Raw genomic sequence first — 115343 nt, forward strand, 5'->3', positions numbered from 1 at the left:
ATTGATATTGTCGTCGGGGAGGTCGATTGCTGATGCAGTCTTGGCTTAACCAGCCGCTAACATGGGGGAGCACGCTCGTACTGTTCCTGTGGGCAGTCGTTTTCCTGTTCATCGTATTGGGGTTTGTCACCTATGCCATCTATTTCGAGCGAAAAGTAATCGGCTGGATGCAGCTGCGAATCGGTCCCAATCGCGTTGGGCCGTTCGGAATGCTGCAGACAGTTGCGGATATCTTCAAGCTGCTCATTAAGGAAGATACCATCCCGCGCAAAGCTGACCGCGCGCTGTTCGTTCTTGCGCCTGTACTGGCCTACATCCCCGCCTTTTCCGTGCTTGCCGTACTGCCCTATACGCAAAATCTATACTTCGCGGACTTGAATGTAGGGCTGCTCTACTACGTCGCATTGTCAGGCATTTCGACGCTGGCGATCGTGCTCGGCGGCTGGGCGTCCAATAACAAGTACGCGCTGCTTGGGGGTATGCGTTCAGCGGCGCAAATGATAAGCTATGAAGTACCGCTCGTCATTTCGGTTGTCGGCGTTATTCTGCTGAGCGGCAGCTTGAATCTGCGTGATATCGTGGCTGCGCAGAGCGGAGGCTGGTTCTGGGATTGGAATTTCATTCCTCAGATTATTGGCTTCATTATCTTTATCATTGCGGCGGTATCGGAGCTGAATCGTACGCCCTTCGACTTGCCCGAAGCGGAGTCGGAGCTTGTGGCAGGCTATCATGTGGAATACAGCGGTTTTCGCTTCGCGTTTTTCATGCTTTCCGAGTATGTATACGTGTATGCGATTGCGGCGTTAACCACTGTGCTATTCCTGGGCGGCTGGCATGCGCCTGCTCCTTTTCTTAATTTCGTGCCGGGCATCATTTGGTTTTTGCTCAAGTTTGCGTTTATCGTGTTTTTTCTGTTCTGGATTCGTGCCACGCTGCCGAGAATTCGCGTAGATCAGCTGATGGGGCTTGGCTGGAAGGTATTGCTGCCTATATCCCTGCTCAATGTATTTTTGACAGCCATTTATTTGGAATTGTTTATTAAGAACTAGCAAAGGGGAGAAGGAAATGAAAGGAATGCTGCAAGGACTGGGCGTAACGCTCAAATCGATGACGGCTCCAAAAGTGACCACTTCCTATCCTGACATGCCGTTTGTCATGCCGGACCGCTTTCGCGGTATCCAGCATTTTATACCGGAGCTATGCATCGTGTGCAACCAATGCGCACGTATTTGCCCAACGGATTGCATTACGCTGACAGGCAAGCCGAATCCCGATCCTGACAAAAAAGGCAAGGTCATCGATACGTTCGATATTAATTTTGAGATTTGTATTTTATGCGATCTATGCACGGAGGTTTGTCCGACGGAAGCCATTGTCATGTCCAACCATTTTGAGCTGGCGACATTCAGCCGCGATGACTTGTTTAAGGATGCGCAGTGGCTCACCGACAACAATACGCTTACCCGGCAGGATAACAACAATATCGGAGCGCCGGCCAAAGGGGGCGCGAAGTAGTTGTTCAACATAGCTTTTACGGGCGAATTTGCTGCTTTTTTTGTCTTCTCGGCGATCATGATTTGCGGAGCCGTGCTGATGATAAGCTTGGATAAGGTTGTCCATATGGTTATTTCTATGGCAGCGGTGTTTCTCGGGCTGGCGGGAATGTTCGTACTGCTCGAAGCGGAATTCGTTGCCTTCGTGCAGGTGCTGATTTATGCAGGGGCTGTGTCGATCCTCATGATATTCGGCATCATGATGACGAAGCACCATGCTGGCGAGCCCGAGCCTGCAAAGCCGCTTCATCAAACGCTAGCGGCGATTGCCGCGCTCAGCCTGTTCGGCGTGTTGTTTTATGCGATACGTACGACTACATTTCCGGAGCCGGCAGCGTTCCAGCAAAGCGAAGACAATACGATGGCAATGGGGGAGCTATTATATACGGGGTATGTTATCCCCTTCGAGCTTCTATCGGTGCTCTTGACGGTTGCATTCATTGGAGCGATCGTACTTGCCAAAAAGGAGGCGGATTGAAAGCATGCTATCCTCCTATTTAACGATGGCGGCGATTTTATTCTGTATTGGGCTATACGGCGCTTTAGTGAAACGAAACGCTGTGGTGGTCCTTCTCTCGCTCGAGCTTATGCTGAACGCGGTGAACTTGAATTTAGTTGCCTTCTCGAAGTATGGCGTTGTCCCTTCCTTGACGGGGCAAATATTCTCGTTGTTCACGATCACGGTTGCAGCAGCCGAAGCGGCTATTGGCGTAGCCATACTGATTGCATTGTTCCGCATGCGGGGAACGGTTAATGTCGACGAATTTGACAAAATGAGGAGGTAGCGCAGCGAATGGATAAATTCACACAAACGGCATGGCTCATCCCGCTGTTTCCGCTGATAGCTTTCCTCGTTTTGACGGCGCTCGGCCGGAGCTATCGGCGTGCCGGGGTAATAATCGGCTCGGCAGGTTCGCTTGCTGCCTTTGCGTACTCCTTATTCATATTGGTAGATCGGCTAGCGAACAGCCCATTGGATTACAACAAATCCTTTGAGTGGCTTGCCATCGGGAGTTACTCGCTTCGGATTGGATTCGAGATTACGAATCTTACTTCATTGATGCTGTCGGTCGTTACGTTTATCAGCTTCCTCGTTCAGCTATATTCGGCCGGCTATATGAAGAATGATGAGCGGATTACGGTGTTTTATGGTTATGTTTCTTTATTCACCTTCTCGATGCTTGGTCTGGTGCTGTCCGATAATCTTTTGTCGCTTTATATTTTCTGGGAGCTGGTCGGTGTATGCTCGTTCCTGCTCATCGGCTTTTGGTTTACGCTGCCGAGGGCACGCGCAGCGGCCAAAAAAGCTTTTATCGTAACGCGGATTGGTGATGTCGGCCTGCTGCTCGCTATTCTGCTGCTGTTCTGGTACATGCCGGAGCATGCACTGGATTTCACGACGATCCAGAGCGTTTTCGACGGGCAGTCGGGCGCCATTACGAACGGGATTACAACGCTTATTGCTTTGCTTATATTTGTAGGCGCCATCGGTAAATCAGGTCAATTTCCGCTCCATGTTTGGCTCCCTGACGCGATGGAAGGGCCGACGCCGATCAGTGCGCTGATCCATGCGGCAACCATGGTTGCGGCAGGCGTATTTCTTATTGCCCGAACATTTGATATTTTCCAGGATTCAGCCGCGGCGATGGAGACGATCGCTTATGTGGGCGGATTCACCGCTATATTTGCCGCGACGGTCGCGTTGGCTCAAAATGATCTGAAACGAATCCTTGCCTATTCGACCGTGAGTCAGCTTGGCTATATGATGATGGCGCTTGGTTTAGGCTCTCTAACCGGCGGGATTTTTCATTTATTCACGCACGCCTTCTTCAAAGCCCTTTTGTTTCTGGGAGCGGGAAGCGTCATTCACGCCGTACATACTCAGAACATCAACGAAATGGGTGGATTAAGCTCGAAAATGCGCGTGACGACATGGACCTTTGCGATCGGAGCTTTGGCGCTGTCCGGGATTCCGCCGTTTTCCGGCTTCTGGTCAAAGGATGTAATCCTGACTGTTGCTTGGGAAACCAATCCGCTTCTATTCGTTGTCGGGTTGGCGACTGCTTTCTTCACGGCTCTTTATATGTCCCGTCTATTCATTCTTGTATTTAGAGGGAGGCCAAGCGCAGCTTCAGCCGGCGCCCAAGAATCACCGGCTGTGATGACGCTCCCCTTGATCGTGCTTGCCGTATTCGCTGCTGCTTCCGGGTTTATCGAGACACCGTGGAACGGCTGGTTCGGCAAGTGGCTTACGGACGGACCGGAGGAAGCGCATGCCAGCGGCGCTGCTATCGTTGGCTCTATAGTGGTAGGCCTGCTCGGCATATACATGGGCTGGCTAATGTATGGCAAAAAAAGCTTCAGCCTTGCAGCACGGCAAGAGAAAAAGCCGTGGTTTGTCAACATGCTGGAGCGAGGCTGGTATATTGATGAAATATACGCTGCCTTGTTTGTAAAACCTCTAAAGCTGCTTAGCTTAATGCTCCTTGCATTCGATACCTATGTTGTAGGCGGAGCTGTCCGTCTTGCCGGAGCTGCCGCCGGCACAGCCGGCCGTACGGCAGCGCGGCTGCAGAACGGCCAAGCGCAAACCTATGGCTTAGCAGCCATAATCGGATTTGTTATTATTGTGGTAGCTATCGTTGGAAGGAGGTTCCTGCCATGAGCATCCTGAACGATATTCCGATCTTGTCGTTTATTTTATTCTCGCCCCTGCTAGGCGTAATCGTGCTGCTGGCGCTCCCGCAGCATCGAAGCAATTGGATGAAGAAGACGGTCGTTATCGCTACGCTAATCCCTCTTTTTCTTTCGTTCTGGCTGTACGCGGAGTACGATAAGCAGCAAGGCGGAGCGGCATTCGATGAGCAGCAGAGCTGGGCGGATATTCCGCTGAACAAGGAAACGCAGACGAGCGGGCTTTCCGAATTCAAGTTTTCGTTCCAATACGAGCTAGGCGTGGACGGTTTGTCCATACCGCTGCTGCTGCTGACAACGCTTGTCTCGGCAATGGCGTCGCTTGCGGCGGTTCAAGTCAAAAAAAGATGGAAGTCGTTTTTTATATGGTTTCTACTGCTGGAGATGGGAATACTCGGCGTGTTCCTGGCGCGCGACCTCTTTTTGTTTTTTATTTTATTCGAGATTACGCTTATAGCGATGTATTTCTTAATCGGAATTTGGGGCTACTTTAATCGCGAACGGGCGGCCAACCAATTTTTGATCTACAATGGAATCGGCTCGGCTATTATGCTGATAGCATTCGTTATTCTCGTTAATACCGCCGGCTTCCGTATCGACCAGATCGGAGACCAGGTTAGCTTTATATACAGCGGAAGCTACACGGACATATTCAGCAACTTGTCGAATCCGGAAGCATGGGTGAACCTTGCTCCCGAGCAGATCGGCACAATCAATCCGTTTCTGATGTCGGATACGATGCAGTGGACGCTGTTCATTATGCTACTCGTAGCGTTCGGCATTAAGCTGCCGATTTTCCCTTTCCATACGTGGATGCTTAAGGTGCATACGGAAGCACCGACCTCCATCGTTATGATCCATTCTGGCTTGCTGCTTAAGATGGGGGCATACGGCCTACTGCGGTATGGCCTGCTGCTTTTCCCGGAGCAGGCGCGCGCTTTCGCGATTCCGCTTGCGGTGTTCGGAGTCATTAACCTGTTGTACGGGGCATTGCTTGCCTTGCGGCAGCGGGAGCTAAAGCTTGTCCTGGCTTATTCTTCGATCAGCCATATGGGAATTGTCCTTCTGGGCTTGGCTGCGATGAACGAGCTTGGCTTGCAGGGTGCAGTCTTTCAGCTTGTCTCGCATGGCCTTGTGTCCGCGCTGCTGTTCTTGATCGTAGGCAGCATTTACGAGCGAACGGGAACGACCGAGCTTGGAGAGCTAGGCGGCTTAGCCCGCTCGATGCCGTTCATTAGCGGGGTTTTGCTTACGGCAGGTCTCGCATCACTCGGCTTGCCGGGCTTATCCGGATTCGTTGGCGAGTTTCTCTCCCTGCTGGGGCTGTTCGAGACTCAGCGGTGGCTGACTGCGGCAGCTGCTCTCGGCATTATTCTGACCGCTGTTTATATGCTGCGAGCGGTATTGAAAATGACATTCGGACCGCAGCGGGACGACTATGCCGCCCTTAAGGACGCGAGGCTCATCGAAGCGATCCCGATGATTGTGCTGCTGGCGTTCATTCTGCTGCTCGGCTGCTTCCCATCGGTACTGACGGATACGGTACAGCTTGGCATGGATGGCCTGCTCGATCAATTACTTGCAACTAGGGCGGGGGGTTAGATCATGTACGAAGGCGTTTCATTCGTGCCGCTAACGTGGACGGATATGCTCTATCTTGCCCCGGAATTTTTGCTGGCGGCGGTGTTCATTATACTTGTCCTTCTTGATTTGCTGCTGCCAAATCGGATAACGCGGCAGTCAATAGGCTGGTTAACGCTTGCCGGAATTGCTGCTTCGCTGCTGCTCGTGCTTCTGCGCATGCTGGACATGAACGAGGGCGGCGTTTCGAGCGAAGCGATCAGGCTGCTTGCCAACAGCTATCGGATCGATGATTTCTCTAGCCTGCTGAAGATTGTGTTTTTAACGGGAACGGGGCTCATCGTACTGCTTGCGCTTGGTTCTGTCCGGGATGACGAAGCCATTACGGACCGGGCAGAATATTATTATATGCTGCTGCCGGCGCTCATCGGGGCTATGATGATGGCTTCGTCGGGAAATTTGGTGACGCTGTATATCGGATTGGAGCTTCTTAGCTTGACGAGCTACGTGCTGGTGGGCATGAGAAGAAAATCCGGCTTATCGGCAGAAGCTGCGTTCAAGTACGTCATAACCGGAGGAATATCCTCCGCCATGATATTGTTCGGCATGTCGTACCTGTACGGAATAACAGGCGCTGTCGATCTCGGAAGCATTGCAGCGGCATTGCCAGCCGCCCTTGTTGACTTCAAGGCGCTTGCCTATGTCGGCTTCTTCTTCATGATCGCCGGCTTCGGCATTAAAATTGCGGCTGCTCCGTTTCATGCCTGGGCGCCGGACGTATACCAAGGAGCACCGACTCCAATATCCGCGTTTCTAGCTGTTATCGCCAAAGGCGCGGCGCTCGCGGCTGTGTTTAGAATCTTTTACAGTACGCTACTAACGCTGCAAGACGAGAACGCCATTGTATCCAAGGACATCTGGCTTGCGATTCTAGTACTGGCTGCTGCGGCAATGCTAGTCGGTGCAACGGCTGCGCTCGGACAGAAGAATACAAAACGCCTGCTTGCGCTTTCGGGTGTAGCGAATGCGGGATATATGCTCGTTCCTATCGGTATTTCGCTGTCGGTCGTCCATAGCAGTAATTTTTCCGAATTCGTCTATTATTTAATCGCCTACTTGTTTATGACGATAGGAGCGTTTGCTGTCGTCAGCACGGTAAGCCGTTCCTCCGGAAACGAGGAGCTTAAAAGCTTCGCGGGAATGTATTACCGTGCTCCTTGGACTGCGGCGGCTATGGTTGTGTTTGTTTTATCGCTCTCGGGCTTACCCATTTCAGGCGGATTTTTCGGCAAGCTGTTTATTCTGCTGGGGGCCGCGAACGCAAAGGCGTATTGGCTGGTCGGGGTTATCGTCCTTAGCAGCGTAATCTCTTATTATTTCTACTTCGGATTTGTGCGGCAGATGTTCATGCGGAGCGGCAGCGAGCAAGGTGAGATTCGGATTTCGATCGAAACGGGGATCGTCATTTGGTTATGCGCGGCGGCGACGCTTGCGCTCGGCTTGTTTCCCGGCCCCGTTATGGAATGGATCAACGCGGTTTTCTCGCTGCAAAGCGATTTGATGATTAACGGTTAGCGATAGGGGCAAGCTAAGCAGCTTGCCGCCGCATCGCTGCTAGGGTTAGGGGTTGCTCAAGCGGTCATGGATTTGGTGCCGCGGGCAACCCCTTTTTTAAATATATAGACTATAAACGTTTCACGCGATAACGTATTCTTCTATTTCAATGAGAAACGGATACCCTCCTCTTGCAGAGGATGGCGAATATAGATGGGACTAGATCGGCATCCGGTAGTTGAATCAAGAGTCATGCAAATATGGAATGAAACAGGATGAATAATTGATAGGCCTGCGCATAAACTGTACAGTTTGTTTGGCTAACCGGCTGCAATGGTCGATTATTTATAGGCATAGCCAATTGCGATTGCGATTGTTTCATTCACAATTGATATGGGTAATGAGCAGCAGGGGAGGAATGGTTCATTTCAATAGTCTTTGGGACGTGAGGAACATTCATAACTGGCCATTATTCTAGTACATATTTACCGGGAAATAATAAAAGGAGCCGGATATCGCCCCTATTGGATATGTGGCAGCATGGAAGTTGTAGGTCTTTTGTCCTTTTGTCCATTGGCAACAAGGGATTCGTTAGCCTGAAAGAGAATTGTAATGAGTGGCATTTATCGATTGAAAGTAGGAACTACCCATAACGGATCCGATATGCAAAGGCAGAATGTGATGATTAAACGAATAGAACGCAATCATGCTTCAAAGCTGGAGGCAGCAGAAGATGCGGGGCCGAAGGCAGCTGGAAATGCGGACCTGAAGGCAGCAGAAGAGGCTGGAGTGAGGGCAGCTGGGACTGCGGGGCTTGAGGCGCGGGCACTAGCTGCCCTTGCCGAAGCCAAGCGCCTGCGCAAGCATGCAGGCGCCCTAAAGGGCACGCTCGCCGCGCGCAGCCTGCTCCGCCAGGCGCTGCTCGCGCTGCTGCTCGGGAGCGTCACCCTCGGGGGCATAGCCCCCGCAGGGCTCGCTCCCGGAGCGGCGCCTGCGGCGCTCGCCGCCGCCGCTAGCGCGGCTGGCAAGGGCATCGAGCAGCCGCAAAGCTGGCTGCTCAAATGGCGCAGCCCCGCGCATAGCTCTGAGCTGCGCGGGACACAGGTGCTCCGCCGCCAGAATGAGGCGGCGGTCATGCTGATACGTCCGGCCGACAAGGACGCGGACGTACAGGAATGGCTCCGCCGGCTGCAGAGCCTGCCGGGCGTGGAATATGTGCACCCGAACGGCTCGGTGCACATGCTCTCGATGCCGGCTGATGAAGGAGACGCCGGCGCTCCCTTCCCTGAAGCGGAGCAGCCAGCGGATGCGGCAGCTGATCCATCGGCGAGGGCCGCAGCGGCAGCTGCATCCCCTGCCGCATCGCTGGCTGCGATTGATCCTGAGCTGCCCAAGCAGCTATATCTCGGCCAGATCGGCGCGAAGAAGGCGTGGGAAACGGTGCGTGAGCAGCGGGAGCTGACGATCGCGATCGTGGATACCGGCGTAGATCTTAACCATCCTGATTTAGTCGATAATCTCGTTCCAGGCGCAAATTTAGTAGAACCGGGCGAGCCGCCTGAGGACGATAACGGGCATGGCACAAGCGTTGCTGGCGTTATCGCAGCCGAAGGCAATAACGGAATCGGAGTTGCGGGCATCCTTTGGAGAGCCAAAATCATGCCGATAAAAGCATTGGACCACCGTGGAGACGGTACGGAGCAGGAGCTTGGCGAGGCGATATTGTATGCGGTACGCGCAGGCGCCAAGATTGTCGTGCTGTCAGTCGGCTTGCATCGTTATTCGCCATACATGCTTGATATTGTGCAGTATGCGGAGAGCAAAAACGTGCTGCTTGTGGCAGCGGCAGGCAATGACGGCGTTGCGATGGGCGAGAGGGCCGCGGTGAAATATCCGGCTGCTTACCCCACCGTGCTCGCGGTAGGCGGCGTAAAAACGAACAACGTCGTAGATGCCAGATCCAATCGCGGTACCGAGCTCGATCTCGTTGCCCCTTGGCATGTATATACCACGGCGGTAGGCGGCTCGTATAAGAAAGAGGAAGGAACGTCAATGGCGGCTCCGCAAGCAGCCGCTGCTGCTGCGCTCATATGGGCGCGCTACAAGACGCTAAAGCCTTATCAGGTTCGAGAGCTGCTGCGGCAAACGTCCAAGGATATCGGCGCGGCCGGAGCAGACAGCTCCTCGGGCTATGGCCTGCTGCAGATTGATCAAGCTGTCAGCGCCGCGCTCCAGACCGATCGGTTCGAGCCGAACGAGAGCCAAAAGACGGCTGCGAGGTTTCCGCTTGGCACGCAGATTTCCGGTTTGCTGAGCGGAACCGCGGATCATGATTGGTACCGGATCGACACGCCGTATGACGGGAAGCTTACGCTTCAGTACGAGGGTTTGGTAGCCAGCGGCAAGATCGTACCGCCGGTTCGGATCAGTCAGTATACGAACGGCGCTCGGCAGAGCACGAATGACACGAAGCTGGCTAATCGCACCATCGAGTTTGATGTAAAGAAAGGGCAGCATCTGATTCATCTGGAGCTTATTAACCAAAATAACGGCGAAAAGCTGCCATATCTGCTCACGTCGACCTTTACCATGAAGCCGGACGATTACGAGCAAAACGATAAATCGTACGAAGCTTCGACGCTGCAGCCTCGATCCCAGACGATTACGGGCAGCTTTCATCAGCTGGCGGATCGGGATTGGTTTGCCGTAACCTTCTCGCAAAGCGGCAAGCTGAGCCTTTCTCTCAGCACGAATACGGCGAGAATAGATCCGGGTCTTGCTCTGCAGAAGGCCGGTCAGCAGCTAATGGTATACGATGACGAATCTGAAGGGGAGACCGAGAAGTCTCCAGTCATAACGGTGGCACCTGGAAAATATTATGTTCGTGTTCATAATGCGATCTCTTCCGAAGCGAGCCCGACACTCGGCACTTATACGCTTCGTATGGATTATACGCCCAAATACGACGATCCGAATGAACCGAACGATAAGTCCTATGAAGCGTTTATGATTAATCCAGGCACGGAATATTTAGGCGTTATCAGCAGCAGCTCCGACGTGGATTGGTTTCAATACCGCGTTGCGGCACCCAGTATGATTGGCTTTGCCGTATCAGGGGTTCCCGTTGATATTAATTTGAAGCTGCAGCTGTTCGACAAACGTATGAAACAGATAGCGGCGGCAAGCTCCGGCAAACTTGGCAAGCTTCAGACGAGCGAGCAGCTGCTGCAGCCCGGCGTTTATTACGCTAAGCTTCAAGCGGATGCACCCTTCGACAAGCAGTATTACCGGTTGAAGCTGCAGGCCGATGAGCTGATAGCTGGTTTTAAGGATATCAAAGGGCATTGGGCGCAAAATGAAATCGTGGCGATGAGCAAGCAAGGCATCATTAACGGAACGGGCAACAATCGTTTTGAGCCGAAACGGGCGATAACGCGGGCAGAGGCTGTCGCCATGGTCGTGAAAGCTTACAAGCCAATTTCGACGGGGTCGGTGAATTCAAAACGGTTTACAGATGTGCCGGCTAATCATTGGGCATATGCCGCTATTACGGGCGCTGTCGGCCAAGGCTGGATAAAAGGCTTCCCAGGCGGCTCGTTCAAGCCAGACCAGCCCATTACCCGGGCAGAAATGGCGCTAATTATCGGTTATGCCGATGGCGTAAAGCCGCGGCTGCCGATAGCAGATCCGTTTATTGACGTATCCAGAACGCATTGGTCTGCTCCCATGTTGTTTGCGATGAAGGTGAGCGGCCAGCTCGAAGGCGTGAATTCAGGCAGCTTCAAGCCAAAGCAGCAAGCAAGCCGTGCCGACTTCACCGTACTCCTGCATCGCGTGATGACCTAAAATTTGCATAAAACAATTGGGCTTCTCTATTCGTTTGAAGGATAGGCGGCAAACATCGGAAAAATCATTTCTTTTTATTTTCAGTTGTAAGCGCAGGTTGCCTTTAACCCTTGAGAAGGGAAGCCGGGGAGGCAGTATGAACGTAGACAATGAGTTGTATAGAAGCGTACAAACCTACACGGGCATGACGGGATTGTTTTCCATCGTCATTGTCATTCTCAGCATCATATTCGTATGGTTTGTCGTACAGGAGATAAAGTGGGAAACCTTTTTCAAGTTTCCGCGCAGTCCGAAAGCCCGAATGTTTCAAGTGCTGGTAGCGATCATAATGGGCCATTTATTGGCGAAATTCATTCTGGAATATTGGGGCTATACCGTGCTTCTCAAAAGCTTTGTCGAATAACAAAAGCGAAACATGTCAACAATGGGTAATACATGACGGACTCAAAAAACGAAAAGCGCACGAATAGATATGAATTAGGGCCTTATTGAATTGAAAAACGAAAATCCGAGCTCCAAAATAAGCCTTTTCTGTTGAAAAAGATCGTTTAATGCCGAGGGAAGCGCGTACAAAAAATGTTAAAAATTTAAACCTTGTCGTTTCATGTAGTTGAGTGATAAGATGAAGTTTGGGTAAAATGAGCTATTCTAGAAAATACACGAATATGTAATAGAAATTGCAGTTCGCGGAGGGAACCATAAGATGACCAAAATTATCGTCCGCGGAGGCCAGCGTTTGAAGGGAACGGTCCGTGTCAGCGGAGCAAAAAATGCAGTACTCCCCATTTTAGCGGCCTCATTATTGGCGACAGAAGGAGACAGCGTCATCCATGACGTACCCCTCCTCGACGACGTTATGACGATTCAGAAAGTGCTAGCCTCTTTAGGCGCACAATTATCCTATAATAATGAAACAATGCGCATTACCGCGCAGGCGATTACGTCTTTTGAAGCTCCTTACGAGCTTATTCGCAAAATGCGTGCATCCTTCCTCGTCATGGGTCCGCTTCTTGGCCGTATCGGGAAAGTAAGAATTTCACTGCCTGGAGGCTGCGCAATCGGGACTCGTCCGATCGATCAGCATTTGAAGGGCTTTGAAGCGATGGGCGCGGAGATTACGCTTGGCCATGGATTTATTGAAGCCAGTGTGAAAAACCGTCTAAAAGGCGCCAAAATTTATTTGGATGTGGCCAGCGTAGGCGCAACCGAAAACATTATGATGGCGGCTGCTTTGGCTGATGGCACAACCATTCTTGAGAATGCTGCCAAAGAGCCGGAAATCGTTGATTTAGCCAATTATATCAATGCGATGGGCGGCAAGGTGCGCGGCGCAGGTACGGGCGTGATTCGTATCGAAGGCGTGGACCATATGTACGGAGCCGTTCATAATGTCATTCCTGACCGCGTCGAGGCGGGAACCTATATGATAGCTGCTGCTATTACAGGCGGTGACGTATTCGTTGAAGGTGCCATTGCGGACCATTTGACGCCAGTAATCTCCAAGCTGCAAGAAATGGGCGTTGAGATTACCGAGAGCGATAACGGCATTCGTGTGCAAGCAGGCCCCGTGTTGAAATCGGTTGATGTTAAAACGCTGCCGCATCCCGGTTTTCCAACGGATATGCAATCGCAGATGATGGCGCTTCTGCTCGTGTCGGAAGGCACAAGCGTGGTGACGGAGACGGTATTCGAGAACCGTTTCATGCATGTGGATGAATTTCAGAAAATGAACGCCCAAATAAAGGTTGATGGACGAACAGCGATTGTCAGCGGAGGCTTGCCTCTTACAGGAGCGAAAGTATGCGCGACTGACTTGCGGGCAGGCGCGGCGCTGATTTGCGCGGCATTGCGCGCAGATGGCGAGACGGAAGTGACGGGCCTGCACCACGTAGACCGCGGGTATGTCGATATTACCGGCAAGCTGGCTGCTCTAGGCGCGGATATTTACCGTGTGGAGGCAGAAGAGGAGCATGCTCCTGCGGCATCGCTCGCTCGCGAGGCTGCTCCGGCAGTCGCGGTCTCGGCAGTCATATCAGAGGTCGAAGCGGCAGTGCCATTTAAGCGTGAGAAAGAGGTAGCTGTCCTCAAGATTCAGCCTACCTGGGCGTAACGGTCCGCTTCGTTGCAAGGAGTTGAAAGAAGCTGTTTCAAATAAGCCTTCACGGGCCTATCTGAAACAGCTTCTTTTTATTTATGGTGCTTGAATGGCGATTGCTCGTCATGGCTGCTCGATTATAAGGAAGGGTTCAGCATGGTTTCTTCTTTGTCTAGAAGAGGGAACCATGTTTTTTTGCAAATATATGACCTTATAGGTTTCACGCGATAACGTATTCTTCTATTTCTACGAGAAACGGATACCCTCCGCTTGCAGAGGACGGCGAAGCCGTATCTTCTTACGTGTGCTTGTTCATCTTCCGTTCATTTTAGGATGCTATATTCTAACTTACTTAGACCAATGGAGGGTGGATGCAAGCGAATGAAGAAATGGACGATAGGAATCAGCATCGTATTGATTTTGGCGGCTGCAGGTGCAGGGGCCTATTATTTTTATTTTGCACAAGAAAAAGCAACTGCTAGCGTGACGCCAACTTCGCAAACGGTAGCTGCAACAAAAGGCTCGATCCTCAAGCAGATCAGCGGAACAGGCTCCGTAGCCGCAAATTCGCGTGAAACGGTAACAGCAGGAAAAAGCGGGACGATCGCCACGGTCAATGTGAAGGCTGGGGATAAAATCAAAGCCGGCCAAGTTCTCGTAACGTTCGAAGCGGCTGAAGATAATGAAGATAAAATTACGTCGATTGAAAAAAGCATAACAAAGCTGAAGGAATCCATAGAGGGCTATCAGGAAAGCTATAAAGAAGCGACAGGAACGGAAAACGAAGAGGCGACCAAACAATCCCTCCAAAAAAACATGGAGGATGCGAATACGGAGATTGCAGATTACGAGGATGAATTGCAAGATATTTATGAAGAGCAGGCAAAAGAAGAAAAGGTTGTCTCGGCCTCCATCGATGGGGAGGTTACCGAAATGACGATCGAAGTAGGCGATGAGGTTAATGCAAATACGACAGTAGCGACCATCGTAGATTATTCGAAGCTGGAGTTTGTCACTTCCGTAGACGAGCTTGATATTTCGTTAGTTGAGGTGGGTCAAGCCGTCGATCTCTCATTAAGTGCGATTACGGATCATACGGTCGCTGCAACTGTATCCAAAATTGCGATGGAGGGAACCTCAAGCAATGGTTCTTCTGCCTTTGACGTGAATATTCTCCTTAAGGATATTGAAGGCGTGAAGGCAGGGATGTCGGGCGAAGCAGCGATTACGATTGCATCAAAGGAAAACGTCGTGCTCGTTCCCGTGAATGCGGTTGTCGAAATGGGTGCCAAATCGTTCGTTCGCGTGCCAAGCGAGAACGGCGAAGCTTCTGCTGCTGGCGGTGAGCAGGGAACCGCTCCAGCTGGTCAAGCGGGCAGCGCGCCTGGAGGGCGTACGCAAGCAGGCCAAGGAACGGGTGAGGCGGCTGACGGGCAGCAAGGGACTGCGCCGTCTGGTCAAGCAGGTGGAGCAGCTGGCGGGCAGCAAGGGACAGCACAGTCTGGTCAAGCAGGTGGAACAGCTGGCGGGCGGCAGCAAGGAGGCCAAGGCATGGGGGCTGCTGGCAGCGGCGGCTTTGCAGCTGGAGGTCGTGCAGGCGGTGGAAGAATGATGGGCGGGCTTGAAGGTCAGCTTGTTGAGGTGACCACAGGGTTAAGCGATGAAAGCTTTGTTGAAATTGTCAATGGGCTGAAGGCAGGCGACAACGTGCTCGTACCAATCGCCCAAGGTACAGCTGGCATGGGCTCCGATGCAGAGGAAACGATGCAGCAAGGCTTCCCGGGCGGAGGCATGGCTTTCCCGAGCGGGGGAGGCGGAATGGGCATGGGCGGTGGAGGAATGAGCGGCGGAGGCGGCATGCGAAGCACAACTGGCGGTGGTTCGCGATGAGTACGCCTGCAAATGTTCCACTAATTGAGATGTCCAATATAACGAAGTCCTACGTTATGGCACGAGAGAAGACAACGGTGCTGCATGAGGTGTCGCTCAAGGTTGCCCATGGTGATTTTTTGGCTATCGTGGGGCCGTCGGGGTCGGGCAAGTCGACATTAATGAATATTATCGGCTGTCTGGACCTGCCGACAGAAGGCAGCTATAAGCTGGAAGGGCTTGAAGTAACCGGGCAAAGCGATAACAAGCTGACGGAAATGCGCAATAAAAAGATCGGCTTTATTTTTCAAGGCTATCATCTGCTTCCGAAGCTAACGGCGCTTGAAAATTGCGAGCTTCCGCTCATCTATAGGGGGCTTTCGGGCAAGGAGCGCAAGCTGCGAGCGATGGATGCTCTGGAACGTGTCGGCCTTGGGCAGCGCATGCACCATCGCCAGAGTGAGTTGTCCGGAGGGCAGCAGCAAAGAGTTGCCATCGCACGGGCGCTGGCGACTAACCCGCCTATGCTGCTGGCAGACGAGCCGACGGGTGCGTTGGATTCGAAGACAGGCATGGAAGTGCTTAGCATGATGGAGGAGCTGAACCGGGCAGGACAGACCATTGTACTGATTACGCATGATATGGAAGTCGCAAAGCTGGCTAGCCGTACGGTTATTATTAGAGACGGGGTGTTGACCGAGCAGGCGCAGGAGAGGAGGGGCAGTGATGAAACTTACGCAAGGCTTCAAGATGGCAGTCAAGAGCGTATTGTCCAACAAGCTTAGAACGATTCTTTCCATGCTGGGCATACTGATTGGCGTTGCGACGGTTATCGCTCTTGTGGCAATGGGGAAGGCTTCCTCCAATGAAGTGGCCAAGCAGGTATCTTCTCTGGGCAGTCCCAATTCGCTTTCCGTTACGATTCTTGGCCGCGGCACGGTTACGACGCTATCTGTCGATGAGGCAAATGAGCTTGGCGACGTTTCGAATATAGCGGGCGTTGCTCCTGTAACTAGCGCGACCGGCTACGCGAAGTATGGGAAAACGCAAGTGTCCGTAACCGTGGAGGGCATTACTGCGGCTTACGAGGAGGTTAAGGATTTCCCTGTGCAGGATGGGAGATATATCGCTTCCCCGGATATAAAGAACAATACGAAGGTAGCGCTGATCGGCGTGGCTACGGCGACTGATCTGTTCGAGGATGAGGGCGAGGATCCATCTGCCGCAGTCGGCAAAAAAATTACGATCAACGGGTACAATTTTACCATTGTCGGCTTGCTCGAATCGCAAGGCAGCTCGTTGACTGGCTCGAACGACGAGAAAATTCTAATTCCCGTCACGACCGCGCAAAAGATATTTCAAACGAGCGGCGTGTCTACCATTCATTTAACCGTATCGGAGACGAGCCTCATGGATCGTACGGTTACTGCAGTTGAAGCGGTTCTCTATGAGAAGTTCAGAGGGAATGAAAATGCTTACCGGGTGCTTAATCAAGAGGAAGCGATGGAGACGCTTAATTCGGTGAATGAGACGATGAATAGGCAGCTCATTTACGTAGCTATTATTTCGTTGATTGTCGGCGGTATCGGCATCATGAACATTATGCTCGTATCCGTCACGGAGCGAACGAGAGAGATCGGCATACGCAAGTCGCTAGGGGCGAAAAAAAGGGATATCCTATTCCAGTTTCTCGTCGAGGCCGTATGCATAAGCGGTCTTGGCGGAGCACTAGGCATCGGGCTCGGCTACATCGCTTCTTTTATTATAGGAATGGTTATGAAAACGGAAACGGAGGTTCCGATAGATACGGTGTGGCTGGCATTTGTCTTCTCTGCGTTTGTCGGCGTCATATTCGGTTATTTGCCAGCAAATAAAGCGGCAGGCCTGCGACCCGTTGACGCCCTTCGCCATGATTAGACTTTTGGAGTTCTACCCTATCATTCGCACTCATAGAATGTACCATTAAGGTCGGTTTGAGAGAGAGGGGAATAGCTGTTCCTTTCCTATCTATTCTTGCCGGCCAAAATGGAAGGAGAGCTCATGAAGCGAAGGATTGGGAGGATTTCAATCGTTTCCGCAATCGATCGGTTACGGACAAGCAGGTGGCTGGTTTTATTTGCAATTGGCGCTATGTTAGGTGCTTCCGTTCTTTTAATAAGGCTCTCGCTGCTTGAACTGCAGGACGCGCGCGCAGCTCCGGGGACGCGGCCAGCTGCAATGCAGCAGGGAACGGTAACGGAGCTGCCTCCTCTGAGGTCGCTGGAAGCGGAAGGCAGTCAGATCCCTTCTCATGAAGTTAACCCGCAGAAGCCTGATCTGGCTGCCCCGAGCAATACGCAATCGGAAGATCTTAGCACGCTAGACGGACTTGTTGTGCATGTCTATTTGGCTAAGGAAAAACGAGTAGAAAATGTACCGTTGGAAACGTATGTCAGAGGAGTCGTGGCGGCGGAAATGCCTATCGGGTTCGAGCTTGAGGCGTTGAAGGCGCAGGCCATTGCTGCACGGACCTATATCATGAGAAGACTGGTACACGGGGATAACAGCGGGGTGCCTGCAAAAGGCGCAGACGTGACCGATACGACCGATCATCAGGTATATGTTTCGCTTGCGGAACTGGCACGAAAGTGGCCTAAAGCAGACCTTAAAAAGAACATGCAGAAGCTCAATTCGGTCATTGCTCAGACGCGAGGGAAAGTCATTACCTATAAAGGCGACCCGATCGATGCGGCTTTCTTTTCCACGAGCAACGGGTATACCGAAAATTCGGAAGACTATTGGAACCAAGAAATTCCCTATCTGCGAAGCGTGGCAAGCCCGTGGGATGAAACGATATCTCCAAGATACAAGGAAACGGTCAATCTGACCTTGGATGAATTCTATCGCAAGCTGGGAATAGCGAAAAAAGGCTTTGCCAAATCGGGCATTCGTATAGTAGAGAAGACGGCAGGCAAGCGGATTAGCAAAATCGTCATAGGGGGAACGACCTTCACGGGACGGGAAGTGAGAGAGAAGCTAGGCCTTGCATCCTCTCAATTTACTTGGCGCATGAAAGACGGATCTATTGCAATTACGACCTATGGATTCGGGCACGGCGTTGGGATGAGCCAATGGGGAGCCAACGGCATGGCCAAAGCTGGCGCAAGCGATGATGAAATTGTGGCACATTACTATTCTAGCGTTCAGGTAGAGCAAGCAACCAAATTCTCGGAAATACTTGCTGGCCGCTTCTAATTTGAACTCTTTCAATATTTCATGATTGCCTCACGTATAAACCTAGCAGATCTGGCAACAATGGCTAGTGAGGTGATAGAAAATGAATGATCAAAATCAAAGCAAACCGAAGCAAAGACCAGAAGAAACTCCCAAAACGAATCTGGGAGGAGCGTCTGCCGCCAAATCTAGCAGTGGATGGAAGAACCTTTTTGCAAAGCGATGGGTTTCTCCAGCAATCTTCATGGCCGCGGCAGCAATTATTGTAACCTTAATGTGGATCTATCAGGGAACGGATCAAACGACTCCTACAACAGGTAAAGCCGATTCTACTGAAGTTTCGCAAGAGGGTACGACTGAAACGCAAGGCAAGGGTGACGAGGCAGTTGAGGTTATCGCAGGCAATGAGGCTATCAAATGGCCAGTCGCAAGCATAGAGGCGCTGCAGGTAGAGCTGCCGTTCTATGATGAGAAAGCGACTGATGAAGAACGCGAGGCAGCACTCGTACAGGTCGGAGATACATTCACTCCGCATATGGGCGTTGACTTCGTTGATCCAAGCGGCAAAACGTTCGACGTGCTTGCGGCACTCTCCGGCAAGGTTACTTATGTGAAGACGGAACCGACCAATGGCAATGTCATTGAAATTACGCACGAAGGCGGTTTGGTGACTGTTTACCAAAGCGTAACCGAGATTGCCGTTGAAGAAGGCGACGATGTCACGCAAGGCACGGTCATTGCCAAAGCTGGTCGGAACGACCTTGAGCGTGACCTTGGTATCCACTTGCATTACGAAACACGCAACAATGGCAAGCCGGTTAATCCGAGCTCATTGATTGCCGAATAAGATTTTTCGAAAAAATAGGACTTTAGACGTACAGGCAGGGAGTAAATCCCTGCCTGTTTTACGTTTTTATGAAAATTTTTTCACATTCCGGCCTGTCAGGCTTGACCACAACGAATATATACCCGGCCCACTCATATAATGTACCAAACTATCTCGAGTAGGGAGGCGGGAACGTGCACGATTACATTAAGGAGCGAACCATTAAAATAGGCCGCTGCATCGTGGAAACGAAGCACACGGTGCGTACGATCGCAAAAGAGTTCGGTGTGTCCAAAAGCACGGTACACAAGGACTTAACTGAGCGGCTTCCTGAAATAAACCCCGATTTGGCCGATCAGGTTAAGCACATTCTCGAGTACCACAAATCGATTCGGCATTTGAGGGGAGGAGAAGCGACTAAGATCAAATACAAGAAAACGAGCACGAAGAAGCGGGAAGTACTCGCTGCTGGAAAGTTATGAAGTTTTTTCTCGAATTATAGAGGAAATTTGTCTTTTTTGGCGAATAATAAACGTTAGCGGTTTCTGTGTCAAGGGAACCAAACGTACGTTTGTAATTATTATTCGTTGGGGGACTTAAGCCTTATGTTGAGCAAGGATATTGGGATTGATCTTGGTACGGCAAATGTGTCTATTCATGTGAAAGGTAGAGGCGTTGTGCTGGATGAGCCATCAGTAGTCGCGATTGAAAGCGATTCGAAACGCGTGCTGGCTGTAGGCGAGGAAGCTCATCGCATGGTGGGCCGAACGCCGGGCAATATCATAGCGATTCGACCGCTGCGCGACGGCGTTATTGCCGATTTTGAGATAACGGAAATTATGTTGAAGGCGTTTATTGATCGTGTCGAGGGACGGAAGTGGTTTAGCCGTCCCCGTATTCTTATTTGCGCGCCAACCAACATCACGTCAGTTGAGCAGAAAGCGATTCGCGAAGCTGCGGAGCGCAGCGGCGCGAAGGAAGTATTTCTTGAGGATGAGCCTAAAGCTGCCGCTATCGGAGCTGGCATGGATATTTTCCAGCCTAGCGGCAATATGGTTGTTGACATTGGCGGGGGAACAACGGACGTAGCCGTGTTGTCGATGGGCGATGTCGTTACTTCCTCCTCCATTAAAGTCGCGGGGGATAAGTTCGACGATGCGATCATGAAGTTTATCAAAAATAAGTACAAGCTGCTTATTGGCGAGAGAACAAGCGAGGATATTAAAATCAAGATCGGCACCGTGCTTGAGGGCGGCCGTCAGGAAGAAATTGATATTCGCGGCCGTGACATGGTGTCGGGCCTTCCTCTCACGCTTACAATCCGCTCGGGAGAAGTGCGCGAAGCACTTTGGGATTCCGTTATGACGATCGTTTCGGCAGCCAAAGCCGTGCTTGAACGCACGCCGCCGGAGCTGTCGGCAGATATTATTGACCGCGGCGTTATTCTGACCGGCGGAGGAGCTTTGCTTGGCGGGCTGGATGCGCTTCTTGCAGAAGAATTGAAGGTGCCGGTGCTTATCGCCGAGGATCCCATGCACTGCGTGGTAAAAGGCACGGGCATTTTACTCGATAACTTGGACAAGCTCGGGAAGAAGCGAAGGTAGAAGCGACCGAAAACAGTAGCATTTGCGCGGGTAGGGAGCCTTAGGGGGGCGCAGCCGAGGCGTAAATGAGTCATAGGTCGCATGGACAAGCTATTCAGGCAGCCTTGCTTCCAACCGATAACATATATAGTAGGTTTGTTGGAAGCATTTGGGGAGGTAACAGTGATGTTAAGAGGCTTGTATACAGCTGCATCGGGTATGATTTCACAGCAGCGCAGACATGATACGGTAACGAATAATATTTCGAATATAAACACGCCCGGTTATAAACAGACAAATGCGGTAACCCGTTCGTTTCCAGAAATGATGCTGTCTTTAACGGGAGCGGGACAAGAGAATTACAAGCAAATCGGCAAATTGACAAACGGCGTTTTTGCGGAAGAAAGCTTGTCCATTCATTTGCAAGGCGATCTGACTCAGACGAATAACTCGTCCGACTTTGCGCTTCTCTCCAACATTGAGCTGAACGGTCTGTCATTTGACGCATCCGGCAAATATGTGGATGCGAATGGCGAGGTAACGTATCAGCCGCAAGCCTTCTTTACTTTGCAGGATCAAAACGGCGAAGTGCGTTACACGCGCGGCGGTAAATTTACGCTTACAGAAGAAGGGTTTCTCATGGGTAGCGACGGCTCCAGCGTGCTTGGTACGAATGGACAGCCCATCCAGATGCCTGCGGGCGTAGGGCTGGATCGGTTGATGCTGACCAGCGACCAGCGCTTCGTGGATGCCGATGGACAGGACATCGGCGTGCAGCTGCTGATCAGCCGCGTGGACAATCCGAACCAGCTGATCCGTGAGGGGAACGGCAGCTTCCGCTTCGGGGAAGAAGAAGGCGAAGCGGTCGCAATCGCTCCTGGGGAGCGTATCGAAGTAAGGCAGGGCTATATCGAGCGCTCGAATGTTGATGCCGCTCAAGCGGCGGTTGACCTTATGTCTGCGCTCCGTGCGTATGAAGCGAATCAGAAGGTCATACAATTCTATGACCAAAGCTTGAGCAAGGCTGTAAACGACGTAGGTCGCGTGTAACAACAGGTTAAAGCAGCGGAGGTGTAATACATGAACAGTTCAATGATTAATGCCATGGTGTCGATGAACGGACTACAGCAGAAGCTTGATCTTCTAGCCGACAATATTGCGAACGTGAACACGGTGGGGTACAAGCGCAAGGAAGCTACTTTTGAAGACTTGCTGACGAACCTTAGGACACAGCCGGATGCGTTCAGTCAGCCAGGGCGGAAAACACCCATGGATTTCACGCAGGGCTGGGGCTCTCGCATGACGATGGTGCAGCCTAATTTATCGCAAGGCCCCATGCAATTGACGGACAGGGATGCAGACATTGCCATCGAAGGCAACGCCCTGTTTGAGGTGGAAGTAGACGATGCGGGCAACCGCGCTTATACGCGCAATGGGGCGTTTCAGTTGACGGTAGGGGCAAACGGTGATACGATTTTGGCAACGGAAGACGGCTATCCGGTTGTGGCTAACGTACGTGATCCTCTCACAGGCAACGTAACGGAAGGCAATATTGTAGTGCCGCAGGGCTATAATCTTCGTGTTAACTCGGACGGAACCGTACTTGGCGTTTCTTCAGAACGAACGATTGAACTCGGCAGCATCAAGCTGCTTCAAGCATCCCGTCCCGCGGCATTGACTGCAGTCTCCGATAATTTGTTTGTTGTCGCCGGCGGCATTGACGCTGGAGATGTCGTCCAGCAAATCGTGCCGGATTCGGAGAATAACATCGTATTGCGCCAGGGATATCTGGAGCAATCCAATGTTCAGCTGACGGATGAGATGACCGAGCTTATTAATGTGCAGCGCGCTTATCAATTGGCAGCCAGAGCGTTATCGTCAAGCGATACGATGATGAGCCTCACGAACGGGCTTCGCGCATAAAGATAGGATGATGTAGATGAGTATGGCCGATGAACGAATGGACCGCGAGCAAAGCGGGTTCAAGAGTACAGCGGAAGAGGGCAGGTCCGTCAGAAAGAAGCGTGAAACTCGCGTGAAGGCGGACAAAAGCTCTGATAAGAAGCAACGCTCCAAAGGCTTGGGCATACTGCTGTGGATTTTGCGTAAAAGCATCGTCCCAGTCATTATGGTTATTATGCTGGTGGCAGGCCTTTATATCGGTTATGTCGTCGTCGGCAAGCAAGCGGAGGCAGATGTATTCAGCTGGGCAACGTGGCAGCATCTCTATGATCTAATATTTGCTGAATCTTAATCCATATGAAAAGGGTCATCCCTGAAGCGGCAAAGTCCGCCTCAAGGATGACCCTTATTTCATGAGCAAGGGCTACCCCTTAGGCGCGATGCAGCATGCAGCGCCTAGGGATAGCCCTTATTCATTATTTAACGGTTACGCGTATCGTTACGCTCTTGCCTGCGTACGTGGCTTTAATCGAGGCTGAGCCTTTGCTGATCGCTGTAATCTTCCCATCAACGACGGTAGCGACACTTGCCTTGGAAGAGGTCCAAACCGCGTTTTCGGTAACGTTGGCCGGATTCCCGGTCGTGAAGTTAGCTTGCAGCTTAGCGGAATAGGTTCCGCCTGCACTCAGCTGTACCGATTTGCTGGAAAGAAGCAGAGATTTGAGCTTCGGCACGACAACGACGGGTACGGTAACAACTTTCCCCTGGTAAGACCCGGTAATCTTAGTTGTTCCGACTGCAACGCCTTTAACAGACGTGGTGCTGACGGTTGCAACGCCCGAATTGCCGACTTCCCAATTCATTTTGGAACTGAGTGAAACCTGCTTGCCGCTCTTATAGTAGCCTGTGACCTTCACCGATTTGGTTTTGCCTGGATACAGTTCGATGGAGATGGGATCGACGACAAGCTTGATGATTTCCTCTTCGACTTTAATCTTGACGGACACGCTTTTGGTTAGGTATGTGGCGGTTAACGTAAGGCTCGCTACATCCAATCCCTTCATCGTGGTTTCTTTAATGACGATATCCTCTGATGTCGTTTTCCATTTGATTTTGCTGGAGACATCCTCTTCTTCTCCGTCTTCGTTGATCACTTTTACGGTAGGAAGAGGCGTATCTTTTCCTAAAATAATGCTAAGATCCTTTACGTCTGCGATCAGCTTAAGCGGCTTCACATGAACGGTAAGCTTCACTTCTGCTTTATAACCTTGCAACGACGCAGTGAGGGTAGAATCGCCAAGCTCTTTAGCGGTCCATTGCCCATCCTTAATCGTTGCCACTTTCTCGCTCGAGGAAGTCCAAGTTACGATTTTGGAGACATCGATCTTCGTTCCGTCAAAGATCGTTGCCATCACTTTAGGAAGGTCACCGCTGATGCCGTTATAGCCATCAATCGTTTCCGTTTCGATGCTTAGCTCGGAAATGCTAGGATAGACGGTAATTTCAATGCTGCGGCTAACGCCTTTATGGCTTGCGGTTATTTTGGTTGTGCCTACTGCTCTAGGCGTTACCAGCCCTTTAGATACGGTAGCGACAACGACGTTCGAGGACGTCCATTCCGCATCGTCAGTGATAGGTAAAGTCTTGCCGTCATTGTCTTGAACCTCTGCTTTAATTTGGATAGCCTTATCCTGCAGCAGCATATGGAATTCTTTCTCCGGCGACAGCTTGATTGACTGGTAAGCTGCACGAACGACAACATCGATCGTTGCCGACACGCCTTTGTAGGAGACGGTAATCGTCGTTTTTCCGGCGCTTACCGGCGTTACAACGCCTTTTTTGACAGTTGCGATTTTTTCGTTGGCGCTTACCCATTTGGCAATATCCGTTATGGATTCTGTACCGCCGGTTTTTGGAGCGGCAGAAGCGGTCAATTCGATATCATCATTGCCGATTTCGAGCTGAACCAAATTGCCGGATGCTCCGGCATCAATGGCAATGGATTTATAAGGTGAAGTGACATTGAGTATGATTGTGTCAGACTTGCCCTTTAGCTTGGCAGTGATCGTCGTTGAGCCGACGCCAAGCAATGTAATGACGCCTTCATCCACCGTAGCGACTGCGGAGTTTGAGGTTGACCATACGGCATCGGTAGTAACCGTTTTGGAATCGGAGCCTTTTGTTCCGCTTAGCGTCAAAGCAAGCGATTGGCCGATTTCGATGTCCTTGGATGCAGGAGCCGTAATTCCGTCGTTCTGCATAAGCGTAACGGAATCATACACATAATCAGATGCTGCTTTAATCGAAATGGTAAAGCCTTTATAAGTAGCGCTAATCGTCGCGGTTCCCTTGCCAACGCCGGTTAATACGCCTTTCTCTACTTTCACGAGCGCAGTATTGGATGATTTCCAGGTTACGTCTGAAGTAACTTCCTTCTTGTTGGATTGGCCGGAAATGTTGGCGAATACGGTTAAATTAACTTTGTCATCCTCAACGAATGTTTTTAATGATGATGTGCTGTCGTTGTAATCGTCGGAATCATAAGAGAATTCGATGCTGGTTACCGTATCTTCAGCTGCATACGCAACGCCTGCTGCCGTGGTCATGATCATGGCAAATGCAAGCGCGGCTGCCAGCCACCTGCGAGTTTCTTTGAACGACATGTTAAAGCGTAAACTTAAATTCACTACATCCCTGTCCTTTCTGATTTAAAGTAAATGTTATTCTATTAATAACGGATATCAGAGGAGGAAAATGAATAACAAAGGGAAAAACTGTTATTTTAATTTTTGTAAACCTATAGGAAAGAAGTCCGTTTTAAAGGAAGGTTGGCATTTGCGGCGCAAGGATGGTTTTATTTTTACGGATGGTAGTTGTATAATAGTTGGGAACCATGGTGGACAGTTCGTTATAGGTAGAGGAGCGTGGAAGTTTGAATCTGCCGAATCTCTTAACATCATTGCGTTTTGTCTTGATCCCCGTCTACATAGCGGTGTTCATAAAGGGACATATGATTCCTGCATTTCTGATTATGGTTGCCGCGGGTGTGACGGATATTCTGGACGGTTACATCGCACGCAGAAGCGGCCAGGTCACAATGGTCGGAATTATGCTGGATCCGCTCGCTGACAAGCTCATGCTTATTACGGTTATCGTATCGTTGCTGATTTCCGGCCATATTTCATGGGCTGCCGCTGCAGCGATGTTTTTGCGCGACTTGGGCATGATAGCTGGGGGAATGTTTTTTCATTTTCGTGGGAAAAAGACCGTGCCAGCCAACTGGATGGGCAAACTGACTACCGTGCTGTTTTACGCGGCAATCATGCTTATTTTCTTCGAGGCACCACATGCGCATTCGTATTTGTGGGCGGTTATTGGGTTCTCTTTCGTGACTTCCATTGTATATATCGCAATGTTTAAGTCATTGAATAAGCCGCTGGCAGAAACGCCTGTCGGACATTCGTAAACTTCTGAGGCAACTACATATCAAGCGTAAACGGGTGTATCTACCTACGGCGGCGAAAGCTCGTTTCGCGGACCTATATAAGTACATTTATAAGCGTATCCGTATAAATGCTTATATACGAACAAAGAGGCTTGGCGGAGGACACTTCGGGTCCAAGCAGCCAAGCCTCTTATCTTAACCTTCATAAACTGCAGTTTTATGATGGATATGTATAGTGTCGTACATAATGGCACTTTTTATACTACTTTACTAATGAAAGGGGCTTTTTTTGTTATGCTGGACATTAATCAAATCCAAGAAATCATTCCGCACCGCCCTCCGTTTCTGTTGATCGATCGCATTCTGGAGGTGGAGCCGGGCGTAAGGGCAGTCGGTCTCAAAAACGTAACGATGAACGAACCTTATTTCGTAGGACATTTCCCCGGGTACCCGGTTATGCCAGGCGTGCTTATCGTTGAAGCGCTGGCACAGGTAGGAACGGTAGCGATGCTTATGATCGAAGCGAACAAAGGCAAGCTTGGTTTTTTTGCGGGCATTGACGGCTTCCGTTTTCGGGGACAAGTAAAGCCTGGCGATACGCTGACGCTTGAGGTGCAAATCACTCGTCTTAAGGGTTCGATCGGAAAAGGGCAAGGAACAGCAAGAGTTGGCGATCAGATCGTTGCCGAAGGCGAGCTCATGTTTGCTTTATCGAATCCTTCATAAATTCCTTTCTACAATAAAATTCATGAATGAAAGAGGCTGATACATATGACCCAATCGACTAATGCTGCTGTAACCGCAAAATATGAGGCTTGGCTTAATGATCCGCTTATTGACGCTGCTACGAAGGAAGAGCTTCGCGGAATTGCGGGCGATGAAAAGGAAGTGACGGACCGTTTCTATCGTGATCTTGAATTCGGCACAGGCGGTTTGCGGGGCGTCATGGGCGCAGGCACGAACCGGTTGAACGCGTACACGGTTGGAAAAGCGACACAGGGTCTTGCGAATTGGCTGTTAGCCGGCGCCAAAGACGGAGGGGAAGCTCCTTCGGTCGTCATCGCCCATGACTCCCGGAACAACTCACCTGAATTTGCGCTTGATGCGGCTCTTGTGCTTGCAGGGAACGGCGTAACCACGTATTTGTTCAAGGCGCTTCGCCCGACGCCGCAGCTTTCCTTTGCGGTTCGTTCGCTGAATGCGTCAAGTGGTATTGTCATTACGGCAAGCCATAACCCGCCTGAATACAATGGATACAAGGCTTACGGCGCAGATGGCTGCCAGCTTATTCCGGAAGAGGCGGAGCAAGTAATTGCTGCGATCGGCCGAATTGCGGGTTTTGATGAAGTGAAAACACTTAGCCGCGAAGAAGCAGAGGCAAAGGGCTTGCTGCGCTGGCTCGGCGATGAAGCGGATCAACAATTTATTGATACTGTGGTGGCCCAGAGCCTGAACGCAGAGCTCATTCAAAGCGAAATCGGCGAAAAAATCAGCGTGGTGTTCACTCCTCTGCATGGGACAGGCAATATGCCAGTCCGTGAGGTGCTGAAGAAGGTGGGCTTCAAAAATGTACATATTGTACCGGAGCAAGAGCAGCCGGATGGTTTTTTCAGCACGGTAAAATCGCCTAACCCTGAGGAACGCGAAGCGTTTACGCTCGCGATTAAGCTTGCTCAGCAGGTAGATGCGGATATTATTATCGGTACGGATCCTGACGCCGACCGTATGGGCGCGGTAGTCAAAAACAACGACGGAGAATATGTCGTTCTAACCGGCAATCAGTCCGGAGCGTTGATGGTGCATTACGTGCTTAGCCAATTAAAGGAGCGCGGGCAGCTGCCTGATAACGGCGTTGTCATCAAAACAATCGTAACAAGCGAGCTGGGTGCCGACATTGCACGTTCTTTCGGCGTTGCTGTGGAAAATACGCTCACCGGCTTCAAATACATCGGCGAAAAAATGACCAGCTACGAACAGACTGGCGAGCATTCTTTCTTGTTTGGCTATGAAGAAAGCTACGGGTATTTGACAGGCACCTATGCCCGAGACAAAGATGCGATCGTCGCTGCGTTATTGATTGCCGAAGCTGCGGCATACTATAGCAGCCAAGGAAAAACCTTGTACGATGTTTTGCTTGAGCTGTATGCGGATTTCGGCTTTTATTTGGAAGGCTTGGAGTCGAGAACGCTTAAAGGCTTCGACGGGGTTCAAAAAATCGGTGCGATTATGGATGATTGGCGCCTCAATCCCCCAACTGAAATCGGTGGCGTCAAGGTGACACAGGTACTTGATTACGGCAAAGGCCATGACGGCTTGCGCCCGGAGAATGTTTTGAAATATTTGCGTGAAGACGGCTCTTGGTTCTGCTTGCGCCCTTCCGGCACAGAGCCAAAAATCAAGGTTTATTTCGCGGTGAAAGGCGAGTCGAAGGAATCTGCCGCTGCTGCGCTGGAAACGTTGAAAGCCTCCGTAATGGAACGGGTAGACCGTAGCGAATAGAACGATAATCAACCTGTTTAGAACGGAGGAATGACGTGTTTTTACGTTGGCAGCAATGGAATCGGCGCGCAAGGTTCGTACTTTGGATCATTGCACTACTAGGGGTTGCGGCAGCTTTGCCGCTCGGCGCCGTTCGGATGGAAATGGAAAAGTCGTCTAAGCAAGTGGAGTATGTGTTCGACTACCGGGATATCGTAGAGGTTTCTGAACGGCAGGCAAGGCCGCAGGCCTTTTTGCAGGAGAAGCTTGCGATGCTGAAGGAGTCCGGAATCACGACGATGGCGGTATATGAAAGCTCGCTCAAAGAGCTTCAGTTATCCGGTAGATTGACTTTCTACAGCTCTCGGGATGCTGCGCTTCTGCAAGGCAAGTTCGAGCAGGTAGGGCAGAACTTTACTTATATTTTATTCAGCGGTCCGGAAGAGGAAGAGATGATCGGTCCGATCGTGCGCCAGGCGCTGGATCGTTCTGAGGCCGCGTACAGCGATTGGTCATATGGCGGTCGCAACGGGATGGTCGTAGAAATTCCAATAGCGGAAGCGATTATGAAAACGATGGATTTTGACCCAATGTCCTTGCAAACGATTCATGACGCAGGCTTGGGCATACTTCCGCGGTTCTCGGACCGTGTGAAGCCGTATGATCAAGATGAAACGGATGCAGTGCTCGCAAGGTTGAAATCGTATGGCGTTAATCGTGTCCTGTTCGATGGCGATAAAGTAAAAGGCGCATCGGATCAAGCGATGGATAACAGCTTATACCAATTCGGCGAGCTTCTGAAAAAGTACGATCTCGGCCTCGCGGCTATAGAAAATTTAAAAAAACCGCAGGAAGGCTTAAATAAATTAGCTTATATTACAAATTATAATGTAGTCAGACTTTATTCCTTGTCGGAGAACGACGGCATGACGATGACACCGGAGGCCATTGCCGATCGGTTCCTATTGGCAGCGAAGGATCGCAATATTCGCATGTTTTTCTTGAATGGCACGACGCAATCGAATACGGATAAAGCCAAAATCGTCCATTCCCTGGACAGGCTTGCTGAAGCGATGAACGAGAAAAACGGCATAGTTGATCGTCTTTCCGAGGCTGGCTTCACCCCAGGCACGCCTAAAGCCTTCGATTATGAACAGCCATCCTGGAATAAACCGGTTAGAGCCATCGTTGCTGCCGGTGCTATTGCATTGATCGCCTTATTAATCGGAGCATTTCTTCCGGGTATTTATATCCCAGTCTTTATTATTGGGCTATTCGGAAGCGCCGGCTTATACAAGCTGAACAGCTCGCTAATGGAGCAGGGGCTGGCTCTAGGTGCCGCGATAGCTGCTCCGACCCTTGCGCTCGTATGGGTTATGAACCGGATATATTCCCGTACTGTCGGAGACCGCCGTGTGGTTGGCGGGACGAATTGGTCGATCGGTCGCAGCAAGCAAGGGCAGACGCCTCAGCAGCCAGGTGCTGTATATGAGAGCGCTAGCCGTATGAAGTGGCTCTTCCCGACATTGTCTACCGGCCGTCGTTTCGGCCTCGCGCTGAATTGGTTTATCGTTGCGACATTAATATCGCTTACGGCCGTACCTATTGTATTCGGTTTGTTGAATAACATTACTTATAATTTAGTATTGGAGCAGTTCCGCGGTGTAAGTCTGCTGCATCTTGCGCCAATTGCGCTGGTAGCGGTCTATGTTCTGCTCTACAACAGCCAAATGTCGGTGGGCAGAGTGAAATCGCTGCTCTCGAAGCCAATTACGCTGACATGGATTATTCTTGCAGGCGTGATCGGCATCGTCGGCTACTATTACCTGTCTCGTACGGGTAACGGTGGTCAGGTGTCTTCGCTAGAGCTGGTCATTCGACATTTCCTGGAATCCACCTTCGGGGTGAGACCGAGATTCAAAGAGTTTTTACTGGCTCATCCATTGCTGCTGCTCGGGTTGTTCTTGTCGCTTCGTTACCGCGCGGCATGGCTGCTTATTATTGTGGGCTCGATTGGGCAGCTTTCGATGGTCGATACGTTCGCGCATCTTCATACGCCGCTCTACATTTCCATGATTCGCGTACTGCTTGGTTTGGGTACAGGAATGATTATCGGGTGTATTTTGATCTTAGCATGGCAGCTAGTGGAAGGAGCAATTCGTAAATGGGCACCGGCAATCATCCGCAAGTTCGTCGCTTAGTGATATCTGGTTATTACGGTTTTCGCAATAGCGGGGATGAAGCGGTGCTCAGGTCGATATTGCTTGCGTTAGAGGAGCAAGGCTCGGCTCAAGGAATCAAGATCCAGCCGATCGTGTTGTCGGCTGACCCGGCTTTGACAAGCAGCATGTACGGCGTCGAAAGCGCGCGCCGCATGCATCCTGGCGATCTCTGGAACGCAATTAAGGGCAGTGACGGTTTAATTAGCGGAGGCGGCAGCCTGCTGCAGGATGCGACCGGAACGAAGACGATTCCCTATTACACGGGAGTCATGAAGCTGGCACAGCTGCTCGGCAAACCGACCTTTGCGTATGCGCAAGGAATCGGGCCCGTGAATCGCCGTTGGATGGATCCGATGATCAATGGCGTCATGAGAAAAAGCGCATATGTGTCGGTTCGGGATGCCGAGTCTGCAGCGCTGCTTGAACGGATTGGGGTGCAGGCGGGTAAAATTGACATCGTACCCGATCCCGTTATGGGTCTGCCGCTTCCCGCAGGTTCACATGCATTGGCAGAGGGACAAGCTGATTCTCAGCCGCCGATCGTCGGCGTATCGCTGCGCCATTGGCGCAGTGACGGCGCCGATATGGCCCGCGCCGCCGAAGCGCTGGTCGCGCTGTCGAACCGCATGCCTGTCCGGCTGCGGTTCCTGCCGTTCCACACTCCCTCCGACACGCAAACGTCGGAGCAGGTGATGGAACGGCTGCGCGGCCGGCTCGGCAACGGTTCCACCGCCGAGCTGGCCGCGCCCGGCGACGACCCGCAGCAGATGCTGCTTGAGGTCAGCCGTTGCGATGCTTTGCTCGGCATGCGCCTCCATGCGCTCATCTACGCCGCTGGCCAGATGGTTCCCATGCTAGGCCTCTCCTACGATCCCAAAATCGATCAGTTTCTTAATCGATTGGGACTTAAGGCAATCGGCTCTACGGAGCAGCTTGAGCCGGAAGCATTTGCGGAAGCGGCTAGCCTGCTCCTTGCAGATAAAGCTGGATGGCAGGCGAAGCATGGGCCAGCGATCGACCTATTGAGACAACAATCGCAAAAACCGGCGCAACAAATCGTCGACTATCTGCGTCAAACTTTATCGAGGTGAGTTCCTCTTGTCGAAACAATTACCCACAGTGCCGATATACGGCATACCATTCTCCAAGGCGAGCATGGACGAAACGGTTCAATATTTAACGGAAGCGATTGAGGGAAGACGGGTCACGCATGTGATTACCGCCAACCCGATCATGATTATGTCAGCAGTTGAGAACGCGTCTTACAGCGCCATGATCCGGCGAGCCGATCTCATCGTGCCCGATGGAGCCGGAGTTGTTTGGGCCGCCAAATACGTTGGAACCCCGGTTGCCGAGCGGGTCACGGGATTTGACCTGATGCACCGTCTGCTTGAGCAAGGCGAGAAGCGTAGATGGAAGGCCTATTTGCTGGGTACTTCGCAAGAGGTGATTGAAGCCGCGGCAGAGAAGCTACAGCTGCAATACCCTCAGGTGAAAATTGTTGGTTATCGGAACGGTTTTTTCGGCCCGGAGCAGGACGAGGAAGTGGTAGCGGAAATTCGTGAGGCAGCGCCTGATTTATTGTTCGTGGCGCGAGGCGCGGATACGCAAGAGCCATGGATCGTAAAATACAAGCAAAAGCTCGGCGTACCGCTAATCATGGGCGTCGGCGGCAGCTTTGACGTTGTATCAGGCAAGCTAAAGCGGGCTCCGATGATTTTTCAGAAGCTTCGTTTGGAGTGGTTTTACCGCTTGGCACAAGAGCCGAAACGCTACAAAAGAATGCTTGTTTTGCCGAAATTCGTAGTGAAAGTGCTCCGCGACAAAGAAAACGTAACAAAACCTCGGATTACTCCGTGATATTCTCGTTAAAATCGGCTAAATTGGTTGAAAACGGGGTTGGAGTTTCTTTTCCAATCGGAGTATAATTCACTTCGGTAGAAAGAAAAGGGGAGTTGCACACATGCCGGTAGGCTTGCTGTATTCAATTGGGTTCATAATCGCTCTTGTTCTAGCCATTGCGATGACGCCGCTTGTCAAGAAGTTTGCATTCAAAGTTGGCGCGATAGACAAACCAAACCACCGCAAAGTACATACGCGCATTATGCCGCGTCTTGGCGGTCTAGCTATTTATATTGCATTTGTAGGCGCGTTTTTTCTCTTATCGCCATTCATACCGGACGGTCTGCTAAGACCTCAAGATTCAAATATGATAAACGCCCTGCTTGTGGGCGGTACGATGATTATTATTCTAGGAGCATTCGATGACCGCTTCGAGCTGTCAGCGAAGGTGAAGCTGCTCGGTCAAATCGCCGCAGCCTGCGTGGTCGTCTTCGTCTTCGACGTTAAGATCGACCTGCTGAACATTCCGTTCGGCGAAACGATGCAGCCGATTGCCGGCTGGATCAGCATTCCGCTTACGATTTTTTGGATCGTAGGTGTAACGAACGCCATCAACCTGATCGACGGCTTGGACGGGCTGGCTGCAGGCGTATCCGGCATTGCGATAGCGACGATCGTTGTTATGGCTTCGCTTATGGGTTTCCAGCCTGTTATTTTGCTCAGTACGCTTCTGCTTGGGGGAATCGTCGGGTTTCTCGTGTTCAACTTCCATCCGGCCAAAATCTTCATGGGCGATTCGGGCTCGCTGTTTCTCGGCTTCAGCCTAGCGACGCTATCGATGCTTGGCTTCAAGCAAGTAACGATCGTTTCGTTCGTAACGCCGCTGCTTATTATCGGAGTACCGCTTTCGGATACGTTCTTCGCGATCGTTCGCCGCTGGGTGAACAAAAAGCCGATATTCGCGCCGGACAGAGGTCACTTGCATCATAGGCTTCGCGATCTAGGCTTTAGCCATCGCCGTACGGTTCTGATTATCTGGGGAGTAGCGGCAATTTTTGGCGCGCTTGCCATTGTCCAATCGGCCGTCGTGCAATCGAGTGCTGCCAACTGGATTACGTTCGCCGTCATCTGCATGCTGATGTTTTTCTTGCAGATTGGTGCCGAGGTAACCGGAATCGTAGACAAGACGCGCAGGCCGCTTATCAATTTCTTAACCCGAATGAGGCTCAGGCTGAAGCTTGATGCCGAATCCCGTTCCAAATAAAAAAGAGCTCCGAATCCCTATCGGGAAACGGAGTTCTTTTTTTGCGTCTAAATGCTCATTTCACTAAAAAAATGGGACTTGGAAGCCGATAACAACAATACAGAACTTTTCTGCGGTCAGCGCGTCTAACTGCAAAGCATCCGATAACTGGCTAAAGAGGAAAAGGGAGGAAGGTTTATTCGCAAGTAAGCCGCTAAGTCGTTTGTCCACTTATCATTCAAATACCCATGCTCTTTATATACATAAAGGAGGAACATTGTTTTGAAAAGATTACTTTCATTAGCATTAACGCTGGCGTTGTTGATTACATTGTTGCCGCCGTTCGGCTCGTCGCAGGTGGCGAATGCCGCAACGGGCAGCTTTAGCTTTCCGACGGAGAAGGACTTGTCCACTCAGGCTAGGGTTACTACAGACCCAAGCTTAACGCTTACTGGTTCTATTACGGGGGTAGATCCATCTTCCGTGTCGTATAGCGTAACGCAAATCATTAACAATAAAGGGAATGACAATCCTTCCGATGACCAGATTGGCTCGAAGCGTGAGAACATCACGAGTAATATCTACATCAACGGTTTCTCTATCCAAGTGTATAACGTTGAGTTATTCCCAGGACTTAACCGCATTACATTTAGAGGCGTACAAGGCGGCGGCGAAGTAACCAACTCCATCTATATCGAATATCACAATGGACCTGTTTTCTACGACTTGGTTGCACAGCTCGATGGAAACAAATTCAATATTGAAGAAGCAGGAACGACAGTCGTTCACTCAGCTGCATCAGCAGGCCGTCAATCTGCTGATATTAGCATAACGGGTTTCGCGCCTAACGCTCAGCAAGTGACAGTAGACGTGAACGGAAGTAGTAAAACGTATTCCGTTAACAGCTCTAATAGCTATCAATTTGCGGCATCACCAATTACCCTGCAAAAGGGTAAAAACCTCGTTACCATTAAGGTGAAAAATGCCAACCAAACGGTTGAGACGACGCGTGAGGTAGCATTCTATAACGGCGAGGTTACGTTTTATGATGTGAACCTGAATGGTTTGAATGGCGCGGCAGCTACGTCCGAGCCGCTGGAGTACAATCCTAACTTGCTTGTTTCCGCTACAAATTCAACGACGGTTACAGGTAAAATTATTGTTCCTAACTATTTAAAAGATGACAGCGTTCCTCCTGATGGCACGCTAGAGCCGCACCCTAATCCTACCGGACCCATTCCGATTAAGTATACGATTACGGCGAGTGGCGGCATTAATTATACACAACCGGCTGCATCGCAGGCTACGCCTGTAGGTACATACACAGGCAACGAAGCATTCTTTATTTACCAATTTACTACTCCTATCGGTGCTTCTCACGCTTTAGTAACTGACAAGTCCTACAATATTCAAATAACGGCAGAAAACGCTAGAAAAGATGCACTTGGTCAACCAGCCGACGAAGGCACGGGACTTATGGGCTTCTCTTTGAAAGATGCTAGCAAGAAGTTTATCGAAACAATTAATTACTTGAGCGGTTACCGCACAGGTAACGGTGAGGCTTTGACAGGTACACCGCTGGAAGGCGCTAATCTATACAGCGTACCTTTCGCTATGGAAGTGCTTGTTGGCAACCCGAATCTGAGCGACACTACTGGCTTAGTCACCGTTACGGATATTAAGAATGTATCAGGAACTTCCGCACCTGCCACTTACTTATACAATGACGTCGCCAACATCGAGAATATGTCTGCCAGCCTGGCGAATAAGCATGTCAACGTAAATGGTAAAGTGTACAAGCGAGAAATTATCGTATTCAAGAAGCTTCCATTTGAGGGCACTCAGACGGTAACATTGGACATTGGCGGAGTGACAAAGACTGTAAAGTTCACGATGCTATTTGGTCCCTATGTAAGCTACACAAGCGTATTCGACAACATGACCGTTTACGACGATACGAATAAGCTCAAAGCTGACCGTATCGCAGATGCGATCACTAGCACGCTTAGTGATTTCAAAGGTATTTTAAACAATATCAATAATACTTCTGAAATTCGATATGATTTTAATGGAACAGCAGCTCAAACCGTATTCTTCTATGTAAATAATACGCCGATTAGACTTGTGCAAGGAGCAAGCGGCGTAACCAGCTTCACCATTGAGAATTCGACTGCGGAACGCACGAAAGCATTCGATTCATTATTTAGCGGAGAGAACGAAATTAAATTCGTTTTCCAAGGCAGCAAAAATTCTTATGAAAAAAAGATTAAGCTGTATATGATTCCAACGAACATTCCAGTCATCCCGGTTGAAGGAACTACCATCTATCCTTATGGCGCTCAGTACAGCGAGCCTGTTCCGAACGATCCTAACTTTGTGAGCCGTGGAAGTATCTATACGACAAACGAAGCATTTATGAACGTGTACGGAACATTCGACTTTATCGATTTTATTGCTTCAGGTGCTACTGATGCGGATATTATCACGAACATTCAGGCGAAAATCGATCAAATGAAGGTTGTTGCTAACGGATTGACTGATCCAAGCAAATACATCTTAAAGATTGAAAGCAGCAATTTGACTAATCCGATTTCATGGGATTTGGGAAAAAAGCTGTTCATTATGCGGGGAACAACGGTTCTTGGTACTGTAAATAACGGCGCAGCCAATGAAGTAGCCAATCTTGCGGTTCGCTACGATATTCTCACAAAAACATTCTCGTTTATTTTGGTGGGACAAGAATTAAATCCCGATGGCAGCTCTAGTGTTTACACCTTTACGGTGTTTAACAACGGCGAAACGGGACCTAAAGCTTCGTATCGTTTGGAAGTTGACCCTACATCACTTCCATATAAAGTACTTCGCCCGTTCTTGCCTGCTAAGAGCATCGTGAACCAAAATTATATAGAAGTCATTATTGATGCTCCTGGTGCACAATCGATCACAATCAATAAACAGAATGCAGAAAAAATAGATTTTGATTCCGACAATAATCCAGCAACAGTTGAACAATTTTATAAGAATACCTACCGCGTGTTCGTTAATAATTTAAAAGTGGGCAAAAACAAAATTGATTTCATTATTACAAGCGCGAATGATAAGGTGCAAAGCAGTATTGAAGTGACGTATGCGCCGACTAACATTCCAGGTGCTCAAAATCTTCAAGCCATGGCAAGCAGTCATAAGGTTTTTGACGGCGCGCTTAATTTGAAGTTTGAAAAAGGGACAACATTGATCAGAACGGACTTTAACGTCCCGGCTGCTCTAAAAAACCAAGTGTTTACAGGACATAATCTGTTGTTTGGGATTGCCAACTCTGAGGATGGTGTCGTCGATCGACGCGAGCTTGAAACACCACCGCCAAACTTTAATATTATTTTGGAGAGCTTTGGTACTCGATTTAGACTATCCTATCCAACACGCTTCACTAAAGCAAGCCCTGTTTACTGGATTGATGCGGGTTTAGCTGATGATCCGGCTACGGCTGCTTACGACCCATTATCACGAGGAGTAGACCCGTATCAGTTCCCGAACGCGACCGGTACAGGCGGTACCAAAATACCGACCTATGACGAGCGTCCAGACAATCGTGAGCTTGTTACTTCAAAAACGGGCAGCTTAACGCTCGCTTTCGATCCGAATATGAAAGACAGCGTAGGAACAATCATTACCGTTTACCGTTATGATGTGAAAGCGAAGTATTGGGAAAATATCGGCGGCATGGTGGATGTAAAGAAAAACACCATTACCGTTCCGTTTAGTAAGTTTGGCTACTACGTCGTTGGTAAAATGGTTTATTCGTTTACCGATATGACGTCTCATCCTTACGCAAGAAACTATTTGGAAGCCATTTTCTCTAAAGGAATCATGAATGCAGCTGGATTCGATGATTTCGGTTCTAATATCTACATTTCACGTGGGGAATTTGCACGTATGATGGTAAAAGCACTTGATATTCCGCTTAATTATGAACTTAGCAAGCCCCATTTCGATGACGTGCCGGCAATCATTAACCCCGATGCATTATGGGATTACCGTTATGTCGAAACGGCTGCTCGCGAAGGCATCATCCGCGGTACTGGCCCAAGAACGTTCCAGCCAAGCTCTAATTTGACTAGGGAAGAAGCATCTGTGATTATAGGCAGAGCGCTTGATATGAAACTAGCTACAGATACAACTAAGATAACTAAGGATCTGGAGAAAACGTTTAAAGATGCAGCAAACGTAAATTTCTACGCAAAGAGCTCAGTGCTTGCGATTGCGAAGAAAAAGTACATTATTGGCTCTCCTGTAGATCCAAACGATCCAAAGGCTGGTTCTGTATTCGAACCTAGATCTAATCTGCTTCGTTCCGATGCAGCAATTATCGTGGCAAGAATTTTAGCTGATTTGAAGAAGCTTCCGAGCATCGGATAAATGGAAAGACTAACCTTAAAAAGGGTTGCAGATCGTTCTGCAACCCTTTTTATTTCTTTTGTACGACTGTATTTTTTAGATTGCGTGAAACATTATCCATGGAAAATGTTTAACATCGACGGCTTCTATGAAAACAAGCTATACTAACGAAGTATTCCGTAGGCACAAGTAATAAGACCATTGGGATACAATCCTTCGTAAAAATAAATTTTTAATTATTTTTCGCAACATCGCAACTTTTCGTTACAACGTGCGTTTAAATACATGACGTTGTAACAGACAACCGAATTGATACGCTGGACCTAATGCCGCTGGAAAGGAATTGGAATGAATTCACAACTTCCTCTTTACGGTAAGACCCACCCATTGTATAATGTTATAGTGGTGGCGCGACTCTAGCAATTTTCTCGCATTTTTTACAAGTTTCTACGACATGATCTTACAAATGGGTTTATCGTGATCGTAGACATCATTTATATCAAATCTATGCTCAACTCTGGAAAGGGGGTGAATCGGCTATGAGGGAAAAGAGCAATTCACTATTTAAACAAAACTCTCAACAACCGCACGTATTTAGAGGAGGAGAAATAAAGGTTATGAAGAAAAAAATAGCAGCATTTGCACTAGCAACAGCTCTAGTGCTTCCATTATCCGTTCCAGCTTTTGCAGCAACACCATCTGACGTGGTGGGCAAACCAGTACAATCCGCAGTTGAAGAGCTTGCAGCTCTTGGTATCATCAGCGGTTACGAAGATGGCACGTTCAAGCCTGAGAACCCAATCACTCGCGCTGAGCTTGCTAAAGTTTCCATCATTGCTTCCGGCAATGAAGCAGCAGCTAAATGGATGCAAACTATTAAACCTGAGTTCAAAGATGTTAAAGCGAACGTATGGTACACTGGTTACATCAATGCAGCTAAAGCACAAGGCTTCGTACAAGGTTACAACGGCAGCTACCGTCCAAGCGCTGCTGTTAAATTCGAAGAGGTTGTAGCAATCTTTGTTCGCGCACTTGGATACAAAGAAGCTAAACTTACTGGTTCTTATCCTTTCAACTATGTGTTGAAAGCACAAGAAATCGGATTGTTCAAAGGCATTGACGATGTAAACGTTGGTTCCGTAGCTAACCGCGGTATCGTTGCAACATTGTCTTCCAATGCTTTGAACGCTAAATTGGTTACTTACAACGGTACAACTGGCGAAGAAATTCTTTCGGCTAAATCGTTGGTATCGAAACTTGGCGACACTTCAACTGCAGAAGTACTTAGCGATGCAGTAGTAGACGGCAAAATTACACTTCGTACTGGTACAACAACTGAAACAGTTGCAGTAGCAGACAATTTCATCGTAACTGGCGGCAAATCGCTTGTTGACCTTCTTGGCCAAACAGCGACTGTTGTTAAAAAATCCGGTAAAGTTGTAGCTATCACTAGTGCACAAGATGCAGCAGCAACACTTACAGGTACTTTTGTAAGCGAAGCAGCTGGTTCTGTAACAATTAAAGTAGGTACTGAGAACAAAACTAAAGCAACAGTTTCTAACGCTGTATACTTTGTAAACGGCGAAGTGAAATCAAGCCTAGGTGGTACTTCTGATGTAACATTGTACCTTACTGATGATAAAGTACGCGTAGCAGTAGCAACAAAATGGGCTGCTAAAGATGCTCTTGTAACTTCATACGAGGCTAAAACTGACTACCGTAACGCTCGTCTTAACACAAACAACGGTTCTGCAGACATTACTGCAGCAACGCTTGTAACATTGGATGGCAAAACAGTTAGCGCTGCTGACTTGAAAGCTGACGATGTAGTAAGCTTTGTTAAAAAAGATAGCGGCGTGGCAACTAAAGTAGTAGCTACTCGCAAAGTTGCAACTGGTAAATTGGAAACTGTAGTAACTTCTGGTACTACAACTAAGTACACAGTAGCTGGTACAGCTTACGAGTCCGCTGGCGCAACTAACGGCGATGTAACTCTTCTTACAGCTGCTAACATCGGCAAAGAATACACATTGATCTTGAACGCTGACGGTAAAATCGTTAAAGCAGTTGCTCCAACAGCAGTTGCTAACAACGCTGATGCAATCATCCTTGAAGTAAAAGCTGTTAAAGCTTTCGAAGATGAAGCTCTTGTTGACAAACAACGTGTAACTTACTTCTCCGTTAAAGATAACGCAAACGTAGTTAAATACACTCCTGTAGCAAGCACAAGCTTGACTGCACCTGTACCTGACTACAGCACACTTGTTAAACACATCGTTGAATTCAAATTCGACGGCGAAAAATTGAATGGTGTTGTTGCTGACAAAGGTCTAGTAGCTGATGCTACTGATTCTAAAGTAACTGCTATTACTTCTACTCGTATCGATGCTGGTGCTAGCTACCAAATCGCTGCTAAAACTGTAGTAATCAAAGCTACTACTCTTAAAGAAGTAGAACTTAAAGATCAAAAATTGGCTGTAGGTACTTTGGCTGATATCACTAAAGAAGATTATGTAGTTGCTTACTCCAAAGATGGCGTAACTGCTGATTACATCGTTCTTACTGTTGATAACGAAGCAGTATCTAACAACCTTGAGGCACTTTCCGGTTTGCTTGTTAGTGCAACTAAAACAGCTACTGGCGCAACTACTAACAGCTTCTCCGTAACATTGAATGTATACGGCGCTCCTAAAACAGTAGAAGTTGCTGAATCTGCTTTCAACAACTTGACTGGCGCAGTAGTAAATGACTTCGTTACTCTAACTGATGCTGGTACTGCAAGCACTAAACATGATGCTGCAACATTCGCACACGCTGGTAACCTTGCTGTGATCGACCAAACTAATGCTACAACTGCTAACACTTTCGTTGCAGATGGCACTAGCTACATCGTATCCCCTGGTAAAACAACTGTGTATGTAGTATCTGCAGACGGTAAAACTGTCTATGTTGGTTCTTACACAGACGTATCTGACCTAGATACAAACAGTGCAATCGGAACTTCAACTACAATCTCTGGTCTAGATAAAGTTGACCGTGTAGTTCTAGTTGATGCTGGTACTAAACTTGGTACTTTCAACGAAGCACTTGCTGTAGTAGTATACAAAAAGTAATTAGTCGATATTGACTAGTTCAAAGGAAGCTGGGAGTTTATCTCCCAGCTTTTTTTTGTTCATTCTTAGTTCATAAAAAGGTGGTATATTAATTAAAAAGGAAATCATTCGATTCATATTCGTATTTACTTTAATTGAGGAGGTTAAATCACGTTTTTTTATGAGATAGCGAAACATAACTTATGTTTTTGACGTCTTATATATAAATCCAAAGATACGGAGTGAAATGAAAATGCGAACAAGGTTTAGAAGAATGGTTACTCTACTTTCGCTCTTACTTGCATTAGTTGTTGTCGTAAATTCGGTTCCGACAACTAAAGCAGATGCGGCAGCAGCCAATGTTTTCAAAAAGGTATATTTGACAAAGGCATCATATATTCAGCTAACTGACGCAAATCTTATACCAAGCACGACAGGCGCAACAGCTAGCTTTACTTTTACAATCTATAACGGTGACAGCAATGCCATTAATCTGGTTGATTACTGGGCTAGATTGAAAACAACTGGCGGGACAAAATATACCCTTTCTTTACTTGATTCGGATAAGAAGAAAAAGGCTCTTCCCAAAACGACAACCACGCTTACATATTACAGTGAAGTCGGTTCTAAAATAACGCTTGATCAGCTCGTAATCAACGTGATTAAGTTCGATTTTAGCGTATCCGGATACGAGAAAACGATTGCGCAGTATACATTTCCAAAAAGCTACACAAATTTTGTTAAAGCGGGCGGTTATAAAGGTGTTTTAGTCAATAATTCACTAGTCAATTTCCGCATCGATCAAATCAATGTTACTAAGTCTGCGAAAAACTACAATTTTAACTTAACATATGTGGCTAGAAATACCGGTAAATTCGGTATTGCACTTCCTCAATACAATTATTATGCACAAACAGCCAAAGGATTATATAAGCTGGCACTAAGAAATAAAACAGATGAAACATTGGTGCTTGAGCCTGCAGTGCTTAATGATGTCCAACTAACAGGAAGTATACCGCTTGCGGTTGCTGCAACGGGTTGGAAGCTCATTATTACGAACACTGTAGGTGCGGAAACAAATAAAATCGATTTGCCGGTTGCGAGCTTCGACATTCCTTTCAAAATTACGACAACAACGTCTACATCAACCAAAACAACATTCACGAATGACGACGGGACATATGAAATTGAAATCGGCAATATTCAACGCTTCCCTTGGAATAATGATGACAATGTCGTAGCGGAACTTATCGTTAGAAATAAAGGATCTGTATTCCTACCGCTTCCTGATTTATCGGGCTTGCTCATTGTTGATGACAGTATCAAATTGCAAGGCAAAGCAATCAAAAAGACTGGGGACATTGGTTTAGCGCCTGGAACTTCTACAACGATCAGCTATGTGGGCTCCATTCCATATAACTATACGTGGAGCAAGTTCAAGCTGAAGCTCTCTCAGAAGTCTGGTGAGACGGTAACTGAAATTGGCGAATTGACCAAATCAGCAATCACACCAATTAAAACGGTTGAAGCAGGTACGTTATTTTCACAAATTAACAACGGTTCTCCATTTAATGCTTTAATTACGGATGTTAAAACGTATACGGGGGACAAAGCTGAGGTTTATGCTGTCACCATGGAATTGACTAATAAGCAAAAAAGAAGCGGCGCGTTGCCAATGCTTACGGGATACTTCAAGACGATTGACGGAAACCTTTACGAAGCAAAAATAACAAAAGCAACGAATAATATTAAATCGGAAAGCAAAGACCAGCTCGTTGTGTGGACAGAGCTTCCCGAAAACGTTGATCGCACCAATATCCAACTTGTGTTAGGCGAAGCGTTCGATGACAATGGGCTCTTGATTGGTACTGGAACTGCCAAGGGCTTCTTGAGAGCAGCACAATTCAATTTGCCTGCAGAAACGGTTGCCAGCACAAGCTTCAAGAATATAAAAGTTGGACCATACGTTGTCGATATGAATCATTTTAACGTTTGGTTGAATGGCAGCCGGATGGACATTGATATCGGGGCTAACGTTACGAAGGATTTGAACTTTGACGGATATACACAATCACAATTTACTTTTGAGCTTGAGCATGAGCCGACTAAACAAGTCATTATTTCTCAACTAATTGATCTAGACGGCAAAGAGGAAAAAAGCGTGAAATGGAAAGCAGGAGCTAACTACTCAGAAGTAAACAAGGAAATGGGAGACACATTGTTGTGGGAAGAATATACGTTGAATGTATACGAAACGTTTAACGGCAACCGCAAGAAGCTAGCAAGTCTTCCAATTCGCTTCTCGGGGATTACAAACTGGCTTGACGGAACTCACCAATAAGGATAAAAAACTGGTTTCTCCTTCTTCAATCTAGTATCCTATTAGGAGACGCTTGAAAGAGAGAGGAGAGCTACTAGTGAAAAAGAACGTTGCACGGGGAATTGTAGCAGCTGTATTGGTAGGAGCTGGAGTGTGGGTTGGCGTGAATTTTGCTTCGCCTCTTGAAGCGGAATCAAATGCGCTCACTCCAGGCTCAGCGGAGGACCCAGTTGTTACAAAGAGCTATGTAGATGCATTGCTTGGCAACAATAACGGAGGCTCTACAGGGGGCGGATCAACGCCTGCTGTCGATTCCGAGCTAGAAGTCGTAACGGTACCTGCTGGAAAGACATTAATGGCCGGGCAAGGTACAGAGGTCATCGTGCGCGTTGGGAAAGCGATAGCTTACAGCTCAGATGCAAGCGGAATTGCAGATTTGACTGGCGGCACGGATTTAACAAAGGGCAAAGCGGTTCCAACTAACCACTTGCTGTTATTCCCCCGCGCGGGACGTGGCATATTGCCGGACCCGAACCAGAAAAACGGTCTGACCGTATTGGTTAAAGGCAGCTATACGTTACAATAATATGGATGATTAAGCTACATTTTACCCGAGCTGACAATAGATTATACGCTTCAAAACATGGGGTTGGACACACAATAGGATTGTGTTCATATCCATTTGGAGGTGTTATTCATGAGTCGTTCGAATAAAGTAGTCGTTCCAACAAGCAAAGCTGCATTAAACCAGTTAAAATATGAAATTGCCGCAGAATTTGGATTAACCTCGGGAGCCTACGCAGGTACCGGAGCTGATTCGGAATTCGCTGGAGAGCTGGGAGCCCAATCAGGCGCTGGCGGCGGACATAGCGTACATTGGTCTGCTCTATCCACCCGCCAAGCAGGCTCTGTCGGAGGCGAGATCACAAAAAGGTTGATCGCCCAAGCTGAATCCGTATTAAATGGGTACCAATAACTGGTTAAAAACGTGGCGTCCATTGACACAAAGCGACATTTTCGGTATCATACTGTTTTAGAAGAGTTGTCAAACAACCTTTTCCTTCGGGAAAAGGTTCATTTTTTGTGTAGAATGTCCGCACTTATTTCATACTAAGGTTGTAGGAGGTTGATACGAATGTCGGTTAAAGGACGCCACTTGTTCACATCGGAATCCGTTACTGAAGGCCACCCGGATAAGATCTGTGACCAGATCTCCGATGCTGTTTTGGATGCATTCCTTGAAGCAGATCCCCATGCGCGTGTTGCATGTGAGGTTTCAGTAGCAACAGGACTTGTTTTAGTTATTGGTGAAATTAGCAGCCGTGCTGATTATGTTGATATTTCAGCAATTGCACGCCGCACAATCAAAGAAATTGGCTATACGCGTGCCAAATACGGCTTTGACTCCAGTACATGTGCAGTATTGACATCGCTTAACGAACAGTCGGCTGATATCGCGCAAGGTGTTAACGCAGCGCTTGAGACTCGTGATGGCAAAGACATGAAGCAAGAAAACGAAGATATCGGCGCAGGCGACCAAGGTCTTATGTTTGGTTTTGCAACAAACGAAACACCTGAGCTTATGCCGCTTCCAATCGCGCTTTCACATCGCATTGCTCGTCGTCTGTCTGAAGTTCGTAAGAACGAGACGCTTGCATACCTTCGTCCTGACGGTAAAACGCAAGTTACGATTGAATATGCCGATGGCAAGCCATTGCGCGTAGATACGATCGTTGTTTCAACGCAGCATGCGGAAGAAATTACGTTGGAGCAAATCCAACAGGATATTCTTGAGCATGTCATTAGACCGGTCGTTCCGGTTGAATGGCTGGATGCAGAAACCAAATATTTCATCAACCCGACTGGCCGTTTCGTTATTGGCGGACCACAAGGCGATGCTGGTCTAACTGGCCGTAAGATCATCGTTGACACGTATGGTGGCTATGCTCGTCATGGCGGCGGCGCATTCTCCGGCAAGGATCCTACAAAGGTTGACCGTTCAGCGGCTTACGCGGCACGTTATGTAGCTAAAAACATCGTTGCAGCCGGCCTTGCTGACAAATGCGAAATCCAGTTGGCTTATGCCATTGGTGTTGCTCAACCGGTTTCGATCAACGTGGACACTTACGGAACAGGCAAAATCGGAGAAGATAAGCTTGTAGACTTGATCACAAGCAACTTTGACCTTCGTCCTGCAGGCATTATCAAAATGCTTGACCTTCGTCGTCCAATTTACAGACAAACTGCTGCTTACGGACATTTTGGCCGTACGGATATCGATCTCCCTTGGGAGCGCGTAGACAAAGCAGAGAAGCTTAAAGCAGACGCTGGCGTTCAAAGCGGCGTATAAGCTGGTTGTTGATTATAATGCCTTCATAGGCGTCAAAAGCCGTTTACAAAGTAGCTAGTCTGCTTTGTAAACGGCTTTTTTTATTTTCATGCGGTACAAATAAGTTGTTTAACCTAAATTTTTCATGTGAAGTAACCGACAAATAAGGTACGAGTGTAATTTTTTGAGGAGTGAATTGAAATGAATCGAACGAGCAAGCTTTCATCATTTATTGCCATTATGCTGCTGCTCCAACTAAGTCTTGCAGGCTGGGGATCAGAACCGCAGCAGGTGTCTGCCGCGACAACAGGCCCGGCTGTCATAAGCCTCAGTCCGGCGGATGATTTAATTAATGTATCCATCTCAGGCGATCTTAAGATGACTTTTGATGAAAATGTTAGCAAAGGCTCCGGCTCAACTGCTGTCTCCATTTATGATTATGCTACGAGCAATTTAGTGGAGAGCATACCATTATCCTCAAACCGCATTTCGATTGATTCATCTCAACGTGTCGTCACTATAGACCCGACTAATCATTTTGCCTTAAATACGAATTACTACATCTTGGTTGATGCCGGAGCATTCGTCAATCAATCTAATGGAGCCGGCTTCGCAGGAATCATTAGCGCGAGCAACTGGAACTTTCGAACGGTTGCGGCTGTTGATACAACCAGACCGAGCCATACAGGGCTTGCTCCAACTGGAGCTTCGGCTGCCATAACTTCGCCGATTATTATCACATTCGATGAACCGATCTATGTAGCAAGCGGGAGTGTATTGATCAACTCGACGGAAGACAATCGAACGATTGCCGTTACTTCCAACGCAGTAAGAGGCAGCGGGACCAATCAGATCGTGATACAACCTCCTTCAGCTCTGCAGCCGAACACAGCGTATACGATTGTGGTTCCAAATACGGCTTTCCAAGATGCAGCAGGAAATCTTTATAATGGTGCTTCATGGAGCTTTACGACAGCTGCAGCTCCAGTGAATGTCGCAGCTCCATTCGTACCTGCTGATAACGCAACGTCAGTACCCATTCAGACTGCACTCTCGATCACTTTCGATAAAAACGTGCAAGCACGTGCAAATAAAAATGTCGAAATTCGTAGAATTAGCAATAATACGACATTTGAGCGCTTCAGCGCGCTTTCTTCCAGAATCACCGTCGTGAACAACACGGTTAAGATTACTCCAAGCTCTAATCTGGAAGCCAATACGGCTTATTATGTATTAATTGACGCAGGTGCGTTCACTCAGACAGATCCAAGCGGCGACCAATGGTACCACGGCATATCAGGAGCGTCTGTGTGGAACTTCAGCACCGATCCAGGCAATGAGACTACGCCGCCTGCCGCAACCGCTGTTGCGCCCGTATCAGGCAGCTCAATTACAAGCCTCAACTCTTTGTTGCAAATTACATTTAACGAACCGGTATTTCCGAGCAGTGGCAATATTGAAGTCCGGGATTCGGTAACAGGCAGCCTATTCCGGTCAATTCCGATCACGTCTGAACGCGTGACCGGTGGAGGTACGTATCAGTTAACGATTGATGCGAATAAGGCGATTGCCGGTGAAACAGAGAAAGCATTTGTAAATAATACAAAATATTATGTCACAATCGGCAATCGTGCCATAAGAGATGCCGCAGGCAATCATTATAACGGCATAACCTCTTCCAATAGCTGGGCTTTCACTGTATCACAGGATACGACCAGACCGACGCTCTCATTACTGAATCCGCTTAACAACGCGGTTTCTGTTGGTCTGAATCAGGTGTTTACCGCGGCTTTCAGCGAGTCGATCAAGAAGGGCGCAACGGGTACGATTACTTTCAATCCCGTTGGCAACAATGCACTTCCAACGATTCCAGCATCTTATTACGTTGACGCTACTTATTCGAACACATTAATCATTACGCCAACGCAGGCATTAAGCGCAAACACCACGTATTATGTAACTATCGATGCCAGTGCAGTTACAGATCTGGCAGGTAATACATTCGCCGGTATTCTGAATGAGTACCAGTGGACATTCCATACCTTTGGCTCAGATACGACAGCGCCTCTGCTCGGTAAGCTAGAGTGGAGCGGATCTACAATTACGATGACCTATAACGAGGATCTGAATCCTTACCTAGCTCCATCAACGGGCAGCTTCTATGTGACGGTTAACGGAGCACCGCGTTCGGTTATTGGGGTGCAGGTGAGGGGGGAAGCCGTATATCTGTCATTATCCAACCCTGTGGTTGCCGGACAAGTAGTTAAACTTTCTTATTCTAAAGCCAATGTAGGACTCATTCAGGATCTTTCAGGAAATGAAGCTTTGAGTGTGGCTAATCAGGATGTGTCAGGAGCTAAAGACACGAATCCTCCTGTCCTGGTGAGCGGCAGCGCATCAGGAACAGCGCTGACGCTTTCCTTTGATAAAGAGCTAGCGAACGTAAATAGTTATGCTTACTTGCAATTTTCGGTAAATGTAGGCGGAGTCAATTATAATGCAACCTCGATATCAAGCAAAGGCAGTAACATTCTGCTGACAATTAACGGAACGATTCAAAATTATCAAACCGTATATGTATCTTACACGCCGGGCTCCTACCCTGTAAGGGATAGTGCTGGAAATTATTTGGCTTCTATTAAAAGCTATAGCATCTACAGCGTACCGGATACCGGGCTACCGACTTTGCAATCGGTTAGCTTCAGTGGTTCCGTCGTGACATTAAAATACAATAAAACTTTAAATACACAAAGCGTTCCTTCAGTCGGACAATTTGGCGTATTGGTTGACAACATCGCACGATCCGTACTGCAAGTTAGAATTTCAGGTGATTCGGTATTGTTGACCTTATCGTCGGCCGTAAATGCAGGGCAAATTATTTCCGTTTCCTACCTTGCTTCTGTAAACTTAATTGCGGACTTAGCCGGGAATGCGGCTTCGTCGTTTAATAACGCGCTGTCAGGGGGCTCGTCAAGCGGCGGGCAGAACGGGAACATTTACGGTTTAATAGCGAAAGGAACGACGTTAACCATTAACTTTACGGAGTCGTTAAACAGCAGCTATGTACCATCTACTGTTCAATTTCTTGTAAGGGGAAACGATGTATCGAAAACAATAGCAAGAGTGGATATTAGTGGGTCATCCGTTATTCTAACCATGTCATCCGCATTTTTAGTAGGGGAAGCCGTTAATGTTACTTACTATGCGACCTCTTCAGGTTTACGTGCGAATAGCGGTGCGGCTATCAATAGCTTCACGAATATTATCGCAGCTAACCAAACGACTGTATTAGACGGTTTATCCGGAGACTATGAGTCAGCTGATGGTGGGGGAGTTGGCTTAAAAACGTCAGCAGCTTCTATGACATCGGATGTTTCGCCAGCTGGCGTACAGGCGAACCGATATACTGTATCCGGTGAGAAATTGCTTACAGCGTTCCAGACAGCCCGAACAGCGGGATTGGCTGTACCGCGAGTAGCTTTCAAGGTTCCGGCTTCCGAGCGTGCAGCAATTGTTGCTATTCCAATCAGCGGTTTGGACACCGCTTATCGTCTTAATGCGAGTTCCGTTTTCGCTGTACAGTTCGGAGATACTACTTATGAGCTAAAACTTAATGGAACCGATTTTTCCACCATCAATTCATTGTTAAGCGGCAGTAGTGCGAATGGTTATTTGCTAGTTCGAATCGATCAAGGCTTATCTACATTAACTGGAAATATTAGTTCCAAAATCAATAGTTCGAACACCACGTTGATAGCGGGTCCATACCATTATGACGTTACCGCAATAAGCGGCTCGGTGCAGAAGAGCGTTAACGATTTTAATGGATATGTTACGCGTACCATTCAAACGTATCAAAATATTGATTCTGGTAAAACAGCGGTCGTCTGGTTCGATCCAGTAACGGGCGGGATCTCCTATGTACCTACCGTTCTAACGACGAATGCCGGTCTTACTACAGCCTCGTTCAAGCGCAAAGGAAACAGCGCTTATGCGCTTGTATCGAGCGCTGCGAGCTTCTCGGACCTGTCCAAGCACTGGGCAGCAAGCTCCATTTATATCATGTCGCGCAAGTTCATTGTCGAAGGGCGCTCAGCGACGAAGTTCGAGCCAGGCAAAAACATCACTCGCGGTGAGTTCGCCACTTATATTGCGAAGGGCCTAGGCCTCAGCAGCAACCGCTCTGCAGCAGGCAAGTTCAAGGATGTTAACACCAATACCGTCATGGGTGCTTACATTGGAGCCGCATCGGCTGCCGGCATTATAGCAGGCAATACAGATGGCACCTTTAAGCCAAACAGCCCGATCACGCGCCAAGAAATGGCCGTTATGATGATTAGGGCAGCTAAAGTGGCTGGCCTTACCGTACAGCTTCCACAATCCAGCGCCACGTATTTGCAAAAGTTTTCGGATCGCGGCAAGGTAGGCGCGTGGGCGAAGGAAGACGTTGCGAAGTCGATCTACCTCGGCATTATTGGCGGGAAAACAGCAACAACGATAAGCCCGCAAACGAATGCGACACGGGCGGAAGGAACCATTATGATTATGCGCCTTTTGCAAAAAGTGAATTTCCTGACTCCGTAACAAAAAGAGGAAGCTCCATTCATCAATCGGATGAATGGAGCTTTTTTGTGTTTTTTCACATAGCATATATCTATCAGTCAAGGAAAAGCGATAGCAGTCTTCTATCGGACGTAACTTTTCTATCATTCTTGTAGTCTATAACTATTAGATTAATGGATGGGAGAGTTGCAAATCTAATGGTTAAGGCTCAAAAGAACAATGAACGGCAGTCAGAAGGATTGGGGAAACGGATTATTATCGTTATGCTGGGCGGAGCGCTGCTGGTGCAGCCCATGGCTTCATTACTGCCAGGAAGCTGGCAAAAGTCCGTTATAGCAACTACATCGGCTGCGGCCAGCGATCCGGTACTTAAACTGTCACAGCAATCGTTTGTTACGGCAGGAGCCAAACGCTTAGACTACGTGTTCCATACAACGCGAGGAAGCTCTAAGGTTCAAACCGACGTGCATGTCATTGAAATCGATCTATCGAATCCGTACGTATCCTTAAATGCGATGAGCGGAAAAAACAATAGCATTGGACAAGTCAACACGATACTTAATATGGCCAAAGAAAATGGGGCAGTCGCAGCTATTAATGCGGACGTGTTCGTCATGGGCAATGAAGGCGCGCCGATGGGGGGGCAAATCGCAAGCGGCATGTTTATGTCAAGCCCATCCAAGCTGAAGGGGATGTACGCGTTCTCGGTATCAAAGGATCGGAAGCCGATGATCGATAACTATTCCTTCGAAGGCATGGTTACGGCGGCAGATGGCTCGACCTTTGAGCTAGAAGGGGTTAACCAGTCGGCATACGTCCCTGAGACATCAGGCTCGAGCTACAGCCATGTGAATAAGATGTATATTTATACGAGTGCATGGGGAGGAACCGAGCGCCCCAAAAATTCGGGCTCTACGCCGACGGAAGTATTGGTACGCAACGGAGTAATCGAAGAGATATCCATCGACGCAGCAATTGCGGGCAAAGCGCCTGAAGACGGCTACATCCTTCGCACGCACGGCACTGCCGCGACTTACGTAAAGGAGCATTTGCAGATCGGTCAGCCGATTACAGCCAATTACTCGCTCGTATCCCAGACAACGGGAGCGAAGGCTGATCCGAACTCTTTTGAGATGATGGCAGGAGGCCATACGCTGCTCGTTAATGCAGGTACGGCAGCACCGTTCTCGCGTGATATTACAGGCGTTAGCGGATCGTCATATACTTCGAGATCTGGCGTTGGCTACTCAAAGGATGGATCTAAGGTATATCTGATCACCAGTGAACGTTTTAACGGCAATACCGGATTAAGCTTAAAGGAGCTTCAGCAAGTCATGCTGCAGCTGGGTGTTTTTAAAGGGGTCAACCTAGACGGCGGCGGCTCAACGACGATGATTGAACGGCCGCTTGGCAATTATGCGCTGCAACTGGCGCACTCCACGCAATACGGTTCCACGCAAAGAAGTGTCGCTAACGGAATTGGCGTCTTTACTTCTGCTCCGAAAGGCACACTAAAAGGCATAAATGTCAGCGGCGCAAACGTGATGCTTATAGGCCAAAAGTCGTCTTATTCACTGAAGGGATATGACACTTATTACAATCCGTATGATGTAGACAATACATCGGCGGTATGGACCTCCGATAAGGCGATCGGCACTTTCAAAGGCAATGAGTTTACGGCTGCGAAAGCAGGCAAGGCGACGCTTAGCGTGAAGGCTGGGGCGATTACTACCAAGCAGGATATTGAAGTGATCGGACAGGAACAAATCGCTTCTCTCTCCATTGACACGACGGCAGGCGTATTGGCAAAGGGAGCGACGATTACTGCTCCGCTGACCATTAAGCTGAAAAACGGAAGCACGCACAAGCTCAGCGCTGACTCCGTGAAATGGGAGTTCATTGGATTTAACGCAGCGGTTGCCGGAGACAGCATAACCGTACAATCGGTAAATGCCGGAACAACAACCGGTTATGCAATTGCCCGCTATGACGGGTATCCGGCCATGATTCCGTTTACGCAAGGTGAAGCGGTCAGCACCTTCGAGGATTTCGAAAAAACGGCTTATCCAATTACGTCCCAGGTCACTCCCGTGGATGCGACGGTGGGCGGCGTGAAGCTTGTCTCCGATTTTGCGGGACAAACCTCGGCCAAGGCTTTGCGATTGGATTACGATTTCACGAATGGCTCGGGAACGAAGGCATCCTACGCTGTGTTTAATACAAACGGCCGTTCCATAGAGGGTTCGCCTACCTCCATGACAGTAGATCTTTTCGGCGACAACAGCTTGAACTGGGTACGCGCAGAATTCATTGACGCGGACGGAAAAGCACATCTGCTCGACTTAGCCAAGCAGCTGGACTTCACGGGATGGAAAAACGTTAAGGTGAATTTATCATCGGCCGGAATGAAATTTCCCGTAAAGCTTAAGCGAATCTATGTGGTTACCATTGCGGAAGGCCAAGATGAGCGGCTTCCGGTAGGTTCAATCGGACTAGATAATATGAAGCTCCAATATCCGCCTTCAGTAACGGTTGATACGAAGACGAAGGTCGAAATGACTGTAGGCAATACGACCGCTGCGGTTAATGGCAAAACGTTGAAGCTGGACTCTGCGCCACTCGTGCTTAACGGGATCACTTACGTGCCGGTTAGATTTGTGTCAGACGCCATGGGCTCCCAGCTTCTGTTCAATGGACAGACGGGTCAGGTAACGGTGCTTCGCGGCAATAAACTGATGGAGATGACACTAGGTAAAAAGGATCTCATTCTGAATGGCGTGAAGCAAACCTCAGAGGTGACGCCGATTGTTCGCAATAATCGCACCTTGATCCCGGTACGCCTATTTTCGGAAAAACTAGGTCTAAAGGTGGGCTATGACGGGAAAACGAAAAAGATTACCATCGATTAACGATGGACGAAAGATATCCCATCTGTGGTATGATAGAGTAGATTAACCTTTAATACAGAAAGGTTGCCGATCTACAGTGGACCACCTTACGGGCGATATAAATCGAGTCATTAAAAATGCAATCGAAGTCATGGAAGACAGCAAATATCAAATTTATGAAATATGTGAATCAGCGCGCACGGAGCTAGAATCGCTGGAGCAGGAGCTTGAAATCGTGCTTCAGGAAACGGTGAAGACGATCGATAAGGTTGATCAGCTCGAACAAGACTATCGCCGTGCGCGGATAAGGCTGACGGAGGTCAGCAGGGATTTTGTACGCTACAAGGAAGATGATATAAAGTCAGCCTATGAGAAGGCAACGCAAATTCAGCTTGACCTGATGGTATACCGCGAGAAGGAATCCTATCTAAAGGCAAGGCGGGATGATTTGCAGAAGCGAGTACGCAATGTAGAAAACTCCATTGAGCGCGCAGAAACGATTGCGTCGCAAATAAATGTCGTGCTTGAGTATTTAGCCGGAGATCTGAATCAGGTTACGCGAATTATCGAATCAGCCAAAACCAGGCAGCTGCTTGGGTTGAAGATCATATTGGCCCAAGAGGAAGAGCGCAAACGAATTGCTAGAGAGATTCATGACGGACCAGCGCAATCACTCGCCAATATCGTGCTTCGAACAGAAATTGCAGAACGAATGCTTATCAAGCAGGAATTTGTGATGGTGCAGGAAGAATTAGTAGATTTGAAAGGACAAGTACGCTCTGGGCTGGAGGAGATCCGCAAAATCATTTTCAATTTGCGCCCAATGGCTTTGGATGATCTGGGACTTGTTCCGACGCTGCGAAAGTTCACACAGGATTTTGAAGAGAAAACGAAAATACATACCGTATTCGAGCTGATTGGCAAAGACGCTCGAATGCCCTCCGCAATGGAAGCTGCCATATACCGATTGGTACAAGAAGCTTTCACGAATGCGTTGAAGCATGCTAGCGCTTCTCATATTAAGCTCGAGATTAACTATCAGCCACAGCATATTTCACTCATTATTCAAGATAACGGCGTTGGGTTTCACAGTGAATTAATCGAGCAGGACGCCACCCGAAACGCGCATTTTGGATTGGTTGGAATGAGAGAGCGGATTGAGCTGATTGAGGGAAGGATGGATATAGACTCAAATCCTGGTAGAGGGACGAAGATTGTAATAGATATACCTACTACTGCCGAATCTAGAAAGGAGTAAGATGTTGATGATCCAGAGACCTGCAAGCAGTATGAATACTATCAAAATTTTACTTGCGGATGACCACCAGCTATTTCGCGAAGGACTTAAACGGATTCTAAATATGGAAGACGATCTTGAAGTTATCGGCGAATGCGGGGACGGCATTCAAGTCATGGAGTTTTGCAATCATACGATTCCTGAGATTGTTTTGATGGATATCAATATGCCAATCGAGAACGGAGTCGTTACGACTGAGCGGTTGAAGAGCTTGTTTCCCGATGTAAAGGTTATCATTTTATCTATCCACGATGATGAGAGCTATGTGTTTGAAACGCTTCGAAAAGGGGCTACCGGCTATTTGTTAAAAGATATGGAGGCAGAATCGCTTATTAATGCTATTCGCTCCGTAGTTCAAGGCCATGCCTATATCCATCCTAAAGTAACGGGCAAGCTGATTAACCAGCTTCGCCGCATGACATACTTGGACGAGATGGGAATCGTTTCAGGCGCAGCAGCAGCCCAAGAGCCGGGAGTGAAATTCGTTGCTGGCGATGAGAGCCCGTTAACGCGCCGAGAGGCCGAGGTTCTAAGGTTAATGGCAGAAGGCAAAAGCAACAAGCTTATCGGCGAATTCTTATTTATCAGCGAGAAAACGGTCAAAAACCATGTGAGCAGTATTTTGCAAAAGATGGAAGTTGATGATCGTACGCAAGCCGTTATCCAGTCGATTAAATACGGTTGGGTCACATTGTAGCTTTAATCGCAATCAGATTTACATATAGAGAAAACCCCCGCAATCTGCTCGATTGCGGGGGTTTTTGCGTCTAATGAGCGGGCAGCAAGATGTTATACGAATATGCGTTATTTACTTTGTTTTTGTTTGCGCATGGATATGAATCCAGCTGTCAAAGCAAAAGCGCCGATTAGATAATACGGTATTGGACTAGTGTCGCCTGTCTTCGGCAACGTATCAAGCGGTACTTGTTCATCATCGACAACGGTATCGGTAGCGGAGTCAACCTCCTGACCATCGTCTACCCCGCCAACTGGCGGCTCATCATCGTCGATTTCAATAATGTCCGTTTCCTCAGGCGTAGGGGATACCGTCGGCGTTGTCGTTGACGAAGGCGTTACGGTCGGTGTAGTCACTGGTGTCGAGAATGGCGTAGGCGATAAAGTAGGCGTAGTCTCAGGAGTCGCTGAAGTTGTAGGCGTTGGCGTAATAGTAGGCGTAGGAGTAGGTGACGTCGACGGCGTTGGTGTCGGCGTTGTACAAACCACGCCATCGTTTACGAGCGATAGCACCTTTTCATTGCCCCATGAGATGGTTAGCGTATTCGGATTCGTGCTTGCTGCTTTGACGAACGTTTCTGGATGGGACTGAACCGCGTAAGTGGATAGGGTTACCGAGGCGTTACCCGGAATTTTGCCGTCACCGGTCTGATTCGAGCCGGGAACTTCCCATACGAACGGTACCTCGATATTGCTTTCATTCGTTACGATCCAGCTTCTTGTAGCTTCCGGATCAGCCGAACAGGCAGTATCCAGCTTTAGCTTCGGCGTGTTGATCACTACTTTTAATGCACTGGAAGCAGCCGTAACCTCAATTTGCTGGCTTGCGGTCAAATCGGTTGTGAATCCGGTTAACGTTAGTTCCTTAAGGACGTAAGAGCCGATCGGCAAATCCTTGAACTCCAGGACGCCGTTTGCGTCCGTCGTTCCTGTTCGGAACAGAGAGTCATTGCTCCATAGCTCGAAGGCAATGCCAGCATGGGGCGCTCCTTCAACGTTATTGAGATGTTTATTGATAATAAGGCTGCCTGCGCAGGTGCTGGTGAGCTTTAGCTTCCAAGCTTTAATCTTGTTGCCGTGAGCGCCTACTCCCAGCTGGGTGAGCAGCTCTCCGCTGTAGATATCAAGCTGGTAAGGCTGGCAAACGGGAAGGTTAACCGTAATGGTGTAGCTTCCTGCTTTCGGATATATAATGGAGTGCCCATCGAAATGGACTTGCTTGTTATACGGTATAGTGGTCTCGCCTGGACCCGGTTTCCAATCTGCAGGTCCGGCATAGGAGGAGAAGCTTACCCGTACGCAATCTTGCGTCGTGGTGAAAGTTGCCGTTGCCGTACCGTTGCCGTTGTCAACGATACTGGCTTGGCTGGCGATAATATGCTCCCTATCCGTAGAGTAGGTTTGGCAACTGTTCTCAGTTGACGGCACTTCTCCGGAAGGGCTGCCGCTGTTGTCTCCTTCTGCCATGGCTATAGAACCTAATGCAAGCGAAAAAATTAATAAAAGGGCTAAGCTTAAAGACATTCGTTTTTTAAAATAACGCATGATTCACTCTCCTCTTAGATAGGTGGTAGGGGTCTAAGAGGGCCGGTTACACTACTCGCTCCATATAATCCAAGTGTCCACATACAGACTATACTTCATCGCTTCCCTGGCTAATCTAATAAGCGTCAATCACCGCTTCCTTTCCATAATCACGCATATCTTATATATGCAAGTCTACGTAATAAAATGATAACATATATTGTAAATTGCTCAAGGGTGTTTCTTTGTCGGAATTTGACTATTAATAACCATTAAAGTAGGACTTTGAGGCACTGCGCCCATTTTGCAATCTTGTCCTTTTTGGCGGAACCAGTGGGCTCTTCCCGGCATATAGTGTCACCATGAGGAGGTGGCCGCCATGTTGGAGGTATTACTTTTGGTCATTGGCTGTTATGCTTTGGCTGCTTTGTCGGTGCATCTGGCATTTCGCATTCGGCGAGGAAGGCAGCAGGCTAGCAAGCATTTTGTGCTTGTGGCGGACGTTCGGCAAAAAAATATGGAATGGTATATGCGTTCGTTGTTTTCTTTTTCGAGGAGAATGGGCAAGGATGTACGGCTTACCATTGTGGATCAGGGGATCACCGATGAAACGCTGTCCATCGTTGAGCGTTTTTCCAGAGACGGCAAAGAAATTAAGGTGCATAGCAAAGATATAGGTTCGGATAGCGAAAATATAGATCGTAAGCGCTCACAAGCGAAGGAAGTGGACGGTACCCAGCTATTATGGCTCCTGCAGGCCGAAGGCATCGTATCGCAAGCGGATCATGCCGTGTTGATTGATTTGCAGAATCCGTCGGATTTGTCCAAAATGCCATTTTAGGATATAATTTTTGCAAATGAATATTCAGGGTGAAGCACACCCGATGACGCGCTGCGCGTCATCGGGTGTGCTTTTTTTTGTTCACCGCAGGCATGTGGAATAGCCTTAACGGATGGATGAGACGCTGAATGCTCAGCCGAAGAGCAAAGGGGAGAACAGGATGAGGGTTCGGATATATGTGGTTAAGACACGTGGAGGCTGGCAGGCAGAGATGTCTATGCATGCTGCGATCGATAGGCATTTTTGGATGGATGGCCATTATGGCGGGGCTGGTTGCCTAAACAAGGAAAAGGGAGAAAGCGGCTGGCTGCTGCGGGAGGAGCTGCCGCTTGGCGATGCTTGTTTGGCTGTCGAGCTGTGGGGGTCCGTCGCGTTAAAGCGGAGCGGGTTGAAGGTTGCCGTCGATCAACAAGACAAGCGATTGGGAGAAGCGGCAAAGGTGAGAATGGAAACGAGCTCTACGGATAGCTTTGAAGCGATAGAGCTGCTCATTGCCTGTGCCGAGCAGGCTAAACGCATGGCGCAAGAGGGCAAAGAGAACGCAGAATTGGGGCGCTGGCTGAGGTTTGGCAGCAAAGACAAGAAACTTGCGAAGCTGGGGGAGGAAGGGGTAGTGCGTTTGGCGGAGCGGTGGGATCGGAAAGAATCGAGTGGTTGGGAGGGAGAGACAGGAGAGAACGGGAATTGGACGGATCGAAGAGAACGAGGAGCAGGAGGTGGGAGAGAGTGGGCGGAACGAAGGGAGCGGGGAGCAGGAAGCGCTAGGGATGCAGAGACAAGGGAGAACGGGGATTGGACGGATCGAAGAGAACGAGAAGCAGGAGGTAGGAGAGAGTGGGCGGAACGACGGGAGCGGGGAGCAGGAAACGCTAGGGATGCAGAGACAGGGGAGAACGGGAATTGGACGGATCAAATAGAACGAGGAACAGGAGCAGTGAACGGTAGAGCGGCGTGGTTGGAGAGGGGAGAAGCCGTACATCGTCGAGCGGAACTGGAGGGGCTCGCGGCGGGGGCGCAGCGCGCCGCGGCTATGCTGCAGGGACGTGCGCTGCTCCGCAGCGAAGCGCACGCCCTGTTGTCCGGCGCGGGCGGACCCGGCTCCGCGGCAGGCTGGAGCGAAATGCTACAGCTTGCCGCGCTGCTCGGGCAGGTGCGCCTGGGCGGATCGATCGCCGCCGCGGATGGCGGGCGATCGGGCGCGCTGGGACGCCACAGGCGCGAGTGCAGATGTCTGCGCTGCGGGAGCGGTGAGGCGGCCATGCACCGCACGGCATGCGCCGCGTGCGGGAGGGTGTGCGCCTATTGCACGGCGTGCATTGGGATGGGGCGGAGCCGGGAATGCGAGCTGCTGGTTACGGGGCAGCGCTCGGGTCTTCGTGGAGCAGAGAGGAGCGCTGCGAGGGGGCGCAAGGCGCTGTCCCATGAGCAGCGGTTAGCGAAATGGCAGCTTAGTCCTGCGCAGACGGCCGCGGCAGCGAAAGCGCTGCAGTTTGTAGAGGCGACATATGCGGGCAGGAATGATAAGCCGGAAAGGAGAGGAGAGGGACCGAGAGAGTTTCTTCTTTGGGCCGTGACAGGGGCGGGCAAGACCGAAATGATATTCCCTCTAGTCGAGTCCGTTCTGCTGTGGGGCGGCAAGGCGCTCATCGCAACGCCGCGCCGCGATGTCGTCATTGAGCTCGATCCACGAATACGCAAAGCGTTCCCAAGGGCATCCGTGGTTACCTTATACGGAGGCAGCGAGCAGCGCTGGGAATATGGGGATATAACGCTGGCTACGACGCATCAGCTGCTCCGTTTTTATCAGGGCTTTGACCTAGTCGTCGTTGACGAACTGGATGCGTTTCCTTCCGCCGGTGATCCCCTTTTGCACTATGCCGCTGACAAAAGCTGCGCACCAGGCGCAGCACGGCTGCTGCTGTCCGCTACACCGCCGAGCGAGCTGCAGCGGGCTGCCAAGCGGGGCAGGCTGCCGCACGCAAGAGTCCCCGTGCGGTATCATCGCCATCCGCTGCCAGTGCCTAAGCTGCTCCAGACGCCGGCAGTGAAGCAAATGCTGCAGCAGAGGAGGCTGCCTGCAAAGCTGCTAGCCGCCTTGCAGGCCTCGCTCTCCCGCGGAGCTCAGTTATTTGTCTTCGTACAGCAGATTGCACAAACAGAACCGATGGCCGCGCTGCTGCAGGCTGCTTTATCATGCTCAGCGGTATCGGCTACTTCTTCGCAGGACGCGGAGCGAACGGAAAAAGTACAGCGTTTCCGCGCCAGAGATATCCGAGTGCTTGTTACGACCACTATTCTGGAGAGAGGGGTTACGATTCCCAAAAGCGACGTCTACATCCTCGATGCAGACGGAAGACTGTTCGACGAAGCTTCTTTGGTGCAGATGGCAGGCAGGGCGGGCAGATCGGCGGATGATCCTTTCGGCAGCGTCTATTTCTGCAGCCGGGAACGCAATCGCCCTCAGCAGCAAGCCGTCAGCCACATCCAAACCATGAACCGCATGGCTCGCAAGCAGGGCTATCTGCTCCCCAGCGGCAAAGGAGGCTCGCACCGATGACCTTCTCGCCTCTGGAGTGGCTCAGGCGGCTGCAATCCGCCCTTGCCGCAGGCGCGCAGCTGCTCGCGCCAACGTCTGCCGCATGCCTCCTATGCGGCAAACCGCAAACCGCGGCTCGCAGCGCGGCCACGGCAAACCAATCGAAGCTGACGCCTCAGCTTCGGCAGTCCCTTTGCGGAGCATGCCTCTCCGCAATTCCATGGCTTACCCGCATCGCCTGCACTCGCTGCGGGCGGGGCATCCCATGCGAGGACTGCATCCGCAGTCCGCATGGCGCATTCCAATTCAACCGCAGCGCCGTTCATTACAGCCCCGCGATGAGAGAAATGCTCGCTTTATATAAGTATCGCGGGAATGAACGGCTAGCCCCGCTGCTTGCCGACATGCTTCTGCCTGTTTTTGAAGCAATGACAGTTGAAATCATGCAACGGTCGTGCATAGGTTTCAATCCAAATAGGAAGTCCAAAACAAGGTTTGCCGATTGCTGGGATGCTGTCACCTATGTACCGGTCAGCTCGGAGCGGGAGACCGAGCGAGGTTTTAACCAAGCTGAGCAGCTAGCAGGCGTTATAGCCAGGCGTTATAGCCTCCCGCTCTTGCGGCTGTTGGTCCGTTCGCGCCATACGGAGAAGCAAAGCTTCAAAACACGAGCAGAAAGGCAGCGCGACACAAGAGCCCTTTTTAATACGCAAGCAGCCGAAATGGCAATTATCCAGAAGCCCGAAGCCATCTCTAATAAAAGAACACCTCATAGCCGCAGCGTGCTTCGGATTCTTTTGGTAGACGACATCTATACGACCGGAAGCACGGCGGACGCGTGTTCGCAAGCCTTGTTAAAGTCTGCGGTTTTACCGATTGAGATCTATATTTTGACATGGGCGCGTTCTTGAATATATGATGACTCAAATGAGTGCAATAGATTCATAGTGAAAATGTTGGCGCTTTCGATTAGAATAATGGTAATAACTGATTTGTTTGACCAAAAAAGGAGGGCTCAGAGCGATGAACTTGGATAACTGTCCTCGCTGCGGAAAGCTTTTTGCCAAAAACTTTAGAGACGTATGCCCGGCGTGCATGCGTGATATTGATAAAGAATACGAATTATGCGCAAACTATTTGCGTGAATTTAAAGGTTCCATTATAACGGAAGTAGCAGACGCAACGGGCGTATCCGTTAAACAGATCACGAAATTTATACGCGAAGGCCGTATCTCGATTATGAATGCACCGAATATGTCGTACCCGTGCGAATCCTGCGGAAACTTGATTCGTGAGCATAATTTGTGCGACAACTGCCGCCACCGGATTGAAAAAGATAAAAAGCAAATGTTTCAGGATATGGCTAGAAAAGAAGATTTGAAAAGCGCTTATAACCCGACTGGCGTATATAAAGGGCTCGACAGATATAAAGATAATAAATGAGTTTTTGCTAATATTTCCTTGCCTATAAAATTTCACTTGACTGAAGCCGATAATACTTGTAAAGGTAATCGGCTTTTTTAGTTCCTGTAGATAAATGAGGTGGATAAGATGAAAATAAATGAAACGAATCGGATCGGTGGGGTTAATCCTTACCAGAAGCAAAAGGACGCACGCATTGGGGCTGCAGATAAAGCGAAGCAGAAGGATGAAGTCCAAATCTCTGCTGCCGCCAAGGAGCTGCTGACGACGAGCAAGGCGAGCGGAGCGGACAGAACCAAGCATATCGAAGAATTGAAAAATTCGGTCGCATCGGGTACGTATCACGTAGAGGCAGGCAAAATCGCTGAGAAGCTGCTTCCGTATCTCGGAAACAAACAATCAGAATAGAACGGGTGAAAAAGAATGTCTGTTTCCCAGATTATTGATACTCTTCAGCAGCAACACAAGCTCTATGAGCAGCTACTTGATATTGAGCTAAAGAAAAAGGCTTTGATCATGAATAACGAAGTCCTTCCTCTGAATGTGCTTACTCAAAAGGAAAAGCTGCTGGCTGCGAATGCGGAGAAGCTGGAGCAGCAGAGAGTGCTTTTAACAGTGCGTTATATAAAAGAGATCGGGTTTCGAATCCGGAGCGGGGTGCTGTCCGAGCTTATTAAAGCGGTGACTAACCCTTACGAGAAAGAGGAACTTACTCTGATGCACGGGAAACTCACGAGCGTACTAACAGAATTAAAGCATGCTAATGATTTGAATCAGCAGCTCATTCAGCAATCTCTTGATTTCTTGGATTTTTCCATCGGTTTAATGGTCGACGACCCGAGCGAGGATCTCGTATACAAGCATCCCATGCATCAACAAGGCAACAACAGAAGGAACAAAATGTTTGACAGCAGAGCTTAAGAAGGAGGCAAGTCGATGACCTCAACATTTCATTCCTTGGAAACGTCTAAGCGGAGTTTGATCACCCAACAGGTTGCTTTAAGCACGCTTAGCCATAACATATCCAATGCGAACACGCCAGGATACACGAGGCAAAAGGTGACGATGGTAGCTACGAGACCAATTGAAGCTTATGGCATGTCTAAATCCAATGCCCCAGGGCAATTGGGAACAGGCGTGGAATATACGTCGATAACACGTATTCGGGACGCTTTTTTGGACGCTCAATATCGTGAGCAATCGGATATTGCAGGCAGCACTGCCATACAAGCGGACACGTTAAGCAAGCTGGAATCGTTTGTTAACGAGCCATCGGAAACAAGTATCCGAACGGTGCTATCAGGTTTTTGGAATGCATGGTCTGATCTAAGTAAAGATCCGGAGAACGTAACTGCCCGAGAGATTTTGGTAGAACGCACGCAGGCGCTGACGGATACGTTCAATGGTCTCAGCGGCCAGCTAACTGACTTGCAAGATGACCTGAATTCGAATATAGATGCAACAGCTGCGGAAGCGAATACGTTATCAAACTCAATCGCTTCGCTTAATGCACAAATTAAAAAAATTGAGTCGCTCGGTGATAATGCAAATGACTTGCGCGATCAACGCGATTATCTCACCGACCAGCTTTCAGGTCTTGTGAATGTTAATGTTGTGGAAACGGCAGATGGCTATTCGATTACAATGGGAGGAGCTCCGCTAGTAGAGGGAGGGGCTTCTACGGCACTGACTCCTGCAACCCTTGCAACAGCTTTCGCCGGCGGAACGCTAACAGGCGGTAAAATTCACGGTATGTATACCTCGTTGAATGATGTAGGCGAGTTTTTGCAGCAATTGGACACTCTTGCAAATACCATTGCAAATGGCGACGTCGAAGTAACGATACCTGCTGGCTCCGTTCTGCCGGGAACAACGACACCTACCGCAACGGATCAAGTGATGATCGTAAAAGGTATTAATGGTCTCCATAAGCTTGGCTACACGTTAACGGATCCAGCGACGGTAGGCGAAGATATTTTTACAATGAAGAATGGTTCGACAACGATTACGGCTGCAAGCATACAGCTGAATGCCAGCATAGCAGTCGATTCCAATAAAATTGCTTCTTCGATGAGAACAACTATGGTGAATGGCGTAGCGACAGTAGTAAAAGGCAACAATAGCTTAGCGCTTCTAATGGGGCAATTATCGGATTCGAAGTTTTCATTCGATGAGACTGCATCGGGCGGTACGGTGAAGATTGCTACAGTTGGTGATTTCTATAGCGCTGTCGTTGGTGCTTTGGGGGTCAAAAGCCAAGCAGCCACGCGGGATAACGCGAATGCTGAGGCGCAATTGGCTCAAGTAGATAGCAGCAGGATGTCGATTAGCGGCGTTTCTTTGGATGAGGAAATGTCGGATATGATTAAATATCAATATGCCTACTCGGCTGCAGCACGTTTTATGACGACGTTTGACGAAATGCTGGATAAGTTGATTAATGGTACGGGTACGGTAGGCCGTTAAACTTTCCATGAACATATAACGAGTTTACTTTATGTTATTCGATGGTATATCTTTTAAACAGGAGGCTTCGTTATGGCGCTTAGAATTACGCAGGGAATGATGCACTCGCAGCTTTCCCGCAATATCAACTCGAACTTAAAGTCTATGGCTTCGATTCAGCAGCAAGCATCATCAGGACTTAAGCTGAACAAAGCATCAGATGATCCGGTAGGCATTACGTATTCCTTGCGTTACCGGTCAGAGCTGGCAAGCAACGAGCAATTCGAGAAAAATACAGGCCAAGCGGCGTCATGGCTCGATTTTACGGATACGGTTATCAACCAGGCAGGGGATATCATGCAGCGGTTGAAGGATTTAACAACTCAGGCTTCTAACGGCACCAATCCGCAAGAAGCGCTCGATGCTGTTAAAAGTGAAATTGAAGAGCTGAAAAATCAAATGATTGATATAGCCAATAGTAAAATGAACGGAAAATATATATTCAACGGGGAAAATTTCGATAGAATACCTTATGATACGACTAATCCGTTATTTGATGCGAAAGCGATCGTAACGGATAATACATCTGTTAATTATTCAGTCGGTACTAACGTGAAAATAGGAATTAGCCTTACTGGCAATGAAGTATTCGGTGCCGCTAATGCAACAGATAATGTATTTGCAGTTATTGATCGCATTACGACTCAATTAAATAATGGGAATTACACAGGCATCTCCTCTGAAATTCCGAATATTGAGAGTAGCTACGATAGGATGCTAAATGGACGTGCGCAAATCGGAGCCAAGGCAAATCGCGTTGAATTGATGCAAGCCAGATTAGCGGATTTCAAGCTTAGTCTGACGGATATGCAATCGAAGGTTGAGGATGCTGATTTGGAGCAGGTGCTGATTGACTCTACAACGAGCCAAACGATTTATGAGGCTTCGCTTTCCGTGGGCGCGAAGGTTATTAGTAAATCACTGGTCGATTTTTTAAGATAGTATTAGCAAGGCTCAATAGATGAGATAACAATATGGTATATAATGAAGCTATGGAATCGGTAACGATGCTGTAGCTTCTTCTTTTAGTAAATACATAATTGGAGCGTGAACACCATGGTATTCGAAACGAGCAGATTTGGTTTATTGGAATATGAAGAGGATAAGGTGATTACCTTTTCGGGAGGCATGCCAGGCTTTAAAAAATATCAAAATTATACGATTGTTGTTATAGAGGAGAGTCCGTTCCATTATCTGCAGTCTGTGGAGGAGGGGGCTTTGGCTTTTATTATCGCTTCTCCTTTTGATTTTTTCCGTGAATATGAGTTTGACCTACCCGAACAATTGAAAGAAGCAATGAATCTACAAAGCAAGGAACAGATTCAGGTTTATAACATAGTCAATGTCCAGGGTGAGTTGGCTGCTGCAACGATGAATTTGGCTGCGCCTATTATTATTAATACAATAGATCGTACAGGCATGCAGTATATATTGCCGAATGGCGGCTATTCTATTCATCAACCGTTGTTTTCTAAACGCGTATCGGCAGGGGGAGAATGAAATGCTTGTATTGACGAGAAAGAAAGGCGAAGCAGTGCTCGTAGGCGATGATATTGAAATAAGCATATTGGAGCTAACGGGCGATACGGTGAGGATTGGGATAAAGGCACCGGGAGAAGTGGGGATATTGCGTAAGGAGCTTTATGTTTCAGTAGAGAACATGAATCAAAACGCAGAGAAATCCAGTATTACTGCCAGCGAGCTCATCAATCAGTTCAAAAAAATGAAAAAAGATTAATCAGCTATAAACAATTGCGGAATAACACCGATAATAGACATAGGGCTTATTGAGGCAACTAAATAAAGCTTACCACATGGATGTGGGACTAAATAACCATTTCAGGGAGGAAATTACAATGCGTATTAACCACAATATTACAGCTTTGAACACGCACCGCAACATGGGCCTTAACAACGCCGCTGCTGGTAAATCGATGGAGAAACTATCTTCCGGTCTTCGTATCAACCGTGCGGCTGACGATGCTGCAGGTCTTGCTGTTTCCGAGAAAATGCGCGGCCAAATCCGCGGTCTTGAGCAAGCTCAAAAGAACGTACAAGACGGAGTATCGTTTGTACAAACTGCTGAGGGCGCAATGAACGAAGTAAGCTCCATGCTTAGCCGTATGAAAGAATTGAACGTTCAAAAGCTGAACAGCGGAACTTACACAGCTGGCGACATTTCGAACATCAATGTTGAGCTTAATGAGCTTGGTTCGCAAATCGGCAACATCATGAACGATACGAAATTCAATGGTAAAAACATTACCTCTGGCGCATTTATCCAATCCGATGATGCATCGCAATCCATTTCTATCGGTTCAATTTCTACTGGTAGTTTCAGTGGTCTTTCCAGCACTAGCGACCTTTCAGCTGTTGAAACAGCGATTGAAGCGGTCTCCACAGAGCGCGCTAAACTAGGTGCTGTACAAAACCGTCTAGAGTACACTTCGAACAACTTGGGTACGACTGTAGAGAACCTTACAGCAGCTGAATCCCGTATCCGTGATACAGATATGGCGAAAGAGATGGTTAACCTTACGAAGAATAACATTCTTCTACAAGCTTCTCAATCGATGCTTGCTCAAGCGAATTCTCAGCCGCAAGGCGTATTGTCTTTGCTGCAATAATTTCTTCATTAAAGGAAGGGGCCTTAGATATTCTAAGGTCTCTTTTTTTAGTATGTAAGTTTAAGTAGAGAGCATGAATCATATGCATAGAAATCAAGCATGACAGCGAACTCATTCACCAGTACAAAAAAAGAAAAAAGATTAAATCCAGCTATAAACAATTGCAGAATAACGCCGATATTAAATATAGAGCTTATTGAGGCAACTAAATAAAGCTTACCACATGGATGTGGGACTAAATAACCATTTCAGGGAGGAAATTACAATGCGTATTAACCACAATATTACAGCTTTGAACACTCACCGCAACATGGGCCTTAACAACGCCGCTGCCGGTAAATCGATGGAGAAACTATCTTCAGGTCTTCGTATCAACCGTGCGGCTGACGATGCTGCAGGTCTTGCTGTTTCCGAGAAAATGCGCGGCCAAATCCGCGGTCTTGAGCAAGCTCAAAAGAACGTACAAGACGGAGTATCGTTCGTACAAACTGCTGAGGGCGCAATGAACGAAGTAAGCTCCATGCTTAGCCGTATGAAAGAATTGAACGTTCAGAAGCTGAACAGCGGTACATACACAGCTGGCGATATTTCGAACATCAACGTTGAGCTTAATGAGCTTGGTTCGCAAATCGGCAACATCATGAACGATACGAAATTCAATGGCAAGAACATTACTTCTGGCGCATTTATCCAATCCGATGATGCATCGCAATCGATTTCTATCGGTTCCATCACTACATCTTCATTTAATGCCCTTGACAAGGATAGCACTCTTTCAGCTGTTGAAACAGCGATTGAATCGGTTTCCACAGAGCGCGCTAAACTAGGTGCTGTACAAAACCGTCTAGAGTACACTTCGAACAACTTGGGTACGACTGTAGAGAATCTTACAGCAGCTGAATCCCGTATCCGTGATACAGATATGGCGAAAGAGATGGTTAACCTTACGAAGAACAACATTCTTCTACAAGCTTCTCAATCGATGCTTGCTCAAGCGAACTCGCAGCCACAAGGCGTATTGTCCTTGCTGCAATAATTTTTTTAGAGAAAAGAGAGCCCTTAGCTATTCTAAGGGCTTTTTTTTATATATTTTCATGGAAAACAATTATTTTATTAGTATATTTCTATTATTTACGCTAACAAAGACGCGAGATAAGGCCGATATTATAATAAGAAGATAAATGAAATCAAGGTGGGAAAATTGATGATGAATATTTCATCTGCACACACCACGGCGGGCTATTTGACAGATAAGAAAATGAGTAACGGACCTGAGAAGGAAGCCGCAGTAGTTAATGCAGTGCCCAATATTGATCGGTTGATGGTAAACGAACAGAAAATTCCGGCTTCGAATGTTGAGGATTCGCATTTAAAGAGAAGCATGAAACGCCTAATTGAAGCTGTTCAAGGACCGGACACGACCATTGAACGTTCCGTACATGAAGCAACGAATCATATTGTTTACAAGGTGAAGGATAAGGAAAGCGGGGAAGTCATTCGCGAAATTCCTGAAGAGAAGCTGCTCGATGCGGCTGCGCTGCTAATGGAACTGACAGGCATCCTCATTGACGAGAGGGTTTAAATAAGGGAGGTAATGACAGATGCGGCTTTCGGGATTTGCTTCTGGGTTAGACATTGATGCAATGGTTAAAGAGTTAATGAAAGCGAAAAGAAGCTCGTATGATACCATGATTAAGAATCGGACAAAGGTCGAGTGGCAGCAGGAGGACTATCGTTCGATTAGCACGAAGATTGTTGATTTCCGAAATAATAAGCTTAGCGCTTTTAATTTGTCGAATGCAATGAGTGCAAAGACTTCAGAGGTTAGTGGCGACACTGCTGCACTAACGGTTAATTCTACTTCTCCAACAGCGCTGGGTTCTCTAGATGTTCGTGTAGATGAAGTAGCCAAAGCTGCGAATACCGTGTTTAAATTCAGTGGTGGGACAGTGAACGGTGGTGGAGCGGATAAAACGTTAAGCGAATTAGGATTCGACCTTACTAGCGGCAATCTTGCTGTCATTGAGATCAACAACGTTATCATCACTGCAAATGGATCAGATACGCTCAGTACGCTTGCGAAGCAAATTAATGCGGTAAGTGGTTCTGTTAAAGCGACGGCCTTATATGATGCTTCTTCAGGTTCCTTCTCTATAACGGCGTCGAAAACGGGTGCTACGGAATTGGATACTAATGGCGCAACGGTGACTGGGTTAGCGGTTAATGGTTTTACTGCAACGAATGCAACTGAAAATTTTACCGATGGTAAAAATGCTAAGGTTCTAATTAACGGAATCGAATATAATCAGGCTAACAACCGCTTTGTGGTTGGCGGTATCGATTTTACGGTCAAAGCGAAGACGGCAGCAAACAGTTCAACTGCGATTGCAACCGCACAGGATACGAATAAAACGATGGAAACCATTAAGTCGTTTGTTACGGAATATAACAATTTGATAAACTCCGTTAATACAGAGTTGTCGGAGGCGAGAAACCGCAGCTTCGCTCCATTAACGAGTGAAGAGAAGAAAGAAATGTCGGATAAAGAAATTGAGCAATGGGAAGCGAAGGCAAGGAGTGGCACACTTCGCAACGACAGTACGCTTTCCCAGCTCGTTTCTGATCTGAGAACAACGGTCACATCGTTAATAGGCGGAATTGTGGATGGAAACGGCAAGAAGCTTTCAATTGGAATTACTACAGGCGGTTACACCGAAAAAGGTAAACTCGTATTAGATGAAACCAAGCTGAGAACCGCGTTAGAATCCAGTCCCGATGAGGTAACGGCTTTGTTTATGGGGAGTACAGGTGTTTTTAGCAAAATGTCCAAATCGTCTATGACAGCATTGAACAGCCTATCCAAAAAGGCAGGTACTTCGCTAGTTAGCACGGATTTGAATGCAAGCTTTAAGGATAACTCCGCATTAAGTACACAGATCAGAAACATGAAAACGAGAGAAAGCAGTCTTCTTACCCGCCTCGATCGGATGGAAGAGCAATATTATAAGCAATTTAGTGCGATGGAATCGGCTATCAACAAATACAATAGCCAATCCTCATCCTTAGGTAGCTTTTATTCGTAGTTAAAGGAGTGAGAAGCTTTGCTTAATTCGCCATACAAAGTATATCAACAGTCTTCTGTTCAGACAGCGGCACCAGGTCAGCTTATTATAATGCTGTATGAAGGAGCAATTAGATTTACTAAAACGGCCATAGAAGGAATTGAAAAACGCAACTTAGAGATGGCAAATACGTACTTGATGAAATCGCAGGCGATTATCAATGAACTGATTGCTTCGCTCGACCATGAATATGAGATATCGAAGGACTTGGTTCGTATCTATGAATATATGTTGAATTTGCTCATTCAATCGAACTTCAAAAAAGACGCAAGAATGGCAAACGAAGTGCTTGGGCATCTGATGGAGCTCCGTGATGCATGGAAGCAGGCCATAAAAAGCGTGCCAGGAAATGTTCAATCGGGGACAGTTTAAGGTGAGTAGTGCATTAATTGAATTGTACGAAACCACTTTGGGGCTGGCGAAGCGGCTAGAAGATACGAGCATGGATGAATGGATGGATCTCATTCAGTTGAGAGATGAGGTCATCCCAGATCTACAGCTTCGACCTGCATTAGAGGAAGAAGAGAAGCGTATGCTGCGCATAATCGTGGGTTATGACGAGGTTATGGTTGCTCGGATGAATGAGTTAAAAGAAGAAGCGGCAGCGATGATCATTAAGGTTAATAAGACACGCATACAAAAAAACAGCTACGATTCAAATTCGCCGTCTGAAAGCTACTTCATTGATCAAAAAAAATAGTTGCTTTTAAGTTGAAAAGGAATATTATTCATGGACCGCTAGATACATAATCTGGCGGTTCATATTATTTTGAAGCGTTGAAAATCCGATATAATAATATAGAAGCTAGGAGGAGTCAAAATGGAAAGTCATCAGTATGTAGAAGAAACCATCGAAGAAATTAAACTTTTTTTGCCTCGGCTTATTCATGCATCGGAAGCAGTCATCGAAGTGTTGTATGAGCCGATGACGGAGCAGACATGGCAGCAATTTGGAGATCTAGTAGAAGGCTTGGACGATTTGTTTAAAGCACTAACCTCAATTGATAAAGAGATCGAAGAATTGGTCCGCTTTGATGTGTTAAAGGCATCGATAAAGGTCGTGTTGAATCAACTACCTGAGAAGTTTCAAGCGATGAATGCAAGTATGGATGTTGAAGATTTTATTACAGCAAGTGACTATATCAAGTATGAGTTAACGCCACTCATTCAACAACTTGCGATTGAGCTTGGAGATACTAAGGGAATATCGGCTCAACGTTTTGCAGCCAACATGACTTTTTTACAGCAAAAATTCCCAAAGCTGCATACGCAATTGAGCAAAGTTAATATAGATAGAAACGATTATCAACAGGCATTTGCCCGAAATGGTTTACCTAATTTATGCATGGCTACAGACGGAGAAGCACCTATTTATTTGTACAGTCAATATGATCCTGCCTTTGCGACTGAGCGGTGGGCGAAATCACTTGCAGAAAAAGTTGAACACAAATCAGAAATCATTATGTTTGGATTAGGGTTAGGCTATCATGCGCGAAGCTACGCGGAATTATATCCGAATCAGAAACTTTCTATTTATGAGCCAGATGAACAATTATTACTGGCTGCTATGAGCATCATTGATCTGAAGGATTTATTTGATCAGCTTAATATAACGGATTTTGTTGTAGGACCAGATAAAGCAGATAGGGATAAATTGTTTTTCAGATTTCTGAAGTTTATGAAGGGTGACCCGGAAATCATCTCAATTCCTATCTATGATCGTATAAAAAGTGTGAATGTAACAGAGTTTTCTAAGGATGCCCAAACAGCCATATTAAATTATGACAGCACCGTTCGTATGTATGAGAAATATGGTATGGAATGGGCGACAAACAGCATGTACAACCTGGGGAAAACGTTGACTACTCCTTCCATCCTGCATCTAAAAAACAAGTTCGAGGGAATGACGGCCGTTATTGCTGGAGCAGGACCTTCATTAGAAGCGGACATCGAATGTCTGCGGAAGCTCAAGGACCATGCGATCATTATCGCGGCAGGTTCAACGATTCAATCGCTGCTTCATTTTGGAATTGAGCCGCATTTAATTGTTTCGATGGATGGATCCGAGGCGAATTACAGTGCGTTTAACGGCTTAGATATACAGCATATACCATTACTGTTTACCCCTATGCTCAAGTATCGTATTCTTGACGAAAAAAATGAGAACCTGTGCCATGTTCATTTTGTTAATGACTCGCCCACTATACATTTTATGGGACTGAAAGAGCCGGATCCTATTTTTAATTCGAACCATTCGGTAACTGGTACAGCCATACAAGCCGCCGTATACTTGGGCTGCAAAGAGATTGTGTTCACAGGACAGGACTTATCTTATCCGAGTGAAAATACATATTCTCCAGGCGCCCGGCATATGTCGGAGCAGAGAAATGAATTAGTCATCAATGCCATTAAAGCTATGGGTGTAACCGTAGAGAATGTGCATGGAACACAGAATCGAACTAGCCATGCCATGAGCTTAACCTTATTGGATATTGAGGGGATGACGTTGAAGCATGCTTCAGACGCACGTTTTATCAATACTACCCAAATGGGCGCTAAGATCAAGCATACAGAATGGAACACGATGGAGGAAGTTTTGTTACGACTACAAGGAAAACGTCTTGAGGATACAATTTTCATCAAAGAGCTGCAACAGGCGAAGGGCTATGAAGAAAATCGTGTAAATAAAATCCGTACTCATATTGCACAGCTGCCAAACGAAATGCTATTGAATGAGAAACGTTTGAAACGCATTGATGATGCCATAGGGAAGCTATCCGTACTAAGCAGGACTAATCAGAAAAAATGCTATGAGATGTTTAACTTAATTGATACGGAATGGAAAGCCATCATACACAGCAGTCCATTTAAGGCGTTCTATTTTATGATTTTCAAAAATGATCTGAACCGATTCGAGCGTGACCTGCCTGAGCTGGCGACTGAACTAAATGTGGTTATTAAATCGAAGCTGATTCAAGAAATCATGCAGCCACTCATTCAAAAGCTAATTAGCTACTCTCCACAATTGTTTGAAGTTGTTAAAGAAGCTAAACGCAGAGTAGAAGAAAGTGTGAATAGTAGTCAGACAGTATACAAGTGATGGTCTATAGAGCCGTTAGGGATATTATTTCCTGACGGTTTTTATTATTATATCTATCTACTAAACCGATATATAGGGTAGAATGACGGGAGGCTCGACGAATGACAAACACTCCATATCAGATGGACGAAATCATAGAAAACATTAGACTTTTTTTACCTAAACTTATTGAGGCTTGTGTGGTAGTTGAGGACCTGCTTTATGCCCCCATGACGGAGCAGTCGTGGCTTCAATTCGGCGACATGGTGGAGGGAATGGATGATCTCTATAAAACGCTGAATGAAATTCACTTAGAACTAGATGAAAAGGCAAGCTATCATCCTATGCATGACTGCATCGTTCGTGCACATGCCAATATCAAGGCTAAGTTTAGAGCAATGAACCTGAGCATGGACCAAGATGATTACATGGGTGCCAGTGAATGTATACGATTCGAGTTAATTCCCACATTTGAGCAACTTGCTGCTGAGTTTGGAGATGTAAAGAGTAAGCGGGAACAACGTTTTGCTGCTAATATGCAATATTTAAAGAGCAGATACCCCAAGGTATATTCGCAGATCCATATGCAGATGATCGATCATCGTCATTATCAGGTTGCATACGCTAGAAATGGAATGCCTACACTGAGCATCGACGCAGCTAATGGCAAACCGTTGCAAGTATACAGTCAATTCAATCCGGTGAACGAGGCAAAAACCTGGATCAATAAAATGCCGGGTACCGCGACCGCACGAGTGAAGTCCAAAATTCTGATGTATGGTTTAGGATATGGTTACCATGCGAAAGAGTATGCAGCAGTCTACTCCGAACACAATCTATTTCTTTATGAGCCCGACGTACAGGTGCTCCTTGCGGTAATGAGCGTAATGGACATAAAAAGCCTCTTTGAGAGCTTGAATATTATCGGGTTTGCCGTCGGTACTTCGAAGGATGTTGTAGATGACATGCTGAAGGGCTTTAACCAATTCAGCAGTGATAGGTCTAATATTGTTGTTCTTCCCGTATATCGCAAGATCAAAGCCGAAGAGCTTAAAGTGATATATAGCTATGCTGAAAAAGCGATCATGGACCATAATAATGGTATTTATAATTTCAAGAGATTTGGAGTCGAATGGACTAGAAATAGCATGTATAATGTCAAATCGCTTCTTGCTGCTCCATCAATTGCGGAGCTGAAAAATAAGATGGACGGAATAACCGCTGTTATCGTCGGAGCGGGCCCATCTTTGGAAGTAGATATTGAATACTTGCGAAGGCTTAAGGAGCATGCTTTCATTATTGCTGCAGGTACAGCGATCCAAGCCTTGCTTCATCATGGAATAGAACCGCATCTGATTGTTTCCATTGATGGGTCTGAGGGGAATTATAAAGCTTTCCAACCTCTTGATGTAAACCACATTCCGCTTTTGTTTGCAGCAATGATCGATTATCGAATTATTGAGCATCGGGAGAGCCGTTTGCTTCATGTCCATCTTAAGAGTGATTCGACGATTGAGCATTTTATGGGCCAACAAGGAGCGGAAAGCGTGGTTTTCAAAACGACACATTCCGTGACAGGGACTGCCGTCCAAGCGGCCATTCATATGGGCTGTAAGGAAATTGTATTGGCAGGACAGGATCTATCGTATTCAGGTACGCAGGTGTATGCGAGTGGAGCAAAGCATTTATCTGCAGAACAAAATGAAACGAGGATTAGGGAAGCGACGCTTACAGTTGAAAACGTACAGGGAGCCATGAATCGGACGAGTAACGGAATGAAAGCCATGCTGTTAGATTTAGAGGATCTCCTGTTGCAATATCCTGAAATCCGGTTTGTTAATACGACACACATGGGTGCAAAAATCAAACATACAAGCTGGGAGCCAATGGGCGAAGTTTTACAGCGGCTGGATAATCGGGTTATACAAGAGGACTTCTTAATTAAGGCATTGGCTGGTCTACAAAGCTACAGTAATGAGCAGGCCTTGGAAATTTACGAATGTATAGCTCAACTACCCGAGCAATTGAAGATATGTGAGAGTCAATGTAGAAAAATAATTAGCCAAATTGGTCTTCTCACAGGGTTAAGTAGAACGAACGTAAAAAAATGCATGTCCACGATTACCGAAATTGATAGACAGTGGGAAACCGTTTCTACCAGCAATCCATTTAAAGGGTTGTACATGAGGGCGTGTAGAGGCGAACTAAAACAATTTGAAGGTCAACTGTCGAAGCTGAATGCAGATACAACGTTGCGGGATCAAGTTATCTTTTATCGCAATAGTATGGAGCCTCTTATAAAAACGATGATCGACAGAAGCGCGGAGCTGATGGATATCGTTAAGGAGTCGAAGCAAAGAATAGAAACGGTTATAAACATTTGAGATGATCAGACAGATAAGGAGTAAATTATGAGCAGCAATCGCAAAGTTTTGGTAACAGGGGCAGATGGTTTTATTGGATCGCATTTGACAGAAGCATTAATTCGCAGCGGATATGAGGTCCGTGCCTTCACCATGTACAATTCATTTAATACTTGGGGATGGTTGGATCAATGTGCAGAAGATGTTCGTGGGAAATTCGAAGTATTTGCAGGCGATATTCGTGATCCTTATGGTGTGAAGGAGGCGATGAAAGGCTGCGACGCCGTGCTGCATTTAGCGGCACTTATTGCAATTCCCTACTCCTATCATTCTCCGGATACGTATATTGACACGAATATGAAGGGAACTCTAAATGTATTGCAAGCAGGTCGTGAATTAAACGTCTCCAAAATCGTACATACTTCCACAAGCGAGGTTTATGGAACTGCAAGATTCGTTCCGATTACAGAGGAACACCCGCTGCAGGGACAATCGCCATATAGCGCAACAAAGATTGCCGCAGATCAGTTAGCTTTGTCTTTCTATCGCTCTTTTCAAACACCTGTGGGCATTATAAGACCATTTAATACGTACGGGCCCCGTCAGTCTGCAAGAGCCGTTATACCGACTATTATCACCCAGATAGCATCGGGCTATAAACAAATTAAATTGGGAACCATTCATCCCACTAGGGATTTCAATTATGTTCTGGATACGGTTAAAGGCTTTATCGCGATGCTAGAGTCTAGTAATAGTATCGGAGAGGAAATAAACATAGGCAGCAATTATGAAATTTCAATAGGCGATACGGCTAAACTCATCGGTGAGGTTATGAATGAGAGTATTGAGATCGTAAGCGATGAAGCGCGATTTAGGCCAGAGAAGAGCGAAGTAGAGCGGTTATGGGCTGACAACTCGAAGGCTGAACGCCTTTTAGGCTGGACTCCTGAGTTCGGAGGGCTACAAGGCTTCCGGCAAGGGATTGAGAAAACGGTACAATGGTTTACGGATCATAACAATTTGTCGAGATACAAGGCCGATCAATATAATATATAAATGTAACATAGGAGGCCTTGCAATGAGTAAAGAACGTTTACCAACGGTAATTTTGGAGACTCTCCAGCAAGCACTTCGTAATCCCCAAGCCTTTACGGCTTTGCATGAGCCGGCGTTCCAGGGAAGTGAATGGGAATATGTAAAGGAATGCCTTGATACCGGATGGGTATCCTCCGTCGGGCAATACGTAGATCAATTTGAACGTAATCTCGCGGAATATACAGGCTCACCGTATGCTATTGCCGTAATGAACGGTACAGCTGCTTTGCATATCAGCTTGCTGCTGGCAGGTGTTCAGGCGAATGATGAGGTGCTTATTCCATCCTTAACCTTTGTCGCAACCGCAAATGCAGTCTCGTATTGCAATGCTATCCCACACCTAATTGACGTAGCAAATGAAACAATGGGTGTTGATCCAGTTAAACTGGACCAGTATTTGCAAGAAATTGCACACGTTAAAACGGATGGATTTGCCTATAATCGGCAAACAGGCCGAAGGATCTCTGTGGTGGTTCCCATGCATACGTTTGGGCACCCGGTTGAATTAGATGCTCTAGTAGAGGTGTGTGAAAGGTATCGGCTAGTGATGGTCGAAGACGCGGCAGAATCACTTGGCTCCTATTATAAAGGCCGCCATACAGGGACCTATGGCAAATTAGCGGCAATGAGCTTTAATGGCAATAAAATTATTACAACCGGTGGCGGCGGTGCTGTTCTAACAGCGGATGAAGAGATAGCGAAAAGAGTAAAGCATTTGACGACAACCGCCAAAATTCCGCATCGTTGGGCCTTTGAACACAACGAAACAGGTTTTAATATGCGGATGCCTAATTTGAATGCCGCTTTGGGGTGTGCACAATTAGAACAGCTACCGGATTTTTTAGCAAGAAAACGAAAGCTTGCACAGCGCTATAAAGAATCGTGGCTGCAAGTAGACGGGGTTCAGTGGTTCGAAGAACAGAAGCATGTTTCGAGCAATTACTGGCTTAACGCCATTGTTCTGGATCAGTCTAATGAGCAATTAAGAAACGATATTCTAGATGCGACGAACGAAGCCGGTATAATGACTCGGCCAATATGGACCCCCATGCATCGTTTGCCAATGTATCAGGATTGCCCCCGCATGGATTTGAGTATCACTGAAGAGTTGGAGATGCGAGTCATTAATATTCCAAGCGGTGCGAAATTAGTGGAGTGAGGGAGAAAACAAAGTGAGGAAAATATGCGTTGTTACAGGCTCTCGCGCCGAGTACGGCTTATTATATCCCCTATTGAAAGAGATACAGGCGGATTCGAATTTGAAACTGCAGTTAGCAGTAACAGGCATGCACCTAGCTCCAGAATTCGGAAACACATTCAAAGAGATTTTGGAGGATGGTTTTCAAATCGATGAAAAAGTCGAAATGTTGCTATCTAGCGATACACGAGTCGGCATAACTAAATCAATGGGCTTAGGCCTTATTGGTTTTGCTGATGTGTTCAACCGTCTAAATCCCGATATCGTTGTGCTGCTAGGCGACCGTTATGAAACAATGGTAGCTGCACAAGCCGCCATGATAGCCAATATCCCTATTGCTCATCTCCATGGAGGAGAAAGCACGGAGGGGGTTGTGGATGAAGCCATTAGGCACTCCATTACAAAGATGTCACATCTGCACTTTGTTTCAACAGAAAAATATCGCAATCGAGTCATACAACTAGGCGAGGACCCGGATCGTGTATTTAACGTGGGCGCTATAGGGCTAGATAATGTTCGGCAATTAAGTTTGCTTTCCAGAAAAGAATTTGAAGCTTCGATTGATTTTAAATTGGGAGACGTGAATTTTTTAGTAACCTATCATCCTCTAACGCTCAAGCAAGCGAGCTCTGAGGAGCTGACTGCGGCCTTGTTAGAGGCTTTAGATCATTTTAAACATGCCAATATCATTTTCACAAAACCGAATGCGGACACAAATGGTAGAATCATTGGCCATATGATAGATGATTACACGCACAAAAACCCTGGGCGTACTGTAAGTTTCCAGTCACTTGGGAAACTAAGATATTTGAGCGCATTGCAATATGTTGATGTTGTAGTTGGGAACTCTTCTAGCGGCATCATTGAGGTTCCTATGTTTAGAAAGCCGACAATCGATATTGGTAATAGGCAGAAGGGTAGACTAAAGGGATCAACAATAATAGAGACCTCCGAACAGAGTGAAGAGATTATAAAGTCAATATCCCAAGCACTCGATCCAATCTTTTTAAAGTCAAACGTTGAAGAGTCCGTGTCTTTATATGGAGATGGGATGACTGCCAAGAAAGTGATGCACGTTTTGAGGCATGTTGATATAGACGGAATAATTAACAAAAAGTTTTATGAGGTTGAAATGTAGGCTGGAAGCTGGCAGTCGAATTTATATGTCGTGAGCGGTGTACTCCACGATTGGGATACATTCTTTAATCTATAAAGCGGTTTGATCACGTTGAGGATAGTATCGCATCATTATCCAGATACGCAGGAAATTAAAGGGAGGTATTTGAATGAGTGTATATATGATTGCTGAGGCAGGCGTTAATCATAACGGTTCGCTTCAATTGGCTAAGAAACTCGTTCATGCAGCAGCTGCAGCCGGTGCAGATGCTGTGAAGTTTCAAACCTTTCAAGCAGATAAACTAGTCAGCAGACATGCAGCCAAAGCGGACTACCAGAAAAAAACGACGGATGCTGAAGAATCGCAACTGGAGATGATTCGCAGGCTCGAGTTGTCTGCGGAAGATCACGTAGAACTTATGAATGAGTGTCAAATGGCTGGGATTGAATTTTTGTCAACCCCGTTTGACCTATCGAGTCTCAAACTGTTGACAGAGCAATTAGGCTTGCGAACATTGAAGATATCTTCAGGGGATATAACAAACCTGCCCCTTTTACATCAAGCCGGCAAAAGCGGAGCCAACGTTATATTATCTACCGGAATATCAATACTCGGAGAGATCGAAGAAGCGTTAGGTGCTTTGGCTTTTGCTTATTTGGGAAATGTGACCCCCCCTTCGTTACTTGGTTTCAGGGAGGCTTATTGTTCAGAGGAAGGACAGGCATTACTGCGCAATAAAGTGACCCTTCTTCATTGCACGACAGATTATCCTACCGCATACGGTGACGTTCACTTGAACAAAATGATTACCTTACGGCAAGCATTTGGTTTACTTACAGGATATTCTGATCACACCATTGGTGCAGAGGTATCGGTATCGGCTGTTGCATTGGGAGCTACTGTCATTGAGAAGCACTTCACGTTAGATAAAATGCTGGATGGTCCTGACCATTCGGCATCAATGGAGCCTGAAGAGCTGCGCGGATTAGTAAGCCAAATTCGCAATGTAGAGCTGGCGATGGGAATATCAAATAAAATCCCAGCGGCTTCAGAGCTGCGCAACGCGAATCCAGCCCGGAAAAGTATAGTTGCCGCACTGCCGATTGCCATTGGGGAAAAAATGACAGAAGCCAATCTTACTTTAAAGCGGCCAGGAAGCGGCTTGCCTCCATCAGCGTACTGGAGTTTACTTGGCAAACAGGCAAGCAGAGCTTATAATCCGGATGATATAATAGATTGAAATCATGCTTCATAGGGCTTTCGCATCAAAATATAGAATGATTTACCAGACCGCAAAGAGCTATATTCTTGCGGTTTTTCTTATTTTATAACGAGCGCTTACCGATATATAGAGTACAGGCTAGGGCTAAGAGGGGGACTGATTATGAAACAGATCGATAAACTATTGATTTCACCACACGCCTCCATTTTGGAGGCTCTACATATTATTGATAAAGGCACCGTTCAAATTGCACTTGTTGTTGATACCGATAAACGACTGATCGGGACGATAACAGACGGTGATATCCGCAGGGGGATCTTAAGGGGTATCGATTTAAATAGCGAAGTAAGGCTAATTATGAAAACTGATCCGATTACCTCGCTTGAGGCGGACAGTAAAGATATTGTTTTTGCAAAGATGAAGAATTATAACTTAAAGCAAATACCGATAACTGATTCGGATGGGAAGATCCTACGCCTAGAATTGCTGGGAGAGATCATTAGGCTTGAACGCAGCGACAACTGGGTCGTATTAATGGCGGGCGGGTTAGGGACAAGGCTTGGCGAACTAACAAGGGACTGTCCTAAGCCGTTATTGAAAGTTGGGAGCAAGCCAATTCTTGAAGTGATTTTGGAGAACTTCATCTCGAACGGGTTTTATCGCTTTATTATATCAGTTAACTATAAAGCTGATATGATTATGGAGTATTTCGGAAACGGATTAAAGTGGGGCGTTGAAATTATATATCTGCAGGAAAATAAACGTTTAGGTACTGCAGGAGCTTTAAGCTTGTTACCGTTTATACCAGACAAACCTATAATAGTAATGAATGGCGATTTACTGACGAAAGTGAATTTCCAACAATTACTCGATTTTCATTTGGATACAAGGGCAAAAGCTACAATGTGCGTTAGGGAATACGAGTTTCAAGTACCTTATGGTGTTGTTAAGGTCGATAACTATAGGCTTCAAAGCATTGAAGAGAAGCCCGTTCAACAATTTTTTATTAGCGGTGGAATCTATGTAATTTCTCCTGAGGTGCTGCAGCATATTCCGGAGCAAACATTTTATGATATGCCTTCATTGTTTGAGATGCTGCTGAAGCTTAATGCACCAACTTCAGCGTTTCCGATCCGGGAATATTGGATGGATATCGGAAGAATGGATGACTTTGAACGAGCGAATAGCGAATATTTAGAAGGGATCTTCTAATATGATAAATGACAAAAAAGTATTGGCCGTCATTCCTGCTAGAGGAGGCTCGAAGGGTGTTCCTGGTAAAAATATTCATAACCTAGCTGGAAAGCCGCTTATAGCATGGACGATCGAAGAGGCCAATAAGTCGGTTTATATAGATCGGACCATTGTTTCTTCTGATGACGAAGCCATTATACAAGCAGCCATCGCACATGGAGGAGATGTTCCTTTTATTCGTCCCGCAAGCCTGGCACAAGACGATACGTCCGGAATCTCGCCTATTCTGCATGCAATCGAGCAAATCCCTGGTTATGACTATGTTGTTCTACTACAGCCAACGTCGCCTCTAAGGAAATATGATGACATTGATAAATGCATTGAGTTGTTTGTTGATTCTGCCGCTAAAGCAGCCGTATCGGTGACCGAGCAAGAAAAGAGTCCTTACTGGATGTTTCAAGTGAATGATGAAAATAAAATGAAACCAGTTATGGGAGAGGCAATAGCCGTACCGAGGCAGGACTTGCCTAAAGTTTATTCTTTGAATGGTGCTGTGTACGTATCTGGTATCGAGCAATTGAAAGAGACAGAATCGTTTTTGACGGAAGAGACGGTGGCCTACGTTATGCCCAGAGATAGGTCCATTGATATTGACACCTTAACTGATTTTCGTTTATGCGAAATATTAATTGAAAGTAGTGCAAGCAAAAATGAGTGAATGGTAAAAGAATAGGGTGAATAGCCTGAGTTGTAATGAGCGGCTTCGTCGAAAAGAGGAAATGGAATAGTCGGCGCTGAATTAATGGTGACTGTGCTTTCATAAAGATCCCAGAATTATAGACGATCTAGAGTTAAAGAATTGAAACCACAAGTGAGGGATACATTCGTGGTATGAAAGTACGTCTGTATTTTTAAGAGCTAAATCGTGTACTATAGCTAAAATAACGGCCGTGAATCCGCTTACAACAAATTGTTTGACAATTCCGTGAAGTCGGTGTTATAGTCAAATTGTGGGTTATACGAAGTGATGCCTCACAGTATTTGAAGATGAAGGGAATGTTTGCACATGCAAGGTAAAGTTAAATGGTTTAACGCAGAAAAAGGTTATGGATTTATCGAGACTGAGCAAGGCGGCGACGTATTTGTTCATTTCTCCGCTATCCAAACTGAAGGTTTCAAAACACTTGAAGAAGGCCAATCCGTGGAGTTCGATATTGTTGAAGGCGCTCGTGGACCACAAGCAGCTAACGTAGTTAAACTGTAATCATTCGGCTGATCCAGCCAACTTATATTTTGGATCATCACATATGTATCTAACATCAGCTCCGGGTAACCGGAGCTTTTTTTTATGCCTGGTATGGGGGATCATAATCGTGGAAGCAAATCGTTCCTGTAGGTACTGGAGTCTATTAGTTCCATCGTATCATTTATCTGAAAATTCGAAATAAAACAAAAACTATTTTGATCTCAGCGCTTACATATGCTATAATAAGACCATGTAAAGGAGGAGTTCCCCATGAACTACAACATTCGAGGTCAACACTTTCAAGTGACAGACGCATTGAGAGACTACGTCGAAAAAAAACTCAGCCGATTGGATAAATATTTTGAAGCACCAATCACCTCCGATATTAATGTGACACTATCGGTCACCAAAGGTAAACATGCAGTTGAGGTGACCATTCCGCTCACCGGCGTTATGTTAAGGGCCGAGGAGAAAAGCGAGGACATGTACGCATCGATCGATTTGGTTGCGGACAAACTCGAACGACAAATTCGCAAACATAAAACGAAAGTAAACCGTAAATTCCGCCAAGGCAGCGGCGTTCGCGCACTGTTTAAAGAGGAAGGCTCAGCAGTGGGCGTTCTTGAGGAAGAGGATGATTTGGAGCTAGTACGGACCAAACGCTTCGCGCTCAAGCCAATGGATGTGGAAGAAGCGATTTTACAGATGAATATGGTAGGACATAGCTTCTTCGTCTTCTCGAACGTGGACAACAAGGAAATCAGTGTTGTGTACAAAAGAAGCGACGGCAAATATGGATTAATTGAGCAGGGCTAAGCGCCATTATACTTAACATCGAAGGGCCTTTTCTCCGATAAGGAGAGAGGCTTTTTCTTTTACACGCATCCTCGTTGCGGCGGTGTCGACAAACTGATACAATTTAATGCAAAGAGGCGTAATTACGAAAGGGGAATTCCATGCTCGGATTAGTGAAGAAGATATTTGGTGACCATAACGAGCGCGAGGTAAAACGGCTCCAGCGGACGGTTGATGAAATAAATGCGATAGAGTCGAAGTACACGGCTTTATCCGATGAAGCGCTGCGCGCAAAGACTGAGGAATTTAAAGCGAGAATTGAAAAAGGCGAGACGCTGGACAAGCTTTTGCCCGAAGCTTTTGCAACGGTTAGAGAGGCATCCAAGCGTACGCTTGGCATGCGTCACTTCGATGTACAGCTTCTAGGCGGTATGGTTCTTCATGAAGGCAAGATCGCGGAGATGAGAACGGGTGAAGGTAAAACGCTTGTAGCTACGCTGCCGGTTTATCTGAACGCGCTGCTCGGCAAAGGCGTACACGTCATTACCGTCAACAATTACTTGGCACAGCGCGATAGCGAGCTGATGGGCCAGCTTTATGGCTTCCTAGGTATGACGGTGGGCTGTAATCTTCACGGCTTGTCGCATGACGAGAAGCAAGAGGCTTATGCTTGCGACATTACGTACGGAACGAACAATGAATTCGGATTCGACTACTTGCGTGACAACATGGTGTTGTACAAGGAACAAATGGTACAGCGTCCGCTTTATTTTGCCATCATCGATGAAGTGGATTCCATTCTGGTCGACGAAGCGCGGACTCCGCTTATTATTTCCGGACAAGCCGCGAAATCGACTGAGCTATATTTTGCAGCAGACCGCTTTATTAGCCGCTTGAAGCCTGAAGAGGACTTCACGATTGATATTAAGCTGCGCAGCGTTATGCTGACGGAATCAGGCGTTGAGAAGACCGAGAAGGCGTTCCAAATTGAGAACTTGTTCGACCATGCGAATGTTACGCTGAACCACCATGTTCAGCAGGCACTCAAAGCCAACTTCATTATGAAACGCGACGTGGATTACGTAGTGGAAGAAGAAGAAGTTGTGATCGTAGATGAGTTCACGGGTCGTCTGATGTCCGGGCGCCGTTACAGCGATGGCTTGCATCAAGCGATTGAAGCAAAAGAACAGCTGAAGGTTCAGAACGAAAGCATGACGCTTGCGACGATTACTTTCCAAAACTATTTCCGTATGTACCGTAAGCTTGCGGGCATGACAGGTACGGCGAAGACAGAGGAAGAAGAGTTCAAGCGTATTTATGGCCTTGATGTCATCCAAGTGCCTACGAACCGTTCTATGATCCGTAAGGACATTGCAGACGTTGTCTATAAGTCCGAGAACGGCAAGTTTAAAGCGGTCGTAGAGGAAATCGTCGAGCGCCACAGCAAGAACCAACCGGTGCTGGTCGGTACGATTTCTATCGAGAACTCCGAGAAGCTTTCCGATATGCTCAAACGCCGAGGCGTGACGCATAAAGTGCTGAATGCGAAGTTCCATGCCGAGGAAGCGGAAATTATTTCGCGTGCGGGACAAGCGGGCTCCGTGACGATTGCAACGAATATGGCCGGCCGTGGTACGGATATTCTGCTGGGTGATGAGGTTGCTGATCTTGGAGGCTTGCATATTATCGGTACGGAGCGCCATGAGAGCCGTCGGATTGATAACCAGCTGCGCGGCCGGGCAGGGCGTCAAGGCGACCCAGGCTCCTCGCAGTTCTATTTATCGCTTGAAGATGAGCTTATGCGCCGCTTCGGTTCCGAGAACATTATGGGCATGATGGACAAGCTGGGTCTTGATGAGGATCAGCCGATCGAAAGCCGTATGATCTCGAGAGCGATCGAATCTGCACAAAAACGCGTTGAGGGAAATAACTTCGATATTCGTAAGGTTGTCCTTCAATATGACGATGTTATGAACCAACAGCGTGAGGTTATCTACAAACAACGCCGCGATATTCTTGGTTCGGAGAACATCCGCCAAGAAGTGATGGATATGCTTAAGCCTGTCATTGAGCGCATCGTGGAAGCGCATTGCTCGGAGGATATCCCGGAGGAATGGGATCTTCAAGCAATCGTGGATTACGCGCATGCGACTTTCCTGAACGAGGGATCCTTGTCCAAGGAAGAGATTTGGGGCAAAGAAAAGGAAGAGATCGTTGAATATATCCTTGCTGAGGTCGTAGCTTCTTATGATGAGCGCGAGGAAGAGCTGGGCGCGGAAACGATGCGTGAGTTTGAAAAGGTTGTCGTGCTGCGCGCAGTAGACAGCAAGTGGATGGATCACATCGATGCAATGGATCAGCTCCGCCAAGGTATCCATCTGCGTGCATACGGCGGTACCGATCCACTTCGCGAATACCAGTTCGAAGGCTTCGAGATGTTCAAGGAAATGATCGAGAGCATCCAAGAGGAAGTCGCGAGATACATCATGAAGGCACGCGTAGAGAGCAACTTAGAGCGCCAAGAGGTTGCTCAGGGCCAAACGACGACGACAAGCGGCGGCGGAGAGGCTATGGAGAAACGTCCGGCCAAGCGCGAGGAGCGCGTTGGACGGAACGATGTTTGTCCTTGCGGCAGCGGCAAGAAGTATAAGCTTTGCCACGGCAAGTAAGGAACGGCGTTCGAAGACACGGCATAGTGTAGAGAACGAACAATTATTTTGAGGTGAAGCGGACGCTATGATAGACATAACGGTTAAACAAGACCTGCGTGAAATGGCCAAGCGGCTCCAAGAGCTCAGGGGGTCTCTTTGACTTAGATCTTAAGCAAGAGATCATCGCCAATTTCGAGGAGAAAATGACGCTCCCTGATTTCTGGGACGACAATGAGAAAGCGCAAGGCGTCATTGCGGAGTTAAACGCTGTGAAGTCTGTCGTAGACCATTATGATGGGCTGAATGGCGAGCAGGAAGACCTGCAAATGATGCTGGAGCTGGCGGAAGAGGAAAGCGACGAGTCTGTTGCTGCGGACGTTGTAAGCGGCGTAGAGAAGCTTATGCGCAAGGTCAGCGACTTCGAGCTGCAATTGCTTCTCAACCAGCCGTATGACAAGCTCAATGCCATCCTGGAGCTGCATCCTGGAGCCGGGGGGACCGAGTCGCAAGACTGGGGTCTAATGCTTTACCGCATGTACACGCGCTGGGCGGAGAAAAGCGGCTTCAAGGTAGAGCTGCTTGACTATCTGCCTGGAGACGAAGCCGGAATCAAGAGCGTCACTATTCTGGTCAAAGGCTTCAATGCTTATGGATATTTAAAAGCGGAGAAAGGCGTGCACAGGCTTGTTCGCATCTCGCCATTCGACTCCGCAGGCCGACGTCATACGTCATTCGCTTCTTGCGATGTCGTTCCTGAAATCGACGACAGCATCGAGATTGAGATTCGCTCGGAGGATTTGAAGGTGGATACGTACCGTGCAAGCGGAGCGGGCGGCCAGCACGTCAATAAGACGGAATCGGCTATTCGCATCACGCATATTCCTTCTGGAATAGTGGTAGCGTGCCAGCAGGAACGCTCGCAGATTCAGAACCGGGAGAGGGCGATGAAGATGCTGCGTTCCAAGCTGTATGATCGAAAGATCGAGGAGCAGTTGAAGCATCTTGCCGAAATTCGCGGTGACCAGTCTGAGATTGCTTGGGGCAGCCAAATCCGTTCTTATGTATTCCATCCGTACAGCATGGTGAAGGATCACCGGACATCGGTCGAGACAGGCAATGTCGGTGCTGTCATGGATGGCGATATTGATGCGTTCATAGACGGTTATTTGCGCCATCAGATTCGTCATGACTAAAAAATAGGTTTAGGGGAAGAGTTCCGACACGTTCAGCGTGCGGAGCTCTTCTTTTTGCGAAAATCAGCTTGCGAGGAGATAAATAGCATGAGTGCTAGCGCAGTGAAAAGAAGAAAAGGCGGGCCGAGCAGGAGCCCGCGCGCCCAGTCGGCATGGAGTATCGCTCAGCTTCTAATCGGATCTATTATTGTGGCAATCAGCTTCAATATGTTCATGGTTCCCAACGGCATTGCATCGGGAGGCGTATCGGGCGTTTCGATACTGGTACAACGAGTAGCGAATATCACGCCTGCCATTACGCAATGGGCGATCAATATTCCTTTGTTTGTCGCAGGCTTGTGGCTGCTGGGCAAACGTTTTGCTGCGAAAACAGCGCTAGGCTCCATCATATTGCCTTTGTTTGTTTTGCTGACAGACGGCTTCAAATCTCCGACCGATAATCCGTTGCTTGCGGCCATTTATGGCGGCATTGGAGTTGGACTTGGCTTAGGTCTTGTATTTCGCGGTGGCGCCTCAACGGGCGGTCTCGATCTGGCGGCACAGATATTGCACCGTTATACGGGACTTCCGCTTAGCTTAGCCATTGTTTGCTTTGATGGCTGCGTTATTGTGGCGGCTGGATTTATCATATCGCCAGAGGTTGCTTTATACGCATTGATTGGCTTGTTCGTAACGAGCAAGACGATTGATTTCGTGCAAAGCGGGCTGCAGCTGTCGAAGGTGGCGTTCATCATAAGCGAGCATTCGGAAGAGGTTAGCGCAGCCATATTGAATGATTTGGATCGCGGCTTAACGCGGTTAGACGGCCATGGCGGGTATACGGGCGCAGGGCGTACTGTTCTTATGGTTGTGGTAGGGCAGAATGAGGTTCCAAAGCTGAAGCAGCTAGTTCGGGCGATTGATCCGGGTGCTTTTGTCATCATTAGCAATACGGCTGAGGTGCTGGGACAGGGCTTTAAGCTGGAGAACTAGCATAGATACACCGGCTGCTGCGAAAGGAAATGCAAAAGGATACAAGAAATGGCTGCCGTTGAATGGCATGGCGGGCTTGTATCCTCATTGGATAGCTGGCTTTAGGTTATTTTCGTTTCAGTTTTTCAATTTCCGTTTTAAGATTAAGCTGCTCTCGATTCAGAATATCAATCCCGAAGCCGTGCGTATTCAATTCGGCTGTTACTTTGCGCTCAAAGCTTGCCTGACCGGAATCAAGGCGTTTTGAAATTTCGAGCGTTTCCAGCGCAGCTTGGCGAATCAATGGAATATCCACGACGAGAGCCTCGATTTGATGCAGACGTTTGTTAGTTGTTTGCTGCTCGACCGTTAACTCGTTAAGCGTATGCCGCATGCTCTGCTGCTCATCCTTGACCTCGCTGAGCGCGCGCTCCATGCTCTGCTGCCCATCTCTCAACGAGCTTAGCTCGCTTAGGATTTGCTGCAAAATTTGTTCACTCATACTTACGTTACCTCCATCTCGAATGAATAATTGTTTTGCTCGGTATAGCGCCGTTCATCTTTCTCTCGCTGCAATTAGTATATCATTTCTGCTATTCTTATGATAACATAATAACGAGAACATTTGTTCTGTTTTTGCGAATGATTTGTCCTTCTAAAGTCGAATATTGGATAAAAAATAGCCACAATTGTTCGTTGTATTATTATGAATTGGAATGTATAATAATACGAATAAACCTGCATATTTCCATCAACTGCCGAATGTTGTACAATTATAAGTTGAAGAAGAAGACAACCTTTCCGCGTGCGGAAAGAGCAATAGATACAGCTGCGGCGCGGTTATTGCTGAGCCAGCGGCATTTCGTTTCGAGGAGAGATCGATATGGGCACGAAAGTAAAAATAGCAATTATTGGATCGACGGGCTATGGCGGCGTAGAGCTCATTCGTTTGCTTGCTTCCCACCCGCTTGCAGAGGTGACATCGGTCATTTCGTCTTCTAGCGCGGGTACGCCAATCACTGAAGGATATCCGCATTTGACAAGTATCCGTGAGGAGCTTCTAGATGATGTAGATCCGGCAGCAATCAAGGCCAAAGCAGACGTCGTGTTTTTGGCAACGCCGGCCGGCGTTGCAGCGAAGCTAGTGCCTTCGTTGCTTGAGGCAGGCCTGAAAATTGTGGACCTGTCCGGTGATTTCCGTCTAAAGTCGCCTGCTTTGTATGAGCAATGGTATAAAAAGCCTGCAGCGGATGAAGCTTACTTGAAGCAGGCCGTATTCGGTTTGGCTGAAATTTACGGAGATCAAGTATTGGATGCTCCATTTATATCGAATCCCGGATGTTACCCGACAGCAACGCTGCTAGGCCTCATTCCGGCGGTTAAAGCGGGCTGGATTGATCCCTCCACGATTATTATTGATGCCAAGTCCGGAGTATCCGGAGCTGGTCGCGGTGCATCCTTAGGCACGCATTATTCCGAGCTAAACGAAAACCTGAAGGCTTATAAATTGAATCAGCATCAGCATATCCCGGAAATCGAAATGGTGCTCTCGGACGCGGCGAGCAAGCCGGTCGTTACCACGTTCACGACGCATCTCGTGCCCATGACGCGCGGTATTATGTCGACAATGTATGCTACCTTGCAAAGCGAGCGAAGCACGGCTGACTTCGTAGAACTTTACCGCACCTACTATGAAGGCCGTAAATTTGTACGTATCCGTCCAGAAGGGCAATGGCCGGCGACGAAAGAAGTATGGGGCTCGAACTATTGCGATATTGGCTTCGCGGTTGACGAACGTACGGGCCGGGTAACCATCGTGTCTGTTATTGATAACCTAGTCAAAGGAGCGGCAGGGCAAGCGATCCAAAACCTTAACCTCATGATGGGTTGGGATGAAACGCTGGGCTTGCAATTCGTTCCCGTTTATCCATAAGCGCGCTTCAATCATTTTTGAACTTATATTCCTATTCATACAGGTGAAGGAGAAACGATTTTACGATGGGACAGGACAATACGACAGCTTTGTTCACGGTCGTCTCGGACGGCTCGATCACAACGCCTCAAGGCTTTACGGCAGGTGGACTGCACTGCGGTCTCAAAAAAACGACGCGCCATGACCTTGGCGCAATTGTATGCGAGGTTCCGGCAGCAGCAGCGGGCGTGTATACGACAAATGCGTTTCAAGCCGCTCCATTGCAAGTAACCCGTGAAAGCATCGCCGCTGGCGGGGTGCTGCGTGCGGTGCTGGTGAACAGTGGCAATGCGAATGCTTGCACAGGCAAGCAGGGAGAAGCCGACGCCTACGAGATGAGCGCTAGATTCGCGGAATCGATAGGCGTTTCAAAGGATCAAGTTGCTGTTGCGTCAACAGGGGTCATTGGCGAACTGCTTAAGATGGATAACGTGCGAACCGGCATTAATAGCCTGCCAGCCAGGCTGGATGGCACGAGGACGGGCGCGGATGATTTCTGCCAAGCTATTCTGACAACGGATTTGGTACAAAAAATGGTTTGTGTCGAGCTTGAGCTGGATGGCAAACGGGTATCCATTGCCGGCGCGGCGAAAGGCTCAGGAATGATTCATCCGAATATGGCAACGATGCTCGGCTTCGTTACGACGGATGCGGCGATTGGCAGCGAGGCGCTCCAGCAAGTGCTGCTTCAAGCGACGGACTTGACATTTAACATGATTACGGTTGATGGCGATACAAGCACGAACGACATGCTGGTCGCAATGGCAAGCGGGCTTGCAGGGAATAATGAGCTGACGGAAGCTCACGAAGGCTGGGCTGCGTTCGCGGCGGCAATTCGCTATGTGTGCGAGGTGCTCGCGAAGGCGATTGCTCGTGATGGTGAAGGAGCAACTAAGCTTGTTGAGGTTCAGGTAAACGGCGCTGTCAGTGACGATTCCGCACAAGCGATTGCGAAGACGGTAATCGGATCCTCGCTTGTCAAATCCGCCGTATTTGGAGCGGATGCGAACTGGGGCCGTATTATTGCGGCGGTAGGCCGCGCAGGCCAGCCCGTTAATCCTGACACGGTAGATATCCGTCTAGGGGATATTTGGACATTAGAGCAATCCCGTCCCGTGGCATTCGATGAGGAGGTTGCCTTGGAATATTTGAAAGGCGATACGGTTGTTATTCGCGTTGATCTACATAATGGTGAAGGACAGGCAACCGCATGGGGCTGTGACCTAACCTATGACTACGTTCGCATCAATGCGGCGTATCGGACGTAAGCAAAGAACGGGCATGGAGGTAATGAATCAGTGACGGAGCAACGATTTGTAATGAAATGCGGCGGCAGTACGCTCGCTGCGCTTCCAAACAGCTTTTTTGACGAGCTGCGCGAGCTGCAGCTTGCCGGCATTTTGCCGGTTATCGTGCATGGCGGCGGACCGGCGATTTCGGAGACGCTCGGCAAGCTTGGCATCGAGACGGGCTTCGTGAATGGACTGCGGATAACGAATGACGCAGTGCTGGATGTAGTCGAAATGGTGCTCGCAGGCCGTATTAATAAGGAGATTGTCCGTAAAATCCAAATCAACGGCGCGAAATCTTTGGGACTTTCCGGAGTTGACGGCAAGCTCATCCAAGCCGTCCCAGTAGCGAACGCCGCTGAGATTGGTTTTGTCGGCGAAGTTACGGATGTGAATGCAGCCATTATCGAAGGCATAATGGGCATGGGTTACATACCGGTAATAGCGCCAATCGGAATCGATGATCAAGGCCAGCGCTACAATATCAATGCTGATACGGCAGCTGGGGCTGTCGCATCCCATTTGGGCGTTGAGCGTATGATCGTGGTGACGGATGTGCCGGGCATTTTAAAAACGGTGGATGGGCGTAAGCAGGTTCTGCCAGTCGTTTCCGTTAGCGAAATCGAAGAGATGATCGCCAGCGGCGAGATCTATGGCGGCATGATTCCAAAAGTGCGCGCAGCGATCCAGTGCATACAAGGCCGAGTCCGCGAGGTTGTTATTGTGAGCGGCGAAGAGCCAGGCATATTGACGAAGGCAGTCCGCGAAGGCGGAGTAGGTACTCGGATTGTCCAAACGAATGAAGGGCAGGTGTAGAGCCGATGAGTAATACAAAAACAGAAACTGCGGTTGACCAATCTTTGTTCCCGACCTATGCAAGATACCCAATGGCGCTTGTTAAGGGCGAGGGCAGCTGGCTATGGGACGATAAAGGGAATAAATACCTTGATTTCATGAGTGGTATTGCGGTTACGAATCTCGGGCATGCTCCTAAACAAATCAAAGCAGCGTTAATTAAGCAGCTCGATGAATTATGGCATGTTTCTAACCTGTTCCACATTCCGAACCAAGCGGAAGCAGGCAAGCTCATAACGGACAATAGCTGTGCGGATGCTGTTTTCTTCTGTAATTCGGGAGCAGAAGCAAACGAGGCAGCGATCAAGCTCGCGCGCCGATACAACCAGAAGGTGCTGAATAACGGCCGTTTTGAAATCATCACTTTCGAGCAGTCCTTCCATGGTCGCACATTGGCAACCCTTACGGCTACAGGCCAAGCGAAGGTGAAAGAAGGCTTTGCACCGCTGCCTGCCGGCTTTACCACGATTCCGTTAAACGATCTCGCTGCCCTCGAGGCGGCCGTATCGGATCAGACAGCGGCTGTCATGCTGGAGATGGTCCAAGCTGAAGGCGGCATTTACCCGGTGGATCCTGAATACCTCAAAGCACTTGTCGCATTGTGCGAGAAGCAAGGCATTCTTTTAATCGTCGATGAGATTCAAACGGGGATGGGACGTACGGGCAAATTGTTTGCATACGAACACTATGGCATTGAGCCGGATATTTTCACGATGGCCAAGGGACTCGGAAGCGGCTTCCCAGTCGGCGCAATGGCTGCGAAGGAGAAACTGCGCGAGGGGTTCGCAGCGGGCAGTCACGGTTCAACCTTCGGCGGTACGCCGATTGCCACGGCAGTCGTCAAAGCCACGGTCGAGACGATTGTGGGCGAAGGCTTGCCAGGGCGTGCGGCGCAAAAGGGAGAGTATTTAATGACGCAGCTTCGTACGAAGCTGGCAGGAAATGCTTTTGTCCACGAGGTGCGCGGACTTGGGCTGCTCGTAGGCATTGAATGCGCCGAGCCGATCGCAGATGTATTGAATAAAGCGCAGGAACGCGGTCTGATCGCAATTTCGGCTGGACCGAACGTCATCCGCCTATTGCCTAATTTGTTAGTAACGGACGAAGAAATCGACATGGCTGTTGCCATACTGGCAGAGCTGCTGGAAGAAAAGCGCCCAGTCGTTTAATAAGAAATACGAGCAGATGGATTCAACATGAAGGAGGGCAACACCATGCAAGGAATTGTGAAAGAGGAGTTAGCGCAAAGCTTAAAGGGCCGCGACTTTCTCATGCTGGTTGACTTCAAGCCGGAGGAGATCCGCTACTTGATCGATCTAGCCATTGATCTGAAGCAAAAGCAAAAAGCAGGCGAAACGCATCATGTGCTAAAAGGAAAAACGCTAGGCATGATTTTCGAGAAGTCGTCTACGCGCACGCGCGTATCATTCGAGGTAGGCATGTACCAGCTTGGCGGGCAAGGACTTTTCCTAAGCGGCAATGACCTGCAGATCGGCCGCGGCGAGACAATCTGGGATACGGCGCAGACGCTATCGCGTTACCTGGATGGAATCATGATCCGCACGTTCGCTCACCGTAAAGTCGTTGAACTGGCGCGGGGAGCCACAATTCCGGTCATTAACGGCTTGACAGATCTATCTCATCCTTGCCAGGCGCTTGCCGATTATCAAACGATTCTCGAGCAGAAGGGCCGCTTGGAAGGGCTGAAGATTGCTTATATCGGCGATGGCAACAATATGACGCATTCCCTGTTGATGGGCGCTGCCAAGCTTGGACTTCATATGTCCGTAGCGACGCCTGAGGGCTATGAGCCGGATGCGGATATTATCCAGCAAACGAAGGATCATGCCGCAGAAACGGGCTCGCAAATCCACATTTGCCGCGATCCTAAGGAAGCGATTGCCGATGCTGATATCGTGTACACGGATGTGTGGGCGAGCATGGGCCAGGAAGCCGAGCAGAAGGAACGCGAGATTGCTTTTGCCGCGTACCAGGTAAACGAGGCTTTGATTAAATACGCGAAAAAGGATTATCTCTTTATGCACTGCTTGCCGGCACATCGCGGCGAAGAAGTGAGCGAAGGCGTGATCGACGGCGACAGTTCTATTATTTTCGACCAGGCGGAGAACCGTCTCCATGCGCAGAAAGCGATCATGGCAGCTATTATGTCCTAACATACCGCTTAACGATATGAATTCATTCGAAGGGAAGTAAATACTATTATGGCAAAAGAAAAAATCGTACTCGCTTATTCCGGCGGCTTGGATACTTCGGTTATCCTCAAATGGTTGAAAGAAACATACGACGCGGAAATTATCGCATTCACGGCTGATATCGGCCAAAAGGACGAGCTTGACGGCCTGGAGGCCAAAGCTTTGGCAACTGGCGCATCGAAAGTATACATTGACGATCTACGCGATGAGTTCGCTAAAGATTTTATTTATCCGATGTTCCAAGCGGGAACGCTGTATGAAGGCCAGTATTTGCTGGGCACATCGATCGCTCGTCCGTTAATCGCTAAGCGGATGGTTGATATCGCCCGCGCAGAAGGCGCTGCGTATATTGCGCACGGAGCAACAGGCAAAGGAAACGACCAAGTGCGTTTCGAGCTGACGGCAGCTGCTTTGGCACCCGAAATCGGCGTTATCGCGCCTTGGCGCCTTGAAGCGTTCCGCGAGGAATTCCCAGGACGCGCGGAAATGATCGCATACGCCGAGAAGCATGATATTCCGGTAACGGCATCAGCGGCTAAGCCTTATTCGACAGACCGCAACCTGCTTCACATTAGCTTTGAGAGCGGGATGCTTGAGGATCCTTGGTTTGATCCTAGCTCTGAAGAAAACGAAAGCATGTACGTGCTAAGCGTATCGCCAGAAAACGCGCCTGATAAAGCGGAATATGTCGAGCTTACTTTCGCAGAAGGCAATTGCACGGCTATTAACGGCAAGGAGCTCAGCCCGCTTGAAGTGATGGATACGCTGAACGAGCTTGGCGGCAAGCATGGCATCGGCCGTGTAGACATGGTGGAGAACCGTTTCGTTGGCATGAAGAGCCGCGGCGTATATGAGACACCGGGCGGGACGATTCTATTCACGGCCCACCGCAAAATGGAATCCTTGACGATGGACCGCGAGGTTATGCACCTTCGCGATTCCTTAATCGCCAAATACAGCCAGCTTGTCTACAACGGCTTCTGGTTCGCGCCTGAGCGCCTTGCCCTGCAAGCGCTCGTAACAGAATCGCAAAAGAACGTAAGCGGCGTTGTTCGTTTGAAACTATATAAAGGCAACGTAATCGGCGCCGGCGTGCAAAGCCCGGTTAGCTTGTACAACCCAGACATCGCAACGATGGAAGCAGACCCTTCCAAAGCGTACGACCAAGGCGATGCCACAGGCTTCATCCGCTTGAACGCTTTGCGCTTGAAGGTTTCCTCGGCTGTCAGCAACAAATAAGCTTTACAAGGGAGTGTAACGAACCAGTGAGTAAATTATGGGGCGGTCGGTTTACGAAGAAAACGGACCAATTGGTAGAGGAATATACAGCATCCATTATGTTTGATAAAGAGCTTGCCGAAGAAGATATCCAAGGCAGCATTGCGCATGTGACGATGCTGGGCAAGCAAGGAATCTTGCCGGCCGACGACGTGGAGAAAATCAAAGACGGCCTGCACCGAGTATTGCAGCGCATTAAGCGCGACGATATCGAATTCTCAATCGGAGACGAAGATATTCATATGAATATCGAGAAGACTCTCATTGATGACGTGGGCTCCGTTGGCGGCAAGCTGCATACGGGACGCAGCCGGAACGATCAAGTAGCGACAGACATGCATTTGTGGCTTCGCAAACGGGTAGTCGAATTCGTAGATATGCTTTATAAACTGCAATCCGCGCTTATCGAGCAAGCCAAAGCGAATATTGATACGATCGTGCCGGGCTACACGCATTTGCAGCGTGCGCAGCCTATACTATTCGCCCATCATTTGATGGCTTATGTTTCTATGTTCGGACGTGATATCGAACGGCTTCAGGATAGCTATAAGCGTATTAACGTGCTGCCGCTTGGAGCAGGCGCGCTTGCGGGAACGACGTTCCCGATCGACCGCCACTTTGTAGCGAGCCAATTGAAATTCGATCGCGTCTATGAGAACAGCCTGGATGCGGTAAGTGACCGCGACTTCATCGTTGAGTTTCTGGCGGATGCCTCGATTATCATGATGCATCTATCGCGTCTCAGCGAGGAACTTATTCTATGGTCAAGCACGGAGTTTCATTTTGTTGAGCTTGACGATGCTTTCTGCACGGGCAGCAGCATTATGCCGCAGAAGAAAAACCCTGACGTTCCCGAGCTGGTGCGCGGCAAAACAGGCCGTGTATACGGCGACCTCGTCGGTTTGTTGACTGTGCTCAAATCCTTGCCGCTTGCCTACAACAAGGACATGCAGGAAGACAAGGAAGGCATGTTCGATACGGTGAAGACGCTGCAAGGCGCCCTTCAGCTATTCGCTCCAATGATCGCGACGATGAAAGTGAACAAGGAACGCATGCGCCAAGCCGTGAACCAGGACTTCTCCAATGCAACCGATATTGCAGATTTCCTCGTAGGCAAAGGCTTGCCATTCCGTCAAGCGCATGAGGTAATTGGCAAGACAGTCCTCTACTGCATCGAGCAAAACAAATACTTGCTGGATCTTACGTTAGAAGAATTTAAGCAATTCTCCTCTTTGTTCGATGACCGTATTTATGCGGTGCTTCAACCGGAGCAGGTTGTCAATGCACGTAATGTGTACGGCGGTACGGCAAAAACACAGGTAGAAGACGCAATCGGCCGTGCGGAGGCTGTTTTGGCAGAAACCGCAGCATGGGTAACCGAGTATTTGGAACGCAGCAGATAATGGAGCCTGACTAGTCGGGCATTGCATATAAAAAGCAGTCCGGCGAAGCCCTAGCGGGCGAGCAGCCGAACTGCTTTTTTTCTATATATAAGACTTTATTTGCTTTACGCGTTAAAGTATTCTACTATTTCTACGAGAAACGGATACCGTCCTTTTGCAGAGGACGATATCCGTTTCTTCTTGTTTTATGAGCGTGTAGAGTGTAAATGCTGCAAAGCGTTTCAAAAACGGCGTAGGCTTTTAGATGCCATCCTCTAAAAGCGGCTCATTCACGCTCGGAGCAGGTGTCGGCGTTGCAGCCGGGTTATTCCCGCCTTTATGGGGACCTACTTCGATCAAGGCAGGCTGCGCTTTGTAGGTATCACGCGAAATACGGTCTCGGCTCACAAGCTTGCCGTCCTTCTTAAGCGTCCGGAAGGTTTCTACGACGTAACCCAGTTTGCCTTTCTCCACGACGACCTTTTGACCAGGAGATAGGCTGGCGTTGCTTCTTTCTTGCACGGAAGGAGCAATGGTTTTCAGCGTCACGGATTCGATATCGTAGTTCTCGTTAGGGTTCATGGTCCCGAAAAGCTTAATCGTAAGCTTGCGTTCCTCTACTTGGGCTCGAATGATCAGATGCTTGCCCGTCGTGTTTTTGAAGCGGAAGTTAATGGCACCGCCGGCATAGGTTGCATCCTGACCAATAGGCAAATAGGCAACCGGCAGGGAATGGTTGCGCCGCTCCACAATATCGAGGCCTGCCCGCAGCGCCGCGTTATAAAGCGTGCTTGAAACCTGGCAAATTCCGCCGCCGATGCCAGGGACCAGTTTTCCGTTAAGGATAACAGGCGCCTCTCGATATTCGTATAGCTCCTCCGCACGTTCTATGAGACTGTTGTAGTCGAAGATCTCGCCGGGCGCCAGCTCCCAGCCGTCAAGCGCCTCAGCCGTAACCGTAACGTTATGGGCACGACCCTCTGCGCTTGTCTTAAAATCGGTGGAGAATGAAATGATTTTACGTTCGATCCCTTCATCCTTCAACTTTTCAAGCGTAAGCTCGGGGTGAATGGTTGTAATCGGAAGGGAGCCTGTAAAAGCCGTTTCGACGGGCAAACCGATCTTTTCCTTGGGCAGCAGAACCCATTGATCAACACGAGCAGTAAGCTCGGCAGTATCAAGTCGATAAGCGTCAACATGTGGCTCATATACGACACGGTCGTCATCCGTTATGGTTCGCGTTGCGTTTTTGGTTTCGTTTTTCTCAACCCAGCTCCACTGCTTGCGAACGGCGGCATCAAAAACATCGGCATTCCAGCTTTGAATAAGCGCATAGGATTTTTGGAATTGATACCGGTATACGGCGCGTTCCCATATGTCACCGTCTTCAAGCTTAGCCAGAGCTTCCCGGGCTCCTGTGAATTCAGCCTTATAGCCAAGCTCCGAAACGCTCCATTGCTTGCTGTCGCTCGCCACAGCAGCAGGAGATTGGATCGTAATGGTGCGCTGCAGCAGCGACTTCTCATACTGATCAAGCTTAACGTACGCTTCTTGCAGAGTTAAGCCGCCGATTTGGATGCCGCCAGCATCAACCTGCTTGGGGACGGTCTTTTGAAGCGCATAGTTCCAGACAAAACCCCAGCAGACTGCTGCGGCCAGCAGGAGGGAAGCTAGCACGATAATGCCAATATGGATACGTTTTACGATACGAATCACTCCTTTCTGCGCGTGAAAAACAAGGCAGTCTTACATGTATATGCTTCATGCCCTGTAATTTTGTCTAACGCGCAATAGCGGCTGATTCGACAAACGTTTTTTTATGAGATTTGTGAAAAATGAGGAAAGCGAGCTTCTCATGAAGGAATTGAGCACAAACTGTCGAAATAGTAGTACTGACTATAAACAGGATGTGATAATGTGATTGAGATGCAAGACATATGGAAAACGTACACCGACGGAACGCATGCGTTAAGAGGCGTCTCTGTTCGTATAGATCGCAATGAATTTGTTTATCTAGTAGGACCGTCAGGTGCGGGGAAATCCACATTTATGAAACTGATTTATCGCGAGGAAGTACCGACAAAGGGCCAGCTTTCCGTGAACGGATTCAATATAGGCAAGCTGAAGCCGCGTAAAATTCCATTCGTCAGGCGCAATATAGGCGTCATATTTCAGGACTTTAGACTATTACCCAAATTAACGGTATTTGAAAACGTCGCTTTTGCGATGGAGGTTATCGAGGCCCCAACCAGGGTGATCAAAAAACGGACGATGGAGGTGCTCGACCTCGTTGGCCTGAAGCATAAGCATGCGAGCCTTCCGGCTCAGCTATCGGGCGGTGAGCAGCAGCGCGTATCGATCGCAAGGGCAATCGTGAACAATCCTTCCGTTATCGTAGCGGACGAGCCCACCGGGAATTTGGATCCGGAGACGTCGCTTGGCATTATGAACCTGCTCGAGGAAATTAACTTCCGCGGGGCGACGATCGTAATGGCTACTCATAACAAAGATATCGTGAACTCCATACGCAAGCGCGTCATTGCAATCGAGAACGGCAATATTGTCCGTGATGAGGCTAGAGGGGAGTACGGCTATGAAGCTTAGAACCGTAACCCGACATCTTCGAGAGGGCGCCAAAAACATTATTCGAAATGGGTGGATGTCCTTCGCGTCGATGAGCTCGATATTTATATCCTTATTTATATTAGGCATCTTTTTACTGCTCGCTTTGAACGTCAACCATATGGCTGCTCAGATTGAAAGCCAGGTGCAAATACGTGTTTTTCTCCAGCTGAACGTAGAACAAGCGAAGATTACGGAAGTACAGAACAAGATCGGCAATCTTACCGAGGTAAGAAAAGTTTCATTCGTATCCAAAGCAGAGGGACTTGAGCTGCTGAGAAAAAACTTGGGCGAAGACAATAAGGATTTACTCGACGGTTATGAAAATGAAAAAAACCCGCTGCCTGATTCTTTTACGGTTGAGGTGTATGATCCCCAATCTATCGAGAGCGCAGCGAAACAAATAGAAGCTATTAATGCAGCGGATGAGCTGATTCCGATTGCTAAAGTCAAATACGGCCAAGGAACGGTCGAAACCTTGTTCAAAATTACGAATGCGGTTCGTTACATAGGGATCGTGGTCGTTATTGGATTATCAGTAACGGCGATGTTCTTAATTTCCAATACGATTAAGATGACGATTATTGCCAGAAGACGAGAGATCGGCATCATGAAGCTTGTTGGTGCAACGAATGCTTTTATTCGCTGGCCATTCTTCATTGAAGGCGCGTTGATTGGAATTATCAGTTCCGTACTCACAACGGCAGCCGTTTTATTCAGTTACTCGCAGCTGGTCAAAATTACGCAAATGGAATTATCGCTTATGATGATAAAGCTCGTTACGTTAGAGGATTCAGGCCTGTTAACGGCTGCATTGCTCATTGGTCTTGGCACGCTTATCGGTGTTTGGGGCAGTACCATTTCGATACGAAAGTATTTGAAAGTGTAGGTGGATATGAACGTGAAGAAGAGAAAATGGCTATTATTTGTAGCTACGATGATGCTCACGGTATTTGTATTGCAGCCAACTGGAGGGGAAGCTGCCTCTCTAAGCGATATTAAGAAACAAATTGCAGCTGCCAAAGCCGAGATGAGAGCAGCCGAACAGCGTGCTGCCAAAGCGGAGAGGGAAGCGGCAAGCGTGAAGCAGCAAGCGGCCAATGCGCACAAGCAGGCTGAAGCTGCAGAAAATGAAAAGGGAACCATCCAGGACAAGAAGGCGGAAGCCCTTGCTTCGATTAACAACATCATGGCCGAGATTGACAATGTTGTCATTAACAAAACAAATGCGCTTGCGCAGCGGGATGCAAAGGAAGAAGAGCTGCTGCAGACAGGCCTTGAATTAGACCAAGCCGAGGAGCGGGTAAATACCCGTGATGAGCTGTTACAATCTCGTATGCGCCTCATGTATACGAACGGATTCGTATCATACATGGACGTGCTGCTTAGCGCGACGAGTTTCACCGATTTCATTGACCGATTCGATGCCCTTCAATCCATCTTGTCGCAGGACCGCGATATTTTGGCAGAGCAAAGGGAAGAAAAGGAGCTTGTCGCCCTCAAGAAGGTAGAGGTAGAGAAGCAGTTTGGCGAAATGTCCAAGATCTATGAAAAGCTTGAAATGTATGAGGCTCACCTGGCTAAGAAAGAAGAAGAAAAGCAGCTGATGATTGCGAGCTACAACAGCAATATTCAGCAGCTTGACGGACAACTCGAGCAAATCGACAGCAAGCTTCACCAAATTGACAGTACGCTTGAGGAGCTTGAAGGAATTAGCAAGGAACAGGAAGATTTGCTTATGGCTCTCGCAGCCAAAGTGTCCAAGCTTAATGCCGAGAAAAATAACATTTCGAATCCGTATAGCGGCGGTAAGCTGGGTATGCCGATTAGGGATAACTACCGGATTAGCTCTAACTTCGGTACGCGAGTCCATCCGATTTCGGGCAAGAAGCATACGCATACGGGAATCGATTTCGCTGCGCCTCAGGGTACAGATATTTATGCCGCAGAGGATGGGGTTGTGCTAGTTGCTCAGAGCTGGAGCAGCTATGGCAACTGCGTAATCATTGACCACGGCAATGGCTTATGGACGCTATACGGTCATATTCGCAATGGTGGAATTAAGGTTGAAAAGGGCGAAAAGGTTCAAAAAGGCCAAAAAATCGCCGAGGTTGGCAGTACGGGCAACTCAACTGGACCGCATTTGCATTTCGAAGTACGTAAAAACCAGACGCCGGTTAATCCGAGCAGCTATTTAAAATAGGCATTATTTATAACGCATGACCATAACGCATTCTCAGAGGCAGCCCATGTGGCTGCCTCGTTTGAAATTTTGATGCCTTACCTGACGAATTGATCATCTTTGCCGGATAAGACAAATAATTGCAAGCAAATTGTCATATACTAGGGTGGTCTTAAAGCTAAGACCGTGGAAGATGAGAAGGTGGTGTAGACAGGTGCATTTCAAAGGACGTACAGTATTCGCGTTCGTTATGCTGACGATGATTGCATCCGTGCTCGTGACGCTTACGATCGCGGACCAAATGATCAATCCAGATCAGCATTCGGCACCTGCCCTCACAGCGTCTGCGAGTGACGAGGGTGAGCAGTTCGGGCTGAATGAGGACGAGCTAACGAAGTTAAATGCGGTACTGGAATTAATCGAGACCAAATATTATCAAAAGGTTGACCGCCATGAGCTGCTAGACGGCGCGGTCAGCGGAATGATGTCTTCGCTTGATGATCCTTATTCCGTTTATATGGAGAAGGATGTCGCACAGCATTTCTCGGAATCGATCGAGGGATCGTTCACCGGCATTGGAGCGGAAGTCACGCTTGAGAATGGCAAAATCGTAGTCGTATCGCCGATTAAAGGATCCCCGGCGGAGCGCTCGGGATTGCTTGCGAAGGATGTACTGCTTTCGGTGAATGGCGCCAAGCTTGACGGTTTGAATCTGCAGGAAGCCGTCGCCAAAATTCGCGGTCCAAAAGGCACGAAAGCGAAGATTCAGGTGCAGCGGGCAGGCTTCTCCGACCCGATTCAGCTCGTGCTGATCCGTGACGACATTGATGTGGAAACGGTATATGGCAAGCTGCGGGAAGATGGGACAGGGGTCATCGAGATCCGGCAGTTTTCGCTGCATACGGCAGAGCGCTTCAAGCAGGAGCTTGCGAAGCTGGAGGAGCAAGGCATGAAGGGTCTCGTGCTGGATGTGCGCAACAATCCAGGCGGCGTGCTGCCCGTAGTAGTGGATATCGCCCAATCCTTTTTGGATAAAGGGGCTACGGTCGTCCAAGTAGAGGATCGGGAAGGCAAACGGGAGAAAACGTTGTCTAAAGGTGAGAGCAAATCGTACCCGATTGCCGTTCTTATGAATAACGGAAGCGCTAGTGCCTCGGAAATATTGGCTGGAGCTTTGCAAGAGAGTGCCGGAGCCAAGCTGGTTGGCGAAACGTCTTTCGGAAAAGGTACGGTACAGGTCAGCTATAACAAAGCGCTTGGTGACGGAAGCCTATTGAAGATGACCATTGCGAAATGGTTGACGCCAAAGGGCAATTGGATCCATGAAAGTGGAATCAAGCCGGATATTGCCGTAGAGCCCCCTGATTTGTATAAGGTAGCTAGGTTGGCGCTTGAAGAGACGCTGAAGCAGGATACCCTTGGGGAGCAAGTGCGCAGTGTGCAAATTATGCTGCATGGCCTTGGTTATGAACCGAAAAGGGAAGATGGTTATTTTGGACTAGAGACGGTTGAGGCCGTGAAAAAATTCCAGACGGAGCACAGCCTGCCGGCTACGGGACAAGTCGATAAGCTAACCGGCGAAGCGCTTGAAGCCGCGGTTATTAAATGGATTCAGGATGAGAAAAACGACACCCAGCTGCATGAAGCAATTAAAGCGGTAAGCAGGAAATAATCCGGATGTGTCGAATGAATAAGAGGTTGACTCTGTTTAACGGAGTCAGCCTTTTATTTTTTAGGAAAAGCGGGAAATGCGGAACGAGCGAAGGAGTGTTAGCTTTGGAAACGGCGAACGAGTTGCTGGAAATGCTCGGGAAAGCGGCTGTCCAATTAGTTGCGCAGCCATTTTATTATATTGCGGTATTGTTTATTATTTTACAGTTTACGAGGCAGATACGAATGGAGCGGCAATTGTTTGCGGTTAAACTGCATAATTGGCCCGGCTTGGTTTTGAAAGCGCTGCTCGCCGGCTTGGTTATAGGGGTAGGCGTATCTGTCGCGGGTGCCTTTGTCGGGGTAACCTTAACCGGAACGGCAGTCATATGGTTATGGGCAGTAGCGGCTATTTTAATGCTCATACGGATACGTTATTTATGCTTCGCGTATAGTGCAGGCGTGATTACCCTTGTACAGTGGGTTGTGGGCTTCACCTCATTGGCGGAGAGAGCAGACTGGCTCGGCTCAATGGCGGTTTCGCTGGCAAGCATTGACGCGGCTGGCCTGTTGGTATTAGTAGCGCTGCTGCATCTAGCCGAAGCGATACTCGTACGCTGGCAGGGTGACCGGCTGGCAACGCCCTTATTCCTGGAAGGAAAACGAGGCAAGCTTGTTGGCGGTTATATGCTTCAGGGCTTCTGGCCGGTACCGCTGCTGATGCTGGTACCTGCGAATATAAGTGGAGCGACCACGGCAGCACTGCCTTGGACGCCGCTCTTTGGAGCGGATTGGTCGCAGGGCTGGTCATTCGTTGCTTTGCCGATGATTATAGGGTTCACGGAAATGACCAGATCGTTGCTGCCTCGCGAGAAAGCGAAGCATGCGGCAAGAGGCTTGCTATTGTATAGCATCTGTTTGGCAGGCGCAGCTCTAATGGCATGGTGGCAGCCGATTCTGCTGCCGGTTGCTGCCGGGGCCTCGCTTCTGTTGCATGAAGCGATTATATGGAGAAGCCGGGTGAAGGAAGCGGCACAGTCCCCTTTATATGTGCATGATTCGCGGGGCTTGCGAATACTAGGCATCGTGCCAGGGACGCCGGCAGCGGCTATGGGACTCGCAACGGGCGAGATTCTGCACAAGGTTAATGGTGTGCGCGTGAAGACGAAGGAGGACCTGTACGAGGCTCTCGTACAGAACTCAGCGTTTTGCAAGCTGGAGGTGCTTAATTTGGATGGGGAAATTAAGTTTGCTCAGCGAGCGCGTTTCGCTGGTGAGCATCATCAGCTGGGGGTCATCCTTGCTCCGGATGAACAAGCTAACTATTATGCATCCGCCGGGCCTGCCTCCTTGGTCGAGCTGCTTCGCAGCTATCATGCATCGAATCGGCGAGGGGCTCACGCAAAGGAAGCGAAGCATTAGAGGCTGTAAAAGAAAACAGACTGCATACGGATGATAATCCGCATGCAGTCTGTTTTTTTGAAATATAGGAAAGTATATCATTTTCCAACTTTCTCTATATTTCTACGCGAACGTTAGCTTAGCCGCCAGAGGGCGGCTTCAGCCGTTTACGCTTGTGTTTTCTTACGTTTGAAACGAAGCGCTACTCCTAGAATAAGCAAGCTTAAGCCTAGAATTTGCATCATCAGATAGCTCTCTTCTCCCGTTTTAGGAAGGTTGGTGACCGGTGGCGTAGTACCCGTATCAATACCGCCTTGTGGAACCTCAACGTCGATTTCGAAGAAAATTTCTTCTTCATTGCCGTCTTTATCCTTCACGATAATAGAGAACTGATCCTTGCCCGTGTAGCCTGGATTCGGTGTATAAACCCAATTTCCTTTGTCGTCGACTTTAACCGTACCGTGCTCTGGCTTCTCGCCAATGCTAGGTTTGCTGTCTTTTGGAATGTCGACATTTCCTGCGATTGGTTTATCCTGCTCCGTCGTTTCATGCTCTACAGGTGGTTTTTCTTCACCTGGGGTAGTCGGCGGGTTGGTTGGATCTACCGGAACCTCAGGATCAGGGCCGCCTGGCGTTACAGGTGGAAGCACTGGTGGCAAAACGGGTGGAAGTACCGGCGGCGTTGGAGCCGTGTACAAGCCCAAATCGATCGTTAGATCTTCCCATCCGTTTGGCGCGCTTTGTCCAATGTTGATGATATCTGTGTAACCCTCTTGTGTTTTGTTGGAGTCCTCGGCAGCAGAGAAGCCATCTACTTCTGCTTGCGTAGGAATATATCCAGCAGGAACCATAAATTGGACATAATATTGCCCGTTTATAAGATGATCAAACAAATAGTAGCCAGGCTTGCCGTCAATGTCGTTGGCCGTTTTCGTTTGCTCAAGGAAGTTTTTATCCTTGTCGAAGAGCTTTACAATGACATCGTTAAAGCCTTTTTCAACTGCTTCGTCTTGCTTGCCGTTTGAGTTGCCGTCAAACCATACATAATTACCGATTTTGCCTTTGGCAATCAGCCCAAGGTCAATCGTGTGGTCAACCCATCCTTCGGCGTGTCCGATCGTGATGATGGATGTGATCCCGCTGGCATCAGTAGGGTTCGAATCAAGTGCCGAATCGGAGCCTGCACCGGCAGCGGTCTTTTCATAATCAATCGGATAGACGAACTGGACGAAATAGTTGCCTTCGCGTAGATTATCGAATAGATAGTAGCCAGGCTTGCCGTCTGGACCGGTTTTCGTTGTTGTTTCTTCATATGGTGTACCGGCTGCAGAGTCTTTGTACAGCTTGACTGTGATGCCGTTAATCCCTTGTGCAGCATTCTCGTTTTGAATGCCGTCACGGTTGCGGTCCAGCCATACATAGTTGCCGACTTCGCCTTTAGCGATCAGTCCCAAATCGATGCTTGCATCAATCCAACCAGCTGCTTCGCCAATTTCGATTTTTGCAGTAGTATGGGTGCCGTTCGTTCCATTAGAATCGATTCCGTCGTTGTCGCCGCTTTCCGCTACGGTCTTCTCATAGTCGGTTGGCAGAACGAACTGGACGTAATAGTCGCCTTCGAGCAGCTCTTTGAAGCTATAGTAGCCTGGTTTGCCGCTTGGATCGTTAGCTGTAGTCGTTTGTGCTACTGGAGTACCGGTTGCTGTACCTTTGTATAGCTTGACGACAACACCATTAATGCCATCTGAATCTTTCTCATTCTGAATGCCATCACGGTTGCGGTCATGCCATACATAATCGCCCAAGCTACCGATTCCGATAAGCCCTAAATCGATCGTCAGATCATTCCAGCCATTTGGTGCTGATGCGCCAATCTCGATGACTTGAGTGAAGCCATTCGTTGTCGGATTGGAGTCATCTGTCGTTGTTGTGCCAGACGCCGATGCTTTTGCAAGACCGAAGATGCTCGGCACTTCAAATTCGACATAATAATTCCCGCCGACGAGGTGCTCGAATAAATAATAACCAGGATCACCGGCAGCGTCATTTCCGGTTACGGTTTCTTCAAGCAGTACTTTGTTCTGATCGTATAGCTTGACTTTGATGCCATTGACGCCGTCTTTCTCTTCCTCGTCTTGCTTACCGTTGTTGTCGCGGTCTACCCATACATAGTTACCGATGCTGCCTTTGCCGACTAGTCCCAAATCAATCGTGTGATCAACCCAGCCAGGCGCTTCTCCGATAACAATTTGCTGCGTAACTCCGCTGTTGTTTGTTTCGTTAGAGTCTGTGCCTGAGCCAGGAACAGCACCTTCAACCGTTTTGCTGTAATCATTAGGAATAATGAATTGCACGAAATAGTTACCAGACAACAAGTGATCGAATAGATAGTAGCCAGGGTTTCCGCTGCCATCATTCGTTGTTGTCGTTGTAGCAATTGCCGTACCATTAGGGTTATCCTTGAACAGCTTCACGGTAATTCCGTTAATGCCATTCTTTTCAAGCTCGTTCTGTATTCCGTCACGGTTGCGATCCAGCCATACATAGTTGCCGATTTCACCGCGCGGGTACAATCCAAGGTCAATTGTTGGATCATCGGGAGCAAGTGCCGTAAGCACAATGTCTGCCGTTACGCCGGATGCGTCAATTGCATTGGAATCTGTGGCAGTCGTGTCTTGATTGGAATCAGTCACGTCATAATCGTTAGGTACGACAAACTGAACGTGATAAGTTGCAAAAGGTAAACCTTTGAACGAATAATGGCCAGCTTTTCCATCTTTGTCGCGAGTAAGCGTTGTAGCTATGACATGTTTGCCTGCATCCAGCAGTTTTACGGTAATGCCGTTAATGCCGTTCTCGCTTGCATCTTGAATGCCATCTTCGTTTAGATCAAACCACACGTAGTCGCCAATAGATCCTCGCGGATCGCCTGTGACCGGAATTTCATGCGTATCCGTTACAGGAGGCGTTTGCGCAGGGTCAGCTTTAACCGTATTCACGATGGAGGCACCGCTAACGTCAGCACTTGTTAATTGGTACGGATAAGTAATTTCAATCGACTTTCCTGCTTCCAATGAAGGAATGGAGGGAATGCCCGAAACCTTCGTGTCCGTAATGACGATGTTCGTCAATGTGCTGCTGCCTGTGTTCGTGATCGTTACGAGGTAATCGATCCAATCACCTTCATCAGCACTTGAAGCGGAAGTTCTGCTGCTCGTTTTGACTACTTTAACGCCTGCAGTAGGGATGCTTACCGTATCTTCAAGAGGATCCTCGGATTCATTGTAGTAAACGGTTGCCTTATTAACGAGATCGCTCAAATCGAAATCAGCTGATGTTACGGAATATGTGCCATCTAGCACAATTTTCTTGCCAGGAGCTAATTTCTTAATCACGATATAAGGCTCGGTTCCCGAATTGCTTACGCTTGAAATAAGATCAGGACGCGAATGCGCATTGCCGTTTATTGCAATAGAAGAACCGTCATACGTAAGCTTAGTGAAAGCAAAACCTGCTTGATTGCGATCAAGCGTGTCCTGTACTTTAATGTTGTGCAAAGTAACCGATGATGTGTTAGTAAATTCAATTTTGTATTGCACTTCATTGCCTGCAACGACGTAGCTATTGCTTGGCGCTTCTGTTGAAGAACCCTTAGCTACAGATGCAATCGTCTTGTCCAAAGAAGCTGACGGGAACGTTGGAACCCCAGGGCCTTCCTCTACTAGACCTAAATCGATTGTGAAGTTTTTAATTTTATTCGTGTCTAGAACATCGATAGTGATACTGTCTGTAAGATATGGCGTGTACGTACCGATAGGAGCAAGCTTAGTAACTTTATTTGAGTCGGTATCTTCCTCGTGTGCAGGATCTGCTCCCGGCGTATTTGCCGTTGTCGGGGAATATCTCTCCGGCAAAACAAACTCGACTTCATATTGACCGGTAGGAAGGCCTTGGAACAAATAGTAGCCGGGGCTTCCGTTTTGGTGATAGCCGGTAATCGTTTCTTTATACGGAGTGGCTGCTCCATCCTTATAAAGGTTCACTTTTATACCGTTTATCCCGGCGCCTTGCCCGCTGTCCCCAGGGTATTCTTCGTCCTGAATGCCGTTGCGATTGCTATCGAACCAGACAAAGTTCCCAATTTCGCCAAGCGGAACATGTTGGTTGGTAGGATGCACCAGGAATCCGACTTTGTTCGGTTCTGCCGGCAGCATCGTTCTGCCGCTAGCCGCGCTTGTTGCTTGAATCGCAAAGGAGTTCCATGCTACTTTTCCGGTTTCTGTTCCTACCGGGGCGTTCATGTCCCAGCCAAGAACAATATAGTCACCTGGAGCCATATCATTGCTGCCGTCACTGCCTTTGATATTCTTAATCTCAAAGTATAGCGATTGAATATCGGTTAGGTCGTCGCTAGTGAAGCTGGATTGATTGACCCAGCCGTTCTTGCTGCCGACTGCATTCGTAAAGTTTACGGTGGTGCTTTTGTCGGCCGATAGGCTGTAATAGACGTTAAGATCGTAGGTGACGGTTTTGCTTGGGCCGCCGCTCTCAGGGACATAAGTAAATGTTTTGCCGGTACCTGAGGTTGGGGTTGAAGCAAGGTTCGGACGCCATTCGGAACCACGAGCCGTGTTTCCGAGTACGGATTGGTCACCGATAAACGGAAGGATATCGATTGCGTCAACCTTGGATAAACGAGTATTTCCGCTGTTCTGTATAACCAGCTTGTAATCGGCAGAGCCGCCCTCATAAGTAGAACTGAATCTAGGGAATTCCGTATATTCAGAATCTCCCTCTACGCGGTCAAAAGGCGTGAATGAAATGGCTGGCTCCCCGCTATAGCCGCCAGAGTTAGCGACGTCGAATACAGGTGCGAGATCTCCTTTGTTCCATTTCGCTGATTTGACGACTGCTGCCAAACTGACGACTACCGGTGCGCTTGCATTGACATAATAGCGCTCATCAGGGTCAGCAGGATTAATGACAAATCCAAGAGATGTTCCTGAGCGTCCAGGATTGTTGGCAGCCCAGCCCGGGAAGTCGGTAGGAGCAAATGGATTGCTATTCTGATCATGCCAGAACTGTGTAGTCGGGTTAGTTGGAGCTGCGTAAAGATTGTTGACGTAATTAACCGATCCGCCTGTCGCTAGAGCGCCTGCGCGGATTTGACCACTGTAGGTAATGGTTAGCTGGGTACCTGGGTCAAGAGAAATGCCGGCAGGCCATGACCATTTGGCAAGTGTCTTGCCATTCACCTCAGGCAGGATTTCTAATTTCGGAGGTACTGCGCCAGCGGGCAAGCCGGTAATCGTGAACGATGCGGCTAGTGCTGTCGGTACATCAATCTGTTTCGGATTGGTATAGTAATTAAAATCCTGAGGCAGAAGGTCAAAAATGACAGGATCTACCCATGGACCGGTCGCGTCTACCTTATTGCTCACTTTAATCGTAAATGGAACGATACTAAGTGGGCCGTAAAATGCGCCTCCGGGCTGATTGTCCTTCGAAGCGGTAAGCCAAGGCTTAGGCTCATTAATCAGGAAGGTCGATGCTGCTTTTCCAGGTGTTTTGGCATCATAAGCCCAGTTGCCAGGTGATACCTCCGTCAAAGCATCATAAGTAACGACAGCACAGTTTTTGATGGTATCTCCTTGCTCGACATTAGGGTCTGCGTTCGGAGTTACCGTACCGCAAGCTGCGTTCTCGCTTGATCTGGCGCCAGTCGCCGTGTTTGAAACCGATCCTTTGATTTCAATGCCACCGATGGTTTGATTGATAGGCAGCGCTGCGAAGGTCCAAGATAAACTGACTAATGAGTCGCCTGCAGGCACAATAATATTGCCCGAAGGACCAATTGACAGCGTACTGCCTGTTGATGCTTTCTCTATTGCATTGCCGTTGGCGTTTGGAGTGAAAGATTGCACTCCGCCATTTTTTAATACGTAAGAGAAGGAGGTCCAAGAACGGTTAGGCATTTTCAATTGCGTGTACGTAAGCTCAGTCGGGAGCGTGTCGGTCAGAACCAAATTGCGCAGCTCTGAATTCACGCCTGTAGTTGTGTTCGTAATGCCGCCAATGGTATAGGTTTGTTCTTGTCCGTGCCAACGGTATTGGTAAGTACGGTTTTTGCTGATCGCGCCTCCACCGGATACTGGCGGCCCGAATTTGGTAATAACCTCTGCATCTTCAAGGGTTACTTCTGTTTCGGTAGGTCCTTCTATGGTGTAACCATCAGCTATCTCTACACGGTTTGTTTGGTTAATGGGCCCGGACCAGCCGAGGTCATCCGGAAATTTGAGCGTAACGCGAGCCTCGAAAGATTGCCCGGATGCCAGATCGAAATTGGACCATGTAATGGTACGAGCGTTCGTATCGATTACGGGAGCAACATTAGGGCCTGCTGTATGTTGAATATCTGCAAGCGTCACGGTTGCGTTTGTCGGGTAAGTATCTACCAGGGTGATGCCTTTAAGCGCGCCGGCAGGAAGCGTATTGCTTTTTTGAACCGATTTAATGCCCACTTTATAGCTAATTGCTCCGCCCACGTTGAGGACTGTGCCCGTAAACCCGGAATCTTGGGTTTTGAAGGCTGCCCATTTGTCATATGTAGATTGCGTGGGAGTCGGCGTTGCTGTTGGTGGAGCGGTAGGAGTTGGCGTGGGATCTGCAGCAATGCTTACATTAACGCTGCTTGAGCTCACGTTTCCGTTAGAGAGTTCCGTTGCGGTTGCCGTGTTTGTCTTGGTAACAAGGGAGTTGGTGTATGTGTTGCCTACCTTGACCTTGATTTCTATTTCCAGTGATTCTCCGGGATTGAGTTGACGGTTAATACTAACAGTATTTCCGCTTGCCCCAGCTCCTGTTACTCCTTGAATGTTAAAGGGAGCGGGAACAACGTCCTCGATCTTTAAATCTTTTGCCAAGGCTACAGTGCTGGCAAGCGCTACGTTAATGAAGTAACTGAATTCATCATTCACGCTTACGTTTGTCTTGTCCGCGGTTTTTATGATCGTAAGTCCATCGATTGGCGTACTCGCCTTTACTGGAGCCGCTAAGGGCAGCAGCGCTGTTTGCAACAGCAAGGCGAACAGAATGACCAAGGGGAGAGTACGACCTTTCCGCATGTTCTGAAATAGCATGGTTCTTTCTTCCTTCCTTTCGATCTGTTTTTACTTTTGCATGTGGCAGTATGACGCATCATTCCAGGTAAACGAGAATTAGCCGGATCAGCCTCCTTCTTGAAGTCAGCCTGCTTGCTCTGAAGATGGAAGCCGATGAAGTAATAGGCAGGTGCTTGGAAAATGTCAGGATCATTGTAGCTGGTTCACTAATCGGCAAGGAAATTAATGCCTGATAGGATAAACACGCACGCTCACCTGTGCTGACGAATTTAGCAAGCTGCTCGAATCCTGGGGAATAATGTTGCCACGAAAAGAATAATGTTGAACAACGAAAGTCCTGTAACGTCATTATTCGTCAAGTCACGACTTTATTCGCATCATGATTACTATACAGATGTCATCTGTACATTTTCTGAACAATATAGTTCGTTTGGCATATTTTCGTGTGATTTACGTAAATGATTGTTTGAAATATGCCGATATTAGAATGGGTAGAAATAAAAAGTTCTAGTTCTACATGTGACATGTTCCAAATTAGTTATGGGAGTGAAGCAATTGAAGGTGCTTTTAATAGATGATGAAAGACTGGCGCTCGTCCAGTTGGAACGGATGCTTAGCCAGGCGGCTGAACTGACTGCAATCGATACATTTCAGAACCCGCTGCATGCTGTAGAGCAAGCCGAGGTGCTGCAGCCTGATGTTGTATTCCTAGATATCCATATGCCGGAAATATCAGGCCTTCAAGCAGCGGAGCTTATCCAGCAGGCCTGCCCAGACGCAGATATCGTATTTGTAACCGCGCATGATGAATATGCGATTAGTGCTTTCGAACTAAATGCCGTAGATTATGTGCTCAAGCCCTTGCAGAAATCACGTATCCAGAAGACGGTTGAGCGTTTAGTAAGGCGGAGGGCGGGACGAATAAAGTCGTATCAGGACATCGATCAGCCACAGATGGTTTATTGCTTCAAAACGCTGCGATTCCAATCACATGGGCTAGTTCCAGAGATACCTAAATGGCGAACGTCAAAGGCGCAGGAGCTGTTTCTGTATTTGCTGCACCACCGTAAGCAGCTTGTCCATAAATCAACGCTGCTGGAGCTGTTTTTTCCCGAGATGGAATTGAAGCGCGCCATGACGCAGCTCTATACGGCGATCTATCAAATCAGGCAATGTTTGCAGAAAATGGGGATGGAGCTGGCCATTCAGAACTCTAGCATTCAGGAGGGCTATATTCTCGACATGGGGCAAGTCGTTTTGGATACGGAAAAGTGGGAACAGGACCTTGCAAAACAAGATCTTCCGGCAGGGCAGAATAAAGATAGGCTTTTGCAGCTTCTTGACGATTATGAAGGCGATTATATGCAGGATTATGGGTATATATGGGCCGAAAATGAGAGAGAACGGCTTCGTCAGCTGTGGCTGAGCCGCGCAAGGGGGCTTGCTCAAAGCCTACTGCAGAACGAGGAAAGCCGTCCAACTGCGCTTCGCCTTTTTGAAAGGATCCAGGAAGCTGATCCATATAATGAGTCGGAAGGCTTGATTGTTATGAAGCTTTACGATGAACTAGGCTTATATGACAAGGTTTCAGCTCATTATGAGCAGTTAATGCTAACGATGGAAAATGAACTGGGTTTGCCCGTTGCAGAGCCGCTGAGCGCTTGGTACAAGCACTGGCAGAGCATAAGGCTTGGAAAAGAGCACATCACTTGAGAAAGCATTCGCTTATTAAAATACGACAGCTGAGACCGGATTCGGACTTTGATGCGCGTATTTTTTTTGTATGTGGCACATTGCGTCGTTTAAAAGATAACGGTATAATAAACGGGAACAAACATTCTTATTTTCTATAGGCGAATGAAAACAATTTCACATAATTGACCATACTGATAAAACAATAGCATGACGAATGACAGAGTGGGGGTTTGGAATGAGCGAACTTGCAAAAGAAGCAAAGCTGTTTGAGCTGAAATCGGATTATACGCCGCAGGGTGACCAGCCTAAAGCGATCGAGCAGCTGTTAGAAGGGATCAAAGCCGGTAAGCGGCATCAGACGCTGCTTGGCGCAACGGGTACGGGCAAGACATATACCATTGCGAACATGGTCGAGAAGCTGAACCGGCCTACGCTGGTCATTGCACACAATAAGACGCTTGCAGCCCAGCTATGCAGCGAGTTCAAGAGCTTCTTCCCGGACAATGCGGTGGAGTATTTCGTAAGCTATTACGATTATTATCAGCCTGAAGCTTATATTCCTTCTTCCGATACCTTTATTGAGAAGGATTCAAGCATTAACGACGAGATTGATAAGCTGCGGCACTCCGCGACCAGCGCCTTGTTCGAGCGTCGGGACGTTATAATCGTAGCGAGCGTATCCTGCATCTACGGTCTCGGATCACCAACTGAATACGGCGGGCTAGTGTTCTCGCTCCGGGTTGGAATGGAGAAATCCCGTGATGCGATCCTTCATAGATTGGTAGACATTCAATACCAGCGCAATGACATTAGCTTTACAAGGGGGACGTTCCGCGTTCGCGGCGATATTGTCGAGATATTCCCTGTCGCGAATAATGAGAGGGCTATTCGGGTAGAGCTGTTCGGGGATGAGATTGAACGTATCTCGGAAATTGACGTGCTTACAGGCGAAATTATCGGGGAACGCGAACATATCGCGATCTTTCCAGCATCTCACTTCGTTACGCAGGAGGAGACGATGAAGGTCGCGCTCGTGAACATCGAACGAGAGCTCGAGGAGCGCCTTGCCGAGCTGCGCGAGGCAGGAAAACTGCTGGAGGCACAAAGATTGGAGCAGCGGACGAGATATGATCTGGAAATGATGGCGGAGATGGGTTTTTGCTCAGGCATCGAGAACTATTCCGGACCGTTGACCTTTAGGGAGCGCGGTGCTACGCCATATACGCTGCTCGACTATTTCCCGGATGACATGGTCATCGTGATTGACGAGTCGCATGTATCGCTTCCGCAAATTCGCGCCATGTACAATGGTGACCGCGCGCGCAAGGAAATGCTCGTTAATCATGGCTTTAGGCTTCCATCGGCGATGGATAACCGTCCTCTTCGCTTTGAAGAGTTCGAGGCCAAAGCGAAGCAGCTCGTGTACGTATCTGCGAC

86 protein-coding genes and 1 riboswitch (2 of these 87 cut by a window edge) are annotated in these 115343 nt (G+C 48.2%); of the genes, 81 read left to right on the forward strand and 5 right to left on the reverse strand.

Features of this window, described 5'->3' with window-relative positions; translation table 11 throughout:
* The 21 genes from AC0YN3_RS15945 to AC0YN3_RS16045 form a co-directional block, all read left to right on the forward strand.
* Positions 1-33, forward strand: the 3' end of a protein-coding gene (locus AC0YN3_RS15945) for an NADH-quinone oxidoreductase subunit D (RefSeq protein ID WP_475775999.1). The gene continues 1068 nt to the left of window position 1, outside the view; 33 of the gene's 1101 nt are visible here — the last part of the coding sequence; its start codon lies off the left edge, out of view; the stop codon is at positions 31-33.
* Positions 33-1049, forward strand: coding sequence for an NADH-quinone oxidoreductase subunit NuoH (gene nuoH, locus AC0YN3_RS15950; protein ID WP_475776000.1), 1017 nt, complete (start codon positions 33-35; stop codon positions 1047-1049). Before AC0YN3_RS15945 ends, nuoH begins: the two co-directional genes overlap by 1 nt.
* Before the next feature lie 16 nt (positions 1050-1065).
* Entirely contained in the window at positions 1066-1515 is a 450-nt protein-coding gene (gene nuoI, locus AC0YN3_RS15955) for an NADH-quinone oxidoreductase subunit NuoI (protein WP_441945198.1), read from the forward strand.
* Positions 1516-2031 carry an NADH-quinone oxidoreductase subunit J gene (locus tag AC0YN3_RS15960; RefSeq protein WP_475776001.1) on the forward strand — a complete coding sequence of 172 codons (516 nt, stop codon included), beginning with the start codon at positions 1516-1518 and terminating at the stop codon, positions 2029-2031.
* A 4-nt stretch (positions 2032-2035) separates the two neighbouring features.
* Complete coding sequence (gene nuoK / locus AC0YN3_RS15965; RefSeq protein WP_475776002.1) at positions 2036-2338, forward strand: NADH-quinone oxidoreductase subunit NuoK; 303 nt, start codon at positions 2036-2038, stop codon at positions 2336-2338.
* 8 nt (positions 2339-2346) lie between these two features.
* Entirely contained in the window at positions 2347-4218 is a 1872-nt protein-coding gene (gene nuoL / locus AC0YN3_RS15970; RefSeq protein WP_475776003.1) for an NADH-quinone oxidoreductase subunit L, read from the forward strand.
* The gene (locus AC0YN3_RS15975; protein ID WP_475776004.1) at positions 4215-5849 is read left to right on the forward strand and encodes a complex I subunit 4 family protein; all 1635 of its coding nucleotides are present in this window, start codon (positions 4215-4217) and stop codon (positions 5847-5849) included. Before nuoL ends, AC0YN3_RS15975 begins: the two co-directional genes overlap by 4 nt.
* Before the next feature lie 3 nt (positions 5850-5852).
* Complete coding sequence (locus AC0YN3_RS15980; RefSeq protein WP_475776005.1) at positions 5853-7403, forward strand: NADH-quinone oxidoreductase subunit N; 1551 nt, start codon at positions 5853-5855, stop codon at positions 7401-7403.
* Between the two features lie 591 nt (positions 7404-7994).
* The gene (locus AC0YN3_RS15985; RefSeq protein WP_475776006.1) at positions 7995-11228 is read left to right on the forward strand and encodes a S8 family peptidase; all 3234 of its coding nucleotides are present in this window, start codon (positions 7995-7997) and stop codon (positions 11226-11228) included.
* A 136-nt stretch (positions 11229-11364) separates the two neighbouring features.
* Entirely contained in the window at positions 11365-11631 is a 267-nt protein-coding gene (locus tag AC0YN3_RS15990) for a DUF1146 family protein (RefSeq protein WP_475776007.1), read from the forward strand.
* 300 nt (positions 11632-11931) lie between these two features.
* A complete protein-coding gene (gene murA, locus AC0YN3_RS15995) occupies positions 11932-13338 on the forward strand; it encodes a UDP-N-acetylglucosamine 1-carboxyvinyltransferase (protein WP_475776008.1) in 1407 nt (468 codons plus the stop codon).
* Between the two features lie 366 nt (positions 13339-13704).
* A complete protein-coding gene (locus tag AC0YN3_RS16000) occupies positions 13705-15213 on the forward strand; it encodes an efflux RND transporter periplasmic adaptor subunit (RefSeq protein ID WP_475776009.1) in 1509 nt (502 codons plus the stop codon).
* Positions 15210-15977, forward strand: a complete 768-nt coding sequence (locus AC0YN3_RS16005) for an ABC transporter ATP-binding protein (RefSeq protein ID WP_475776010.1) — start codon at positions 15210-15212, stop codon at positions 15975-15977. Before AC0YN3_RS16000 ends, AC0YN3_RS16005 begins: the two co-directional genes overlap by 4 nt.
* Positions 15919-17109, forward strand: a complete 1191-nt coding sequence (locus tag AC0YN3_RS16010) for an ABC transporter permease (protein WP_475776011.1) — start codon at positions 15919-15921, stop codon at positions 17107-17109. Before AC0YN3_RS16005 ends, AC0YN3_RS16010 begins: the two co-directional genes overlap by 59 nt.
* A 123-nt stretch (positions 17110-17232) precedes the next feature.
* Positions 17233-18426 carry a stage II sporulation protein D gene (spoIID, locus tag AC0YN3_RS16015; RefSeq protein ID WP_475776012.1) on the forward strand — a complete coding sequence of 398 codons (1194 nt, stop codon included), beginning with the start codon at positions 17233-17235 and terminating at the stop codon, positions 18424-18426.
* Between the two features lie 82 nt (positions 18427-18508).
* Positions 18509-19252 (forward strand): peptidoglycan DD-metalloendopeptidase family protein, encoded by a 744-nt coding sequence (locus AC0YN3_RS16020; protein WP_475776013.1) that lies wholly within the window; start codon positions 18509-18511, stop codon positions 19250-19252.
* 173 nt (positions 19253-19425) lie between these two features.
* A complete protein-coding gene (gene spoIIID / locus AC0YN3_RS16025; protein ID WP_053373789.1) occupies positions 19426-19713 on the forward strand; it encodes a sporulation transcriptional regulator SpoIIID in 288 nt (95 codons plus the stop codon).
* Between the two features lie 123 nt (positions 19714-19836).
* Positions 19837-20835, forward strand: a complete 999-nt coding sequence (mreB, locus tag AC0YN3_RS16030; RefSeq protein ID WP_475776014.1) for a rod shape-determining protein MreB — start codon at positions 19837-19839, stop codon at positions 20833-20835.
* Between the two features lie 165 nt (positions 20836-21000).
* Positions 21001-21864, forward strand: coding sequence for a flagellar hook-basal body protein (locus AC0YN3_RS16035; RefSeq protein WP_475776015.1), 864 nt, complete (start codon positions 21001-21003; stop codon positions 21862-21864).
* Between the two features lie 30 nt (positions 21865-21894).
* The gene (locus tag AC0YN3_RS16040; RefSeq protein ID WP_475776016.1) at positions 21895-22737 is read left to right on the forward strand and encodes a flagellar hook-basal body protein; all 843 of its coding nucleotides are present in this window, start codon (positions 21895-21897) and stop codon (positions 22735-22737) included.
* A 16-nt stretch (positions 22738-22753) separates the two neighbouring features.
* Positions 22754-23068, forward strand: a complete 315-nt coding sequence (locus AC0YN3_RS16045; protein WP_475776017.1) for a DNA-directed RNA polymerase subunit beta — start codon at positions 22754-22756, stop codon at positions 23066-23068.
* Between the two features lie 124 nt (positions 23069-23192).
* Here the strand turns inward: AC0YN3_RS16045 and AC0YN3_RS16050 are convergent, their stop codons facing one another.
* A complete protein-coding gene (locus AC0YN3_RS16050) occupies positions 23193-25403 on the reverse strand; it encodes an Ig-like domain-containing protein (protein ID WP_475776018.1) in 2211 nt (736 codons plus the stop codon).
* 245 nt (positions 25404-25648) lie between these two features.
* On the opposite strand from AC0YN3_RS16050, the gene AC0YN3_RS16055 reads away from it, so the two are divergent.
* From AC0YN3_RS16055 to AC0YN3_RS16135, 17 genes are all read left to right on the forward strand, one after another.
* Positions 25649-26182, forward strand: a complete 534-nt coding sequence (locus AC0YN3_RS16055) for a CDP-alcohol phosphatidyltransferase family protein (protein WP_475776019.1) — start codon at positions 25649-25651, stop codon at positions 26180-26182.
* A 273-nt stretch (positions 26183-26455) separates the two neighbouring features.
* Positions 26456-26887 carry a 3-hydroxyacyl-ACP dehydratase FabZ gene (fabZ, locus tag AC0YN3_RS16060; RefSeq protein ID WP_138753720.1) on the forward strand — a complete coding sequence of 144 codons (432 nt, stop codon included), beginning with the start codon at positions 26456-26458 and terminating at the stop codon, positions 26885-26887.
* A gap of 45 nt (positions 26888-26932) precedes the next feature.
* Positions 26933-28660 (forward strand): phospho-sugar mutase, encoded by a 1728-nt coding sequence (locus tag AC0YN3_RS16065; protein ID WP_475776020.1) that lies wholly within the window; start codon positions 26933-26935, stop codon positions 28658-28660.
* Between the two features lie 35 nt (positions 28661-28695).
* On the forward strand, positions 28696-30840 hold the full coding sequence (locus AC0YN3_RS16070) for a DUF5693 family protein (protein ID WP_475776021.1): 2145 nt from the start codon (positions 28696-28698) through the stop codon (positions 30838-30840).
* Complete coding sequence (gene csaB / locus AC0YN3_RS16075) at positions 30804-31952, forward strand: polysaccharide pyruvyl transferase CsaB (RefSeq protein ID WP_475776022.1); 1149 nt, start codon at positions 30804-30806, stop codon at positions 31950-31952. The genes AC0YN3_RS16070 and csaB overlap by 37 nt, the downstream gene beginning before the upstream one ends.
* Positions 31953-32016: 64 nt before the next feature.
* Positions 32017-32721, forward strand: a complete 705-nt coding sequence (locus tag AC0YN3_RS16080) for a WecB/TagA/CpsF family glycosyltransferase (RefSeq protein WP_475776094.1) — start codon at positions 32017-32019, stop codon at positions 32719-32721.
* A gap of 103 nt (positions 32722-32824) precedes the next feature.
* On the forward strand, positions 32825-33967 hold the full coding sequence (locus tag AC0YN3_RS16085) for a glycosyltransferase family 4 protein (RefSeq protein WP_475776023.1): 1143 nt from the start codon (positions 32825-32827) through the stop codon (positions 33965-33967).
* A 261-nt stretch (positions 33968-34228) separates the two neighbouring features.
* Positions 34229-38362, forward strand: a complete 4134-nt coding sequence (locus AC0YN3_RS16090) for an S-layer homology domain-containing protein (protein WP_475776024.1) — start codon at positions 34229-34231, stop codon at positions 38360-38362.
* 518 nt (positions 38363-38880) lie between these two features.
* Positions 38881-41454 carry an S-layer homology domain-containing protein gene (locus AC0YN3_RS16095; RefSeq protein WP_475776025.1) on the forward strand — a complete coding sequence of 858 codons (2574 nt, stop codon included), beginning with the start codon at positions 38881-38883 and terminating at the stop codon, positions 41452-41454.
* A 232-nt stretch (positions 41455-41686) separates the two neighbouring features.
* Entirely contained in the window at positions 41687-43774 is a 2088-nt protein-coding gene (locus tag AC0YN3_RS16100) for a hypothetical protein (protein ID WP_475776026.1), read from the forward strand.
* A gap of 76 nt (positions 43775-43850) precedes the next feature.
* On the forward strand, positions 43851-44339 hold the full coding sequence (locus AC0YN3_RS16105; RefSeq protein WP_475776027.1) for a hypothetical protein: 489 nt from the start codon (positions 43851-43853) through the stop codon (positions 44337-44339).
* A gap of 111 nt (positions 44340-44450) precedes the next feature.
* Positions 44451-44729: a small, acid-soluble spore protein, alpha/beta type gene (locus AC0YN3_RS16110; protein WP_475776028.1), complete on the forward strand. Its 279-nt coding sequence runs from the start codon at positions 44451-44453 to the stop codon at positions 44727-44729.
* A 159-nt stretch (positions 44730-44888) separates the two neighbouring features.
* A complete protein-coding gene (gene metK, locus AC0YN3_RS16115; RefSeq protein ID WP_183568354.1) occupies positions 44889-46103 on the forward strand; it encodes a methionine adenosyltransferase in 1215 nt (404 codons plus the stop codon).
* 180 nt (positions 46104-46283) lie between these two features.
* A complete protein-coding gene (locus tag AC0YN3_RS16120; protein WP_475776029.1) occupies positions 46284-50666 on the forward strand; it encodes an Ig-like domain-containing protein in 4383 nt (1460 codons plus the stop codon).
* 176 nt (positions 50667-50842) lie between these two features.
* Positions 50843-53554, forward strand: a complete 2712-nt coding sequence (locus AC0YN3_RS16125) for a stalk domain-containing protein (protein ID WP_475776030.1) — start codon at positions 50843-50845, stop codon at positions 53552-53554.
* Between the two features lie 76 nt (positions 53555-53630).
* The gene (locus AC0YN3_RS16130) at positions 53631-54791 is read left to right on the forward strand and encodes a sensor histidine kinase (protein ID WP_441945166.1); all 1161 of its coding nucleotides are present in this window, start codon (positions 53631-53633) and stop codon (positions 54789-54791) included.
* A gap of 7 nt (positions 54792-54798) precedes the next feature.
* Positions 54799-55527, forward strand: coding sequence for a response regulator (locus AC0YN3_RS16135; RefSeq protein ID WP_281379167.1), 729 nt, complete (start codon positions 54799-54801; stop codon positions 55525-55527).
* Between the two features lie 107 nt (positions 55528-55634).
* Here AC0YN3_RS16135 and AC0YN3_RS16140 read toward each other — a convergent pair whose 3' ends face one another.
* Positions 55635-57110 carry a SpaA isopeptide-forming pilin-related protein gene (locus AC0YN3_RS16140; RefSeq protein ID WP_475776031.1) on the reverse strand — a complete coding sequence of 492 codons (1476 nt, stop codon included), beginning with the start codon at positions 57108-57110 and terminating at the stop codon, positions 55635-55637.
* 31 nt (positions 57111-57141) lie between these two features.
* A riboswitch (cyclic di-GMP riboswitch) is annotated at positions 57142-57225 on the reverse strand.
* 243 nt (positions 57226-57468) lie between these two features.
* Between AC0YN3_RS16140 and AC0YN3_RS16145 the strand changes: the two genes are divergently transcribed.
* The 29 genes from AC0YN3_RS16145 to AC0YN3_RS16285 all read left to right on the forward strand — a co-directional run bounded on the left by AC0YN3_RS16145 (position 57469) and on the right by AC0YN3_RS16285 (position 88267).
* On the forward strand, positions 57469-57930 hold the full coding sequence (locus tag AC0YN3_RS16145; protein WP_475776032.1) for a hypothetical protein: 462 nt from the start codon (positions 57469-57471) through the stop codon (positions 57928-57930).
* Between the two features lie 160 nt (positions 57931-58090).
* Complete coding sequence (locus AC0YN3_RS16150) at positions 58091-60487, forward strand: ATP-dependent helicase ComFA (RefSeq protein WP_475776033.1); 2397 nt, start codon at positions 58091-58093, stop codon at positions 60485-60487.
* Positions 60484-61377: a ComF family protein gene (locus tag AC0YN3_RS16155; RefSeq protein ID WP_475776034.1), complete on the forward strand. Its 894-nt coding sequence runs from the start codon at positions 60484-60486 to the stop codon at positions 61375-61377. Before AC0YN3_RS16150 ends, AC0YN3_RS16155 begins: the two co-directional genes overlap by 4 nt.
* A 112-nt stretch (positions 61378-61489) precedes the next feature.
* The gene (locus AC0YN3_RS16160) at positions 61490-61909 is read left to right on the forward strand and encodes a TIGR03826 family flagellar region protein (protein WP_475776035.1); all 420 of its coding nucleotides are present in this window, start codon (positions 61490-61492) and stop codon (positions 61907-61909) included.
* Positions 61910-62017: 108 nt separating this feature from the next.
* A complete protein-coding gene (gene flgM / locus AC0YN3_RS16165) occupies positions 62018-62296 on the forward strand; it encodes a flagellar biosynthesis anti-sigma factor FlgM (RefSeq protein WP_475776036.1) in 279 nt (92 codons plus the stop codon).
* 15 nt (positions 62297-62311) lie between these two features.
* A complete protein-coding gene (locus tag AC0YN3_RS16170; RefSeq protein WP_475776037.1) occupies positions 62312-62809 on the forward strand; it encodes a flagellar protein FlgN in 498 nt (165 codons plus the stop codon).
* A 15-nt stretch (positions 62810-62824) separates the two neighbouring features.
* Positions 62825-64354 carry a flagellar hook-associated protein FlgK gene (flgK, locus tag AC0YN3_RS16175; RefSeq protein ID WP_475776038.1) on the forward strand — a complete coding sequence of 510 codons (1530 nt, stop codon included), beginning with the start codon at positions 62825-62827 and terminating at the stop codon, positions 64352-64354.
* A gap of 72 nt (positions 64355-64426) precedes the next feature.
* Complete coding sequence (gene flgL / locus AC0YN3_RS16180; RefSeq protein WP_475776039.1) at positions 64427-65335, forward strand: flagellar hook-associated protein FlgL; 909 nt, start codon at positions 64427-64429, stop codon at positions 65333-65335.
* Positions 65336-65449: 114 nt separating this feature from the next.
* The gene (gene fliW, locus AC0YN3_RS16185; protein WP_475776040.1) at positions 65450-65893 is read left to right on the forward strand and encodes a flagellar assembly protein FliW; all 444 of its coding nucleotides are present in this window, start codon (positions 65450-65452) and stop codon (positions 65891-65893) included.
* 1 nt (position 65894) lies between these two features.
* Complete coding sequence (csrA, locus tag AC0YN3_RS16190) at positions 65895-66131, forward strand: carbon storage regulator CsrA (RefSeq protein WP_475776041.1); 237 nt, start codon at positions 65895-65897, stop codon at positions 66129-66131.
* 118 nt (positions 66132-66249) lie between these two features.
* Positions 66250-67020, forward strand: a complete 771-nt coding sequence (locus AC0YN3_RS16195; RefSeq protein ID WP_138753696.1) for a flagellin N-terminal helical domain-containing protein — start codon at positions 66250-66252, stop codon at positions 67018-67020.
* A 265-nt stretch (positions 67021-67285) separates the two neighbouring features.
* Positions 67286-68056: a flagellin N-terminal helical domain-containing protein gene (locus AC0YN3_RS16200; protein ID WP_475776042.1), complete on the forward strand. Its 771-nt coding sequence runs from the start codon at positions 67286-67288 to the stop codon at positions 68054-68056.
* Between the two features lie 168 nt (positions 68057-68224).
* Positions 68225-68602: a flagellar protein FlaG gene (locus AC0YN3_RS16205; RefSeq protein WP_475776043.1), complete on the forward strand. Its 378-nt coding sequence runs from the start codon at positions 68225-68227 to the stop codon at positions 68600-68602.
* 19 nt (positions 68603-68621) lie between these two features.
* The gene (gene fliD, locus AC0YN3_RS16210; protein ID WP_475776044.1) at positions 68622-70103 is read left to right on the forward strand and encodes a flagellar filament capping protein FliD; all 1482 of its coding nucleotides are present in this window, start codon (positions 68622-68624) and stop codon (positions 70101-70103) included.
* 18 nt (positions 70104-70121) lie between these two features.
* Entirely contained in the window at positions 70122-70514 is a 393-nt protein-coding gene (fliS, locus tag AC0YN3_RS16215; RefSeq protein ID WP_475776045.1) for a flagellar export chaperone FliS, read from the forward strand.
* Position 70515: 1 nt separating this feature from the next.
* Positions 70516-70842, forward strand: coding sequence for a flagellar protein FliT (fliT, locus tag AC0YN3_RS16220; protein WP_475776046.1), 327 nt, complete (start codon positions 70516-70518; stop codon positions 70840-70842).
* A gap of 120 nt (positions 70843-70962) precedes the next feature.
* The gene (locus AC0YN3_RS16225) at positions 70963-73242 is read left to right on the forward strand and encodes a motility associated factor glycosyltransferase family protein (protein WP_475776047.1); all 2280 of its coding nucleotides are present in this window, start codon (positions 70963-70965) and stop codon (positions 73240-73242) included.
* A gap of 101 nt (positions 73243-73343) precedes the next feature.
* Positions 73344-75605, forward strand: coding sequence for a motility associated factor glycosyltransferase family protein (locus AC0YN3_RS16230; protein WP_475776048.1), 2262 nt, complete (start codon positions 73344-73346; stop codon positions 75603-75605).
* 27 nt (positions 75606-75632) lie between these two features.
* Positions 75633-76640 carry an NAD-dependent 4,6-dehydratase LegB gene (locus tag AC0YN3_RS16235; protein WP_475776049.1) on the forward strand — a complete coding sequence of 336 codons (1008 nt, stop codon included), beginning with the start codon at positions 75633-75635 and terminating at the stop codon, positions 76638-76640.
* A 22-nt stretch (positions 76641-76662) separates the two neighbouring features.
* Entirely contained in the window at positions 76663-77838 is a 1176-nt protein-coding gene (locus AC0YN3_RS16240; protein ID WP_475776050.1) for a LegC family aminotransferase, read from the forward strand.
* Positions 77839-77851: 13 nt separating this feature from the next.
* The gene (gene neuC / locus AC0YN3_RS16245) at positions 77852-79015 is read left to right on the forward strand and encodes a UDP-N-acetylglucosamine 2-epimerase (protein ID WP_475776051.1); all 1164 of its coding nucleotides are present in this window, start codon (positions 77852-77854) and stop codon (positions 79013-79015) included.
* 148 nt (positions 79016-79163) lie between these two features.
* Entirely contained in the window at positions 79164-80234 is a 1071-nt protein-coding gene (gene neuB / locus AC0YN3_RS16250) for an N-acetylneuraminate synthase (RefSeq protein ID WP_475776052.1), read from the forward strand.
* 144 nt (positions 80235-80378) lie between these two features.
* A complete protein-coding gene (locus AC0YN3_RS16255; protein WP_475776053.1) occupies positions 80379-81428 on the forward strand; it encodes a nucleotidyltransferase family protein in 1050 nt (349 codons plus the stop codon).
* 1 nt (position 81429) lies between these two features.
* A complete protein-coding gene (locus tag AC0YN3_RS16260) occupies positions 81430-82128 on the forward strand; it encodes an acylneuraminate cytidylyltransferase family protein (RefSeq protein WP_475776054.1) in 699 nt (232 codons plus the stop codon).
* Positions 82129-82476: 348 nt separating this feature from the next.
* Positions 82477-82674: a cold-shock protein gene (locus AC0YN3_RS16265; protein WP_028608231.1), complete on the forward strand. Its 198-nt coding sequence runs from the start codon at positions 82477-82479 to the stop codon at positions 82672-82674.
* A 252-nt stretch (positions 82675-82926) separates the two neighbouring features.
* Positions 82927-83472 (forward strand): ribosome hibernation-promoting factor, HPF/YfiA family, encoded by a 546-nt coding sequence (gene hpf / locus AC0YN3_RS16270; RefSeq protein WP_475776055.1) that lies wholly within the window; start codon positions 82927-82929, stop codon positions 83470-83472.
* Positions 83473-83612: 140 nt separating this feature from the next.
* Positions 83613-86120, forward strand: coding sequence for a preprotein translocase subunit SecA (secA, locus tag AC0YN3_RS16275; protein ID WP_475776056.1), 2508 nt, complete (start codon positions 83613-83615; stop codon positions 86118-86120).
* A 67-nt stretch (positions 86121-86187) separates the two neighbouring features.
* Positions 86188-87295, forward strand: a protein-coding gene (gene prfB, locus AC0YN3_RS16280; RefSeq protein ID WP_475776057.1) for a peptide chain release factor 2 whose coding sequence is annotated in 2 segments (ribosomal slippage) — positions 86188-86259 and positions 86261-87295 — 1107 coding nt in all. Because the reading frame shifts where the segments join, the coding sequence is not laid out codon by codon here.
* Positions 87296-87382: 87 nt separating this feature from the next.
* Complete coding sequence (locus tag AC0YN3_RS16285) at positions 87383-88267, forward strand: YitT family protein (protein WP_475776058.1); 885 nt, start codon at positions 87383-87385, stop codon at positions 88265-88267.
* Positions 88268-88373: 106 nt separating this feature from the next.
* Here AC0YN3_RS16285 and AC0YN3_RS16290 read toward each other — a convergent pair whose 3' ends face one another.
* Complete coding sequence (locus AC0YN3_RS16290; RefSeq protein WP_475776059.1) at positions 88374-88748, reverse strand: hypothetical protein; 375 nt, start codon at positions 88746-88748, stop codon at positions 88374-88376.
* Between the two features lie 381 nt (positions 88749-89129).
* Between AC0YN3_RS16290 and argC the strand changes: the two genes are divergently transcribed.
* The 7 genes from argC to argH all read left to right on the forward strand — a co-directional run bounded on the left by argC (position 89130) and on the right by argH (position 97256).
* On the forward strand, positions 89130-90179 hold the full coding sequence (gene argC / locus AC0YN3_RS16295; RefSeq protein WP_475776060.1) for an N-acetyl-gamma-glutamyl-phosphate reductase: 1050 nt from the start codon (positions 89130-89132) through the stop codon (positions 90177-90179).
* Positions 90180-90244: 65 nt separating this feature from the next.
* Positions 90245-91486, forward strand: coding sequence for a bifunctional ornithine acetyltransferase/N-acetylglutamate synthase (argJ, locus tag AC0YN3_RS16300; RefSeq protein ID WP_475776061.1), 1242 nt, complete (start codon positions 90245-90247; stop codon positions 91484-91486).
* Between the two features lie 51 nt (positions 91487-91537).
* Entirely contained in the window at positions 91538-92323 is a 786-nt protein-coding gene (gene argB, locus AC0YN3_RS16305; protein ID WP_475776095.1) for an acetylglutamate kinase, read from the forward strand.
* 5 nt (positions 92324-92328) lie between these two features.
* Positions 92329-93531 carry an acetylornithine transaminase gene (locus AC0YN3_RS16310; RefSeq protein WP_475776062.1) on the forward strand — a complete coding sequence of 401 codons (1203 nt, stop codon included), beginning with the start codon at positions 92329-92331 and terminating at the stop codon, positions 93529-93531.
* A gap of 45 nt (positions 93532-93576) precedes the next feature.
* Positions 93577-94536, forward strand: a complete 960-nt coding sequence (argF, locus tag AC0YN3_RS16315; protein ID WP_441945133.1) for an ornithine carbamoyltransferase — start codon at positions 93577-93579, stop codon at positions 94534-94536.
* A gap of 48 nt (positions 94537-94584) precedes the next feature.
* The gene (locus AC0YN3_RS16320; RefSeq protein WP_475776063.1) at positions 94585-95814 is read left to right on the forward strand and encodes an argininosuccinate synthase; all 1230 of its coding nucleotides are present in this window, start codon (positions 94585-94587) and stop codon (positions 95812-95814) included.
* A 26-nt stretch (positions 95815-95840) separates the two neighbouring features.
* Positions 95841-97256 (forward strand): argininosuccinate lyase, encoded by a 1416-nt coding sequence (argH, locus tag AC0YN3_RS16325; protein ID WP_475776064.1) that lies wholly within the window; start codon positions 95841-95843, stop codon positions 97254-97256.
* 240 nt (positions 97257-97496) lie between these two features.
* On the opposite strand, the gene AC0YN3_RS16330 is transcribed toward argH, so the two are convergent.
* Positions 97497-98951, reverse strand: coding sequence for a VanW family protein (locus tag AC0YN3_RS16330; protein ID WP_475776065.1), 1455 nt, complete (start codon positions 98949-98951; stop codon positions 97497-97499).
* Positions 98952-99152: 201 nt separating this feature from the next.
* Here AC0YN3_RS16330 and ftsE point away from each other — a divergent pair, with 201 nt between their 5' ends.
* The 5 genes from ftsE (at position 99153) to AC0YN3_RS16355 (ending at position 105111) form a co-directional block, all read left to right on the forward strand.
* Complete coding sequence (ftsE, locus tag AC0YN3_RS16335) at positions 99153-99839, forward strand: cell division ATP-binding protein FtsE (RefSeq protein ID WP_183568472.1); 687 nt, start codon at positions 99153-99155, stop codon at positions 99837-99839.
* The gene (gene ftsX, locus AC0YN3_RS16340; protein ID WP_475776066.1) at positions 99829-100746 is read left to right on the forward strand and encodes a permease-like cell division protein FtsX; all 918 of its coding nucleotides are present in this window, start codon (positions 99829-99831) and stop codon (positions 100744-100746) included. The genes ftsE and ftsX overlap by 11 nt, the downstream gene beginning before the upstream one ends.
* Positions 100747-100752: 6 nt before the next feature.
* Positions 100753-102060, forward strand: coding sequence for a murein hydrolase activator EnvC family protein (locus AC0YN3_RS16345; RefSeq protein ID WP_475776067.1), 1308 nt, complete (start codon positions 100753-100755; stop codon positions 102058-102060).
* Between the two features lie 193 nt (positions 102061-102253).
* Positions 102254-103711, forward strand: coding sequence for a S41 family peptidase (locus tag AC0YN3_RS16350; RefSeq protein WP_475776068.1), 1458 nt, complete (start codon positions 102254-102256; stop codon positions 103709-103711).
* 104 nt (positions 103712-103815) lie between these two features.
* Complete coding sequence (locus tag AC0YN3_RS16355) at positions 103816-105111, forward strand: serine protease (RefSeq protein WP_475776069.1); 1296 nt, start codon at positions 103816-103818, stop codon at positions 105109-105111.
* Between the two features lie 146 nt (positions 105112-105257).
* Here AC0YN3_RS16355 and AC0YN3_RS16360 read toward each other — a convergent pair whose 3' ends face one another.
* On the reverse strand, positions 105258-112229 hold the full coding sequence (locus AC0YN3_RS16360) for an SdrD B-like domain-containing protein (protein WP_475776070.1): 6972 nt from the start codon (positions 112227-112229) through the stop codon (positions 105258-105260).
* Positions 112230-112772: 543 nt separating this feature from the next.
* Between AC0YN3_RS16360 and AC0YN3_RS16365 the strand changes: the two genes are divergently transcribed.
* The gene (locus AC0YN3_RS16365; RefSeq protein ID WP_475776096.1) at positions 112773-113924 is read left to right on the forward strand and encodes a response regulator; all 1152 of its coding nucleotides are present in this window, start codon (positions 112773-112775) and stop codon (positions 113922-113924) included.
* A 217-nt stretch (positions 113925-114141) separates the two neighbouring features.
* Positions 114142-115343, forward strand: the 5' portion of a protein-coding gene (gene uvrB / locus AC0YN3_RS16370; RefSeq protein ID WP_475776071.1) for an excinuclease ABC subunit UvrB. Its footprint extends 799 nt past the window's final position; the window shows 1202 of its 2001 coding nt (coding positions 1-1202); the start codon lies at positions 114142-114144; its stop codon lies off the right edge, out of view.

This window comes from Paenibacillus sp. J22R232, from assembly GCF_056269165.1.

Excerpts from the sequence above, each read along its gene's own strand:
- nuoH (WP_475776000.1), top strand. The coding sequence starts at position 33 with ATGCAGTCTTGGCTTAACCAGCCGCTAACATGGGGGAGCACGCTCGTA.
- nuoI (WP_441945198.1), top strand. The coding sequence starts at position 1,066 with ATGAAAGGAATGCTGCAAGGACTGGGCGTAACGCTCAAATCGATGACG.
- nuoK (WP_475776002.1), top strand. The coding sequence starts at position 2,036 with ATGCTATCCTCCTATTTAACGATGGCGGCGATTTTATTCTGTATTGGG.
- nuoL (WP_475776003.1), top strand. The coding sequence starts at position 2,347 with ATGGATAAATTCACACAAACGGCATGGCTCATCCCGCTGTTTCCGCTG.
- AC0YN3_RS15975 (WP_475776004.1), top strand. The coding sequence starts at position 4,215 with ATGAGCATCCTGAACGATATTCCGATCTTGTCGTTTATTTTATTCTCG.
- AC0YN3_RS15980 (WP_475776005.1), top strand. The coding sequence starts at position 5,853 with ATGTACGAAGGCGTTTCATTCGTGCCGCTAACGTGGACGGATATGCTC.
- AC0YN3_RS15985 (WP_475776006.1), top strand. The coding sequence starts at position 7,995 with ATGAGTGGCATTTATCGATTGAAAGTAGGAACTACCCATAACGGATCC.
- AC0YN3_RS15990 (WP_475776007.1), top strand. The coding sequence starts at position 11,365 with ATGAACGTAGACAATGAGTTGTATAGAAGCGTACAAACCTACACGGGC.
- murA (WP_475776008.1), top strand. The coding sequence starts at position 11,932 with ATGACCAAAATTATCGTCCGCGGAGGCCAGCGTTTGAAGGGAACGGTC.
- AC0YN3_RS16000 (WP_475776009.1), top strand. The coding sequence starts at position 13,705 with ATGAAGAAATGGACGATAGGAATCAGCATCGTATTGATTTTGGCGGCT.
- AC0YN3_RS16005 (WP_475776010.1), top strand. The coding sequence starts at position 15,210 with ATGAGTACGCCTGCAAATGTTCCACTAATTGAGATGTCCAATATAACG.
- AC0YN3_RS16010 (WP_475776011.1), top strand. The coding sequence starts at position 15,919 with ATGAAACTTACGCAAGGCTTCAAGATGGCAGTCAAGAGCGTATTGTCC.
- spoIID (WP_475776012.1), top strand. The coding sequence starts at position 17,233 with ATGAAGCGAAGGATTGGGAGGATTTCAATCGTTTCCGCAATCGATCGG.
- AC0YN3_RS16020 (WP_475776013.1), top strand. The coding sequence starts at position 18,509 with ATGAATGATCAAAATCAAAGCAAACCGAAGCAAAGACCAGAAGAAACT.
- mreB (WP_475776014.1), top strand. The coding sequence starts at position 19,837 with ATGTTGAGCAAGGATATTGGGATTGATCTTGGTACGGCAAATGTGTCT.
- AC0YN3_RS16035 (WP_475776015.1), top strand. The coding sequence starts at position 21,001 with ATGTTAAGAGGCTTGTATACAGCTGCATCGGGTATGATTTCACAGCAG.
- AC0YN3_RS16040 (WP_475776016.1), top strand. The coding sequence starts at position 21,895 with ATGAACAGTTCAATGATTAATGCCATGGTGTCGATGAACGGACTACAG.
- AC0YN3_RS16045 (WP_475776017.1), top strand. The coding sequence starts at position 22,754 with ATGAGTATGGCCGATGAACGAATGGACCGCGAGCAAAGCGGGTTCAAG.
- fabZ (WP_138753720.1), top strand. The coding sequence starts at position 26,456 with ATGCTGGACATTAATCAAATCCAAGAAATCATTCCGCACCGCCCTCCG.
- AC0YN3_RS16065 (WP_475776020.1), top strand. The coding sequence starts at position 26,933 with ATGACCCAATCGACTAATGCTGCTGTAACCGCAAAATATGAGGCTTGG.
- csaB (WP_475776022.1), top strand. The coding sequence starts at position 30,804 with ATGGGCACCGGCAATCATCCGCAAGTTCGTCGCTTAGTGATATCTGGT.
- AC0YN3_RS16080 (WP_475776094.1), top strand. The coding sequence starts at position 32,017 with ATGGACGAAACGGTTCAATATTTAACGGAAGCGATTGAGGGAAGACGG.
- AC0YN3_RS16085 (WP_475776023.1), top strand. The coding sequence starts at position 32,825 with ATGCCGGTAGGCTTGCTGTATTCAATTGGGTTCATAATCGCTCTTGTT.
- AC0YN3_RS16095 (WP_475776025.1), top strand. The coding sequence starts at position 38,881 with ATGAGGGAAAAGAGCAATTCACTATTTAAACAAAACTCTCAACAACCG.
- AC0YN3_RS16100 (WP_475776026.1), top strand. The coding sequence starts at position 41,687 with ATGCGAACAAGGTTTAGAAGAATGGTTACTCTACTTTCGCTCTTACTT.
- AC0YN3_RS16110 (WP_475776028.1), top strand. The coding sequence starts at position 44,451 with ATGAGTCGTTCGAATAAAGTAGTCGTTCCAACAAGCAAAGCTGCATTA.
- metK (WP_183568354.1), top strand. The coding sequence starts at position 44,889 with ATGTCGGTTAAAGGACGCCACTTGTTCACATCGGAATCCGTTACTGAA.
- AC0YN3_RS16120 (WP_475776029.1), top strand. The coding sequence starts at position 46,284 with ATGAATCGAACGAGCAAGCTTTCATCATTTATTGCCATTATGCTGCTG.
- AC0YN3_RS16125 (WP_475776030.1), top strand. The coding sequence starts at position 50,843 with ATGGTTAAGGCTCAAAAGAACAATGAACGGCAGTCAGAAGGATTGGGG.
- AC0YN3_RS16135 (WP_281379167.1), top strand. The coding sequence starts at position 54,799 with ATGATCCAGAGACCTGCAAGCAGTATGAATACTATCAAAATTTTACTT.
- AC0YN3_RS16140 (WP_475776031.1), bottom strand. The coding sequence starts at position 57,110 with ATGCGTTATTTTAAAAAACGAATGTCTTTAAGCTTAGCCCTTTTATTA.
- AC0YN3_RS16145 (WP_475776032.1), top strand. The coding sequence starts at position 57,469 with ATGTTGGAGGTATTACTTTTGGTCATTGGCTGTTATGCTTTGGCTGCT.
- AC0YN3_RS16150 (WP_475776033.1), top strand. The coding sequence starts at position 58,091 with ATGAGGGTTCGGATATATGTGGTTAAGACACGTGGAGGCTGGCAGGCA.
- AC0YN3_RS16155 (WP_475776034.1), top strand. The coding sequence starts at position 60,484 with ATGACCTTCTCGCCTCTGGAGTGGCTCAGGCGGCTGCAATCCGCCCTT.
- AC0YN3_RS16160 (WP_475776035.1), top strand. The coding sequence starts at position 61,490 with ATGAACTTGGATAACTGTCCTCGCTGCGGAAAGCTTTTTGCCAAAAAC.
- flgM (WP_475776036.1), top strand. The coding sequence starts at position 62,018 with ATGAAAATAAATGAAACGAATCGGATCGGTGGGGTTAATCCTTACCAG.
- AC0YN3_RS16170 (WP_475776037.1), top strand. The coding sequence starts at position 62,312 with ATGTCTGTTTCCCAGATTATTGATACTCTTCAGCAGCAACACAAGCTC.
- flgK (WP_475776038.1), top strand. The coding sequence starts at position 62,825 with ATGACCTCAACATTTCATTCCTTGGAAACGTCTAAGCGGAGTTTGATC.
- flgL (WP_475776039.1), top strand. The coding sequence starts at position 64,427 with ATGGCGCTTAGAATTACGCAGGGAATGATGCACTCGCAGCTTTCCCGC.
- fliW (WP_475776040.1), top strand. The coding sequence starts at position 65,450 with ATGGTATTCGAAACGAGCAGATTTGGTTTATTGGAATATGAAGAGGAT.
- csrA (WP_475776041.1), top strand. The coding sequence starts at position 65,895 with ATGCTTGTATTGACGAGAAAGAAAGGCGAAGCAGTGCTCGTAGGCGAT.
- AC0YN3_RS16195 (WP_138753696.1), top strand. The coding sequence starts at position 66,250 with ATGCGTATTAACCACAATATTACAGCTTTGAACACGCACCGCAACATG.
- AC0YN3_RS16200 (WP_475776042.1), top strand. The coding sequence starts at position 67,286 with ATGCGTATTAACCACAATATTACAGCTTTGAACACTCACCGCAACATG.
- AC0YN3_RS16205 (WP_475776043.1), top strand. The coding sequence starts at position 68,225 with ATGATGAATATTTCATCTGCACACACCACGGCGGGCTATTTGACAGAT.
- fliD (WP_475776044.1), top strand. The coding sequence starts at position 68,622 with ATGCGGCTTTCGGGATTTGCTTCTGGGTTAGACATTGATGCAATGGTT.
- AC0YN3_RS16225 (WP_475776047.1), top strand. The coding sequence starts at position 70,963 with ATGGAAAGTCATCAGTATGTAGAAGAAACCATCGAAGAAATTAAACTT.
- AC0YN3_RS16230 (WP_475776048.1), top strand. The coding sequence starts at position 73,344 with ATGACAAACACTCCATATCAGATGGACGAAATCATAGAAAACATTAGA.
- AC0YN3_RS16235 (WP_475776049.1), top strand. The coding sequence starts at position 75,633 with ATGAGCAGCAATCGCAAAGTTTTGGTAACAGGGGCAGATGGTTTTATT.
- AC0YN3_RS16240 (WP_475776050.1), top strand. The coding sequence starts at position 76,663 with ATGAGTAAAGAACGTTTACCAACGGTAATTTTGGAGACTCTCCAGCAA.
- neuB (WP_475776052.1), top strand. The coding sequence starts at position 79,164 with ATGAGTGTATATATGATTGCTGAGGCAGGCGTTAATCATAACGGTTCG.
- AC0YN3_RS16255 (WP_475776053.1), top strand. The coding sequence starts at position 80,379 with ATGAAACAGATCGATAAACTATTGATTTCACCACACGCCTCCATTTTG.
- AC0YN3_RS16260 (WP_475776054.1), top strand. The coding sequence starts at position 81,430 with ATGATAAATGACAAAAAAGTATTGGCCGTCATTCCTGCTAGAGGAGGC.
- AC0YN3_RS16265 (WP_028608231.1), top strand. The coding sequence starts at position 82,477 with ATGCAAGGTAAAGTTAAATGGTTTAACGCAGAAAAAGGTTATGGATTT.
- hpf (WP_475776055.1), top strand. The coding sequence starts at position 82,927 with ATGAACTACAACATTCGAGGTCAACACTTTCAAGTGACAGACGCATTG.
- secA (WP_475776056.1), top strand. The coding sequence starts at position 83,613 with ATGCTCGGATTAGTGAAGAAGATATTTGGTGACCATAACGAGCGCGAG.
- AC0YN3_RS16285 (WP_475776058.1), top strand. The coding sequence starts at position 87,383 with ATGAGTGCTAGCGCAGTGAAAAGAAGAAAAGGCGGGCCGAGCAGGAGC.
- AC0YN3_RS16290 (WP_475776059.1), bottom strand. The coding sequence starts at position 88,748 with ATGAGTGAACAAATTTTGCAGCAAATCCTAAGCGAGCTAAGCTCGTTG.
- argC (WP_475776060.1), top strand. The coding sequence starts at position 89,130 with ATGGGCACGAAAGTAAAAATAGCAATTATTGGATCGACGGGCTATGGC.
- argJ (WP_475776061.1), top strand. The coding sequence starts at position 90,245 with ATGGGACAGGACAATACGACAGCTTTGTTCACGGTCGTCTCGGACGGC.
- argB (WP_475776095.1), top strand. The coding sequence starts at position 91,538 with ATGAAATGCGGCGGCAGTACGCTCGCTGCGCTTCCAAACAGCTTTTTT.
- AC0YN3_RS16310 (WP_475776062.1), top strand. The coding sequence starts at position 92,329 with ATGAGTAATACAAAAACAGAAACTGCGGTTGACCAATCTTTGTTCCCG.
- argF (WP_441945133.1), top strand. The coding sequence starts at position 93,577 with ATGCAAGGAATTGTGAAAGAGGAGTTAGCGCAAAGCTTAAAGGGCCGC.
- AC0YN3_RS16320 (WP_475776063.1), top strand. The coding sequence starts at position 94,585 with ATGGCAAAAGAAAAAATCGTACTCGCTTATTCCGGCGGCTTGGATACT.
- ftsX (WP_475776066.1), top strand. The coding sequence starts at position 99,829 with ATGAAGCTTAGAACCGTAACCCGACATCTTCGAGAGGGCGCCAAAAAC.
- AC0YN3_RS16345 (WP_475776067.1), top strand. The coding sequence starts at position 100,753 with ATGAACGTGAAGAAGAGAAAATGGCTATTATTTGTAGCTACGATGATG.
- AC0YN3_RS16360 (WP_475776070.1), bottom strand. The coding sequence starts at position 112,229 with ATGCTATTTCAGAACATGCGGAAAGGTCGTACTCTCCCCTTGGTCATT.